We start from the raw sequence: 115,343 nt of genomic DNA, 5'->3' as shown, positions 1-115,343 counted from the left end.
GTTGTGCCTTTTCAAAACTGAAGCTTTGTGTGTCGAGTACCGCATCAAGTTCTACTTCACCATTCGAGATAGGAAGAATAGTGGCCGATGTATTAAGAGTTTTAAGAATCGCAAGAAGCCTTTCGATTTCTGATTTCTCAGCAAGGTCGGTTTTACTTATCAAGATAACGTCAGCGAACTCTACTTGATCAACGAGTAAGTCAGCAACGCTGCGTTCATCGTCTTCACCTAATGATTCGGCTGTCTCTGTTAAGAACTTAGCTTCATCGTAATCACGCAGAAAGTTAATCGCATCAACTACTGTAACCATGGTGTCTAAACGTGCAACGTCTGAAAGTGAGAGCCCGTTTTCATCGGCAAAAGTAAAAGTCTCTGCAACGGGGAGTGGCTCGGCGATGCCAGTGGACTCGATAACTAAGTAATCGAATCTGCCTTCTTGCGCGAGTTTAGTAACTTCTTCAAGTAGATCCTCACGCAGGGTACAACAGATGCAGCCGTTACTCATTTCAACCAACTTTTCTTCACTGTGGTTGAGAGAAACTTCATTCTGAACGGTCGCTGCGTCGATGTTGACTTCGCTCATGTCGTTGACGATGACCGCCACTTTTCTGCCTTGTCTATTGTTAAGAATATGACTTAAAACGGTTGTTTTTCCTGCGCCTAGAAAGCCGGACAAAACCGTAACAGGGAGTTTCTGGGTGTTCATGCTCATGCTCTTTATAGTGTAATGTTATAATATAACAATTAATATAGTCGGTGATCTTAACTCTGGCATCAAGCAGTTTGTGACTGTGTCGAGTACTGCACCTTATTGGCGCATTCATTCGTCGTTAAGTTATACAGATTCAGATGTACGGAATTTAGAGAGCGAACTCTTATCTCGGTGTGGAGGTTCTATGAACGAAGAGAAAAAGCATGTCATGACAGAAGAAGAAATTCTTGCAGCGCCCGAGGCGGATTATATGAATGAAGCTCAGCTCGCATTTTTTGAAAACCGATTATTTGAGCTTTATGAATCGACGTTAGCGCATATTGAACGCGCGAAAGAAGAGATGATTGCGCCAATGGAATTCAGTGACGAAAGCGATAGGGCGTCCAGTGAGGAGCAATCTGCAATCGCATTAAGAATCATAGATAGAGAGCAAAAGCTGTTACCTAAGATTCAACGATCGTTGGCTCGCTTGCGCGCAGGGGAGTATGGCTATTGTTTAGAGTCCGGAGAACCTATCGGCATTCCAAGGTTATTGGCACGACCTACTGCTGAATATAGTGCAGAAGTAAAAGCTCAAATGGAGTCAAAAGAGCACTGGTATAAACACTAAAGCCTCACTATCTTATGACGTCGATATTCTTCTCGTTCACTTGTTTTTTTTGATGTTCTCTGAGAAGTCTAAAGCGATGGCGACTACCGTTAGGTATGGTAGTCATTACCTTTGAGATATTAATAGTTATCGATAGGATAGAAGTAAGTTCTGTATTGTAAATAACGCACCATTTTTGTTTTTCTGAATGAGCTCTCGCTATGTTAGCGTCAAACATTTTCTCTGCTACTTCAAGCTGATCTTCTATCCTTAAAGCTAAATTGGTACTGGAGAAAGTAGCATGATTGACTTTGTGGCAACTTTTATCTTTTTCTTTGCTGTCATCGATCCCATAGGTACTGTGCCCGTTTTTATCGCAGCCACAAAAAGCTATGAAGAAGTGGCAAAGCGTAAGGTCGCTCTGTTTGCGACTCTATTCTCCGCTGCTATCCTACTGTTTTTTGTTGTTGCTGGTGAAATCATACTTACAGCAATGCGTATTCCCTTGTCTGCGTTTCAAATCTCGGGCGGTATCGTATTGTTCTTGTTTGCTTTGACTATGATATTTGGTGAGAGTAAACCAGCAGAAGAAATCAGAACGCTCAATAGTCATCATGATACAGCAGTTTTTCCTCTAGCCATTCCATCAATTGCTAGCCCTGGCGCAATTTTAGCCGCCGTTTTACTCACAGAGAACGTGCGGTTTAATATTTGGGAGCAAGTCCAGACCGTGGCTGTGATGCTACTGGTACTATTGGTTGTTTATATCTTGCTATTAATGGCCAGCGGCATACACAGGATTATTGGGAATACAGGAGCTAGCGCTGTAAGTCGGATCATGGGGTTGATATTAGCCGCTGTGGCCACGACCAACACTCTGAATGGGATTGAAAGTTACTTTGACCTTTAAGGCTGTTTCGCAAACTGAGCTGAAGGTATACGTTAAGAGCTAATTTTACGGCGAGATGACCGACCACCTGACAATCACTTTTCTGGCTGTTACTTCTAGCCGGATGTAATCCTTCAGGCTACTCGTGACGACCTTGTTTAAGAGGACCACGGAAAAGTTGAAAGTAAAATGCATAGATGTTGAGGGTATATATCAGATGGGGGAACTGGAGCAACACTTGCCCCCATTGAGCTGTGCCAATACTCAAAGATTAGCTGCTAGAAAACAATATCGATAATTTCTCCGCCTAGGCACTACTCTATAATCTTGTAGTCTCGCAGTATATAGAGCCTAGCATGGAGGAATTTATTAGCTTCAACGTGCCAAGACAAGACTTTTTCATGCCGTGAGAGTATCTGAAAAGTCGGGAGGCTGAGAAGTTTATTCAGTATGGCTCTTATTGGGCAGTTTATGGATCAGCCAGTAACCAAGACTCATACTAAGAACTACAGCCGCAATTCCAATCAGGTACATTGGAGACAAGGTTTCAAAGTCTATAATAATGACCTTTCGGGAGATTGCCATCAGCGCGGTGGCCATGACGATTTTTACATGAATAACATTTTCTCTCAGGTAAATAGTTATATTGATGAAAATTTCAATAGCAATTAAAACGGCCATAAAAGCACCAAAAGTGGCTAGCATATCTGAAATCGTCAGAATGAGTTTAGGTGGCGTGATAAGTTTTTGATATATCGTCCATGCAACATCTATCACACCCATGACGATTACAAACAACATAACTATCGACAATACTCTTACAGACCAATGAATCACTATCTGTAATTTTTTTGTTAACTTATCATTTTTATCGACTTCCATGGCCCTGTTTCCTTCGCTTGTTTATGTTCACTTAACCTTCATATGTTGAAGCTAGACAATTGAATACATGTCGTTTAAAGCATAGTTGCTGTGGTGAGAGATAGAAGCGTCCGAGGGAAGGAAGTTATGAAACTTAGGAGTGGGCACAATGTTGGACACATAATGTAATCTCTGGTGTCATGCGTTATTACCTCATTACCTCATTACCTCATTGCCTCATTGCCTCATTTCTGATCGTGACGAGTCGACTGGTGAGGTGGTGATTCATCACCTTCACGGCAAACTGAATGAGCGGATACCACAACGTATTGATACTGGGCAAATCGATGCGCTTGTTGCTGGTTCCTCCGTGCGCTATTAATAGAAATACAAGCGAATAAGGAGTGGGTAATCGCTCAAAAGTCGGGTGGAAAAGCGGTAAAACGGCGAAAATTATTGGAACTAAGTCAAGGCCCTTTTTTTAAATGAAAAGGCTTATTGATCTGAACACACCACTTCTCCATATAAGTATATCCACAAATACAAACCTCAAATTGGCGATAAAGAGCTTTAATATTGATAAATATATAAACAACTTGGGTGCTGAAGAAATTTCAGTATACTGCGCTTAGGTTACACTGGAGAAAAAATCGCCGTATTCCCAGCGGGGTCCTTTGATAAGAAATAGAAATCGCGTTTGAATATGCAACCAAACGATTTTGCCGCTTGCAGTTTATTCGGTATACAAATAATAAACCTTTGACTAATCCGAAGGTCGGTCAAATGAGAGAAAGTCATGTTTTTTAATAAGTCGCTTCAACAAGAAAATCAACGATTAAAGCAGGAGTTGCAAATCCTGCAGCAAATCCAAACCAGTTTAGATGAAGAGATGATCCGCTTAACATTGGATAGTAAAGGCCTCATTACTTCTGCAAATACCAAACTACAGCAAGAACTTTTCTTACATGATGATGAGATCTTAACGAAATCAATTACTGAATTGGTACCGTCAAATTCGCGCAATACAGACCACTTTCATCGAATGAAGAAAGCCGTCCAAGATAAAGTGTTCTGGAATGGGGCATTGCAAGTACGGAAAGGTAATGGTGAGGAAGCCTGGTTAAGAACGATTATCCAGCCTGTTTTAAATGAGCGCAGAGAAGTAGAAAGCTTTTTTGTTTTTGCTTCTGAACTTACGCGAACGATCAAATCATCCCGTGAGCAAGAGGACATGCTAAATGCATTAAGTCGTTCTATGGCGGTGATTGAGTTCACATTAGATGGCCATGTTTTAAAAGCCAACGATAATTTCCTAAACACAATGGGTTATACGCTTGATCAGATTCTAGGGAAGCATCATCGCATGTTTTGTGATCAGGAAGAGTCGAGCTCTCAAGCTTACCGTGAGTTTTGGCAACGTTTAGCAAAAGGGCAATTTTCATCAGAGCGATTCAAACGAGTTAACCGTTATGGTGAAGAGGTGTGGCTAGAGGCTTCATATAACCCTATCCATAACGACAGAGGAGAGCTCTACAAGGTCGTTAAGTTCGCGACAGATATTACCCAGCAGGTGATGCAGGAACAGAAAATGGCCCAGGCTGCGCAATTGGCGAACGAAATCTCCCAAGAAACTGGTACACAAACCCTGCAAGGGCAAGAGGTTATAGGCTCAACGTTAGAAAAGATGCAGATACTTTCCGAGCAAATGCAGCAAGCGAACACCGCGATTGACGAGCTTAAAGCGCACTCATCGCGTATTAGCGAGTTGGTAAATAGCATCAGTGGTATCGCTGACCAAACTAACTTATTGGCGTTAAATGCGGCGATAGAAGCGGCTCGTGCGGGTGAGCATGGTAGAGGTTTTGCCGTTGTTGCTGATGAAGTCAGACAGCTTGCTACAAGAACCAATGCAACCACCGATGAAATTGTCACAATGGTCAGTGAAAACCTACAGCGAACAGATAACGCAGTTAAGCTGATCGCTAAATGCCAAAAAGAAGCACTAGATACGCTAGAGCTCTCTGAAAAAGCAGGCAATGTGATGAATGAAATACAAGATGGCGCTAGCCGTGTTGTAGAGGCCGTGGAGCAATTTAACCGCTCGTTGTAGTTAATCAATAGGTTTTCATTGTAGGGGCGATGGGTAAAAAGCAATTCACCTTATTCAACCTGTATTGAGGAGCGTTGAAGTCGCAATACTACTCCTGCCGCAGTCAAGTTAAGCGTTTTGAAGGAGGGGTAGTTCGACACCCGGTACAGGTTTTAGCCAGTTTGCTTGCTGTATAGAATGCTAAAGTAATTTAGTATGCGAAAAGGCTTGCCTTAAGACTTTGCCTGCATTTAATGTATCTAGCAGCAGAACTTCAATCTGCGTGACAACAATACAGGAGAGGATCGGGCTTTCACTTTTTCGCTCGACACAAACCCCTTTCAAATTTACACAATAGCGCAGTAAAACTCTCTTGCTGCGCTATTGTGTGTTCCATATTTTGTGAGTACTTATGTTTAACTCAGAACGTAAAGCGACGGTTATTCTGGTTGCGACGACGATGATCGCGGCACTTGGCTGGATATTCTCTAAGGAAACAATACAGGGTTTACCACCTTTTGGCTTTATTGGGGCGCGATTTACTATCGCTTCGCTCTGCTTACTGCCTCTATGTTACAGACCTTTGCTGAAAGCAAACTTAAAAGATGTGCTTTCTGCTGGTGGTGTCGGGCTCCTGTTAGGCAGTGCCGTTATGACATGGATTTACGCTATTTCTATCAGTGATACTCTCGGGGAGGGCGCATTTATCATGAGCCTTTCCATGCTGTTTGTGCCGATTGTTGCATGGGTTATGTTTCGTCAACGACCACAACGAATTTTCTGGCTTTCTTTGCCTATCGCTGTATTAGGTCTTGCTTGTCTTTCTTTAGTTGGTGGCTGGAAACAATCGGCCAGTCAATTGTGGTTTCTTGGTGCAGCACTGGTTTTGGCGCTTCATTTTAATGTGAATAGCAAATACTCTCAAAAACTACCTGTGCTGCTGCTTACTTGCGTGCAACTTTTTTCAGCAGGTTGCTTAGGTTTGTTGGTTTCATTTTTTATGGAATCTTTCCCGGCAGAGGTTGACTCCTCTATTTGGTGGTGGTTTGCGTTGAGTACCTTATTAGCGACGAGCTTGCGTTACGTAATGCAAACCATGGGGCAAAAATTTGTTCAGGCAGGTAACGCTGCTCTAATTATGATATTAGAACCAGTTTGGACGGTTATTCTGAGCGTGCTGTGGTATGGCGAAGTGCTAACGGCAAATAAACTAGTAGGTTGTGTGCTTATCTTATTTTCTCTAATTATTTATCGTACTGGCGGGCGGTTTCGCTTCCCTACTCGAAAGTAGAGCAAGTTAACTTGGGTTGGGAGAATTTGAGGTGCCGGATGGCCTTCTACGAAAGTGATAATACGCGGTTACGCAATGCTAATGACACTTTTGATGTAGGCTGCCGACCCAGCTCTTCGCTGATCATCCAGCCAGCTTTAGCCAGTAGCTCTAAGTCGATCCCCGTTTCTATTCCTAACCCTTGGCATAAATATAGTACATCCTCCGTTGCGACATTTCCTGATGCGCCATGAGCGTATGGGCATCCACCCAGCCCAGCTACACTGCTGTCGATGGTATTGATGCCCATACTCAATGCTTGATGAATATTGGCGAGTGCTTGTCCCCATGTATCGTGGAAATGGACAGCAAGCTGGGGAAGAGGTGCAACCAACATGACGGCTTCTAGCATAGCAGCGATACGATTTGGCGTGCCTGTACCGATTGTGTCGCCTAGAGACACCTCATAACACCCTAAATCGATGAGTGATTTGACCACGCTCGCCACTTGTTTTGGGGCTGTCGGGCCATCGCAAGGGCAGTCGGCAACGCAGGATAGATAGCCACGAACAGGGATACCGTATTTGGTGGCTAATCGCATTACAGGTTCGAAGCGAGTTAGGCTTTCTGCAATCGAGCAATTGATATTGTGTTGGCAGAATCCTTCTGAGGATGAAGTGAAAATTGCGACCTGATTGGCGTCAGCCTCCAACGCTTGTTCTAAGCCTTTTAGGTTTGGTGTCAGGGCAGAGTAGGTAACATGATTTCGCCGTGTTATTGCTTTCATGACCTCTATTGAGTCCGCCATTTGTGGCACCCATTTGGGTGAGACAAAAGAGCCCGCCTCAATATGCGTTAACCCAGTATCAGAGAGTAAGTTGATCAGCCGGATTTTAGTCTGGGTCGCAACAGGAGATTCATTTTGCAACCCATCTCTAGGACCTACTTCGACAATCTTTACTTTGGAAGGTAGCATTACTTGTCCTGTGACTTGGTGACCCAACTTGGGCTACGCTTTTCAAGAAACGCTTGCAGCCCATCTTGACCTTGGGGTGATACTCTAATGTCCGCAATGAGCTTGCTAGTATAGTGAATCAGTTGTTGATCGATGGGGTTTTGATGACATTGATGGCAGAGCGTTTTCGCTTTACGCATCGCATCTGGGCTATTAAGTAGCAACGTCTTGATTACGCTATCGACCGCATTTTCAAGCTGTTTGGCTTCTTTCACTTCGTGCACAATACCAAACCGTTCGGCATCTTCGGCTGAAATGACTTCACCACTTAAGATATAGCGTCTAGCTTGTCTATTCCCCATCGCGCGCATGACGTAAGGCGCAATGGTCGCTGGAACTAAACCAAGCTTAACTTCACTTAAGCAAAAGTTGGCACTTTGGCTTGCGATGGCGATATCACTACAACAAATCAACCCTAAAGCACCACCATAAGCGGAACCTTGAACAACTGCGATGGTGGGTTGAGGGAACGAATCTAGTGTTTCCATGAGTCTTGCCAAGTTTTGGGCATCAACGAAGTTATCTTGCCTCGTGCTGTCGGCCATCGACTGCATCCAATTCAAATCGGCCCCGGATGAAAAATGCTTACCGTTACTTCTTAATACCAAGCACCGCACATCCGTTCGTAAAGCGAGATAATCTAGGCGGTGGATCAGCAAGTCGATCGTACAAGCGTCAAAAGCATTGTGTTTGGCTGCTCTGTTTAGGGTAATGGTCGCTACGCCATTATCATCGACATGCCAAAGAACATCATCTTGCCTTTGGGCGTTGGGAATAATGCTTGGTTGCATTTCCTGCATACTTACTTCCTTAATTCATCTTTGGATGTTTACATTCTGAAGACGCCAAACTCGCTATCAGGAATGGGGGCGTTTAATGCTGCCATTAACGCTTGACTCAACACCTGACGCGTTTTTTTAGGGTCAATAATTCCGTCATCCCATAGCCGAGCACTCGCAAAATAGGGATGTCCTTGTGTTTCATACAAGTCTATGATCGATTCTCTAAAAATGTGCTCTTCTTGCTCTGACCACGCTTCTCCCTGGCGTTCCTTCGCGTCTTTTCGAACTTGTGTTAAAACGCCTGCTGCTTGTTCTCCGCCCATCACAGAAATACGCGCGTTCGGCCACATCCACATCATGGTTGGATCATACGCTCGGCCGCACATGCCGTAATTACCAGCGCCGTACGATCCACCGATGATCACGGTAAACTTCGGCACGTCAGCACAAGCGACGGCCATCACTAGCTTGGCGCCATGTTTTGCGATGCCTTCTTCTTCAACCTTTTTTCCGACCATAAAGCCGGTAATATTTTGGAGAAAAAGAAGCGGTGTTTTCCGTTTGGCGCACAGCTCAATAAAGTGCGCGCCTTTTTGTGCCGATTCAGAAAACAAGATACCGTTGTTTGCCACAATGCCAATCAAGTGTCCTTGAATACGAGCGAAACCACACACTAGCGTTCTGCCGTACAAGGCTTTGAATTCGTCGAAATCAGAATCATCGACGATGCGGGCAATAATTTCTCGAACGTCGAATGACAGTCGTAAGTTGGCATTCACGATTCCGTAGATTTCTTCTGCGTCGTAGCGGGGAGGAAGCACGGTGTTTTCTGGCTTAACAGGTCTTGTTCTATTGGCATTGGCAATGGCTTCTCTCGCAAGCATTAGGGCATGTTCATCATTTTCAGCGTAATAATCTGCGACACCAGATTTCCGACAATGCACGTCTGCACCGCCGAGCTCTTCACCCGTCACGACTTCGCCAGTGGCCGCTTTCACCAAAGGTGGCCCCGCCAAAAAAATGGTGCCTTGCTCTTTAACCATAATGGACACATCCGCCATGGCAGGAACGTACGCGCCCCCAGCAGTGCAAAGCCCCATCACAACAGCAACTTGTGGGATGCCTTTCGCCGACATTCTCGCTTGGTTAAAGAAAATGCGACCAAAGTGTTCTCTGTCGGGGAAGACGTCGGACTGATGAGGGAGATTTGCGCCACCGGAGTCCACCAAATACACGCAGGGGAGTTGGCAACGTTGGGCAATCTCTTGCGCTCTTAGGTGTTTTTTTACCGAGAGTGGGTAGTAGGTTCCGCCTTTTACCGAAGCATCGTTGGCGATGACCATGCATTGAATCCCCTCTATGATACCAATGCCGGCGATAACACCAGCGCAGGGGATCGCTTCGTCATACACTTGCCAGGCGGCAAACTGGCTGATTTCAAGAAAGTCAGTGTTGTCATCAAGCAAGCGCGCGATGCGTTCTCGTGCGGGGAGTTTTCCTTTTTGCCTCTGGTGCTCAATGGCTTTTTCACCGCCGCCCTGTTTGATGGTCTCGATGTGTTGATTAAGTTGAGTGACCAACGTTTCCATCACGGCTTTATTGGAAAGAAATAACTCGTCAGTTGGCTTAGTTTTACTTTTGATAATGGCCATAATGACTTCCTTGTCGTATGTTCCGTTAGCGAGATTCTTCGAACAGCTCTCGGCCTATTAACATGCGGCGAATCTCTGAGGTACCCGCGCCGATTTCATAAAGCTTTGCATCACGTAGCAAACGACCAGCAGGGTATTCATTGATGTAGCCATTCCCACCGAGCAGTTGTATTGCATCGAGTGCCATTTGTGTGGCGAGTTCTGCACTGTACAAAATCGCGCCAGCGGCGTCTTTGCGTGTTGCGTTACCTCGATCACAAGCCGCTGCGACGGTATATACATACGCTTTTGCTGCACTCATTCGAGAATACATATCGGCGATCTTGCCCTGAACTAACTGAAACTCGCCAATGGATTTTCCAAACTGCTCTCGTTCATGTACGTATGGGACCACAATGTCCATGCAAGCTTGCATTATCCCGAGTGGTCCGGCAGCGAGGACGACGCGCTCGTAATCCAGCCCACTCATTAATACCTCGACGCCTTGATTCAACTCGCCAAGAATATTCTCTTTTGGCACTACGCAATGGTTAAATACAAGTTCGCAAGTATTCGAGCCTCTCATGCCTAGCTTGTCCAGCTTTTGAGCATGAGTGAAACCTGCGAAGTTACGTTCAATAATGAATGCGGTAATGCCACGTGAACCTGCGCTGACATCTGTTTTAGCGTAAAGCACCACTACGTCAGCATCGGGCCCGTTTGTTATCCACATTTTGTTGCCATTCAGTACAAAATGGTCGCCCTTGTTCTCCGCTTTCAGTTGCATGCTTATCACGTCTGAACCGGCATTGGGCTCGCTCATCGCTAGGGCGCCAACGTGCGTACCATCAATGAGTTTTGGAAGGTATTTTTCGCGTTGAGAAGGCGTGCCGTTACGAAAGATTTGGTTGACGCACAGGTTAGAATGAGCGCCGTAGCTTAAAGCGACAGACGCAGAGGCACGGCTGATTTCTTCCATGGCAACAACATGAGCGAGGTATCCCATGCCTGCACCACCAAGCTCTTCATCGACGGTCACACCAAGCAACCCCATTTCTCCCAACAAAGGCCATAAATGATTCGGGAACTGGTTATCGCGGTCTATCTCAGCGGCGATGGGCGCGATATGTTCCGTAGCAAAGGCATTAACGTGTTCTCGGAGCATATCGATGGTATCACCAAGTCCGAAATTGAGTGGGGTATAGGTGCTTTTCATAACGTCTCCCGGTATCAGAGGTAAGGTGGAAAAGCCGGTAGCGGTGTTGCTAATTGAGTATAGCGTTTATGTCTGCTTGCTTTTGAGTGTTTGAATACAACGCTCCTTAGCGGCATTCAACTCTGCCATAACGACGCTGATGTCGTTGAGTTGTTGCTGTAGGACGGCTTGTTTCTCTTCAATGATATTGAGCATTTTCAACAACTGTCCTTCGGTTTGTTGCATGTCGTAGAGCTCGAAAAGTTCACGAATTTCTGCCAACGAAAAACCGAGTCGTTTCCCTCTTAAAATCAGTTTGAGGCGAATTCTATCCCTGCGTTGATAAACGCGCATATTGCCTTTTCGCTCTGGTTCAATCAGACCCACGTCTTCATAAAACCGGATACTGCGAGTAGTAATATCAAACTCCTTGGCGAGGTCACTGATCTTGTATTTTTCCATAACATACTTACCTCGAATAAAAATCCAGTTTCTGGAAATCGAACCTTAAATGGGAAGGCCGAACATCAACTTTGAAATATAAACGTCTGCTTGGTGTGTTTTTTCATCTCATTGTAAAGGCTAGTGCTATGCTTACGTAAACGTCAAGAAATCGCGGAATGAAAGTTTGTTAGTGAAAAAGGCGATAAAGGCTGGTGTGGCGCTTGGTGAGTAATTCTATGTAGGGTGTCATCAGTCTGCCAAGTGTTCACATGTACCTTAAGGGAATGCGAATCATGGGAAAAGACATCTGGATTGTCAGCGCGAAAAGAACGCCAATTGGGCGCTTTCAAGGCAAGTTGCAAACTTACTCTGCTCCTCAATTAGGCGCACTGGCGATCAAGGCGGCAATGCACGAAGTGAATGTGACTTCGGTGGATGAAGTGTTCATGGGATGTGTGCTTCCAGCAGGGTGTGGACAAGCTCCTGCGAGGCAAGCATCTATGGGGGCAGATCTTCCTTTGGGTGTAGGGTGCACCACCATTAACAAAGTGTGTGGCTCTGGCATGAAGAGCGTCATGTTAGCGCACGATCTCATTAAAGCTGGAACGATTCGCTCTGCCATTGCTGGTGGTATGGAAAGTATGACCAATGCGCCGTATCTGCTGAGGGAGGCGAGAAAGGGAATGCGTATGGGGCACCAGTCTGCGTATGACCACATGTTTCTCGATGGGCTACAAGATGCTTACGAAGGGCACTTAATGGGTGTTTATGCTCAGCAAGTCGCTGACAGGCTTAAGTTCACCAGAGAGCAAATGGATGAATGGGCCGTGATGTCGGCAAAACGTGCGTTGGAAGCTCAAGAGCGAGGCTTGTTTGCCGATGAACTTTCGCCGGTTTCACTCAATACCAAGTCAGAACAAGCGGTGCTGAACTACGATGAGCACCCTCGCTCGATTGACCTTGGTAAAATTCCTCAACTCAAACCTGCATTCGATGAAAAAGGTACGGTGACCGCTGCTAATTCGAGTGCCATTTCAGATGGCGCAGCGGCTCTTGTGCTTATGGATGAAGACACTGCGCGTCATCAGGGGCTTAAACCACTTGCGATCATCAAGGCGCACTCTACACATGCCAGAAAACCTGCAGAATTTACTTTGGCACCCGTCTATGCAATTGAGCAACTGCTGTTCCAGCTAGATTGGTCAATTTATGAAGTGGACCTGTGGGAAATCAATGAAGCCTTTGCCGTCGTGACACAAATAGCGGTGGCGGAACTTGGGCTTGATACGAGCAAAGTAAATATTAAAGGTGGAGCCTGTGCACTTGGGCATCCGATTGGGGCTAGTGGCGCACGAATTCTGGTGACATTGATTCACAGTTTGCGTCAGCTACAAGCGTTAGGCACCAATGGTGATCTCGAAGCCAAAAAAGTGATGCGGGGTGTTGCGTCACTTTGTATCGGCGGTGGAGAAGCCACGGCGATAGGCATTGAAATACCGCTTTAATTGAAATCAGAAAGGAGTAAATGATGACTCGTTTGGTTCCCTTGTTTATTGGTGGCGAGTTTCGTGAATCTCAAACATCGGATTGGGTTGAGGTAACCAATCCCGCCACTAATGATGTCATTGCGTACGTTCCATGTTCCACAGAGCATGAGATGGAAGCCGCCATTGATAATGCGAAAGAGACATTCCAATCCTGGAAGGAAGTGGCAGTATCCGAGCGTGCCAGAGTCATGCTGCGTTATCAGCACTTGCTCAAAGAGCATCATGATGAGCTTGCCACACTGCTTTCTCATGAAACGGGTAAGATTTTAGCGGATGCTAAAGGCGATGTGTGGCGAGGCATAGAGGTTGTTGAGCAGGCGGCAAACATTGCCAGCAACATGATGGGCGAAACCGTCGAAAACGTTGCCACGGATATTGACAGTTACTCAATGATTCAGCCCCTAGGTGTGTGTTGCGGCATTACGCCATTTAACTTTCCTGCCATGATTCCGTTGTGGATGTTCCCAATCGCTATCGCTGCGGGCAATACATTTGTGCTTAAACCCTCCGAACAAGTGCCGTTGACCTCTATTCGTTTAGCTGAACTATTTGAGCAAGCTGGCGCGCCGAAAGGAGTGTTGCAGATCGTTCATGGCCGCAAAGAGCAAGTCGACTTTCTTCTGGCTCATCCTGATATTCGAGCGGTGTCATTTGTTGGCTCGGTTCCCGTTGCCCGTTATATCTACACCACAGGGACTAAACATTTTAAACGGGTTCAAGCTTTTGCTGGTGCAAAGAATCACATGGTGATCATGCCTGATGCAAACAAAGATCAAGTGGTGAATAACCTAATCGGAGCCTCAGTAGGGGCTGCGGGGCAACGCTGTATGGCAATTTCTGTTGCGGTATTTGTCGGCGATTCAAAACAATGGATTGCGGACCTGAAACTGGCGATGGCGAAAGTACACCCAGGGCCTTGGGATGATGAACAGGCTGCTTATGGCCCACTGATCAGTGAGCAAGCTAAACAACGCGTATTGGACCTAATTGAAGATGGCAAACAACAAGGCGCAGTGTGTGAACTCGATGGCAGTCAGTGTGAAGTGGAAGGCTTTCCCGATGGAAACTGGATTGGCCCAACCTTGTTTAGCGGTGTAACAGCGAACATGTCGATTTACACGCAAGAGATATTTGGCCCTGTCTTAGTTTGTATGGAAGTCGAAACGTTGCAAGAAGCTATTGAGTTAGTGAATCGCAACCCTTACGGCAATGGAACTTCTATATTTACCGCTAATGGCGCTGCTGCGAGAAAATATCAGCATGACATTCAAGTCGGTCAGGTTGGGATCAATGTGCCTATTCCAGTCCCTTTACCATTTTTCTCCTTTACTGGTTGGAGAGGCAGTTTCTATGGTGATTTACATGCGTATGGTAAACAAGCGGTACGTTTTTATACCGAGACCAAAACGGTGACGGCGCGTTGGTTTGATGACGATATTCCAACGGGGCCAAATCTGACCATCCAACTGCGCTGAGTGAATAAAAGGAGCTTTTATGGACTTTGAACTTAATGAAGATCAACGTGCATTTGCCGATACCGCTCAACAATTTTCCGATGAGCGTTTAGCACCGATGGCGGCGGAGTGGGATGAAAAGCAGATCTTCCCCAAAGACGTATTGAGAGAGGCGGGGGAACTAGGGTTTCTCAGTCTCTACACTCCAGAAGCGCAAGGTGGCCTAGGGCTGAGTCGCTTGGATGCTTCAATTATCTTTGAACAACTGGCCATGGGATGTACGTCCACTACGGCGTTTATGACGATTCACAACATGGTCAGTTGGATGATCGCGAGTTTCTCGAACGAAGAAGTGAGAGCCAAATATTGCTCTAAGCTGGTCTCTGGCGAGTGGTTGGGTTCATATTGCTTAACCGAGCCTAATGCGGGGTCGGATGCCGCTGCACTGACCACTTCCGCTACAAAAAAGGGAGATAAGTATGTCCTCAACGGTGGCAAAACCTTTATCTCTGGCGCAGGAGAGACAGATGTTTTGGTCGTGATGGCGAGAACCGGAGAAGCGGGTGCCAAAGGCGTGTCCGCATTTGTTGTTCCTGCTCACGCTGATGGTATCAGCTATGGGCGCAAAGAACCCAAAATGGGTTGGAACAGCCAACCAACACGAGCGGTTACTTTTGAAAATGTCGTTATTCCAGCTAGCCATTTACTGGGCGAAGAAGGGCAAGGTTTTGTCTTTGCGATGAAAGGGCTTGATGGAGGGCGTATAAATATTGCGACCTGTTCCGTCGGTACGGCTCAACAGGCCCTTAATCAGGCGGCACGGTACATTCAAGAGCGTAAGCAGTTCGGCAAGCCGCTTGCGCAGTTTCAAGCCTTACAATTCAAATTGGCAGACATGGCGACAGAGCTAGTGGCTGCGCGGCAGTTGGTGCGCTATGCCGCCAGTAAACTCGACCGAAATGACCCTGATGCTACGGCTTATTGCGCGATGGCAAAACGGTTCGCAACCGATGTAGGTTTTCAGGTTTGCGACCACGCGCTGCAGCTTTATGGTGGCTATGGTTACATCAAAGAGTATCCAATGGAGCGTCATTTCAGAGATGTGCGTGTGCATCAAATTCTGGAGGGAACGAACGAAATTATGCGTTTGATCATCGCACGTCGTTTGCTCTCTGAGGAGTCGGCCTTGCTGTAGCGAAGTATTGGATTTGCTCATTGAGAAAGGATTCAGATATGCCATTAACCCAAGAAGCCATTCAACATACGATCACTAATCACGTTGCGGTGGTGACGATGAACAACCCGCCAGCCAATACGTGGACAGCAGAGAGCCTCAAGGTACTGAAGTCGCTGATACTCACACTTAACAATGATAAGCAGGTCTACGCACTGGTTTTAACCGGCAGTGGAGAAAAGTTTTTCTCTGCTGGTGCAGATCTCAAGCTATTTTCTGACGGTGACAAAGCGGTTGCGTTAGACATGGCGCGATGCTTTGGTGAAGCCTTTGAAACGCTCTCGGAATTTCGTGGTGTTTCCATTGCCGCCATTAATGGTTACGCCATGGGCGGAGGTTTAGAAGTGGCATTAGCTTGTGATATTCGAGTAGTTGAAGAGCAAGCGGTACTTGCTTTACCAGAAGCCAAAGTCGGACTTTTGCCCTGCGCTGGCGGTACCCAAAACCTCACAGCGTTAGTAGGGGAAGGCTGGGCAAAGCGTATCATTTTATGTGGAGAGCAAGTCAGCGCTGACAAAGCAAAAGAACTAGGCCTAGTTGAGGAGTTGGTTCCCAAAGGTGAAGCTTTAAGTAAAGCGCTGGAACTTGCTGAATCTGTTGCGAACCAGTCGCCATCTTCTGTCGCCGCATGTAAGGCGCTCATTCAAAATATGCGCTCTGCGCCACTTCAGCACGGCTTAATGAAAGAGCGAGAGTTGTTTCTGAATCTTTTTGATACGGAAGATCAAGTCGAGGGTGTTCGCGCCTTTTTAGAAAAACGCCCACCGCAATGGAAAAACCGATAGGAGGCCACATGGCAGGGATGGTAACCATCAGTGAAATAGAGTGCTTAGATGGCGTGCACCGCATTGGTATCGCAACGTTAGACAACACCGCTTCATTGAATGCATTGACGTATGACATGTTAGTCCAACTTAACGATCAGCTTATCAAGTGGCAAGACGATCCGCATGTGACTTGTGTGGTACTCACTGGCGCTGGAGAAAAAGCATTCTGTGCTGGTGGTGATGTTCGAGCTATGTATCACGTCATGCATAACGAGAGTAAAGAAAAAATCGTAGAGTTCTGTACGAACTATTTCTCGTTGGAGTATGAGTGTGACTATCTCATCCACACTTACAACAAACCCATTATCGGTTGGGGAGAAGGTATTGTCATGGGCGGTGGGATGGGGCTTTTTATGGGAACCAGCCATAAAGTTGTGACAACAACATCACGCCTTGCTATGCCAGAAATCAATATTGGACTGTATCCTGATGTGGGAGGTACGTGGTTTTTAAGCCAGATAGATCCGCAAGTGGGTTTATTCCTCGGGTTGACAGGTTCAATGGTAAATTCAAGTGACGCTGTCACTATTGGTTTGGCCGATTGGTCACTGTTGGAAGAGCAGTATCCCACCTTACTGGATGAGCTAAAGCGGCTCCAGTGGGGCAAAGAAGATGCGAAAGAGTTGGTAACTGCACTACTACAGTTAATGGAAGAACAAGTTATTGATAGCAAACCAACCACGCAAATTTGTCCATACTTAGATCAGATAGAGGAAGCGTGCAAAGGCTTTGATCTTAATGCGATAGCACAGCGAATCATGGCTATCGAAGGGAATAGCCAGTGGATAGAAAACGCGAAACAAACGTTCGCATCGGGTAGTGCGATCACCGCGCATATTTGCTTTAGACAAGTGAAAGAGTACCACAGCTTACCGCTTGCAGATTGTTTCCGTTTAGAGTTGAGTTTGTCGGTTCGCAGTGCCTTATTAGGTGAGTTTAAAGAGGGCGTCCGTTCTCGGCTTATTGACCGGGATGGCGAACCTAACTGGATGTTTAACAGTGTCAGTGAAGTCGATGAAGATGTCATCGATACCTTGTTTACCTCACTTTGGCCGGATGACGAACATCCGCTTGCTGATTTGGGTGAACAAACACTAGGTCAATAAGGAGAATGATCATGAGTACCATCGCATTTATCGGTTTAGGAAGAATGGGGCATCCGATGGCGCAAAACTTACTCGCGTCTGGATTTAACGTGCAAGTATTCGATGTCGATAGCGAAGCCGCAAAGCAACTAGTACCTTTTGGTGCGGTGGTGGCGAGCTCTATTGAGGAAGTCGTGGATGGTGCTAGCACAGTCATCACGATGCTACCAGCAGGGTCTCACGTTCGTTCCGTGTATCTTGGTGACTTACATGGTGGCGTAGGTGTCCTCAATCTTGTCTCGCCAAGTACCTTGATGATTGATTGTTCAACCATTGATCCGGACTCTGCGCGATTAGTCGCCAATGAAGCGGCAAATAAACGCGTGTTGTTTGTCGACGCGCCCGTTTCGGGGGGCGTTGCTGGCGCTAAAGCGGCGACATTAACCTTTATTGTTGGTGGTTCGGATCAAGCGTTTTCTAAAGCCAATGCCATTTTGCAGTATATGGGAAAAAATGTTTTCCATGCTGGCAAAGCAGGCGATGGTCAAATGGCGAAAATCTGTAACAACCTTATGCTCGGCATTTTAATGTCTGGTACGTGCGAGGCATTAAACCTAGGTATCGATCATGGACTCGATCCAAAAGTGCTATCAAACATCATGCTGCAAAGCTCTGGCCGAAATTGGGCATTGGAGCTTTACAATCCTTGCCCAGGCGTGATGGACAGTGCGCCAGCCAGTCACGATTACCAACCGGGCTTTATGAGCAAACTCATGCTGAAAGATCTCGGCTTGGGGTTAGATGCGGCGTTACAAACACATTCTTCGGTTCCGATGGGGTCGTTAGCGCGCAACTTATATTCTTTCCACAACGCGAGCGGCCACGGCGAGCTCGATTTCTCAAGCTTATTTGAGTTATACAAGAGTAAGAAAGGCTAGACCGAGTTTTGTGACAAACCAGCCCGAGATGGTGACGTAAAACGCGCATCATTTCGGCCAACTTAGACTGGTTGAGATAGAGAACATTACGAGCTATGGAGTGCACCAATATGGACATAAAAAGTAGTGTTATTGCCATTACAGGAGCAGGGCAGGGGCTTGGGCAAATGATGGCCATTACCCTTGCTCAAGCTGGCGCTGATTTAGCGTTGTTGGATGTAAACGCCAGTGGCTTAATGGAAACACAAGAGCAGTGTCGAATGCTGAGTGCGAAAGCGTTGACATATCAAGTGGATGTTACCAACGAAATCGACGTTGAAACCACGTTTGAAGCGATTATCCAAGATTTTGGTCAACTCAATGGGTTAGTCAATAACGCTGGCGTATTAAGAGATGGGTTACTTGTAAAAGCAAAAGATGGCGTGATCAGTAAGATGTCTTTGGATCAATTCAATTTGGTCATGAACGTTAACGTGACAGGAACATTTTTGTGTGGGCGTGAAGCTGCCGTCAAGATGATTGAGAGTGGATCCCAAGGCGTTATCATCAATATTTCTAGTGTTGCGAGAGCAGGAAATATCGGACAAACCAATTATTCTGCGTCAAAAGCGGCGGTCGCGACCATGGCGACAACATGGGCCCGTGAGCTCGCAAGATACGGTATTCGCGCGGCGGCGGTTGCACCAGGTGTAGTACACACCGCGATGGCAGAGCAAATGAAACCCGAAGCCATAGAGCGATTAGAAAAGATGATCCCAGTTGGCAGGATGGGCGAAACAAGCGAAATCGCGCATGCAGTAAAATACATTATTGAGAGTGATTACTTTACTGGCAGGGTTTTAGAAGTGGATGGCGGTATTCGTATGTAAGTGACTACTGAAATAAGGCTCTGATAGACCTGAATAATAAGTTTCTTTCCATTTCAGCATTTTCTATGTTGTGGAGTGCCAATTCTGCGCAACCCAAATGTATTTACAACTTATGTTTGGATTTACCTTGAGAATGATTTCTCACAATCCAATAAAGAGATGTAAATACCACTCAAATATTAAGTGAAATCATTAATTTGATGTTGATCACACTTTTGGTTTTTTAGTTTCCGCTTCTCATTAAGGCTATCTGCGTAAATGAAGTTGATAGTCAGTCTCATCAATTTTAAGTTTCAACTATTTGTTTTTAAATAATTAATTGTTGAAGCACGAGAAATTCGTGTTGAGGTTAATATTCTATTTAAAGTGTGTAACTTCCATTAATGGAAGGTTAGTTTCCAGTTGTGGCTAATGAGCTTTAACTTTTTACTCCTCATAATGCGCCAAATGTAACATAGTGTTTCAAAGTGTAACAATAAACTCACACTAAGAGTGTGGTTTTGATCTCCACTCAATTCCGTTTTGTTTCGCTCTGAACCCGACGTTACTCATGCTCAACACATAAACATTCTAATGACTATAACAACTGGTTCTTGGCTTGATACCAATCATATCGTAGCAAATAACGGTTCATTCTAGCTGGTTAAATGCTTGATGACGAAGTTGAAAAATTGTAAGTAGAATAACTACTTATCGAAGTTTCTTCTTGTTCTCATACATTACCTCTGCGCAATTTGTGAGCTCTTATTTACTTTGATTGGCATCTGCTTTGAAACCAGACAACCATCGAGAAAGTTAATGGAAGCCTCAAGATATAAACGCATCTTGTCGAGGGGAAGTTTGGCGTCCGTCATACTTATGCTCTCAGGATGTAATTCAGCTTTACTTGACCCCAAAGGTGCCATTGGTGTGCAAGAAAAAGAGTTAATTATTACTGCTCTTTTGCTGATGTTGATCGTTGTAATCCCTGTGATTTTAATGACGATTTACTTCGCTTACCGATACCGCGCCTCTAATACTGAAGAAGAGTACGCACCCGAGTGGTCACACTCGACCAAAATCGAAGTGGTGGTATGGACAATTCCAATCATCATCATTGCGATTCTTGCGACGATCACATGGCGTTCAACTCATGAACTAGAGCCATCCAAACCTTTGGAAAGTGATGTTAAACCAATGACCATCGAAGTGGTGTCACTCGATTGGAAATGGTTGTTCATATATCCAGAAGAAAACATTGCGACGGTGAACTATGTGGCGTTCCCGAAAGACGTGCCAGTGCAGTTCAAACTGACTTCGGACAACATCATGAACGCGTTTTTCATCCCTCGCTTAGGTACACAGATCTACGCGATGCCAGGAATGGTAACCAAGCTCAACCTGATAGCGAACCACGAAGGTGACTACAAGGGTTTTGCATCGAACTACAGCGGCGAAGGCTTTTCGCAAATGAAGTTCACAGCTTCAGCAATGTCTGATCGTGCTGCGTTCCTAAATTGGGTGCAGAAAGTGAAGGCGAGCCCTGATCGTATTGAAGATTGGGAGCAATACAGCTCACTGGCAGCGCCAAGTATCGCAGAGCCAGTCACTTTGTTCTCTAGCGTTCCTCCGTTCTTGTTCACCGACGTTGTGACTCAGCATCCTGGTTCAATGAACTGTTTGCCTGAAAACCAAGGATAATCGTAATGTTTGGAAGATTAACTCTTGATTCAGTTCCATTCCACGAACCTATTATTGTCATCACCCTAGCGGTTGTGGCGCTGGTTGGTTTAGCCGTAGTTTACGCGGTGACCAAAGCCGGAAAGTGGCAATATTTGTGGAATGAATGGTTTACTTCAGTAGACCATAAAAAACTTGGCTTCATGTACATCGCAGTAGCGATGGTGATGCTTGTTCGTGGTTTTGCTGACGCAGTCATGATGCGTAGTCAGCAACTCCTTTCTTCTGCGGGTGAAGCAGGTTACTTACCACCGCATCACTACGATCAAATTTTTACTGCCCATGGCGTGATCATGATCTTCTTCGTAGCGATGCCATTGGTCATTGGTCTGATGAACATCATCGTGCCATTGCAGATTGGTGCGCGTGACGTAGCTTTCCCGTATCTGAATAACTTGAGCTTCTGGCTGTTTGTTGTAGGTGTCATCCTAACAAACATGTCTCTCGGCTTAGGTGAATTTGGTCGTACAGGTTGGCTAGCGTATCCGCCGCTTTCAGGTATTGAGGCTAGCCCAGGAGTCGGGGTCGACTATTGGATTTGGGCGCTGCAGATATCAGGTGTTGGTACGACGTTAACAGGCGTGAACTTCTTCGCGACCATTTTGCGTATGCGTACACCGTCTATGCCAATGATGAAGATGCCAGTTTTCACTTGGGCATCTCTATGTGCAAACATTTTGATCATCATTTCATTCCCAATCCTAACGGTGACTATCGCTCTGCTTACGCTGGATAGATACCTAGGCATGCACTTCTTTACCAATGATCTTGGCGGCAACGTAATGATGTACGTCAACCTGATTTGGGCTTGGGGCCACCCAGAAGTGTACATTTTGATCTTGCCAATTTTTGGTGTGTTCTCAGAAGTCACCGCAACCTTCTCACGTAAAAAGTTGTTCGGTTACACATCGCTAGTTTGGGCTACCGTAGTTATCACGATTCTTGCCTTTGTCGTTTGGCTACACCACTTCTTTACGATGGGGTCTGGCGCGAACGTAAATGCCTTCTTCGGTATTGCCACGATGATCATTTCTATCCCAACTGGGGTGAAGATCTTCAACTGGCTATTCACCATGTACAAAGGCCGCATCCGCTTTACGACGCCAATGATGTGGACGGTGGGTTTCCTGATCACCTTTACTGTTGGTGGTATGACGGGCGTACTAATGGCTGTTCCGGGCGCAGATTTCGTTCTGCATAACTCAGTATTCCTTATCGCTCACTTCCACAACGTTATCATCGGTGGTGTGGTGTTTGGATGTTTCGCTGCGATCACTTACTGGTTCCCGAAAGCGACCGGTTTCACCATGAATGAAACTTGGGGCAAACGTGCGTTCTATCTTTGGATTATTGGTTTCTTAATGGCGTTCCTGCCGCTTTACGCGCTGGGCTTTATGGGGATGACTCGTCGTTTAAGCCAAGATATCAACCCAGAATACTTCCCACTGTTGTCGATTGCCGCAGCAGGTACGGTTGTGATTGCGCTGGGCGTATTGTCTCAGTTCATCCAAATTTACGTGAGTATCCGTGACCGCGAGCAAAACCGTGATTTAACTGGTGACCCGTGGGGTGGTCGTACTCTTGAGTGGGCAACATCGTCTCCACCGCCGTTCTACAACTTTGCGCACCTACCAAAAGGTGATGTGCTAGATGCCTTCTGGTACCAGAAACAAAGTGGCGAGTTCGATCCAACTAAAGAAGTGGAATACGAACGTATTCATATGCCAAAAAACACGGCAACAGGCATCTACGTGTCGGCTTGGTCGCTCCTATTTGGCTTCGGCATGATTTGGTACATCTGGTGGCTAGCGGCGGCAAGTTTGGTCGGTATTATCGTGACGTGTATTCAGCATAGCTATAACGATGATGTGGATTACTACGTGGAAGTTGAAGAGATCAAAGCAATTGAGGCCGAACGTCGAGCTCAGCTTGAAGAAGCGAAGAAAAACTCAGTGAAAGACAGCGAAAGTAAAGATGATCTGGAGGTGACGTATGCAAACTAATATCGCAGCACATCACGACCATGATCACCACCATGACACGAATGGCAACAAGCTATTTGGCTTCTGGGTTTACCTGATGAGTGACTGTGTACTGTTTGCGACCTTGTTCGCGACGTACGCTGTGCTGTCGAGCAATTCAATTGCAGGCCCAACAGGTAAAGACATTTTCGAACTCCCATTCGTGTTTGTCGAAACCATGCTGCTGCTGTTTAGCAGTATCACATTTGGTTTTGGCATTATCGCGATGAAGCGCAACAACGTTGCTGGTCTCAAACGCTGGATGTTAGTCACGTTCGCGCTTGGTCTTGGCTTTATCTGTATGGAGGTCTATGAGTTCCATCACCTGATTGAAGAAGGCTATGGGCCACAAACAAGTGCATTCCTATCGGCATTCTTTACGTTGGTTGGTACGCACGGCCTGCACGTAACCTTTGGTCTGATTTGGTTAGCGGTAGCGTATCATCAACTGTCGACGAAAGGTCTGAACGACAATATGGCAATGCGCTTTAACTGCTTAAGCCTATTCTGGCACTTTCTAGATATCGTTTGGATTTGTGTCTTTACCATCGTTTACTTACTGGGGGTAATGTAATGGATCAACATGTAGAAACCAGTGCGTCAGATTACGTGAAAGGCTTTATTGCCTCACTGATTCTGACGGTAATTCCGTTCTACTTTGTTTGGACGAAATCATTACCAGATACAACGACCTATGCGATTCTATTTGGATGTGCATTAGTGCAGATATTTGTTCACTTTAAATACTTCTTGCACATGGAAACAAAAACATCCGACGGACGTTGGAACCTTGTATCACTGATGTTTACCGCCATTGTTGTACTTATCCTTATCGCTGGCTCGGTATGGATCATCTACAACATGAACGTCAACATGAAGTTGTAGGTCAAGGTATGCTGAAAAGTTATTTGTCTATCACTAAACCGGGCATTATTTTCGGCAACCTGATTTCTGTTGCGGCGGGGTTCTTCCTCGCCGCAAAAACAGAACCAGCCAGTCTAATGTTGTTCGTTACGACGTTAGTTGGTGTTGGGTTAGTCATCGCTTCAGGTTGTGTGGTGAATAATATTTTCGATCGTGATATTGACCAAAAGATGGCACGTACACGAAATCGTGAAACAGTGAAAGGCAACATCAATATCGATATTGCGTTTGTTTATGCACTTGCTTTATTGCTGGTAGGAACCGCACTGTTATTTATCCGAGTGAATCCACTATCCGCTGTCGTCGTGTTGCTTGGCTACGTGTATTACGTGTTCTTTTACACGATGTGGTACAAACGTAACTCGGTGTATGGAACCTTAGTGGGAAGTATCTCAGGCGCAGTTCCGCCATTGGTGGGTTACTTGGCGGTAACAAACTTCATTAGCTTGGAAGCGATTTTACTCTTTACCATGTTCTGTCTCTGGCAAATGCCGCACTCGTATGCCATTGCCATGTTCCGCATGCAAGACTACCGAGAAGCCGGGATTCCCGTATTGCCAGTTAAAGAAGGCATTCATAAAGCGCATCGACACATGAAAGCGTATGTCGTGGCTTTTGGGGCAGCATCATTGGGGTTATTTTTACTAGGTGAAGCCGGGTATGAATACTTAGCGGTTGCAGCGGTTGTTTGCTTTATGTGGACGAAAGTGACCTTTCGCAGCATTGATGAGAACAACTACATCGCTTGGTCAAAGTCGGTGTTTAAAGTCTCACTGCTAGTGGTGATGGGGATCAGTGGTGTGCTTGGTGTCGAGTTGATTCCTCTAGCTCTGTAACAACCAGACCTAAGCGTTTGCTACGCGCCAATATCTTTTGCTGCTGAATGCATGAATGACCTTACCTAGAAGTAAGGTCATTTAACTTTCTATTGTCCTTTATTTTCCCTGTTCCTCCTCTAGCTTCACTATCACGTATTCATATCTAAAAGCAAAAACAACCAGTGTGTAAAACATAGTAGATCGCGCGTTTCCGCTGACGCGTAATAATGCCAAGAGATAGCGACGATTAAGCTAAAAGTATAAACAGCGCAATAACTCTACTTACCATATGAGAATTCAATATCGATAGTTTGTAATGTAAACATTTGGGGTAGTGCTAGTTCCCATAGCAGCATACAAACTAACAATGTGAATGTTTAAGTTGAATCACCAGCTAGCGAAATACAAAAGTTTTACGACTGAAAGTGGGTGAGGAAGCATCTTAACTCCAGTGAAATGAACACGATTAAGAATCATCCTTTTACATAATCTAAAAACTCACTAAACCTTAACCCAGATTAAAGTTTTGTCGTCTCCGAGGCATTAAGGTGCGCCTGTAGTTCGCAGGTCTCAAGGATTCAGAGAAGGAACAGCCATACATCGTGTATCGCTGTTCCTTTTTCGTTCTTGTTTACTTGCGAAAAGATAAAACATAAAGACAACTTTAAGAGGACTGGTTTTGAGCATTTTGTTTTCCGAAGCCCGCATTGGCAACATGACCCTAAAGAACCGTTTTGTGAGAAGCGCAACGTGGGAGAACATGGCGACCGAAGATGGTCACATGACGGCAAAGCTTTACGATATTTACGAAACGCTTGCGAAAGGGGAGGTTGGGCTTATTGTCACGGGTTATGCCAATATCGTTGAAGAAGAGAAACCCAACGCAGGTATGATGGGGATCTACAACGACTCTTTTATTGAAGAATACAAAAAGCTAACAGAGCTAGTACATCAACAAGATTCTAAAATCGTGATGCAAATTGCTTACGGTGGCACCAAAACCACCCATAACGTCGGTGAGCGTGTCATCTTCGCTCCGAGTGACGTGCCTGAGCGTGGTACAAATACGCAAGGCAAAGCGATGACAAAGGACGAAATCGACTACATCGTAAAGGCATTCGCATTGGCGAGTAAACGTGCTCAAGACGCTGGTTTTGACGGCGTAGAGATTCATGCGGCGCACACTTATTTAATTAACCAGTTTTTAAGCCCGTACTATAATCGTCGCGAAGACGAATATGGTGGTGACTTAGAAAATCGCATGCGCTTTCTTTTAGAAATTTACTCTGAAACCAGAAAGCTGGTTGGAAGCGAATTTCCGATCCTCGTTAAACTGACGGCAACAGAGTTCTTTGACGGCGGTTTAACGTTCGATGAAACTCGCGTCGTCTGTAAGAAACTTGAAGAAGTAGGCGTTGATGCGATCATCGTATCTGGCAATGTTCACGGCAAAGCAAACGAACTTGTTGGTCAAACGTTCGATGGTTACAGACTACAAGAAGAAGGTTACTTTCACGAATATGGTCACGTGATCAGTCAGGACGTTAGCATACCGGTGATTACTGTCGGCGGGCTGAGCGACATTGATGCGATTGAGAAAATTGCAGAAAACACAGATATCCAATTTTTTGCTGTGTCACGCCCTTTATTGGCTGAGCCGCAGTTGATCAAACGTTGGAAAGAAGGCAATCGCGCACCATTAGATTGCGAACGTTGCTCAAAGTGTCGTACCAAGCGTGGTAACTTTTGCGTGGTGTATAAGAACCGAAATCGTCGCAAAAAATAGAACGAAGCGAATACACAAATACAAATTAGCCTCCACTCTGAATATGGAGGCTTTTAATTATCCGCATGTTAATCGAACCATTATCTATCTTCTTTTTGATAGTTTAAATAATGCACACAAAGATCGTGAAATGCTTTAGCTTGAGGCGAGATCGTGCGATCGGTTAACGTAAATATACCAATTTGCCTTTCAAGTGGTGGATCGATAAGCGGAATCCAAACCAAGCGTGTTTCATTGGTTGGGAAAGCAAGCTTCGGTAGGGTCGTGACACCAATCCCAAGTTCTAAGACAGAAAACAGCGAAGTAATATTTTCGACCGAATAGAGCGCTTGCTGACTCAGAGCTCTGGCTGGGGTTGGATCGAGAAGCGTACAGGTGCCGTTACGAATAAAAGGTTGTTCGAGCAAAGTTTGCCACTCGATTCCCTCTGTTTGATTGGCAATCGGGTTATCTTTTAAACACACCACGCCAATGGGGTCGGACAACAGCGGTGTAAAGTCAATGCCGCCCTCATCGAGGTGAGAGGGGTTACCGAGCGCCAAGTCGACTTCACCGGAGAGTAAGCGAGCCTCGACGCCCGCCGCGTTATCATCGATCAAGCTTACTTCTACATTTGGATACTGCTCGCAAAAGGCTCCCAATACGCTAGGGATGAGCTTCGCTGCAACAGAAGGAACGCTCGCAATTCGCACTCTCCCTTGCTGTCCGGCCGCGGCTGCTTTGAGATCGTTGTCTAGTGCACTGTAGATATTGAGAAACTGAACCACTTTGGGAAGACAAATTTCACCAAACGGGGTCAATTTGGTTTTGTTTCCGGGTTCAAACAGCGTTTGCCCTAGAATTTTTTCAAGCTCTTTTATCGATGTTGACAGTGCCGCCTGAGAACGATTTGCACGATGTGAAGCGGCTCGAAAGCCTCCTTCCTCGACTACCATCACAAAATGCATTAATTGTTGAAGCTTAATACTCATCCCTAATGCCTCCTAATCCCTTTATTTACGTTATTTTAAACAGGATGATAAGTTTAATTTATCAAATGTCAAAAATTTACCGTTAGATTTATCGCCTGCCAATGTGCATCATTTAACCATATTGAAACAAAGCTGTTACAAAGGTTGAAAGGCACGTGAATACTCCTACCAAAAAACACCCAGTTAAAACCAGTCTATTTGCTTCTAAAGCGCCGCTTGAATGGGCGATAGTCAACAACGGAACCCTGTATACGGCTCAAATTCCTATTGATGACACAGGCGCGGTTGTGGAAGGCGGTATCGAAGCACAAACACGTCAAACCTTTAACAATCTCATTCACACCCTGGAGTGTGCAGGGGAGTCTTTGCACTCGGTGTTGCAGGTCCTGATTTACGTGACCGACAGAGAATACTTAAAGACCGTTAACCAAGTGTACGCGGAATATTTTGAAGCGCCGTACCCAAATCGCGCCGCCATGGTGGTTGCAGGGTTAGCGCGAGAAGAGATGTTGGTGGAGTTTGTTGTCTACGCGTCGGCAAGCCAACCAGAATAAATCCAACGAGAATAATTAGAGATCAGTGAGTGAGTGGCTTGCCATCACAAATCGGAAGAACAAGGAAAGAACCATGACTTTTATTAACAATGTTCAAGCAGAAAAATCCCTCTATATAGCAGGTGAATGGCAATCGGGCATGGACACCATCGCCAATATTAACCCTTCTGATATCAGCGAAAACATTGGCGATTTCGCACAAGCGAGTGTGTCGCAAGTAGAGCAAGCGATTCAAGCGGCTAAATCAGCGCAGCCAGAGTGGGAAAAAACACCAATCGAGCGCAAACAAGCAGTGCTGCAAGCGATTGGTGATGAGCTCATTGCACGATGTGACGAATTGGGAACCTTGCTTTCGCGTGAAGAAGGTAAGCCATTTGCTGAAGGTCGAGGTGAGATTTACCGTGCTGGCCAATTCTTCCAATACTTTGCTGCTGAGGTACTGCGTCAAATTGGCGATAACGCTGCTTCCGTCCGTCCAGGTGTCTCCGTTGAAGTTACTCGCGAAGCCGTCGGCGTTATCGCCATTATCTCTCCTTGGAACTTCCCAACAGCAACAGCGGCTTGGAAAATCGCGCCAGCACTTGCGTTTGGCAACAGCGTCGTCTGGAAGCCTGCCAACCTAACCCCAGCAAGTGCCGTCGCGCTGACAGAGATTATCCATCGCCAAGGTTTACCTGCCGGCACGTTTAACCTCGTTTTGGGTAGCGGTTCGCAAGTCGGTAATACCCTTATCAATTCGAAGGAAGTGAACGGCGTGAGCTTCACTGGTTCTGTGGACACTGGCCGTAAAGTTGCAGCGGCAACCGCACCAAATTTTGTGCGTTGTCAGCTAGAGATGGGTAGCAAAAATGCGCTCGTAGTGGCAGATGATGCAGATATTCAGATTGCTGTCGAAGCGACAATCGCAGGCTCATTCTCGGGTGCAGGTCAAAAGTGCACCGCGTCTTCTCGTCTTGTGGTTATGGACGGAATTCACGACGCGTATGTTGAAGCGCTAATCAAACGCATGAGCGAACTTAAAGTGGGTCACGCACTGGAAGAGGGCGTGTTCATGGGCCCTGTGGTTGATGGTAACCAGCTGAATGCGAACTTTGAGTGGATCGAAAGCGCACGCCAAGCAGGCGCGGAGTTGGCTTTCGGTGGTGAGCGTCTGAGCCTAGAGCATGACGGTTACTACATGTCACCAACTCTGTTTTTAAATACACAGAATGGCTGGGAAGTGAACCAAGAAGAAGTCTTTGCGCCAATGGCGAGCGTGATTCGCGTTTCTGATCTGGATGAGGCAATTGCAGTCGCGAACGATACGCGCTTTGGCCTGACAGGCGGCATTATCACGCAAAGCTTGCGTAATAGCGCGATCTTCAAACAGCAAGTCCAAACGGGCTGCGTCATGGTTAACTTGCCAACTGCGGGTACAGATTATCACGTTCCATTTGGTGGTCGTAAAGAATCTAGCTTTGGTCCTCGTGAGCAAGGTCAGTACGCCAAAGAGTTCTACACCGTAGTGAAAACCGCTTATCAGCGTCCTTACTAAGATCGGCAGGGTAACTGATGGTGTCAGTTGCCCGCACGAAAAGGCTAAGAAATTGTTTAAGGAGTGGTTATGTACCAACAACGGATTGTGATTGACGGATTGCAGTACTGCAATTGGGATCGAGAGTATTTCCAAACGCTTAAGGCGAGTGGTATTACCGCCGTTCATGCCACCATCGTCTACCACGAAACTGCGCGCGAAACCTTAACGCGTTTTGCTGAATGGAACTTGCGCTTCGAGCAAAATGCGGACCTCATCATGCCTATTTATTCAATGGCAGATGTAGAAAAAGCCAAAGCAGAAGGCAAAGTCGGCATCTTTTTCGGCGCGCAAAATTGCTCACCAATCGATGATGAAATTGGTCTGATTGAAGTGATGCGCCGCCAAGGTCTGCTGATCATGCAACTGACCTACAACAACCAAAGCTTACTGGCGACAGGTTGTTACGAACAAAACGATTCCGGCGTAACTCGCTTTGGTAAGCAAGCGATTGAAGAGATGAACCGAGTCGGGATGATCATTGATATGTCCCACAGCGCGGAGCGTTCGACGTTGGAAGCTATCGAGCTCTCTTCGCGTCCAATTTGTATCAGCCATGCTAACCCGACGTTTGCGCATGACGCACTGCGCAACAAGTCCAACACCGTGATCAAAGCACTGACGGAGCGCGGTGGTTTGATTGGATTCAGTTTATATCCATTCCATTTGCCAAATGGCAGCCAGTGCACGCTGGATGATTTCTGCCAGATGGTTGCGAAAACCGCAGACATGTTTGGCGTTGACCATTTAGGTATCGGTAGCGATTTGTGCCTAAATCAGCCGCAACAAGTGTTGGAGTGGATGCGCAACGGGCGTTGGTCAAAAGCGATGGATTACGGCGAAGGTTCAGCAAGTAACTCGGGATGGCCAGATGCGCTGCCATGGTTCTGCGGCAGCGCAGGGATGGAGAACATCTACAACGGATTAATGGGTCATGGATTCAGTGAATCTGAGGCAGGAAAAATATTGGGTGAAAACTGGTTCAACTTCCTTAAAGAAGGATTAGAGCCTATTTCATAGCATTCCCCAAAGTAGGAACCGCCTGCCCATATAATAACAATACGGCAGGCGTAAAACTCACATTTGTAGTCAGTCTTCGGCTGCTGCAAAGAACCTCTGGAGCCAGAGTATGTCTGATTTAACCAATAGCATGAAAGCTTCCACGATGAGCGTGTCATCGGGCAAGTCAAAAGCAACACACAACACATCAACAACAGAAAACACGACGGACAAATTAGGACTGAATAACCCGGCCTTTTGGTATAGCGGTGGTTTCATCGCGTTGTTCGTTGCTATTGCACTTTATGACGGCGAGCTGTTATCTACGATCGTTAACGCTGGCTTTGGCTGGGCAGTTCAGGTATTTGGTCCATACTGGCAGTTACTGCTGCTTCTCACTTTTCTTATTGGTCTTGGCTTGGCTGCAGGGCGAACAGGCAAGGTGATGTTGGGCGGGATTGCAAAACCAGAAATGGACTCTTTCCGCTGGATGGCGATTATTTTCTGTACCTTATTGGCTGGTGGTGGTGTTTTCTGGGCCGCGGCTGAGCCTATCGCACACTATGTTAGCCCACCCCCTTTGTACGGCGCGCAAGATAACCCGCAGCAAGGTGCGGTGAATGCGTTGTCACAATCCTTTATGCACTGGGGCTTTCTAGCTTGGGCGATTGTAGGTAGCTTAACTTCCATCGTGGTGATGCACCTACATTACGACAAAGGTTTACCACTAAAACCACGTATTTTGCTTTACCCAGTCTTGGGCGAACGAGCACTTAAAGGCCAACTCGGTGCATTGATTGACGCGTGCTGCATTATCGCGGTAGCCGCGGGCACCATCGGGCCCATTGGGTTTCTAGGCTTGCAGGTTAGCTACGCGTTAAATGCGCTGTTTGATATTCCTGATGGTTTTACCACTCAGCTTATCATCATCTTGTTTGCGATTGCGCTTTACACCTTGTCAGCACTCAGTGGATTAAGCCGAGGCATGCAACTGCTTAGTCGTTACAACGTGATTCTGGCAATGGCATTGATGGTTTACATCCTGTTTTTTGGCCCTACGAATTTTATCTTTAACGGATACATTCAAGGTGTAGGGAGCATGCTGGATAACTTTATCCCAATGGCGACCTACCGTGGTGATGAAGGTTGGCTAAGCTGGTGGACAGTATTTTTCTGGGGCTGGTTCCTTGGTTATGGTCCGATGATGGCAATTTTTATTGCGCGTATTTCCCGTGGTCGAACTATCCGACAAGTCATTTCCACCATCAGTATTGTGGCTCCGTTAACCACCTGTTTTTGGTTCACGATTGTGGGCGGCTCAGGTCTTGCGTTTGAAATTGCTGAACCGGGTAGCGTGAGTGCGGCGTTCGAAGGCTTTAACCTGCCAGGTGCTTTGCTTGCGGTGACTCAGCAACTACCAATGCCAATGCTGACTTCAATTCTATTTCTGATTTTAACCACGATCTTCATCGTCACGACGGGCGACTCAATGACCTACACAATCAGTGTCGTGATCAGTGGTGAAACGGAGCCGAATGCGATCATCCGTACCTTTTGGGGCGTAATGATGGGTGTGACGGCACTAATCCTGATTTCTCTTGGCTCTGGTGGCATCTCTGCACTGCAATCTTTCATTGTGATTACCGCGGTTCCGGTTTCGTTGATTCTGTTACCGTCACTTTGGAATGCGCCGCAAATCGCAATCAAAATGGCGAAAGAGCAAGGGCTATAACAATTATCTAATTCAAACAACGTGGAGCTTGTGCGGGTGTTTTCCTCCTGCATCCGCACAAACCCTAGTATTCTTACAATAACAAATAGGTGGTGAGCAAAATGGATGCACATCGTTCTACTTATACGGAAGCAACTATGCGCGATGCAGCGATTGTCATGGCAGCCGAAAGGCTTGGCGCAATGCACCAAAACCGAATCAGCTTTGTACGCAGTCTGATTCGTAATATGGCAAGCCAAAACTGGCAAGTAACCAAGCATGAGTGGCAGCTTTGTCCTCGTGGTTATGGTCATGTGATTTACAAATTGACCACGCCAGAGCACGTTTATCATTTGGTGGTATTCTGTGATGAAATTGCCGACGACGAGCGTAATGATCGCGTAATTGCTGAAAAGTGGGACGTCACATTTGCACTGGTTCAAGGCGATGTTGATGTTACTTTGTTGGAAAGATTGCGAGAAAATGTACCGCTGCAAGAAGCGGGACGTAATCCAAACAACGTACTTGTTCTTGCTCGCGCAAACAAAAGTGTGCGCGTGTTTGAGCACATTGTTAGCGCGCTTTCTCAAGGCGAGCAGCCTGAGCCGAAAGAGTTAGCGGAAGTGGGTTATATCCTGCGTACCACAGCTGTTTATGGTAACGGAAAGTTTGGTATCGCCGATTTCAAACTGTTAGAGAACAACTCAGATTTCAGCCAGTCTTTTAGTGCGCAAATGTGTGCCGTATATATGTTGCGTGAATTCAGCCTAGATTGGGTGCACTATCTGGCACTTCAACAAGGTGGCGACAACGCGGTGGCTTTGCATCGTGGCTTGCAGCGCTACCTTGGTGTCGGCAATGCGACTGGCTTAGGCATGGCTCCATACTTGATTAATCACCCGTGCATCGTTGACCAATGGATGACCTCTCGCGAACGTGCGGTAGCGCGAGTCTTTGCGATGCCATGTGAAGCTTCATTCCATGCTCCTTTGCAAGGATTACTACAAAAAGCACAGCGTCATTTAGAGCAAGTCATCACCATTAATGAACATCAAGACAGGCTCAATCATCAAGCGATATCAGACATCAAACAACTGCTATCAGAGCTAACAACGTTAATGGCATCACATCCGAATTGGGCGAGTTTGGTCGAGCATAAGAAAACAATGAGTGTGGAAGCCCAAGAAATCCTCACCTCTTGCTTGATCGAACTCTACCCATCTTTAGTGGATGAATTTGCTAGCCAAATGAATACGGATGAAACGTTATCTATTCCGGGCGGGAAAAAGATCCAAGATTTACTGGAAGTGTTGCAAAGCAAGTACCGCTGGGCGATTGATGCGGATTACTCACTGGCCGAGAACAATTATTGGTTCTGGTATCGTTCACAAGACAAAGAAGAGCCAAGGCTTGGTGTTCGTGGCGAGGAAGCAGGAGAAGAAAAAGAGCTGCCGCTTGATATCGGCAGACAAGTGAATCGCTTGTACCACGCTTTGCTTGGTTGTGATGAAGAAATGTCCGTAGCAGAGTTTCTGTTGCAAAATCCGACTTATCGTTCGATCACACGTCGCGTATGGACGCTAGGCAACCGTGCGATGGGGGATATTCAAATGAACGTGCTGCGTAAAGATGCGTTACCAATGCACTTACTGCGCTGTAAATTGGCGATCTTTGGTGCGACTAAGTTTGATCCGCGCTCGGATCGTTGGGTTCGAGTAACTTTCTTCCAAGGTGCGCCGTTGTTAGATGAAATTCACGATCCTAAACTGGCAGACACATGGATTTTCCCTAGCATGCCGCCGCGTGACGAAATTGCGCAAAGTGACAATCAAAAAATCAACGGAGGATTTGCATTATGATCGTCTCTCACAACGAATTGGTGGCCGCGGTTAATAAGGCATTTCTTGGCATGCGCCGTCACTGTGGTGAGGCGGATGTCATTGCGAACATGGTGGCGGACTTGCAAATGGTTGGCTTACATGGAGTTCGCCATTTTAATAACGCCAGTCTGTTTCTTGGGTTAGATTCAGACTGCGCCGTATCGGTGACCAACAGTACGCCGTCAAACATAGAGGTAGAACTGCACAACGGGAGTGTAGCGTGTCATTTACCCGCTGTGTTGGATTTCGCACTTGAGAAAATGATTAACCGTAAGTCGATTACTATCACGTTGACGCAGTGCCATAACCGTTGGCTAGGTTTTAGTGAGTTGTTGAAGCTCTCTGCAAAAGGCATTGCGTGCCGTGCACAATGGGTCAATGGCTCAAGTCCCAAGCGAACGCTTTATGTGTTAAACCGTGGACGAATCGCACCAGAAGTCTTTTTCTCGGATCAGTTTGATGGGCATGATACGGATTTGCATAGTATGGTTATCGAGCTCTCCGTGAACGATTTCGATATCGAGAAAAGTGCACAAGGGTATACCACCCACATTGAAGGTGATGAGTTAAGCCGCACGCAACAAGCTTCTTGGCAAAATGGTATCTTTGTCGAGGACCAAGAATGGGAAACACTGAAACAAACCGCAACCGCGTTGCTGGTGGAGAACAGTGAGCGTTCTATGCTCGGTGCTGGTGGTGTGGTTTAAGCGATGAAAGGCGATGATTCCAAGTAGAAGTGATGAAGGCTGCTGTTTAGCGGCCTTTTTTGTGCGCGATGTTCAGTCACTTCTGAAGTTCAAAGACTATGATTACCGTTATCCGCAAGATGGAGCAACACAGGTAAGAAAAATGGATCTGCAAGAGAATAAAAGAAATGCCATTGCGTTTTACGAAACCGCCTATCGAGGTAATCCAAGAAAAGCGGTTGAAGACTATGTTGGCGATGAGTACATTCAGCACAATCCATTAGTTGGAAATGGCCCCGAGGCTTTTATCGAGTATTTTGAGCGGATGCAAAATGAGTATCCCAATAAAGACATTACGTTTGTGCGAGCCATTGCTGAAGGGAACTTGGTGGCACTACACACTCACCAAACATGGCCTAATGATATTGAATACGTGACAATGGATTTCTTTCGTTTTGATCACAATGGGAAGATCGTCGAACATTGGGACGCTCTGCAAGAGATTCCTAAAGAAACATTGAATGGTCACACCATGTATTAACGAGTCGTTGACGAGTCTCCCATGCCGTTTATTCAAACGGTATGGGAGGTTAAATGATTTGTGGCACTTTAAGTATTAATCATCAAAGCGCTTTTTCGATTCTCACCGCGACGTCTTCAGATACCCAGCCTTTCCACAAGTCAGGGTAGGTATTAAAGAAGTAAAACATCGCTTCTTCACCGTCCGCGTAGTTATCTTCCATCCAGGCCAGCATTTCACTCATTTGCTCGTTGGTAAATCCGCGTTTCTGCAAGTACGCGAATGCTTGGGGTTCTTTGCTCGCAAACGCCTCAGTTGTTACTGTGCGAACTGGAGAAGGTGGGTACATTGTTACTTTTGGTGAAGCGCAATCAGGCTGAGTGGTACAGTTGCGATACTCTTCTAAATCTGTTCCGCTACCAAAATCCACTTTGACCATATCATACTTGCCCAATACGGGGGTCGGTGACCAGTAGTAACCAAACCAAGGCATTTTGCGATCATAGGCTTTGGCGATGGTGCCAGCTAATGCTGCGCCAGAGCCTGGGTCAACCATCTCAAAGCCGTGCTCACTTAACCCTAATGCATTAAACAAGTGACCGGAGGTGATTTGGCATGTCCAACCAGCAGGGCAGCTATAAAACGCGAACTTGTCATCATCCTCTGGGTGTTCAAATAGTTTGGCGTGCTTGATGACGCCTTCTATCGTCGCGAGTTCTGGATACTGTTTTACCAGATAGGCGGGAACCCAAAACCCTTCTTCACCACCATTGACAAGCGATTCACTAGCGATGCGCAAGCGTTTATCCGCAATTCCTTTATCAAGTGCTTCTTTAATGCCGTTTGTCCATAACTCTGGCGCAACGTCAGGCTGCCCCTTTTCAATCATAGAGGTGCCCGTAGGAACGCTATCACCAGGGATCAACTCCGCATCGCACTGGTAGCCTTCATTTAAGACAAATTGGTCGATGTGCGCCATTAAGCTGGCCGAATTCCAATTCATATCCGCGATGGTTATTTTTCCACATTCATCCGCATTTGCATGAGTTGATAATGCTGAGAGCAGCAGAACAGAGAGCATTGAAGGTGTCGTCTTCATGTGACTGAATTTCCTTGTCGTTGTCATTTACTTCAGTATATACATCGGTTTATAAAGATTCAGTGAACAAGTTTTTTTCAGTGACGTTAAGCATAAAAACGGCGATTTATGAAGTGTTTGGTGAGAAGGGTTTAAAGGGCGTTAATACAGCAAGAACACTCCTTCGTAGCCGCCAATCTCAATATGAGAAACATAGTCGCCGATGTTACCGTCTTGATCTACAGGTCGCATAGGCTCTGGAAGCACGATTGTCATCTTCGGTGAGGTGAAATAATCAATATTCTTGCCAAAGAAATCAGTTCGATACAACACTCGGCCTTTAGTGAATTCGCGGGCTAACACCATCTCCGTAGGACCATGCATCACCACGGTATCGTCTGAGTGATACGCAAAGTACGTATAGGTTGGTAACAAATCGATAGCGCCATTAGGCAAGTCAGGATGAGCCACTTTGCTCATAGAAGCATCTCCAATCACCGTGTAATCGGCGGAATAGGGCGTGCTGGTGGACATCATTAGCGGAGTCGCCTGATACCCATCTGGGATTTGATTGGTTGGCGTACCTAAATCGATGGCAAGCAAGGTGCTAGGTTGATAAGCAATATTCTTTGGTACGCCTGCCTTCCAGAAGTTGTCACTTGTTGTGTTATTACTTCCATATAAGTAGCCATTGTTCCACTGATTAAAGTAACTGCGCTCAGGGTGATAGTTTAAGTAGAACACTGCTAGTGCAGAGTATTGGTCCTGTTTCCAATTGTCTTCTGTGTTCCCAAAGTATTGAACGCGACCATAACGCGTGGTCGCTTGATAAATCACTTTCTGGCCCGCTTTGGCGAGTGCAGAGTTATCCCAAAATTTAGCCAAGCCAGCATAGCCACTAAAGCCGGTAGCAGGGAAAAGGTAGTGCTCGCGCAAGTACAAGGAGCCAGCGTTAACCAAGTGGTTTTGCCCATTACGACCGAATAAGTTTGCCGTACCTATGTTGAGGCCAATTAACGCATCTTCATCCAGCGTTGCCAGTTTATTCAAGAACGCCGAGAATTGCGCTTTGTACGCATCGTCAGCAGCTTGGCTACCCGCCACCAAACCAAGCTCATCCACCGTACCACCGGAATAAACGTAGAACTGATTTGCACCGAGTAACTTATTCGTGTCGTCGTTGTACGCACCATTTAAACCTTGTTTCGCCCATTCAGCTTGGTAATAGTGGCGCATTGTATTGGTAAAAACGGGATTGCCGAGATTGGTCAATGCCCAAGAAGAGGTTTGATTCCACATACGACCAAATGGAATAACGCGTGACTCCCAACGAAATCGTGCGGTTGCATTCTTATTTGAACGGTTTTTGTATTCATTCCAAGAAAGATAATTGTCTTGGTTTCGATCTGCAGATTTGTCGAAGCCACGAATTTTACGCCAGCGTTGAATGGTTTGACCTTCAGGTGTCTCCGTTGGTGCTCCTGAGATATTCACGGCAGGGAAGCTATCTTTGAGTTGAATGTTTTCGAGACGTGGGCGGTTTTCTATGTTGTCGTCATGCCAAGTAATTTTCGCAACGTAAAGGCGGCCGCCGTCGCGTAAAAAGGTGGAGCCAAAGTACTGACCGCCACCATAAGTTTTTCCGCTACCATCATGCGTTGTAGCGCGAACCCAATCCAAAGGAACAGACCAGCTTACTGTTTGGTTTTTAGTTATGTTCTCAGTTTTGTCTTTTTTAATCGCGAAGCTTTTCCATTCAGTTACCTGACCAAACGAGTCGATAGCAGGAGGGTATTCAATCGTAAAGCTGCCACCCTGAGCAAACTGAGAAAACGTAAAGGTTAAGCGGTCGAACTTCTCTGAGTGATAAACATAGAGGGCACCACCATTATTCGCCTGACCGAATACATCAGCATCCCATGGCGGTGGTTGATATAGCCAAAAACCGGCGTGGTCAGCGCTGGCGGTATAGCCAACGATCATCGGTTTTCGATTGAGTAGAGTATTCTCGCCATGGCTTGAGTCGACTTCAGCTAGGATAGTGTCTTCAGAAAAGTGGAGAAAGAAATCTTCGTAGTCAACTCCATTCAGTTCTGCTTGGTTACGTATATCGTTTTCCAGCCAACCTGAGTTAAGTTCCAGCTTTTGGTTGTACATGTAACCAAGCGCTTTTACACGCTCGTTATCACTCTTATTTTCGTAAGCTCCAAACACGATATCGGCATTATCCAACTCCCATTCAAGTGCAGCGGCAGCAGAGATAGGCTTATCTTGAAGATCAATACCCTGTTCATGCAACCCAGGTAATACGATTGCTGTTCTACTCCAAACGCTGGGTATAGAAAGTAAGCTCAGAGAAGCAAGTGCCATGAGAGAAAAACAATGCGACTTCAACATGGGGTTATCTCACTCATACTTAGATGACTCGAATTAAGGGCCAGAATACAAAGAGAAATTATAGTCTATTCACAAAGTCCTAATCAGGAACCCGCCGATAGAAGGCTTTACCGGAAATCGAGGGGGGAAGCCCGGCAAAAATGAGAAGGTCTGCGTCGGGTGTAGTACGTTCAAAGACTCAAAATTCCGTCTACACAAGCACAAAAGTAACCAGAATTTTAACCTTGTTTCGATTGCCATCATATTGTTGGATTTTCATCAACAATTTCAGTTAAAACCAACTGATTAAACCAGTCATATTCTCTGTTGTATTGATTGCTTATCATACAAAAATTTAACAAAATTAATTTTTATACATTTTTATTGCATAAAAAATCCTTTTGAGTAATATAAATGCCAAGTGACAATTAATGCGGTATGTCAGCATGACTATTCAGGTAAGCGGAATCAATAAATCCTACGGTGAGACACAAGTGCTTCACGATGTCAGCTTTAAGTGTGAAAGCGGCGAAACACTGGTGTTACTCGGTCCGAGTGGTGCAGGGAAGACCTCTCTACTACGTGTTCTTAACCTTCTTGAAGGAGCGGATAACGGCCAGTTAAACATCGCTAATGACGCATTCGACTTTTCAACTGAAATCAAAGAGAAGCAAGGTTTAGCGCTTCGTCGTAAAGTGGGCATGGTGTTCCAACAGTACAACCTATGGCCGCATATGACAGTGATGGAGAACCTGATTGAGGCTCCGGTAAAAGTCGCTGGCATGGATAAAGAAGAAGCGAAGAAGCTGGCAATGCAAATTCTTGCGACGCTGCATTTGGCAGACAAAGCGGATGCATGGCCTATGCAACTTTCTGGTGGTCAGCAACAACGTGTGGCGATTGCCCGCGCTCTGATGATGAAACCAGAAGTCTTGCTTTTTGATGAGCCTACCGCGGCGCTTGACCCTGAAATCACGAACCAAGTGGTCAAAATCATTAATGATTTAAGCGAAACCGGAATTACACAAGTAGTTGTGACGCACGAAGTGGATTTCGCCAAGAAAATCGCTAGTCACGTACTGTATTTAGAAAAAGGACACATCGTTGAGCACGGCACAAATGATTCGTTTTCTAACCCGCAAACCGCCCAGTTTGCTGACTACTTAAATCACTAAATCACGTTTTTAAAGTTCAGTCTATTTAACAGATAAGCTCGGCTGTCATTGCGAGTGTCAGCCCACTAAGTACACACGGAGTATTGCAATGAAAAAGATTCTACTAGCTTCACTAATCGGACTTGTCTCAGCGAACGCAGCAGCACAAGAAGAGATCAAATTTGCGATGGAAGCGACGTACGCCCCATTCGAATACATGGATGAAAACAACCAAATCCAAGGTTTTGATGTGGATCTGGCGAATGCACTATGTAAAGAAATCGAAGCAAAATGCACCTTCCACAACCAATCTTTTGACAGCCTGATCCCTGCATTAAAATTCAAGCGTTACGATGCGGCTATCTCTGCAATGGATATTACTGACGCGCGTTTGGAGCAAGTGAACTTTTCTGACCCTTACTACGACAACTCAGCAGCGTTTGTTTCTATCAAAGAAAAAGTGGCCGATCAAAAAGCACTAGAAGGTAAGCGTGTTGGTGTTCAAAACGGTTCAACACACCAAAGCTACCTGATTGAGCAAATGCCGGGCGTAACAGCGGTTCCTTACTCAAGCTACCAAGACGCATTCATCGATATGAAGAATGGCCGTATTGATTCTGTATTCGGTGACACAGCAGTCGTAGCGGAATGGTTCAAGAAAGAAGACAACCTAGCTTACGTGGGTGAGCACATCACTAACCCTAAATACTTCGGTAACGGTTTCGGTATCGCAGTAAACAAAGGTAACGACGAGCTAGTGAACAAGCTGAACACGGCACTGAAAACCGTGAAAGCGAACGGCGAATACGACGTAATCTACAACAAGTACTTCGGTAAGTAATATGGCACTAACGGGTTACTCTTTATCGCTTGTTCAAGCTAGTTGGATGACCGTCCAGTTAGCCTTCACAAGCCTATTAGTCGGTTTGATTCTGGCAGTGGTATTCGCCAGTGGTGAAATGTCTCGTCGCGTTTTCGTTAAATGGCCAATGACGGCGTTTGTAACGATTGTACGTGGCTTGCCAGAAATCCTTGTCGTGTTGTTCATCTATTTTGGTTCGACGCAGGTTCTGTTTTTAATCACCGGCGACTTTATTGAAGTTAGCCCGTTCTTGTCTGGCGTGGTGGCGTTGTCATTGATCTTCGCTTCTTATGCTTCTCAAACTCTACGTGGCGCATTAAAAGCCGTTGGAAGAGGGCAGAGAGAAGCAGCAAGTGCACTTGGCATCAGTCAAGCACACGCTTTCGTTCGCATTGTTTTGCCACAAGCAGTAAGACACGCACTACCAGGTTTAACTAACCAATGGTTGGTTCTGCTGAAAGACACCGCACTTGTATCACTGATCGGCGTGACGGATTTGTTGAAACAAGCGCAGCTAACATCTGCAGCGACCCATGAAGCGTTTACATGGTACGCAACCGCTGCGGCGATTTACCTAGGCATTACTTTGATTACACAACGTGCCGTCAAACTGATTGATAAGAAGTTCTCAATTCAAGGCATGAGCATGGGACAGGAGGCAACTGCATGAACGAACAACACGTTTGGCAAATGCTGGATGGCTTAGGCACTAGCCTTCAATTGACCGCCGCTTCCTTGGTTGTGGGCTGTCTTTTAGCTCTGATGATGACGCTGACTCTGATCCTACGTACTCCGGGTTTGCATTGGGTAAGTCGTGGCATCATTACCTTGTTCACTGGTACACCTTTATTGGTACAGATCTTCTTGGTGTACTACGGTCCGGGTCAGTTTGATGCCGTAAGAGAAAGTGTATTCTGGACATGGTTAAGCCAACCTTGGTTCTGTGCGATGTTGGCGTTAGCGTTGAATACCGCGGCGTACAGTACTCAGCTGTTCAAAGGAGCGTTTAACGCGATTCCTTCTGGTCAATGGCAAGCGTGTCGTGCATTAGGTATGAACAAAACCGCAACACTTAAAGTGCTGCTGCCATACGCCATTCGTCGTGCTGTTCCGGCTTACTCGAACGAAGTGATTTTGGTCTTCAAAGGCACGTCACTAGCAAGCACGATTACGATCATGGATTTGATGGGCTACGCGCAGCGCATTAATGCACAAACTTACGATACGTTGACGGTATTTGGTATTGCAGGTGCATTTTATTTAACGGTAAATGGTGTGCTAACTCTCATTTTCCGTCAGGTAGAGAAGAAAGCATTGGCGTTCGAAGCTGCATAAACCTTCAATCAACACTCAATTTAGTTCCACAGTGCCTCTGCAAATGACTCTCTTGCAGGGGCATTTTTTATATTCGTCATGGCAAAACCCTCAAGTTCCACCAAACTTAATGCAACGCAATTACATTGGTGGCATCATGGAAAGAAGACACTTTTTAGCGCTGTGGACATTGTTGTTCGCACCCTCTTTAAAAGCGAAAACACCAATGCGGCCAACGCCAGCACAAACAGAAGGGCCATTTTATCCAGTGGTGGACATTCCTCTTCGTCAAAACTTGATTCTGCAATCGGAGGGCTTGCTTGGTGAACCTATTGTGCTGCAAGGCAAAGTCGTAGATACATCTGGAAACCCAGTTTCAGGCATCAAAGTAGAAATCTGGCAATGCGATGGGCAGGGGATTTACGATCATCCTAAGCAGCCAAATAATGATAAGTTTGATGCTCATTTTGCAGGCTTTGGCGCAGTCGAAACTCAATTGGATGGTCGCTACTTATTCCAGACTTTGTATCCTGTGCCTTACGCCTCTCGTCCGCCGCACATTCACGTTAAGTTGTGGCGGGATAACCAAGAGCTTCTGACCACTCAGTTGTACTTAAAAGGCAATACTGGTGATGAATGGTGGGGTGGCAAAGCCCGTGATTATCTACAGTTTGAGACTATACGAATCGACGGGCGCTTAACGGGCGAATTTAACTTTGTGATTGGTTAGCTAATCCGGTTAAGCCATTAACTCAACCAATTGCGCCAAGCATTCTTTATCCAGTATCGGATGAGGCTCGACGCCCGTGACCAAAACGATATCCACGGAAGGCAGTGATGGCATATCGTCTAAGATCTTAAGATCCTCGCTAACGCTAATACTGCCCATCGCACCGATAGCCATGCCTGAACGTACAATCGCTCGTTGTGCAGAGGCCGTATTGCAACATGCCAGTAGTTGATAAGGAGTACCACGTTTGGTTAATCCGTCTACTGCTGCCGCATGGTATTTGCAGTCGGTTTGGAATAGGGCGAGAGGGAGAGGTTGGGCTTGCTCGATGTCAAAATCAGGATGAGCAATCCACACGCCTTTGTCGCTTGCTAGCCAGTAACCTTCCTCACTGTCCGGTGCTCTTGTCACAATAGCGGCGTCTAGCTTTCCTTCATCAAGTTTTTCTCTCAAGGTGATGCTCGGCTCACTAAAGACTTGAATCGAACATGTGGGCTCAGATTGCTGTAATACGCGGATGACTTTAGGCAAGATATTGTCATTGTAATCCTCAGGGCAACCTAAGCGAAGAGGGCGCTTGTTTTCATAACGTTTAACTTGTTTCAGCGCTTGATTGTGCAAGCTGACCAATTGTTCTGCGTGAGAGCGCAGTGCCAGTCCCGCTTCACTAAGTACGAGGTTGCGACCTTCTTTTTCAAACAAACTGACACTGAGTTCGTCTTCCAGTTTACGCATTTGTGCACTGAACGCTGATTGGGTGCGATTGATCTGTTTGGCTGCACGGGTGAAACTTCCCGTTTCTATAAAAGCAAGAAAGCTGCGCAACGCATCGATATCCATATCTAAAACTCATCCATCGTTTTTGTTGAAGTGTTCCATCAAAACTATCCGTTAGTCCCCTTAAATACAATCAGATATTGTGAATAGGTACTCAAAACACGAACCGCATGGAGGCGTCATGAAACTGTTTATTGCTAACCAAAACTACTCAAGTTGGTCACTGCGCGCATGGCTGATCTTTTCTCAATTCAAATTGGATGTGGAAGTCACCAAGCTCAAATTATTCACGGAAGATTTTTATAAGACCTTGGAAGGTATTACACCAACGGCTAAAGTACCGACCTTGGTGGATGGCGATGCAACCGTGTGGGATTCATTAGCGATTTTGGAATACGTTAACGAGCAATACTTACAAGGCAAAGCATGGCCAATCGACCCGGTAGAACGAGCTAAAGCACGCGCTATTGCATCAGAAATGCACTCGGGTTTCTTTAACTTAAGAAGCGAACTCCCAATGAACATCCGCGCACGCAGAAAAGTCGATCTAACGGATGGTGCGCGTAAGGATATTGCGCGTATTGATGCCATTTGGGCTGAGCAAGCCAAACTGTATCCCAACGGTTGGCTATTTGGAGAATGGTCGATAGCTGATGCTATGTATGCACCTGTGGCATTGCGTTTCCAAACTTATGGCATCGAGTTATCGGAAGGTGCCAAAGCTTACCAACAGAAGGTGCTAGCAAGTGAATCTTTACAGCAATGGTTGGAAGAGGCGAACCAAGAAACGGATATCGTAGAAGAAGATGAAGCAGGGGTAGAAGTATAAGCGCATCTTGCAATCGCCTGTAGCAAGGGAAAGCATGACAAAGCACGCTTTCCTCTTCTAGGATGGTTGTAGTTTCCGGCGCGTTTAAGCTAGGTGTTCAACAATCGCTCTGCCTACGCCGTGTGCGCTCGTTGGGTTTTGACCTGTGATGACACGATCATCCACAATTACAAACTCTTGCCATGGTTGCACTTTAGAGTAGCGCGCTGCGCTGCGTGCAAGAGATTCTTCCAATAGGAATGGGATATCGTTGATGGTGCCGAAGTCGATCTCTTCTTCGCGAGTGAAACCTGTTACTGATTTAGACGCAAGCAGCTTTTCGCCATTGCTAAGCGTGATAGGGAGAAGAGCGCCTGGACCATGACAAACTGCTGCCACAATACCGCCATCTTCATAGTGTTTTGCAGAAATCTTGGCAAAATCTTCGTTGCTCGCTAGGTCTGAAAGAAGACCAAAGCCACCCGGATAGAAGATCGCATCGTAGTTGTCACCGTTGATTTGTGATACTGGAATCGTGTTGTTGATGCGGTTCTGGAAGTCATCATCCGCTAAGATTTTCTCGTTGACTGCGTCGCCTTCGATGTCGGTTCCGTACAGTGGTGCTTGCCCGCCTTTGATAGAGGCAATGTCGTAATCGAAGCCTGCACCTAGTAGCTCGCTAAGCGCATGAGTGAGCTCTGGCGCGTAAGTTCCGTTTGCTTGGTCAGTTTCACCAAGGGTCGCATGGTTCGTCACAATGATGAGTACTTTTTTCATGATGGTTTCCTTTTTGGCTTACGTATATTTGTTGAACACCTTCATACTAATTGCTAAACAAATAAGTGATAATATGATTAATTGGCAAAACATTATTGCTATATAGCAAAGGTAAGTATGGACAGTTTTGAAGGCATCAATGAGTTTGTTACGGTTGCTGAGAGCTTAGGGTTTTCTGCAGCGGCAAAACAGTTAGGTTGCAGTACCAGTCACGTCAGTCGCCAAGTCACAAGACTAGAAGAGCGATTAGGTGTCGCTTTGTTAGCACGTTCGACAAGAATGGTGAGTCTAACGGAAGCGGGGCAAGCGTATTATCAACAGTGTAAAGAGTTGGTGATTGGGCTTCAGCAAGCCAATGAGCAACTCACCACGCAGCAAACTCAATTGAGTGGTACGTTACGTGTGAGTGCCGCTGGTGCGTTTTCTGAGAACCATGTAGCGCCTGCCTTGATGGCGTTTGCCAAGCAACATCCTAATCTCACGGTTGAAATTAACTTCAACACCAGCATGGTCAACTTTATTGAAGATGGTTTCGATTTTGCCATTCGTTACGGCAGGTTGAGTGATTCAGGCTTGGTTGCGAGAAAGCTGGTGGATCGTCCCATGGCAGCGGCAGCCAGTCAGCGTTATCTCGATGAACATGGTTTGCCAACGCACCCAGAGCAACTCAAGCGTCATAGCTGCATTATTGCCAATAAGGACGTTTGGTTGTTTGAAAAAGACGGCAAGCCTTTAGATGGCGTAAAAGTGCAGGGCAGATGGAAGAGCAATAACGCACACACGGTCTTGCAAGCCTGTGCAGAAGGATTAGGTGTGGCGTACTTACCGAAGAGTAGTTTCAACGATGCTATTTCGTCTGGTCGTTTGGTGCCAATACTAGAGCCGTATTGGGGAAGCGGCAACAGCAGCTGGATTGTTTATCAGAATCGTCACTTTCTACCACTACGAGCGCGATTGGCTATCGACTTCTTGCTTGATCATTTTGTCGATTGGCAGGAGTAATGAGGCTCTGCCAATCGGTTTGTTTATCCATTTGTTAGATCGTCAACATACTAACGTATCTACATGTTTTGATAGCTTGGTCCGCCGCCACCTTCTGGTGCTTTCCACGTGATGTTTTGCGAAGGATCTTTGATGTCACAGGTTTTGCAATGAACGCAGTTGGCGGCATTTATCTGAAACTTCAACTTATTGTCCACTTCCACCACTTCGTAAACCCCAGCGGGGCAATAGCGCTGACTCGGTTCGTCATACATACCTAAATTCACATCAATTGGAATGTGAGGGTAAGTCAGAACAAGGTGACAAGGTTGATTCTCTTCGTGCTGTGTTCCCGACAAAAATACCGACGAAGGCTTATCAAAACTGATTTCACCATCTGGTTTTGGGTATGCAATTGGGTGGCACTCTTGTTTAGGTTTTAACTGCTCATGATCGTGCGAATAGTCCTTGACAGACCAAGGTAACGGCTTCTTAACCAGTGGTTGCCACAGGTTGTGTTCAAAAGTCGAAAGAGCACCGCCCAGTATGCTGCCAAACTTATGAATGTTCGCACCAAAGTTACGCGTTTCAGCGAGTTCGTCATACAACCATGATGGTTCAAACAACGACTGGTAGTCTGGCTCAGAAGCTCCAGTTTGTCGGGCCGTATGTACCGCTTCTGCTGCAATGATTCCGGATTTCATTGCTGTGTGGCTGCCTTTAATTTTAGCAACGTTCAAAGTCCCCGCATCACAACCAATCAATAAACCGCCAGGGAATTGCTGTCTCGGCAGAGAGGAAAGTCCACCTTTCGCAATGGCTCTTGCGCCGTAAGCGATGCGCTGAGCACCTTTCAAATGTGGTTCAATAGCAGGATGGTGCTTAAAGCGTTGAAATTCGTCAAACGGACTCAAGTAAGGATTGCTGTAATTCAAGTCGACAATAAGCCCGACGGCGATTTGGTTGTTCTCCATGTGATAGAGAAAACCGCCGCCTGTGGTATTTGTTTCACTCAAGGGCCAGCCAGCGGAGTGGATAACACTGCCAGATACATCCTTACTGTCAGTGGGTAACTCCCATATCTCTTTTAGGCCAAGCGCGTAGTGCTGTGGTTGCTTTCCTGCGTCTAGGTCGAACCTTTGAATAAGTTCTTTACCCAGATGTCCGCGACAACCTTCAGCAAAAAGGGTGTATTTTGCCCTTAGCTCGATACCTGGTTCAAAGTTAGGTTTGGCCTGGCCGTTCTTATCTAGTCCCATATCGCTCGTGTTAATGCCTGTCACGGCGCCAGTCTGATCATAATTGATGCTTGCAGCGGCAAAGCCCGGAAAAACTTCCACCCCAAGATTTTCTGCTTGGTTAGCGAGCCAACGGCAAAGGTTGGCAAGGCTAATTACGTAATTATTCTCGCCATTTATCATTGGACGCGGTGTAAGGATGTGAGGAACTCGAATATGGTTTTGTTCAGTAGTAAGATAAAGGAAATTATCTCGTTGAACCGAGGCTGCTAGCGGGGCCTCCATTTCTTTCCAGTCGGGGAAAAGCTCATCTAAGGCACTAGTTTCAAAAACAGCGCCAGATAAAATATGTGCGCCCACTTCTGAGCCTTTTTCTACAACGCAAATTGAAAGTGCGTCACCTTCACTGTCTTGGTTGAGTTGAGCTAGCCGACAAGCGGCGCTTAAGCCTGCGGGTCCGGCCCCCACGATCACGACATCAAACTCCATGCATTCTCGTTCCATCTTTATGCTTCCTTTCTATTATCGTCATCTGCGTGACAGGTTTTGGTTTCTATACAGAAAACTATAGCTCAGTTGACGTTAACGTGAAGTGGACTAAGCTCAAGTAATGGATCTGACGTGTTATATGAGGCATGACCATGGAAGACCGACCATTAGCAACACTTGTGCTCGCAGAGCATGACAACCAATCGTTGGCTGTAGGGACGCTGTGTGCAATTAAAGCGGCATTTGAGATTAAGGATGATGATAAATCGCTTCCTGTTTCTGTGTTGCTTATTGGTTATCAGTGCCAATCAGTTTTGGATGAGTTGAATTGTGTTCAAGGTGTTGCAGAAATTATCTGGGTTGATGCGAAGGGATATGAACATGGATTAGCGGAAAATATCGCACCTTTGATCTCACAAGTAGCCAAAAACTACTCACACATTCTTTCTCCTGCCAGTACATTTGGTAAGAATGTGATGCCTCGTGTGGCGGCGTTGCTTAATGTTGGTCAACTTTCTGACGTGATGACAATCGAGTCTATCGATACGGTGATTCGTCCAATTTATGCTGGAAATGCATTGGCGAGAGTCACGTCGAATGATCCCTATAAAGTGATGACCATAAGAAGTACGGCTTTTGATGCCGCAGAGCTATCTGACACGCCAGTTGTCCCTAAGCTTACTCAAGTCGACACGGTGATTATCAATAAACTTAGTGAGTTTGTTTCGCAACAAACGCCAGAAAGTGAGCGACCAGAATTGCCAGCGGCTAGAGTAGTAGTGTCGGGTGGTCGTGCATTCGGGAGTAAAGAGAAGTTTGTTTTAGTAGAACAATTGGCTGACAAGCTAGGTGGAGCGGTAGGGGCGTCACGAGCGGCGGTCGATGCGGGCTATGTGTCTAATGACCATCAAGTTGGGCAAACCGGCAAAATTGTTGCACCGGAGTTATACATTGCCGTCGGAATTTCTGGCGCGATCCAGCATTTGGCGGGAATGAAAGATTCCAAGGTGATTGTTGCAATTAATAGCGATCCTGATGCGCCTATTTTTGACATTGCAGATTATGGATTGGTCGACGATTTGTTTGTGGTAATGCCTGAGCTGTTAGAGAAGCTGTAGATATAGTCTTGCTTCCTAAAACAAAAGGCTTCCGGACTGGAAGCCTTTATCATTTGATTTTTATAAGTTACTTTTCGCTCGGACGTTGCAGGTGCTCTGCAAGTACTTTCGTAAACCTTGCAGCTTCACCACCAGTACAAGCGCGATGATCAAACGTTACGGATAGCGGCATTGCTTTCACCGAAATTGCTTGACCATTTCTTATCACAACTCGGTCGAGTATTCGGCCCGCGCCGACAATAGCGACTTGTGGCGGTGTGACGACAGGTGTTGCGTAAATACCGGCAATCGCGCCGAAGTTGGAAAGCGTAATCGTCGCGTGCTGCAGTTGCTCACGACCGATTTTTCTCTCTCTGATCCCTTCAACGGTTTGATCGAGCCAACGACGAACATCTTGTGGTTCGTATTCATCTGCGTGGCGCAAGACTGGCACGTACAATCCATGACGGCTATCTACTGCAATTCCTACATTGACCGTTGTGTGTACACAGCGTGTCATGGTTTCGGCATCAAACCAAGCGTTTAAAGCGGGCTCTTCTTGACACGCATGAACAATCGCTTGAACAAGGCGGATACTGATATCTTCGTTTGGCAGCCAATCTTCCAACAACGCTTCTTCCGTAATGGTTACGGCGGCAACATGTTCGTGCGATTCGGTCATAGACGACACCATGGTACGTCGAGCGCCTTTCAAAACTTCGGTGCCTGGACGCTGTTTTCCGGCTTCGTCGTAAATATCGGCATCAACGATAAGTCCGTTCGGGCCACTACCTGACACGAGGTTAAGATCTACCCCAAGTTTTTGTGCCAACAAGCGAGCCGAAGGCAGGGCGGTAACGAGGTTACTTTCTGTCGTGTTGTGGTTGCCACCAATCCAGAAATCATCAACGTTTACATGATGCGCTTGGTGAGAAACGCTGCCGACGACGGTTGCGGCGTCAGCAGTGGCTTTTTTCTCTGCCGTTACTTCTCTCCCGGCACCTGTTTCATCAATCTCTAGCAGTAATGCACCAATATTGACGATTTCACCTTCCTCACCATGACGGCTGACCACACGGCCCGAATAGGGGGCAGGGACGTCTACCGTCGCTTTTGCTGTCTCTACGGTTAAGATCACTTGATCTAATTTAACCATGTCTCCGACATTAACGTGCCATTTGACAATTTCTGACTCAGCGAGACCTTCACCGAGATCGGGTAAATTAAACGTCTTCATTTCCAATCCTCCACGAGTTCGCGCGCCGCGGTCACAATGTCTTCTTCCTGAACCATGAAATAATCTTCGTTACGGTAATAAGGCATAATGGTGTCCATTCCAGTTACTCGTTTAGGTGGGGCTTTAAGTAAGCACATGGCGTGTTCAGCGGTTCGAGCTAATAGCTCAGAGCCCACACCACAAGTTTTACTCGCTTCATGAACAACGAGTAAACGTCCAGTTTTTTCTAGTGAGCTGAAAATCGTCGCGGTATCAATTGGCTTAATACTCGCCAAATCAATCACCTCGACTTCAATTCCCTGACTAGACAAGGTTTGCGCGGCCTGAAGTGACTCTACGACGCATGCGCCCCAAGTAACGAGCGTGATATCTCGCCCCTTACGTAAGGTGAAGCATGTGTCGAGTGGGAGTGCTTCGCCGTTATCAACGACTTCAGATTTAACGGTGCGATATATGCGCTTCGGTTCGAAGAACATGACGGGATCATTGCTTCTAATTGCAGCGAGAAGTAAGCCGTATGCGCGTTGTGGAGAAGAAGGAATCACCACTTTAAATCCAGCAGTGTGAGCAAATAGCGCTTCCACGCTTTCTGAGTGGTGTTCCGGAGCGTGGATACCGCCGCCAAATGGCGCACGAAAAACCGCGGGACAAGTGAGCCGACCGCGAGTTCTGTTACGCATTCGAGCTGCGTGGCACATTAAGTGCTCCATCGCAGGAAAAACGAAACCTTGAAACTGAAATTCGGCGACAGGTCGTAATCCTTGCGTTGCCATACCGACCGCAACCCCGCCGATTAAGGCTTCAGCGAGTGGCGTATCGATGACTCGTTTAAGACCAAACTCTTGCTTGAGTCCAACAGTGGCACGAAATACACCACCATTATCGCCCACGTCTTCACCTAGTACGACAACATTGGGGTCTTGTTGCATTTCGTGGTGCAGGGCAAGGTTTACTGCTTCAACCAACGTTAGCTCAGCCATGTCTGCCTCCCTGCATTCTCATTGCCTTGTTGATGAGTTCATCTCTTTGTGCATGAAGATCTTGAGGTAGCGATTCATACAAATAATCGAAACCGGTTTCTGGTGCTTGTGGCGGTAAGCTCAGATAGCGTTCAACAGCTAACTCTACTTGCTCTTTACAGTAATCTAGCCATTGCTGTTCTTGTTCGTCGCTCCAAGCGCCTTGATTAAGGAGGTACGTTTTAAGACGTGCGATAGGTTCGTATTGCCATGCAGTTTGAACATCATCTTCTTTACGATAACGAGTCGCATCATCGGCCGTAGTGTGGTCACTCAGTCGGTAACTCACCGCTTCGATGAGTGTTGCACCTTTCCCTTTTCTTGCTCTCTCAAGGGCGGTTTTAGTTGCATCATAAACGGCGACGACATCGTTACCATCGACAGTAATACCCGGTATACCTGCACCTTGCGCTTTTTCTGATAAGAAATCGGCGGCACATTGGAGACTACGCGGAACTGAAATTGCCCACTGGTTATTGTTTACGACGAAAACAAGTGGAATATTCCAAGTACCTGCGCAGTTTATTGACTCTAGAAAGTCCCCTTTGGATGTACCACCATCGCCGCACATCACTAGCGCAGCTTCATGGTTACCTTGAATTTTTAGCGCGGAAGCCACCCCGACAGCATGCGTACATTGCGTCGCTATGGGTACACAGTAGGGAAGGTCTCGGCTAGGAACCGGACTGCCTTCAGGAGCAAAATCACTCCCGCGCTCATCGCCACCCCAGTATTGAAGGTTCTTTTCCATGCCAATGCCACGACACCACATCGCAGGCATATCGCGGTAGTAAGGAACAAACACATCATCGGCTTTAAGTGCTCTGCCGACCGCAATGCCTATGGCTTCCGCGCCTAAGTGTGAGGGATAGGTCCCTAGCTTACCGGTGCGTTGCAAGGCAACTGCTTTGTTGTCGTAAGTGCGAGTTAATACCATATCTCGGTAAAACCCGACCAATGTTTCAGTGTCAGCCCAGTTGGGTAGTTGGCCGACTAGGTCCCCACGATGGTCGATAAACCGATGCATGGGTAATGCCTGAACGTTCATCTCAAGCTCCTTTTGACGCTGCGGGTCTTTTGGACTGCAGCTGTTCATACAAAACCAGAGTTTGTATGGGTACTCAAACTCTGATATCAGCGCAAAGGCCATACCTAAGGTTGCGTGTACTTTCGATAGCGGTAGGCATCTGTTCGTCCCTTAAACTATTTGTCGATAACATCGCTGCGACCATTTCACCGCAAGATACAGAGAAAGGCTTTTCTGTATCTAACCCTCTAACTAAATCGTGGTATAGCCAGATACAATAAGTGTAAACAAATTGTTAAATTATGCTTCATTTTGACTTTCGCTCAGTAGTAAAGTTTTGCTTACACCCTGATTTTGCAGAGTAATATGCTGCTATTTTGTTGGTGGTATTTTTAAACTCGAATTTAATTACTGGTTAATGAAACATATTTGCAACAAAATTTGGCTGTAAAATTTGACAAAGTGAGTCATTATTAATGAATCAACTCAAACAGTTGCTATATGATGAATTGCAAATTTTTGTTGTGCTCGAAGCCTCGACCTTATGAGAATGCATAACTTCTTCCCAACCGAGTGGAATCAAGGTAGGGTGACGGCATTACAAATGTATACCCTCGGCAGTCCTTGAGCTTATCCAAAGTAGGTGGTGCTCAAGCGGAAGTGATTATGGAGAAGTTATGTACCACGCTCATGTTTATTTTCCCCTAAGAGAACAAGATAAAGCGCAAGCCTTGAACGAGATCATCCGTCAAGAGCGTCAAGATGTGCTGCGTGTGTTTCCATTAGTTGGAAGGTTAGTTGGCCCACACAAAATGCCGATGTTTGAAATTCACCTAGAATCATTGAGTGAAGAGTTCTTGGCGTGGCTTGATACGATTCGAGGCGATTTTTCTGTGCTTATTCACCCAGTAAGCGAAGAAGAGTTGCTCGATCACACAGAACGCGCGATTTGGTTGGGCAGAGAGATTGGTGTATTTGAAGAAAAATTAGAGAAATAGTTGCTCCTCTTGCCCATGCATGGCCGCTTTGAATCCTTCTCTTCTCATTGCGGTCGCAGCTTCTGCTTAACGCCTCATCTTCATTGATGGGTGCGGAATCCCTATCTTACGCTTTGCTGTAGCTATTTTTGTGCTAAACCTAAAAGTAGGCTTTCGAACTTCACGCACAAAGCGTGAAAATATCGCTGTTTAGCATGCCATTAAATGAATTTTGGTGGTAATAAAACAATAAGTCTTTGATAAATCAAATAGGTATAGCAGGGAAGTGCAGTTTACGGCCCCAACGCCATTGGCAGTGGCGCCGATAATTTCTGAGGGGGAAGGGTATGTTTTCAATACTCTTGGTTATACTTGCACTCTATATATTTTGGCTGTTGTTTCGCAACGGGCCTGAGTTTGCCGGGCGTACCGCCCAAAAAAAACGTGACTGGGTAGGGCCTACCGCCAACAAAGAAGAATGGCGAGGATTTTGTAGGGATGTATTTCAGCCGTTCAGTTCTCAAACGACTTTCTACGCTATTGCTTATTTTGCCAATTACGTAGCAGCAGCGAACGCAATATCTTGGTCAACGATATACGAAGGCGATTATCCGGTCATCATAAGCCGATTTGGTAGCTACTTCATTTTAAGCACGCATGATGCACTGGTCGTAGCTGGGTTTATTGCGCTTGCTTTCTTTATCATTAATTGGCAACTTGCCATGCGCTGCTCCGGTATTCTTAGCCAGTATCTAGTGCGGATTCTTATTATTAATCAAAAGCGCTTTGTCGCGATTAGCTTGGTGTTTTGCAGCTACTTTTCGTACCTACTGACGCTTGGTATATTCTGGCTGTTCCATGATGGGTATTCAATCTGGCATGGATTAATGCTTAGCCCCGTGTTCCTGTTGTTAGCTTTACTGGTAGCGGTTGTTGTGCCATCTGCAAAAAGAGAAAATAGTGTACCTTAGATAGGTTTTCCACGTTAAATTACATTCGATTTTAGGATAGTAATTCTTATGCCATTAAGTTAGCATTGCCAGCTTTTTAACGGTCAAAAGGCCACTAATCAGTGGGACAGTGGGAGAAACAATGTTTATCGGCTTTGACTATGGTACTGCAAACTGTTCAGTGGCTAAAATGGAACCGGGTGAGCCAGTACTGCTTAATCTAGAAGGAAACAGCCCTTTTATTCCTTCCACCCTTGCTGCACCGAGTCGTGAATCGGTATCCGAGCATTTATTTCGCCATCGAGATATTAAACCATTAGATCAAGTTGGTGAGCAGGTTTTACGCCGGGCAATCAATTTAAACCGAGAAGAAAGTATTGACTTAGAATCCGACGACATTGCGTTTGGTCAGGATGCACTTAATCTCTATTTGGAAGATCCTCGCGATATCTATTATGTGAAATCGCCGAAGTCTTTTCTTGGTGCATCTGGCTTGCGTGATGTGCAATTGGCTTTTTTCGAAGACCTTGTCTGCGCGATGATGGACAATATTAAGTCGCAAGCCGAAAGCGATGCGCAGCAAAGTATTACCGATGCTGTGATCGGCAGACCAATTAACTTTCATGGGCGTGGCGGTGAAACGGCTAACATTCAGGCTGAACGCATTTTGTTGCGGGCAGCGAAACGTGCGGGCTTCCAAAATGTGGAGTTTCAGTTTGAGCCTGTCGCGGCGGGCCTAGAGTATGAAGCGACACTCAGCGAAGATAAAATCATTCTAGTAGTCGATATTGGCGGTGGTACAACGGACTGTTCGTTGATCCAAATGGGACCGTCTTGGCGCGGCAAAGCAGATAGGACCGCAAGCTTGTTAGCTCACAGTGGCCAGCGTGTCGGCGGGAATGATCTTGATATCGCGCTAGCATTTAAGCAGCTCATGTTCCCTTTTGGCATGGGAAGTAAAATGGAGTCAGGTATTGTGATGCCGACTACCCAATTCTGGAACCCGATAGCAATCAATAATGTAGAAGCGCAGAGTGACTTCTATTCGCGAGAGAACCTATCAGCGTTAAAGTTGCTTCAAAAGCAGGCTCAAGAGCCAGAAAAACTTGCTCGTTTGCTAGAGGTGTATCATGAGTCTTTAGGCTACAACATTGTTCGCCGTGCCGAAGAGGCAAAAGTGGCACTTTCAGAACAAGCTTCTTACCGAACTGGCATCAACTTACTATCAGAAACGATTGAAGTTGATGTACAACGTGACGAAATGATCGAAGCGATCCAGTCGCCAAAGAATAAAATGACGGCGTTGGTGACAGAAGCGGTAGAGCAAGCTGGAGTTAACCCCGATGCTATCTTTATGACTGGAGGTTCGGCACGCTCGCCAATCTTGCGCGATGCGGTGCAAACCGTACTGCCAAGTATTCCGGTTGTCAGTGGAAACTATTTTGGCTCAGTAACTGCGGGCTTAGCTCGTTGGGCTGAGGTTTGTTTCAAGTAGAAAGAAACTAATTGCGCTATGGGCATTGTTACCAAATTTATGACTTCGCTTAGGCTTATCAAATGATGGTTGGAAGATTTCGCTGAGAGATTGAGTTTCATGCGAGTAGGAAACCTATTTGGGATTCTTAAATCTTTTAACGTCATTCTGAATAGCGAGGGACGAGCGTGATTTAGAATCTCTTGCCCGAGCACGCTGTTATGATATGTGACCCCGTTTCGCCGAGCGTTATTCATCACCATTATTCTGAAGAGTCGAGTTAGGATCTACCGGAATAATGATTTTGACTAAGCTGAGATAAAAATGCCCGCTAAATCAGCGGGCACTTTTGTTTACGTCATTAATGGTGCATGTGTTTTTCCATGTGGCCTTGTTTCTCAACCGCCATTTCCACTTCAACCTTACCTGCGTTTTTGAAGGTTAATGTCATAGGGAAGCGGTCACCCTCTTTAAGAGTTTGTGTTGGGTTAAAAATCATTAAATGGAAGCTGCCTGGCTTAAACAACACTGAGTCATTGGCTGGAACGCGCACTTCGTCAATCTTAATCATTTTCATCACACCATCTTCTTTCTTATGCGTGTGAATTTCGACATGCCCTGCGATTGGGCTTTCTGCTGCGATCAATGCATCTTCACTGTCACCGTGGTTGGTTAATTGAAAAAAACCACCGATAACAGGTGCGTTTGGTGGCGCTTCGCGGCTCCATGGATGGTCGATATGAATTTTTCCTGCTTCATAATCGTGCGCTAAACTCAGTGGGCTAGCGATGACAGCAATAAGCGCGATAGCGGCGGTTTTTAATGATTTAAGCATGTGTTTTTCCTTTTGAATTAATAGCTTCTCTGAATGGACAACAAACAGAGTCATCGTTATTTTTGAATAAAGTTGTCAATGATTAGATGCCTGTTAGGCAGGAAAAATACTCGGCGGAGAGTGCTTAGGCGCGATGTGTTTGTAAACGAGCTTATCGCATTTTGAAAAGTGATAAGTCGTCAGTGCATACTTTACTCGGCGCAGCCAATGGATGGTTGTCAGGTAAAGCCCAATCGCAACTAAAAGAAAGAATTGAACAGCTTGAAGAAGCGGGCATTCAAACTGGAAGCCGTCGTGTAAGTTAAGATCTTGGATGAGCTTAGAAGAAGATTGAGCGTTAGCCTCAATCAACGTATTGATATCCACCCATTTGAAACCATCTGCGGTACACAGTAAAACCTTTTCACTTTGGACTTTGTTGAGCCAAGTTGTGCTGTGAACTTGTGTAGGGTTAAGAGCGGCTGTGGACGCTAAATACAACTGAAACAACACCGCGATAATAACCGCAATAGCGTGCAAGCGATGGTGTTTGTGCTGTATTAGAGTGTTTTCCATACAATTGAGTGCTTATCTTCTTCGGCGCGGGATACTAACAAATTAACCAAACAATGTAATTATCAGTTTACTAAAAGGTGATGCAAGTGTGCATTATTTGTTTTATTGCCTATTTTTAACGCTTTAATGTCTTGATTAGGCTGACATTCACAACCTCCAATTCAACTTGTCAGTCTTGCCTAGTCGCTTTTGAAGATACCGAATTAATCTCTCTTATATGCCACTGAAGCTTCGGTTAGTGGGTGTCGTGGTGGTGTTTTTACGTGCTAGATTTGGCTGATATCGATTCAAAATGCGCACCGAATCTTCACTTGTTTTCCATTAACGGAATTATGACAGTAATTTAATAAAGGATACGGTATTCTGCGCTTCTTTGTACATGCCAGAAACGTCCGTCCTACTTAGTCGGAGGGGCGATTAATCTTAAGAAATTTCTCAAATGAAATACGAACAACAGATTGGATATCGATACCCTAAAGGTCGATTTGCCATGGTGAGTGTATATGCATTCACCGGTGCTGCGATTTTAGCATCGACTATTTTTTCTCTATTGCTGTTTTTGTCTATCGACGAAAATCCGATGATGCAAACCTTATTTGGTGGTTTAGCGATCATTTTTGAAGCGGGTAAATTTTACGCTTGGTATGAATACGGTGAGCGCCGAGCCCATCGCAACTACACAGGAGCAGCAACCGCTCTCGTGTTTTATTTAGTCTTAGCTGCGATTTCCATTGGCGGTAGTATTGGTGGCATTAATAGTGCAACCAATAGTGCACAAAGTCATATTTCGGTAGAGCAGGCGAAAGTGGAAGCGTTTAATCGTCAGATTGCGGCAATCGATAAGCAGATTGAGCTCAACAATATGGCAGCGCAGAAATACATCGAGATGGAGCGTATCGCGACTGGCGTAACTCGCATTCAGGATCAAAACAAAACCTTACGTGAAGAGCAGCAACGCTTGGCTATGGAGCGTGATAGTTTACCGCCGGTCACGCAAGGATCAGTGATTGGTTTGATTGATAGCCTAGCCAACGCATTTGGTACCACCTCTCAGCAAGCTCAGCTTGGCTTGGTTGTATTTCTTTCGATTCTTTTGGACTTCTTTGCTGCATTTTTTGTTGGCTTGATTGGTGAAGAGCAACGGTTCCGATATTTCTATCGCAGAAATGAGGGCATGATATTGAAAACAGTTCGCGATATAGACCCAGCGCCTGCGGGTTATCTTCCTCATATAAAAGAGAAAGAAGAGCAAGAAATACCAGCTGCGCCGGAGCCAGAAGAACCAAAGGAACCGAAAACCTTGTTAGATCAAGTTAGCGATGCACTTAAAACGCATCAAATTACGTGCACCAAAAAAGCCGTTGCTAAACAGTTTAGGCTGTCTGCGGAAGAGGTAGACAAGGTATTTGAAGAATTGGCAGAGCTCGGTTTAGTGGGAAAAAAAGCCAACCACCATTATCATTGGATAGGTGAAGCAGAGACCGCATAATTGGTTATCTATTAGAGTTCGGAAAGAGCGTCAATCGGCGCTCTTTTTTTGGTGGGGAAGTTTCTCTATTAAAGTTAACTACAAGCAAGCGTATCAATCTTTATTGAGCTTTTTGGTTACGTCTTTCACCGTTTTCTTCTCTTTTTCCGGTGTCATTGCATCAACAGCTTTACCCGCCACCCCTTCATCTGGCAATTTGTCTTTTCCTGCATCAACTGCGGTATCTTTCAGTGCCTCTTTAGGCGTACAGCGACCCCCAACACCAACCACGGCTTTTGTCGCAGCGGCTTTAGCTGCCTTTTCTGCATCGCAGTCAGGATCCATAACGCTAGCTAAGCTCGTGGCTGAACCAAAAAACAAGATTAACAAAATGAGGTTGCGTTTTTTCATAGTCGTCACCAATGTTGTGAAACATAGGTAAAGTGTAACGGAGAGAAAAGGCTTTGACTGAGAATTTGTTGGTTTGAGCTTGGGAAGCAAAGTAAGGTGAAAAGAAAAAGTGCCACCGAAGTGACACTTTTTCTTAAGCGTAGAAGGGATTAGTTGTCGTAAACGTCTAACTCCACTTCACGGGCAATATTTTGGTCGTTAATGATCACACCTTCGACTTCGACACGAGCACCATTTAGGTTAAGTTCTTCAATGCCTTGGAAGCGTGTTTGCGCATCAATCACAACGGTGGTGTTACTTAGTACTTGATCAGCATCATTCTCACAATGCTCGATTTTAAATGCTCTTGAATCAGCATCGTAGTTTGATACATAGCCTTCACATTCAAACTCTTTACCTCGCCATTGGTTGTCATTGTCAAACTCCGACCGCTCAAATTCGATGACGGTAGCGGTGCGTTTGCCATTTTTCATCACAGAGGTCACTTCTACTTCTTGACCTTGTTCTAGATTAGCTTTGCTACCATCCTCAAAGCGTGTTGCGTTATCAATGAAGAAGGCTCCTCGGTAGTTTAGAGAGAACTCACTATAATCCTTGGCAACCCAAGTCACGATACCTTCCACATCGCTGTCATTTTTTAGATCGTCGTAGTCTTCAACTTCTACCTCATTTGCCATGAAGATGCCGTTTTGCATTTCACCTTCTACTTCTACCCATTGGCCGATGCTAAGTTGGCTAATGTTGTCGTAAGATACGGTTATATTTGTACCAAGCTCAAACGTGCCAGCATTTTCATCGGTACTAGTAATGCGACCTTCCAGTTCGTAGTAGCTTCCAAGGGCTGGGTAATCGTTATCTACGTCGATTTCGACCACAGACAACACTCGATAGCCCGCATCCGCAGTCGGTAAGGATGACACCATCACCCAGTCGTTGATCTCTATATCATCACTTAAACCGTCAAACTGCAGCTCTATGCCGTTTACCGTGAATTTTTTCTTCACATGATCAATCGCTGTCACACGTCCAGTAATGGTTGGTTCAAGTGTGACTCGGACGCCATTGCCCGAAGCTTGCCGAATATCTGAACCCACGCGAACCACCATTTTTGGTTTTACATCGGCCAATTGCACTTGTGTGTCGTCATAAACCACCTCAAACACACGATACGTATGTCCATTGACGGTTAACGTGCTTTCTTCAGCGTTGACCGCTTCAACAGAGCCAATCGCTACACTTGGTTTCACTGCTGGTTGAGTTGGTGTGCTATCGCTATTGCTGCCACCACCTGAACCACCACAACCAGACAATGCCAAACCTACTACAGAAATAAGAGCGAGTTTTTTCATTGTATTAACCTTAATTTACGAGCGAGTTTAGGAAATTGCCTGTATCTTATTGGGCATATCGTGAAGAGATCGTGAAGAAATGTGATTTTATGAAAATTTTAATTGTAGATGACAACCATAACGTCTCGGAGACGATTGCAGACTATCTCGAGCTCGAAGGCATGATTATCGATTGTGCGTTTCATGGAGAGGCTGCGATTAAGTTAATCGAGGAAAATCATTACGATGTAATCATCATGGATATCATGATGCCGAAGCTCGATGGCATCAGTACGGTACAGAAGCTTCGACAAGATAAGTTATGTGGAACGCCAATTCTCTTCCTAACGGCAAAAGATACGCTAGATGACAAAATCGCGGCTTTTAAAGCGGGGGGAGATGATTATTTAATGAAGCCATTTGCGATGGAAGAGCTCAGTTTGCGTGTTCATGCTTTGGCTAATCGTGGTCCAAGACAAGATATCGGAGCGCTCAAATTTGCAGATATTTGTTTAGATGCGCGGACAGGAAAAGTAACGAGAAAAGACAAAGAAATTAAGCTGAGTCGAATTCAAACTAAAATTTTAAAATTGCTCCTCCAACGTGCTCCAGCAGCGGTCTCGCGCACAGAAGTGATCGATAGTGTGTGGGGAGACGAACCACCCGGAAGTGATGCACTTCGTAGCCATATTTACGGTTTAAGAACCGCGCTAGACAAAGGTTTTGAAGAATCACGATTAGAGACTATTCATGGACAAGGTTACCGACTTAAAGCATAACGAATATCCAAGCATTTATCGCAAGATCCGTTGGGGTTTTGGGGTCATGACGTTTGTGATGTTTACTCTTTTTTGGTCGCTGATTTATGTGGCAGAAAACAAACTGGAAGTGCTGAGTTTACATCACTGGCTAGATACTGAAGCTGCGCTTTATAGTGAGAATTTCGAGAAACAGGGCTGGGATGCGCCATTGCCAAACGTATTGGAATTCAACTCATATTGGAGTGAAGCACCGACACCCGATTGGTTGCTCTCTTTTACTTCACCTGGTTTTTACGAATACCTGCTTGGTGAAGAAGACAAACACTTTGTTGTATTGAACCACCCCTCAGGGAAGGGGCTTATGTACATTGTATTTCAAGATGACTCAGATGATTACTTGGACGAATACGAAAGCTCGCTGCATCAGTTTACGCTGCTGCTCGGTGGTTTGTTTTCATTTGTCATGGTTGGGTATGGCATTTACATGGTGCGAATATTGTCTCGGCCATTAGCGCAAATTGAAGACAAAATTAGCCAAATGTCACCGGATCAACCCGCTTTCCAAGTTGAAACTAAGTTCAGCGAAACACGCCAGATAGAGCAGACTTTGCTGGATAATAAGAACGATATCGCGGGCTATTTCAAACGAGAACAAGAATTTAGCCGTTTTGCATCGCATGAGTTGAGAACGCCAATCATGGTGATTAAAGGCTCAACAGACATTCTGACGCGTCTTCCTGATCAACCTCGAGTTGCGCAAAAAGCCATCACGAGGATGCAGTCAGCTTGTGACGAGATGCGTGTACTGACAGAAGCGTTTCTCTTACTTGGTAAAGAGAAAATAGAGCCTCAACATTACGGAGAGCATCAGCTTCTTACTTGTTTACAAAAACAACTGGAAGAGCTGGCTCCTTTATTTGCCAAGCAAGATTCGAACTACGCTTTGCACGAACAACATAGTGGTGTAGTGAAGGCACCAGAGAGTTTTGTGACCATTGTTATCAACAATCTGATTAAAAACGCCTTTAGCTATAGTGTGGGAGATATTGAAATTGAGTTGAAAGGTCATGCGCTTAAGATCCTAAACCGTCACGATGGCAACGAGACGTACAACGCTGGTTATGGTTGTGGGCTTGTTATCGTACAACGAATATGTGAACGGATGGGGTGGGCGTTAGTACTGGACGATGATGGTGTTCGATTTAGTGCAAAAGTGGAGTTCTGCTCTTAGCTTTGCGCGTATTGATTCAAGTGAGAATTAACGCTCTGGATTTTTCTTGTCGTACGCATCTAACCCGTAGTCAAACAAGAAAAAACTGGAATTTGAATTAGACTGAAGTTAGTGAAGCGGAAACTCGAGGAACCGTTATGCTCTCTTATCAGGTCAGCCGAAGTATTGAAATTAATAAGAATCAAAGTGAAATTATTGGCTATCTCAAGAACTTCAAACACTGGCCCAGCTGGTCACCATGGATCATTCTTGAACCAAGCTGCGAGCTGACATTCAGTGATAATCAGGGCCACGTTGGAGCTGGTTATCAATGGAATGGTCAGCGTATTGGGACTGGCGCGATTGTACTGGAAAGTACTCAAGAGCATCGATTAGATATGGAGCTGCATTTCTTTCGTCCAATCAAGAGCCATGGAAAGGTGACTCTAATCGTGACGCCGTCACAAAATGGCTGTTTAGTCGAATGGCAAATGCAATCTCGCGTCCCTTGGTATCTGTTCTTTCTGAAAAGTATGTTTAAGTCGATGATAGAGATGGATTATCAACGTGGGTTACGCATGCTTAAAAGTAAGCTTGAAACCGGAAGAGTGCATTCAGACTTAGTCGAAATTGGGAACCGAACGTTGCCTCAAATTCATTATATTGGGATCAAGGGTGTGGCTAGCTTGCAGGAATTAGGTTCGGTAATTGAGAAGCATGTTCAGCAACTAGAACAGTTAATTAGTGACGAAACCCTATCCGTGAATGGTGAATTGTTTTGTTATTACCAGTCGATGGATATGCAGAAAGGTACATTCGAGTTTATCACTTGCTTTCCTCTTCATAACTCAGTACCAGCGCCTCAAGGGGCGGTTACCGGTACCATTCCTGAGAGTGAAACATTTGTCGTTGAACACCGAGGTGAATATCAGTTTTTGGGAAATGCATGGGCTTTAGCGATGAACTTGGTTCATCAGAGTGGTATGAAAGTCAAAACCAGTCCTTTAGGAATCGAACGCTATCTGAATAGTCCGAAGGAAACCACGGAAGAAGAGCTAAGAACGGAAATTATTTTGTTTAAGAAATGACAGGCGCAGGGGAGTAGGGTGTTTAGGTATCATACTAGTTATGCGAAATGTTACTAAAGAATAATAGCGTATCTGTTCCTACCCATAAAAATGCCTCAGCAATCGCTGAGGCATGGTTTTACAGGCCAACTTCTCTTGTTAGAGAATTATTGTGCACGGTATTTACCGCTGTTTAGTTCAATTTTAGACGCTTTTACCCGGCTGTCTGCGTTTAGGTAGTCGCTAATACTTAGCAGATCTTGATCTTGAGATGCTTTTAACACCGCTGATTCCCCTTCTGCGAAGATAACTTCTAATTTTAACTCTTTGGCGACTGCTTTCGCTTCGTTAGGATTGTTTACGGTGATATAAACCAGTCCAGTGGCTTTGGATACGTTACTAAACGCATTCTTAAACACCTCATCACCCGCTTGAAGTTTTACGTCTTCAGATAGGGTTCTAACAGTGCCAGTTTGCACTTTTCGATAATCTTGGCCATTAATCTCAACCGCTTCTGATGGCACAAACAGTTTTGGTGCAGGTTGTTGAGAGAGCTGTTGCTCAGCGTATACACTCGACGTCATGATAACGAGAGCCAGCATAGAAAATGATTTGTATTTCATGTTATTGACTCCTTAGTGTCCAAATATGCGCATCGACCAGTTCTTAATAACACCGGGCTGAGCGTTGTTTGCCATCGGAACGTCATAGATGGTGGAAGAATTGAAATATGCAATGTAAGAATAGACTTCATCGCCGTTCGTATCTATTGCTCGCAACGTCCATTCGCCTTTTGCATCTTCGCCATAAAATTGGTTAGACAACATTAATTGATCTTTGTAGCCTGTAATCGTTGGATCAAGAGATTGACCAACAAGACCATTGCGCGGTGTTTGCAAAACGGAACGAGTCCCTGATGGCGAAATGAGCTCGATAGCTAAGTCGGGCAGACGAGCGTGGTCCAATGTCAATGTCACTTGAACGGACTCTACTGTCAGCTCATCGGCAATGGCGATACTTGAAGAACCACCAACTAGACTTGCATCGGGTACACTTACTTCTGTAGCGTTATGAACCCATGGCGTAATGCTTTGAGCTGGTAAAACACGATTCGTCATACGAGCACGTTGCATCGCTTCATCTAAATCTACAGCGCCGAAGCCATAAAAAGTATGGAAATCTACGCCTGCTGCGTTTTTCTGCCAAGGGGCAATGGCCTCGTAGCTAACCTGTTCACCATTATGGTTAGTAAATTCAAGCTGTACGCCTGGATGCGCTTTATCCGTTACTTTTGCTGTCTCCGCTAGTAAAGCACGTACATCACGAGCAGAAAGTGCGTGGTTGGTTGACATGATTGCCGCGATGGCACCCGATGTGTTCGGCGCAGCCGATGAGGTTCCGTTCATCGTACTGGTATAGTTACAGTTCGGATCGCGCTCCGTTCCGCCGTGTAACCCATTAATGCCAAGGCCTTCACTGGTATTTTGCCCTTCTTCACAACCCATTAAATCAGTGGTGACCATAGCAGGGAAATCTTGCCCATATTCACCTGCTGGTGCTGTAACCCACACGTTCGAACCCACCGATGAGTAACTCGCTCTCGTACCATCCGCTCGCAGTGCACTAGTGACTAAATTGAAGTAATTGGCGTTATCATAAGACTGAGCAGAGTTGTGCATCGGTAAGCCTTGATTGTCTCCACCAGCAAAGAAGTTACTTGGCAATACGAAGAATCGCCCTGCATTGAAATAGCGGTAACCATTACCTGCTGACTTTACAAATACAGCACCTCGACCCCAGGCGTTACTCTCGCTGACGTTTTTCATCACGTCCATTTCAAGTTTTAGCTGAGGGTCGCTTTCATCAAAAGTAATCGGGTTTATAGGGCTGAAACCGTAACTTTGGTTAAATACGCGAACATCGCGTGTTGCTGGGTCCATGCCATGGGAGATTAACCAGCCTTCTAATGTCTGGTTGGCTAACCAGTTAAAACCGATGAGGGAAGAGTGATAAGCGACACCGCGTCCGCCTTCACCGTTGTTGCCGACGGCGCTAATCAAACCGGCTACAGCAGTGCCATGACCATTAGTATCAACCGGATAACTTGGTGGGAATGAAGAGTCTTCGACGAAGTTTCTGCTACCTGTAACTATATTACCTGCAAGGTCGGGGTGATCGATCTGCACTCCAGAATCAATAACGGCAACTTTCACACCAACACCTGCAATCCCCATTGCCTGAGTGAGCTTAGTGTTTAAGTCGTTCCCAGCAACAGCAGGATTAGCCGCAAACGCAGTTTGCCCCGTGTTGTCTAAGTGCCATTGTTCAGAATAGAGTGGATCAAACGCCGAGACGGCAGGTGCAATGCCTACTGCCAACATAGCAGCAAATAGGCGATTAATGCGTATTTCCATTTTTGACCTCATGTCTTTGTTTGGAATTTTTTAGTTCCTGTTTCATATTCCGCTAACAGGAACAAACAAAGCTAACGACAAAGAATAAGGACGAAAACCATTTACAACTTGTTTACATTAAAAGTTCGATGGACAACATAAGTCTTTGTTAATTTGCTGAAACTATGAGGTTTTTATATGTCGTATCGAACATGCATGAAAAGTGAAAAGCAGAAAATACGAGTGTACCGTCTGCTTCAAGAGAGGAGTTATTTAGTTGAAGCGGGTTGAATAGTTGCCATTGGTTTCTTAGGTTCGGCTTTTTCCTTAGGCAGCACGTTATCAATCCACTTTTTAATGTACAACTTATCGAATTCTTTATCACACCACTTTTTGTTTAATCCACGTCGATTGAACTCAGCACCAATCGCCACTTTGGTTTGGTTAGTTGCACGGTTGTAGTAGAGAGTTTCACATAGTTGAGTGTTACTCATTTGCTGGGCATATACGTTGACACTGCTGCTGCGCATTCCCAGTTGAGATGCTTGCTGATTACTGCACGCCATAAGAAATAGAGGCGCAAAAGTAATAATGATTAGATTTTTTTTCATGTGTGCTTTTTTATGATGTAGGGTGAATGATGAACTGGTTTCTGCCAGCTTGCTTCGCATCATACAAAGCTTGGTCTGCCAAGAAAAACCACTGATCCCATTCTTGTTTAATTGTTTGTGCCGACAGCTTGTCCACTGCTCCAAGGGAAATTGTCGCGCTTAATGGTTTAGAGTCAACCACCAATGGTGTGTTTTCAACAGTATATCTCAATCGCTCCAAAAACTTAGCGCAATCTTCAACTCGCTGTACTTCGAATAATAGGACAAACTCTTCTCCACCCCAACGAATGAGTAGGTCACCAGAGCGAGTGGATTCATTAAATAGCGTGGCAATATGAGTCAGCATTTTATCGCCAATATCGTGTCCATATTGATCATTAAAGGTTTTAAAATGATCGACATCTAAAACGGCTAAGGCAAATGTTCTATCTGGGCTTCTACGAGCCATTTTGTCCAACCAAATGTGAAGATAGCGACGGTTATGCAGTTGAGTTAATGGATCGGTAGTATTTTCTTGAGTGAGTGCTTTATTAATACGTCTAACGCGCAGTACGTAACGAAAACCAACGACTCCAATTGCCGCAATAGCGATAAAGTAGAACATTTCTCGATAGCGCTGTGAACGCAGTTCAGAGGCTTGTAGCGCATTTTTTGTTTCTAGCAATTTGAGTTCTTTCTGGGCTAACTTAGCTTCGAGGTCAAACTTAATGTTAATCATCTCTTCACCATGAATATGATGAGAAAACTCAGCCTCTAGCTCTCTTAATTGGGTTAAATAATGAAAAGCCGCTTCATAGTCATTAAGAATTTGATGAGCGTTTACCAGTACCGAAAGCATATCAATACGCTGACGCAGCTCTAATTCACTGGTTGATTTAGTTTGTTCTAGAATGTTAAGTGCTGTTGTAATAGCTTTATCGTATTGTTTGTTTGCGAGGTAAGCCTCTGCAAATGCCTCGTAACAAGACGTTTTTAGCATTTCTAGATTTTTTGGAATGGGCAGGTCTACGCAACGTTGTGCGACCATTAATGCATCATCAATTTTTCCTACCGAGCTCAACATTTGTGAAAAGCTGGATAAAGAGTGGTGCTTGACTGTGTCCGACCCCGTTTGCATTGAAAGTCGAATGGCTTCATTGAAATAATATTCCGCTTTTTTGTTATCTCCGAGGCTCGAGTGAACGATGCTAAGGTTTGCGTAGATAACACCCATAAAAAAGCTATTATCGTATTGATATTCGCTCTCTAGGTAAGTGTCGAGGGCTTGCGTTAGGTAACTGTTGGCCCGAGCCCAATCTGATGCGTCGATGTAGACCGTCCCAATGTTGTTCAGTGTCATCGCGACTTGTATTTCAAACACTGTTTTTTCTAATAACTCATAGGCATTGCGATAATATTTTAGGCCACTGCGTAGTTGATTTCGAGATACTTCTAGATTGCCTAACCAGCGGTAAGCACGGCCTTCTAATGCTAGATAACCAAGATCACGGGCTGTAGAAACAACGTCATGGAGTAACAATTCTGCGTTCCAGTTATCGTCTTGCTCAATCATTGTTACAGCCTTATTGAGCTGTGCTTCAGCGACGACCCATTCCAAATGGTGCTTTTTACCGAATTCGATTAAATCGGGCATATCTTTCGGTAATGGAACGCCTTCGTAACGCTTAAGGTACTTTCGTGCAAAGTAATACAGAGCAAGAGACTCCGCTGATGCATTCTGTGGCGCATTTAACTCATCTTTTTGAATTGATCGCGGCTTACCCATCGAGCGAAAGTAGAGTTTTAACATGGGCTTGCTTTCTGCTGAAATGTGTTCTTCCAGATAAGCTTGCTTTTCGGTACTCGCCAGTACGTTGGTGGGATGCAAGAAAAGTCCAAGTGCAGTACAAAGTGCGCAAGCCAGTGTTTTAATTGAGAAGTGCATGAGCGTATTAATAAAATGTGATCTCTTAACCGAATACCAGTTAAGTCTACCATTTCTTGTTGGTTAAGTGCGGATGGATTCCCAGTGGCAAAGTGTTTTGGGAGTGAGATACGAGAAGTATCTCTATAATATTATGATTTATAAAAACAAAATCTATTGAAAACTTATGTAATGATTGGAAGATGGCATAGGTAGGGTAACGATGGAAGGTAAGTGAGCATATTCGGTGGACTCAATCTAGTGGTTTAAGCCGCGGATTCATCGCTCGAAATCAGGGTGAAGTGTAAAAAATTACGTTTCTGTCATAAATATTTAATGTTTGTATGGGTTGTTAAAAAACTGGATATTAGACATAGTGTTACTAAGCCAATAAAAAATGGCTTTTATAATAAATAGGAGATTAACTATGCATAATGAAATGATTCAACCTTCGCACTTCGGCATTATCGGCCGTACCTGCATTGCTTCAGTACTTATGATTGCGGGTGTTTTCGCTCTTATTTAAGAGTCAAGGGTAACGATGATTACCTTTTAAAGAGTAAGAAAATTCAGGGAATCACCTTAACCTTGTGTAAGGTATTCCCCTGAAAATCCAAGCTAGTCTTTAGTTATTAGCTGAAGAAGCTAAAAATCAATGCACTTACCGCCACAATGCCTGCTGCTAGAACAAAGTAAGTAGAGACATTTCCTCGATATTGTTTCATCGCCTCGATTTTATACACCGCTAACATTGGCATAATAAATAAGATCATTGCAATAACAGGCCCTGACAATGCTTCCATCATACCAAGAATACTTGGGTTCATGATCGCCGCCGCCCAGATTGAGAAGAACAGTGCTGCCACGCTGATACGATCAACACGCTTCTCAGATAGGTTAAAATGCTTGGTAATTAAACCATTTAAGCTTTCACGCGCACCTAAAAAATGCCCAAGGAAAGATGAAGTGATAGCAACAAACGCTACTAAAGGACCAAGTGTTGCAATAAATGGATTATCGGTTGCGTTCGCTAGGTAAGACAATACGGATACGTTTTGTTCTTTTGCTTGAGCCAATTGTTCAGGTGACAGTGTTAGCACACAGGAAAATACAAAAATAAGAACAAAGGCAATCAGCATGATGCTAGTGCGGCGAAGAATAACTTCGGATTTGGCATCTGCCTGCTTACCGTAATGGCGACGTTGTACATTTGCAAAGCTTGAAATTGCAGCTGCGTGACTAAACGAGAAAATCACTACAGGAACTGCTAACCACATAGTGCTAGCAAAAGCTGACGCTTCTGGCACATCCATGACAGGCATGGTCCAGTTCGGTATTAAGTAAAATGATAGAAAGGCAAGAATGGCAACAAGTGGGAACACCATAATGGCAAAGGCCCGTAGCATTACTTTTTCACCCGCCATCATAATAGCAATTAGTGCAAACACTAGTACGCCAGAAAGCAAAGGTCTAGGTAAAGAAGCCATATCAGCCTGATTTACCATGAAGCTATCTACTGTGTTTGTTATTCCAACCCCATATATCAACAGGATCGGGAAGATCGAAAGAAAATACAGCAGTGAAATAGAACGGCCTGCTTTTGCGCCGAAGTGCTCTTCCACTACATCAGTGAAGTCTGCGTTTTTGATCTTAGAAGATAGTACAAAACGAGCTAAGCCACGGTGCGCAAGATAGGTCATTGGAAAAGCAAGTACTGCCATCGCGACTAAAGGCCAAAAACCTCCAATCCCAAGGTTAATTGGCAGAAACAGGATGCCTGCGCCAACGGCTGTTCCAAATAGGCTAAGAACCCAATGTGTATCATGTTTTGACCAAGCTGTGGTTGTGTTTATTTCACTAGGATTTAAGGCATTTCGAGATTCTTTCACTTTAAAACTCGCTTTTATAAAAATAATAATGCTGAAAATGGTAAAGGTTTTAGTGTTTATTATCACATGCGAAGATTGGTGAATAATGCTGTGGACTTGGGGTGGTTGTAAATTATCCAACTATGAATTTTTCAATAAACCAGAATAAAGTTCTTAATTTTAATGCATTTAATGGTTGTATGTATTGAAATTTTCATCTTGTGTGGTTTTTGATTTTGCGGTTAAAACTTAATCACGGATGTATGTTCTAAGTGAGTTAGGCCTAATTTTCAGGAAGAATATTACATTTCTTAAGCACTTAATTGAGATGTTTGTGTCCCGTCATTTAGATGAGATTTAGGTATACTGCTGCCATTCATGTTAAAGAAGGAGTCATTGAATGGACATCTTGTCTGCGCAAAAAGAGGACTTATTTGCCATATATAAGCTCGAAAATACTTTATTTGGAGAACACGCCTATCCTCAATTTTTCTTTCGGCAAGCTTTTGATTGTTGGGGAGAGAGTTTACTGGTAGCAAAAGAGGGAGAGCAGGTCGCAGGGTATATATTGCTAACGACTAGCACAAATGCACATCAATATTGGATCATGTCATTGGCCGTCGATATTCAACATAGAGGTAAAGGTATTGCGCGTTCCCTCCTAGAAAACGTTATTGCGTCGTTGACGTTAGGCTCAAGCGTGAAATTGACTGTCGATCCTAAGAACCAACCTGCATTGTCTTTATACCTCTCCCTTGGCTTTAAAACGTTAGAAGAAGAAGCGCATTATTTTGGTGACGAAGAATCCAGGTTAGTTATGGAATTAGTAAAGTAATACTGCACGATAATGACCGAAATTTGCACACAATCAGTGCGTAGCATTACGTTGCTATAATTGGTTTTAAGCTAACCATTTGTATGGTAAGGGTTTTTAATCTTGGCACCTCACTTGCTTTACATCAACGTTCATCGATAACTCGATGCGCCGCTCTTAATAGCAGGCGAGAGCGGTATAGGGTATTACTTTTTGAAAATGTACTAACAGCGTTAAAGGCATTGCTGCCTCTCTCGATTCGGGAGAGGCTTTTTTTTGCTAGTAAGTTGGGCTGAATCGCACTGGAGGTGTTATGTCGCAAGGATGCAAAAAAACCACTTGTCCCTATTGTGGTGTTGGATGTGGTGTCGAGGTCAATGCGAAAGGAATCGTTGGGGATGCGTGTCATCCTGCAAATGCGGGCTCACTGTGCGTAAAGGGCGTCGCGTTGGCAGAGAGCTTGAATATGCCTTCGCGCTTGTTGTATCCAAAGCTTGTCACCAAGCAACGACCTCAAGGGCAAGAGGTGCAATGGCAACAAGCCACGGATCTGATTGCTGAAAAGATTCATCAAGCGAAAGCGGAGTTTGGACCGGATTCCGTCGCGATGTACGTGTCAGGGCAGTTGTTGACGGAAGACTATTACGTCGCCAACAAACTCATGAAAGGCTATGTTGGCAGCGCGAACATCGATACGAACTCCCGTTTGTGCATGTCTTCGGCGGTTGCGGCTCATGTACGAGCATTTGGCGAAGATGTCGTTCCCGTAAATTACGACGATATTGATAAGACTGAGCTATTGATAATTTGCGGTGCGAATACCGCTTGGACACACCCTGTTTTATTTCGACGTATTCAACAAGCGAGAGAGAACAATCCTAATCTCAAACTGGTGGTTATTGACCCTCGTGAAACGGTCACCGCGCAGCAAGCGGATTTGCATCTACCGATTAAAAACGATGGGGATGTGTCACTTTTTAATGGGCTGCTCAAGTTTCTTATCGAGCAGCAATGTATTGATTCTGAATATATAAATTCCTATACCGACGGGTTTGATGCACTTACAGAAGAGGTTTCTGACTTGCGTTACGATGTCACTAATTTGACGTCTTCCATTGGCATTTCAAAAGAAAAACTCACGACATTCTTCCAATGGTTTGCGCAAAGCCCAACCGCAATCACGCTGTTTTGCCAAGGGGTTAACCAAGCCGAAAATGGTGTTGATAAAGGCAATGCCATTATTAATGCACATTTGGCGACGGGTAAAATTGCTAAGTCAGGTAGCGGGCCATTTTCTATTACAGGTCAGCCGAATGCGATGGGTGGACGAGAAGTGGGTGGTTTGGCAAATCAATTAGCGGCTCATCGTGCTTTTGACGCAGAGTCTATCAAGCAAGTGCAGGCGTTCTGGGATTCACCAGAGATTGCCACTCAGCCCGGTTTAAAAGCCGTTGAACTGTTTGAGGCGGTAGAACGTGGTGAGATTAAAGTTCTGTGGATCATGGCAACCAATCCCGTTGTCTCTTTGCCAGATAACCAATTGATAAAACGTGCACTAGAGATCTGTCCGTTTGTGATTGTTTCCGATATCACAGCGGATTCGGATGTAGCGCATTACGCGGATCTGTTGCTGCCCGCCGCTGGTTGGGGTGAGAAGCAAGGCATGGTCACCAACTCTGAGCGTCGACTTTCAAGGCAGCGCCAGTTTCAAATGCCTCCGGGTGAAGCAAAATCAGATTGGTGGGCGATAAGCCAAGTCGGACAAGCTCTGTGTGCATTGGAAAAGACACAAAATGGCTTTGCGTTTACTTCTGAGCGGGCGGTATTCAGGGAATATGCGGCGATGACAGGTATGAATGCAGATTCGCCATTGAAGCTAGATCTTTCTCAATACGCCAACTTAACCGAGCAAGAATACGAAGAGTGGGTGCCGACACAATGGGGAGGAGAGCGTCCTTTTGCTGATGGCATCTATTCGCACCCAGATGGTAAAGCGCGTTTTGTCGTAACCAGTGAATCTCCAACGCGTTTAGAAAGAACAAAAGGCTGGTGGCTCAATACGGGCAGGCAACGTGACCAATGGCATACTATGACGCGCACAGGGCATATCGCACACCTTGCCGCCTCAGAGTTAGAACCAACCGTGTATATGAACACACTCTCTGCTACTCAAAATCGCTTAAAAGCAGGACAACTCACCAAGCTGTTTCAGCCTGCTTCAAACACCGGTATTTATGCCAAAGTTGCCATTGATGAAGGTTTGGGTTTTCAGGAGTTGTTTATGTCAATGCACTGGGCGGGTCGATATGGCGGTGAAAGCAGTGTTAATGTGATAGTAAACAGCGCAAAAGACCCTATTTCTGGGCAACCTGCATTTAAGTCGTCTTATGTTGAAGTGCAAGACGCCGCGGTCAAAACCTACGGTATGTTCATCGGTACACAGTTTGATTCCGGTAAATTTCTCTACAGCGCATTTCAAGCAGAAAGCAATTTGGGTATTTGGCGCTTTGCACACGATAAGCGACCAAAGAAGCAGAGTTTTTGTCGAACGGAAAAGAGCCGCAGAATTACGATAGATATTGCCCAAGGTTGGCTCGCGGTGGATTACGACCTTGTTGGAGACGTTCGTATCATTCGCTCTGTTTTGGTGGTGTCTAGTGAACCGATTCAAACTGACTACACCAACTTTACCGGCTTGATTGGCAAACCGATGGCGCTATCGCAACTGCTTACCATCACTCAATCGCAAAGCAGCGTCAAACTGGTTTGTAGTTGTTTCCGTGTCACCGATAAACAAATACATGACGCGATGGAGAAACAAGACTGCACGTCACTGACTCAACTTCAAAACAAACTCAAATGCGGCACTAACTGTGGCTCGTGCGTCTCTCAAATCAAACAAATGGTCGACAGCCATCAGCATCAAAAGGGCAAACAGCAAGCGAGCCAGCAAAGTCTGGCGATTCAAATAAAGTAAGTCATAAAGAGGATAAGCACATGGAAGCGCCTTATCAAAAGTCTTGGTTTAAGAAAGGACAAGCGAGTCAGAAACAAGAACGCTCGTCTCGCTTTTCTAAGCATGATCAAGCAAGCAAACTGAACCAACTTTTAGAAGACCATTCAGTAGACCTGGACGCGAACCACAAAGGTTTTGTCTCGATTGTCGGAGCAGGGCCGCACGATCCTGACTTGTTAACGGTAAAGGCTGTGAAAGCGATTATGTCGGCAGAGGTACTGTTGTACGACCGTTTGGTTAACAAAGATATTTTGGAGTTGGCTTCGCCACAAGCCGATTGGATTTACGTGGGCAAAAGATGCGGACAACCTAGTATTGGTCAGGAAGAAATTTGTGACTTGATGGTATCGCTCGCTCAACAAGGAAAGCGAGTTGTACGCTTAAAAGGGGGAGATCCTTTTGTATTTGGCCGTGGAGGTGAAGAGGCGTTAGCACTCGTCAAACACTCAATCGCGTACGAAGTCATTCCCGGCATTACCGCTGCGATTGGATGTTCAGCAAACAGCTTGATTCCGCTGACTCATCGTGGCGTTGCTCGTAGCGTTACCTTTGTGACGGGGCAAGTGGTAACAGGCGCATTTGAAGCGTGGAGCCAACTGATGCAAAGCGGACAAACGTTAGTCTTCTATATGGGGTTAGAAAAATCATCGCAAATACAAACGGGTTTAATCAACTCCGGTTTGAGAGAAGATTTCCCTGTCGCGATCATCACTCATGGTTGCAGCCCTCAACAACAAGTGCACGTTACACAACTCAATCAGCTCAATGATTTATCGATTACACTTAAAGGCGTGAGCCCAGCATTGATTGTGATGGGAGAAGTTGTCAAACTGCGCGAACAACTAATAGAAACCGTACAGTCAGTGACGGAATACGAGGGAATATGAGCAGCATTTTGGAATGTATTAGAACAGTCGGTCGTGGCGAACGTGGTAGAAAACCACTGAACTTTGACCAAGCGTTTCGAGTTATGGATGAATACCTAAACGGTGAGTGCGACGACGATCAGATGGCGATGTTATTGATGCTGATCCGTGTACAGAACGAAACTCAACAAGAAATCGCTGGCTTTGTGAAAGCATTCCAATCCCGCATGCCTGCTATTGGTGCAGACATTGACTGGCCATGTTATGCGGGCAAACGTGAAGCGGCAGGTCAGCCTTGGCACCTGTTGGCAGCGAAGATCCTCGCCGATAATGGTCATAAAGTGCTGATGCACGGCTATCACGACCGTCAATCTGGACGTTTACACGCAGAAGATTACCTCGACAAATTTGCTATTACGAAAGCGGAATCAGCAGAAGACGCAAAGCGTGTGTTAGAAACACACAACATTGTCTATCTGCCGCTGAGTTCGTTTGCACCCCAAGCAGAAACCATGATCGGCTGGAAGAATCGTTATGGGCTTAGAACGCCGATTAATACCGTGGTTCGAGCATTGAATCCGGGGCAGGCGACGGTTGGTATTCGTGGTAGCTTTCATCCCGGGTTCCAACAACTTCATGCTGAAGTCGAATTCGAGATTGGCAAAACCGCTCATGCCGTTGTGTCATTCAAAGGACAATCGGGTGAGTCCGAATACAACCCGAAAGTAAGCCAAACAGTATGGTTAAGCCAAACAAGCGGCGTGACATCGCATTACTGGATGGAACAAATGCTGTCTGAGGTGCCAATGCCTGCAAACTGCCCGTTTGGGACGTCAGAAGATGACATGAACCAAATGGCAAATACGGTTCTTGCCACCATGACAGTGGTGCTATTTGCACAAATGCATGACAGGGAAAAAGCATTCGAACGAGCTTTCTCTTACTGGCAAGCCTATTGCGGCCAGCAATAAGATACTATTGTCAATTAATGTAAAACCAACGACGCAAAGTTGTTGAATCTGAATCCATTATCTATTGTTTGAAGAAGGTAAAAGATCCTAGCTCGCCAATGATGTGTTTCACTACCTTGCTCCGTATCAGAGTGGTGAAACCGCAGTTTTAGCCTCAATCGCGTTCGTTTTTAGCTTCGCGTTTGAGAATGAGAAAATCCCATATGGTAAGACACAGAGGACATGGATAATGGTTCTAAAGCATACCACTCCTAGTGAAAAGGCTTCTCATCCGATCCCGCAAGAAGCCTTCGATTGGTACGACGAATACGCCCACGGAAAAATCTCGCGCCGTGAGTTTCTTAATAGGCTGGGTGGCCTTGCTGTGCTTGGCTTTAGCATGACAGCACTGGTCGATGCACTCACCCCGAATTACGCACTCGCAGAACAAGTTTCATTTAACGATCCTGACATCAAAGCAACTTACGAAACCTTTCCATCTCCAAATGGGCATGGAGAAGGGCGTGGTTATTTGGTGATGCCACAGAAGAAGACCTTAAAATCGCCGACCGTGTTGGTGATCCATGAAAACCGAGGTCTGAACCCTTATATCAAAGATGTCGCAAGACGACTTGCAAAAGATGGCTTTATTGCTTTCGCTCCAGACGCGCTTTATCCACTCGGCGGCTATCCGGGGAACGACGATGAGGGGCGCGACATGCAGAAAGAGATGGACAGAGCCAAGATCGAACAAGACTTTATTGCAGCCGCTAACTTCCTCAAACAATACGAGGGTGGCAACGGTAAATTGGGCGCGGTTGGATTCTGCTTCGGTGGATACATTGTCAATATGCTTGCAGCGGTAATGCCTGAAGAGCTCGATGCAGGTGTGCCTTTTTATGGAACACCAGCTGCGCAAGAGCTCCAAAAGCAAGTCAAAGGGCCGTTGATGATTCACTTTGCAGGGCTCGATAAGCGTGTTAACGACACATGGCCTGCTTATGAGCAGCAATTGATCGCAACCGACGCACAGTATCAAGCGTTAATGTATGAGAACGTCAACCACGGCTTCCATAACGACTCAACAGCACGCTACGCACCGGAAGAAGCAGCACTCGCTTGGGAGCGCACACTCGGCTTCTTCAAAGAACATCTCGCCTCTAGTTAAAGCGCGTTTACTTTAGTTGGCACATTCCTTGTTATGTCTCTCTTAGTGAGTGAGATATAAACAAGGAATGTGCATGACTCAATCAACGTCAAAAACACCCATCATAGTGTGCTGTGATAGCCTCCAAGAGCAGGCTCGATTGTCCGGCTTATTGAGCAAAGATTACGACAACATCATCGGCTGCCAATTGGCACAACTAGAAACGTTAATGCAACGAGAACCGTCTGCATGCGTTGTGGTTGGATGGCAGCAGCCAACGGCAGAACTGCGTTTGATCGTTGATTTCTGCCGCAGAAAATCGGCACCACTTCTTATCGTCTTAAAGCAGTTATCATCTAATGATATCAATCGTTTATCAGAAAAAATGGACTATGTGCTCATGCCGCACGATAGTGAATTTGCACTTCAACCTTGGATTGAGCATGCGGCATTAGTGAGAGCGAAATTCGAAAGTATGCAATCGGAAATTGAATCGCTGACCCACAAGATTGAAGAGCGCAAGCTGGTGGAAAAAGCCAAAGGTCTGCTGATGAAGATGCACAGCGTTGATGAAGATCAGGCTTATAAAGCGCTTAGAAATTCGGCCATGCAATCGAGCCAAACGCTCGCACAAGTTGCCAAGAATTTGATAACTACTTTGGAGGTGCTTGATTAGTCGTTCTACTACTTTGGGGTTAGGGTGCGTTTTCTAACGTGGTGCGTGTTGCACTATCAGCAAGCAATAACAGGAAATAACAAACGGCAAGATATACTAATCTATTGTATTTACTGTGAAAAATAAGTTGGCACAGTAATTGGATTAGAAGAATTGGGTTTATTGTTGAATCGCTTATCTCAATTATCAACGGCGGTAATTGTAGACTTAGCAACGGCGCTACTGCTCTTCGGAGTAGTGGCGCTTTTTTTATGGGAGCAAACCAATGAAATGGAGTTCTATGCTGAAAGTGTCAGCAATTTCGTTATCGGTATTCACCACGGTCAGCGTAAAGGCAGAGTTGGGTGAACCAGAAATTGAAGACCTGAAGTTTGGTTTTATTAAGTTAACCGATATGGCACCGCTGGCAGTTGCTTATGAGAAAGGTTTTTTTGAAGACGAAGGCTTGTACGTCACTTTAGAAGCGCAAGCAAACTGGAAGGTGCTTTTAGACCGAGTCATCGACGGTGAGCTTGCTGGCGCGCACATGCTTGCTGGTCAGCCATTGGGCGCAACGATTGGTGTTGGCACAAAAGCAGAAGTGATTACTGCGTTCAGTATGGATTTGAACGGCAACGCAATCACGGTTTCCAATGATACTTGGGAACAGATGAAGCAGTACATTCCCAAACAACCAGATGGCAAACCTGTTCACCCAATCAAAGCGGATGCGCTGAAGCCTGTGGTCGACAGCTATCTGGATAAAGGCAAACCGTTCAACATGGGCATGGTGTTCCCTGTATCGACACACAACTATGAGTTGCGTTACTGGTTAGCGGCTGGCGGGATTCATCCAGGTTTTTATGCACCAGACTCAGGTGATAACAGTGGTCAATTGGATGCTGATGTTCTGTTGAGTGTTACACCGCCACCACAAATGCCAGCCACAATGGAAGCGGGCACGATCAAAGGGTACTGCGTAGGCGAACCATGGAATCAACAAGCCGTATTCAAAGGCATTGGTACGCCAGTCGTGACTGACTACGAAATCTGGAAGAACAACCCAGAGAAAGTGTTTGGTGTTTCCAAAGCTTGGGCTGAGAAGTATCCAAACACGCACATTCGTGTAGTGAAAGCCTTGATTCGAGCGGCACATTGGTTGGATGAAAACGACAATGCCAACCGCCAAGAAGCAGTGAAGATGTTATCAAAAAGTGAGTATGTTGGAGCGGATGCCGAAGTTATCGCCAATTCAATGACGGGCACGTTTGAATACGAGAAAGGCGACAAACGAGATGTGCCAGACTTCAACGTGTTCTTCCGTCATAACGCTACTTATCCGTATTACAGCGATGCGATTTGGTACCTGACTCAAATGCGTCGCTGGGGACAGATCTCAAGCGAGAAATCCGATGATTGGTACATGGATGTCGCAAAAGAGGTTTACCGTCCGGACATTTACCAACAAGCGGCTCAAGCGCTAATTGAAGATGGTGTGTTGAGCAAAAAAGACTTCCCAGATTTCAGTGCTGAAGATGGTTTTCGTGCGCCACAAACACACTTTATCGACAACATCGTTTATGACGGTCGCGAGCCAAATAAATATCTAGAGAAGTTCTCTATCGGGCTTAAAGGAAAAGACAAGGTTTAACCATAACGATAAACGCCACAGGCGAGGGGGATTCGCTTGTGGCAACAAGGATGTAAATTTCTTAGGAGTGAGTATGTCTAGTAATGTCATTTCCCTGTTTCCTGCTAAGCAGGTAGTGAACCGAAGTCGGTTGGTGCTTTTGCCCGTCATTGGCTTGCTGATCTTTTTGGCAATGTGGCACGTAGCAGCGAGAGAAGTGCAAACTTCATTAGGTACGCTACCGGGACCTGTGCAAACTTTTCAGCAGTTCAGCAACCTTGTCGATGACCATTGGCAAGAGCGAGAAAAGGAACAAGCGTTTATCGAACGTCAGGAAAAACGCAATGCTGCGAAGTTAATCAAGAATCCGGATGCGGAAGTGAAGATTCGTCCTTACACAGGTAAACCGACGTTCTTCGATCAAATCATAACAAGCTTAGTGACTGTAACTGCCGGCTTTCTATTGGCGACTGTCATTGCGATTCCACTTGGCATCGTGCTTGGTCTGAATCAAGGACTGTATCAAGCGTTCAACCCAATCATTCAATTGCTCAAGCCTGTATCACCTTTGGCTTGGCTGCCTATCGTCACTATGGTGGTGAGTGCCACTTATGTGAGTGATGATCCGATGTTTGCCAAGTCGTTTATTAACTCTCTGATCACTGTGGCGCTGTGTAGCTTATGGCCGACGCTGATTAACACCGCTGTGGGTGTAACGAGCGTTGATAAAGACTTGGTCAACGTGAGCAAAGTACTTCAACTTTCGTGGTGGCAGCACATTCGCACCATCGTTTTACCTTCTGCCATTCCAATGATCTTCACCGGTTTACGTCTCTCTTTAGGTATCGCTTGGATGGTGTTGATTGCGGCAGAAATGCTCGCTCAGAACCCAGGGTTAGGCAAGTTCGTTTGGGATGAATTCCAAAACGGCAGCTCGGCATCATTGGGTCGCATCATGGTGGCAGTCATCACCATCGGCTTTATCGGTTTGATGCTCGATAGAGGCATGTTGCAACTTCAAAAGTGGCTGTCTTGGAATAAACAACAAGCGTTGAGATAAGGGAAAAGATCATGGAAAAAGCATTATTAGATCTAACGCGTTTAGGGATGCGATTCCCAACGCCAGATGGCGAGTTCATCGCGCTTAAGAACGTCGATTTACAAATCAATAAAGGCGAGTTTGTGTCTCTAATTGGGCACTCTGGCTGTGGTAAATCAACGGTATTGAACTTAGTCGCAGGGCTACACATGCCAACAGACGGCGGCGTGATCGTCGATGGACGAGAAGTAGCTGGACCGGGACCAGACCGCGCAGTGGTGTTCCAAAACCATTCATTATTGCCTTGGTTAACCGTGTATCAAAACGTTGAGCTTGCAGTAAAACAAATCGCCGGCAAAAAGGGCAAAGCGTGGATTCAGGAACAAGTGAACCACTATTTAGAGTTGATTCAAATGCAGCATGCTGCGCACAAAAAGCCGGATGAAATCTCGGGCGGTATGAAGCAGCGAGTCGGCATCGCCAGAGCACTGGCACTTCAACCAAAGGTTCTACTGATGGATGAACCATTTGGCGCGTTGGATGCGTTAACTCGTGCGCATTTACAGGATGCACTGATGAAGATTCAAGCCGAGTTAAACAATACCGTCATCATGATTACACATGACGTGGATGAAGCGGTGCTGCTATCCGACAAAATCGTGATGATGACTAACGGTCCGGCAGCGACCATTGGTGAAGTGTTGGAAGTGAATCTACCGCGTCCTCGCGAGCGTGTCGCACTGGCAGATGATGCGCAGTATCAGAAGTGTCGACAAGCGGTGCTGAAGTTCCTTTACGAGAAGCAATCCAAAGTCGAGATTCCTGCTTCGAAAGAAGACAAACCCAAAACCGCAGCGCAAACGGCATAAGGAGGCAGCGATGAACAGTCCTTTAACGATTCCAGTAAAGAACGCATTGAGCCACATCGTTGTGGTAGGTAACGGTATGGTTGGGCAACACCTCGTCGAGCAATTAGTGCAGAAAAACGCGCATTTGGAGCACCGAATTACCGTGATTGGTGCAGAGCGTTTTATCGCGTATGACCGTGTACAGTTGTCCTCTTTGTTTGCGGGTAAGTCTCATGATGATTTGATGCTGAGTAACCAAGAATGGTACGACATGCATGGCATCCAACTCGTACTTGGCAGCCAAGTAACAGGCATCGACAGAGAGCAAAAGCGCATTCTCCTTGATGGTGAAGATGTGCTGGGTTACGACGAACTTGTGCTCGCGACCGGTTCTTACCCGTTTGTGCCTCCAATTGAAGGTAAAGACCGAGACAACGTGTTTGTCTATCGCACGCTTGATGACCTTTCACAAATCAAAAAAGCATGTGAAGGCGCAAGAACGGGCGCAGTGATTGGCGGCGGCTTGTTGGGTTTAGAAGCGGCAAACGCACTTAAACTATTGGGGTTAGAAACTCACGTTATTGAATTTGCTCCCCGCCTGATGCCCGTGCAGTTAGACGATGGTGCTGGCTTAGTGCTAAAAGAGAAGATTGAAGCGCTAGGGCTAACCGTTCACACCTCAACGGGTACGGAACGAATCTGTGATGGTGAAACGGCTAAGCATCGTATGGTGTTTAAAGACAAAGATCCTCTCGAAGTGGATGTGATTGTCTTCTCCGCAGGCATTCGTCCTCAAGATGAGTTGGCAAGGCTGGCTGAGCTAGAAATAGGCGAGCGAGGCGGCATTGTGATTAATAACCAATGCCAAACCAGCGATGAGAACATTTACGCGATTGGCGAATGTGCCCTTTGGGAGCAGAAGATCTTTGGCTTGGTCGCTCCCGGTTACACCATGGCGAGAACCACTGCCGATGTCTTGACTGGGATGCCGAGCGATGGTTTTAAAGGTGCAGACATGAGCACTAAACTTAAGCTGCTTGGGGTAGATGTGGCGTCTATCGGCGATGCACAAATGCAAACCGAAGGCGCACAAGAAATGGTATTGCAAGATGCGGTTGCAGGCATCTACAAAAAGCTGGTGGTTGATGCGAGCGGCACCCAATTACTTGGTGCGATTCTCGTCGGTGATAACAGCGATTACGATGCGCTCTTACAGTGTTATTTGAACAAAACAGTCTTGCCAGACCACGCGGCGAACCTGCTATTTGATACCGGAATGCTGGATGGAGAGATGCCAGACAGCGCCATCATCTGTTCTTGTCACAACGTCACAAAAGGTGACTTAGTTGCCGAGATACAAGCTGGAACCACCAACCTGACAGACCTTAAAGCCAACACTAAAGCCGGTACTGGCTGTGGTGGCTGTAGCAATATGGTGAAGTCGGTATTGGATACTCAACTGGCAGCCATGGGGGTAGAGGTTAACAACCACCTTTGTGAGCACTTTGAGCTCAGTCGCCAAGAGATGTTCCATATTTGCCAAGTGGAACAAATCAAAGACTTCGACACCTTAATTGCACTGCATGGCAAAGGACATGGCTGTGATATCTGTAAGCCGACAGCAGCATCTGTGTTTGCTTCTTTGTGGAATGAACACATCATGGAGCCGCAGCATCAATCTCTGCAAGATTCTAATGATGCCTTTATGGCGAACCTACAAAAAGATGGCTCTTACTCGATTGTACCTCGTGTTCCGGGCGGCGAAATTACACCAGACAAACTCATCGTGCTAGGCGAAGTTGCTCAGCAATACGATCTGTACACCAAAATCACTGGCGGTCAGCGCGTGGATTTATTTGGTGCGCAGTTAGAGCAACTCCCAGAAATCTGGCAAACCTTAATTGATGCTGGTTTTGAAACAGGGCACGCCTACGGCAAGTCGGTTCGCACCGTGAAATCTTGCGTCGGTTCTACTTGGTGTCGCTATGGTGTTGATGACTCGGTCGGATTAGCCATTGAGTTAGAGAACCGATACAAAGGATTGCGAGCGCCCCATAAGCTTAAGTTTGCCGTATCGGGCTGTACTCGAGAGTGTGCAGAAGCGCAAAGTAAAGACATTGGGGTGATCGCCACCGAAAACGGCTGGAATCTATACGTTTGCGGGAATGGCGGCATGAGACCAAGACACGCTGATTTGTTTGCATCTGACTTATCCAAATCAGAGTTGATCACCATGATTGACCGAGTATTGATGTTCTACGTCAGCACCGCTGATCGCTTGCAGCGTACGTCGGTGTGGATGGAGAACATGGAAGGGGGCCTAGATTACCTTAAACAAGTGATTTTGGATGACTCTCTCAACCTATGTGATTCATTGGATGAGCAAATGGCGCGAGTCATAGATACCTATCAATGTGAGTGGAAGAGTACGCTGGATAATCCTCAGAAATTGCAACGCTTCCGTCCTTTCTTGAACAGCACGTCGGGCAGCAAAGTCTTGCCGTACCAACGTGTGCGCGGTCAGCGTATTCCGGTGAAACAGGAGGTGTAAATGGCAGCTTTAACCAAAGTGAAATTGTGTCAGCTTGATGACTTAATGCCGTTTATCGGTGCCACTGTATTGATTGAAGGTGAGCATGTCGCGTTATTCTACATTCCTGATAGTGGTGTTTATGCCGTTCAAGATTGGGACCCAATTGGTAAGGCTTATGTGATGAGTCGAGGGATTGTCGGTGATATCGATGGTGAGATGTGTGTTGCATCACCACTGTACAAACAGCATTTCAGTTTAAAGAGTGGGCAGTGTTTGGAAGATGAAGCGTACTGTCTAAAAACTTGGCAAGTAACGGTCGACGATAATCAGGTTTGTTATTTAGTCGAAGAATGATCCTAGAAATTTGCCTGCTCGATATGAGTAAATTCTTAGCGTAAGAGATAAGCGGATAAAGCTCCAGAGACCACACGGTAAGGCTCTGGAGCTTTTAATTATTCGCAAGGATTCACTTGTAGTTCGGTATAGCCAGTCGAGTCGTCCATCGCTCTAGTGAACTCAAGTTCTGAGTAAGAATGGATGATCAATTCTGCGGTAGTATCAATCACTGTGCCTTCCAACAAATGCCCACCCCAAACTCGTCCTTCACGATCAGACACCGAGATATGAACGTGTTGATGTTCAGCCGTTAGGGTTCCCATCACAGAGACAATTTCAAATGGCTCTTGTTTGGTTAACGTACTCTCTGCACCTGCCAAACGAAGGTTGAGGTCAGAGGTACAGCCAACGCATGAGGCAATCGAGCCTGCTTTGATACCATGCTGCTCGACCAATTTCGCTAGGCTCAGCTTTAAGTCCATGCCTTTGGTAAGACGTACTGCTATCACTTCAATCGACATGTCACTTCCTAATCAAAACCAGCAAGCAGGAAAGCGCCGTATCCAAATCGGCATAACGTTTGGCTTTGCCAAGTACGCGCATGCCTTGCATGTTGTTGAGAACAAAACGAGCGAGCTCTTCTGGTTTCAGCGTTTTCGGCACTAAGGTTTCTTTTTGCGCATTGGTCAGCGCATCCGCAATGATGTCGATAAGATGGTCAAACAAAAAATGCCCTTTACGCAGTACATCATCGTCTTCGCCAGCGTGCTCAATCAACGCATTTTGAATAAAGCACCCACAGTTCCGTTTGCGCTGCAGCTCAGCAAAAGATTTAAGGAACGATTCTAACTCAGGTAAAGACGCATCGTCTTTTTCCAAATCATTGAGTGACGGTAGCGAGACCTTTTTTAAGTAAGTATCGAGCGCTTCGTAGTAGAGCTGTTGCTTGTCACCATAGGTGTTGTAAAGACTGAAGCGGTTGATGTTCAACTCGTCGGTGAGATCCGAGATAGACGTGTTCGCAAAGCCCTTGCGCCAAAACACATCCATAGCCACGAGAAGCTTTTCATCTCGGTCGAAGTTGGCTTTTCTTGCCATAAATTACCTGCCTGGGTCTGCTTATCGGGTAATTAAATTGCTTTGGAGGGATGGTACAGAGAACCTCTAGCGTTCGAACTGAACCAATATGATGAATACCCATCTATGCTTGGGTATCAGCCTCCAAATTCATGTGAACTCACAAACGGCATCAAAAATCTCGCTCAGCAAACAGACCCACAACTGTTTGAAAATTTTTGATAGTGAAGTTCTTGACTGATCGTTTATAAACTGGCTACAGTATATCCTAACCAATCGGTTAGAAAAAGATAAAAGGATGTGAAATGAAGCTCTATGAAACCGCAATGACTCCAAGTTGTAAGCGAGTTAGCATTTTTCTAAAGGAAATCGGTGGCGAGGTTGAGCGAATTGCGCTGAACGTTCGTGAGGGCGATAACCTATCTGAACCGTTTAAATCGAAAAGCGTGAACGGCAAAGTGCCTTTACTGGAACTGGATGACGGCACGACGATCTGTGAAAGCGTGGCGATTTGTCGCTACCTAGATGAAGCGTTTGAAAATGATCTGGCGCTGTTTGGTGCAAACCAGCTCGAACGTGCTCAGGTGGAAATGTGGCATCGTGTGGTGGAGTTCCAAGGACTAAATGCGGCATTTCAGGCGTTTCGAAACATGACCGGAGTTTATGGAGACAGAGAACGTTGTGTTGAAGCATGGGGCGAAGAATCAAAACAACGCGTCTACGAATTTCTGCCTGTCTTAGACAAGCGTCTTGAACATAATGATTTTATCGCCGTAGACCATTTTACTATCGTCGATATAACAGGCTTTATTTTGATCAGTTTCGCAATTAAAGGCCTAGAAATTGATGTGCTATCGACGTCGCCAAACATTGCTCGATGGTATAACCAAATTTTAGCTAGACCTGCATTTCAGAGTTAATGTATTGCAGCGAGTGGATGATAGCTCGCTGCTACCACCTTACCGATTCTTAACTCAGCAGGATATTCAAATTTTTTCAGATTTTTCTTATTTTTTCTCCTATCGCCTATAATTGGAAAAACAACCTCAATTTGCTTCGTTGCGTTTTAGAGCCTTGAGCTCTTGGTCCGTATACGCTCTCTTTCATCATGGAAAGTCTAATAATAGACAAGGAGAGGTCATGAATATTCAAGTGAAAACTATCAATAATATTCTAATCGCCCTGTTAATGGTTTCGGTTTTTGGTCTATTCGCACTGTACCTCAATTACACACAGCAGAATGAACAGATTGAAAGGCTGCAAAGTCAGTTAATCGAAAAAGAGCATCAGATACTAATTTCTAATGAAGCGTTGTCTTACACTCGATATCAACACCAATTATTAGCCGAAGACTACAGCCGTTTTAGAAATGAGCAGTCAGTGACTAGTGTTTTGCGTTAGCCAGTATAGCAACCACTTTAAGGAGGCAGATGAAACCCATTCTTTTGGTCGATGACAGTAAAACAGTACTGCTTTACATCAGCAGTGCATTGGAAAAGCAAGGCTATGAAGTGCTTGCTGTTGAAGACGGACGAGCGGCGCTCGAAGTGCTAACCCACCGCCCTGATATTCAGTTTGTGCTGAGTGATTTAATGATGCCTGGAATTAATGGTATTGAATTGTGTCGCCAATTAAAATCTAAAGTTAGCGAACGTTACATTTTTTTTGTTCTACTGTCTTCTAGAAATGACCAAAGTTCGATCGTGAAAGGCATTGATGCTGGCGCAGATGATTTCGTAGATAAGAAGACGTCTGTAGAGGAACTTCAGGCCAGAATCCGTGCGGGGTTTCGTACTTTAGAACTGCACAACAAACTCGTTGAGAGAAATAAAGAGCTAGATGCGGCCTACCAAACAATTCACCAAGACCTGCAGTCTGCGAGTCAACTGATGGAGCAACTACTCCCTGCTGAATCAACTATCCAAAATATACAGTTTAGTTATGTCTACAGACCATGCTCCCAGATTGGTGGTGATATGTTGGGGTATTTGGAGCTCGATGAACAACATGTTGCGTTTTATGTATGTGATGTTTCTGGTCATGGTATTTCTTCAGCTTTGATGGCTTTTTCTATTCAACAGACACTATCTCAAAGTCAGGGGCCTGATTCGATCACGATGGAGTTGAGAGATGACTGCTATTGCGTAAGTGAGCCAGCATCTGTGATTGAACGGCTAAATCGGCGTTATCAGCAAACTAGAAACAGTCAACTTTACTTTACTATGGCTTACGCCATTCTTAACACAAAATCAGGGCGACTTAGCTATTGCACGGCTGGCCACCCCAGGATCTTAGTTTGGCGAGCGAGTACGAACACGATGGAACAGATAGGTGACGATAACTTTATCGTTGGTGCAATGCAGCCGATAGAATATAGCGGTAACCAAATTAGTCTAGATGAGGGCGATGCATTGTGGCTTTATTCGGATGGTTTGATTGAAGCGAGGCAGGGTGAGGAGATGTTTTCACTACAACGATTGGCATCGAGTATAAAAGCTGTTTGCACGCTGCCAGTTGAAGATCAAGTGGGAGACGTCTTTAAAAAAGTACAATCTTGGCACAACGAAGATGAGTTTGATGATGATGCCAGCCTTTTACAGGTAAAATGGCATGGTGAGAGGCTCGATTTTAAGGAAAAGAATGTCAAAGAGCGAATTTAAACGAACTTACGGGAGCTCCCTTACTCACTCACGAAGTGCGAGCAAAGACGTTGTTCGGTTTTTGATGGGTCATCAAATCCCCTTAAATGCAATTCAATCATTGGAGCTTTGTGTCGTTGAGCTCATGAATAACGCTTATATTCATTCTTACAGTGAAATAAAAGGCCTGCCAATTGAAGTGGAGTGTAGGGTTGGGGATGACCAAGTGTCCGGTTTCGTGGAACTGAGAGTCTCTGATTGCGGAGCGCCGATCAATGAGAAGACGTTCATCCAACATAAAAATAAACAGATTGAGGCACCTAACTTAATGGATGACGATAGTTGGTCCTCCTCTGGTCGCGGACTGATGTTAGTCGCTCAATTATCTGACCTGTTTAAATTGGAAAAAGGTTTCGAAAACAATACGTTTGTTGTAGTGAAAAGGAATTGGGAGAGAAACTAACAACCAAGCAAAGTCGATTTGCTTCACTTGGTCCCTAGCGTTAATCTGACGGTTGCGTTGTATATCATTGTTATTTTGTATTCGTTGTTGGTGCTGGTGATAGTAACGCCTCCAACTCTTCTGGTGTTAGAATATCACTGATGTTTAACATATTATTTTCATCATCTAGCGCCATCTTTGTACGGCTAAGTAAGTACCTTTTTTGAGTTGGTGTTAGGTCTTTGAGAGACTCAATCAACTCCCTGAAATTGCTATTATTCATTGCCATATTTCCCCCAGTTAAGCCTTGAATTTCTTTATTGCATATTCTTCAAGTAAGCGAAGATTTGTTGATTAATTGCAGCTAGCTCTTCAGTAACTATAGCTATATCTGAGCTATCTGGCGCTGTATCGTTTCTGGTTTTTTCTTCTATTCTTTGAAACGCAATGACCGCGGTGTCTTCTCCGAAACTCTCTAGAATGCCCTTTAAACTATGCGCTAATAGATAGAGTTCTGACCAACATCTGCTTGTATATAGCTCATCTATACGCTCTATATCATTCGTGTGATCTTCAAGGTATGTAGAAAAAACAGTGACGATCAGATCTACGTCGTTATCCATGTATGTATTGAGAACATCAAAATTAATCATGTATACCCCTATTAAACGTTGCGGTAGAGGAATGTTTCGGATAATGAAGGCTTAGCCGAAGGTATGAATGGCATAACCAGTATTTGAGCAGAAATAGTTTGCTTGTCGCTTGAGATAAACTTACAAAAATAAAGTCATTGTTAAAGATATTTTGACTTATATCCAAACGGCAATGGTCGAAATGTAGGGATGAAAAAACTTCAACTCGCGTGTTTTTAACACAAGTAGCAAAGGGGACGTTTCCAAGTAAAACGCCGAGTCGGTAAGTGTCTTGCAGTCCTAGTTTAAGGCTATCGTTACATACGGACGCCAGACGTTCGCCAACTTTGACTATTCCTTTAGTCAAGGCTAACTCTCCTCATTAAGTACAAGTATAAATTAGCAATCTAGTTGCATATTGGCAAGTGATCTGCGGCAAAAAAGGGACTCGCGTCCCTTTTGTATTACTAGCTTTGCTTAGAGTCCTGTTCTATTTGCTTCATAAGCTCGTTGGCTTTCTTCATAGCGCGTCTTGCGCTTGAAGTCCTTCGCTTATTAAGTAATATATCGGAGAAGCGTAAGTATTTATCAGCAGTTTTGAATCTTAAATCGTTAACATCCTGAAAACCAATAGGAAAGTTTTTCGAGAACAGATCCACATCCTTCACCAAGTTATCGAGATGAGTTGTCGTCCTTGCCTTTTCTAGGCGAGAATAAAAGTTTTCAAACTCTTTTTGGAACAGGATTCTAGCGGCATCTTCTGGAAACGGTAGAGGGCTGTTGGAATCTAGCGCTGTCTCATATAATTTCATTTCCAGCACTGCATCTTTCATCGCATTACTTATCTGTAAGTTCTCTTGATGCTCTTCTACGTTTGAAAAGAAGGTGTTCCCAACCTTAATAAGAGCAACAAGTGCAGCTGCGTCTTTCTTTTGGAGTGCTTCAGTGAGGTGCTGACCGAAAACATCGCTAGATAACGAACTTGGCGTGAAAGGATAACCTTGATGAATCTGATTTAACTCATCCTTGAGCTCATAGATGGATTTACTGCCGTCTTCTTTACTGTACCGAGACTTTTCAAGTTGACTGTTGATTTGCCTTGCTATCGAAAGTAACGTGGAGTGCTTGCTTGACTGAATATCTAAGGCAAGAACTTCTATTTTATGTGAGTCAGGATAGTAGGTTTTTGCTTTATCAAGTATGGACTCAATTTCATCATAATTCGGGTAGTTGTTGGCATCAGAATTCAAAACCTGATCAATTTCAGATTCAAACTCGCTGAGAATATAGGTCTTGTGTAAGCGTAATAAGCCAGCCTTAACGACTGGATGTAAGCTTTTTTCACTATCAATCAGTGCCAAACTTTTTTCTGCTGGCGTATCAAGCTGCCACTCTTGTCCGGCAATTTGATCATTTTGCTTGCTAATAACGGTTTCCAAATTGGCGATGGTTTCTTGTTGCTGCTGATAACCAAATACAATGCCGCTAACTAATAATATACTCGCTGCCGCGCCGCTAGCGATAGGCCAATAGCGCATATTCAATTTGCGTTTCAACTGCTCAGGGGTCAGCTCGTTCGGAATGATGCCAGTTGAAAATACGCTTGAAAATATTGGCCACTTAGATGCGGGCATGTTAGTTGGTTTAGAGACCTTGATCTTCTGTTTGAGAGCTTCATTAACTGGAGTTCTTGCGTAAGGGTGTTTGCAACTCAATAGCTCGTAAGCAATACAAAATAGAGCAAACATATCGTCGCTTAAGTTCGGTTCCTTACCGGATAACAGGTTGAGTGATGCATAGTTGGGAGTATAACCAAGCGTTTCAACATTTTCGGATTTACGTTTAGCCGCATATTGATCCTGCTTTAATTGATGAGTTTTAGATACACCAAAATCAAGCAACTTAACGTTACCCTCAGACGTTAAAATCACATTAGCGGGCTTTAGGTCGGCGTGCACTACACCAAGAGAGTGAGCATATGAGAGTGCATCGAGTACCTGATTTAGGATTGATAAAGTTGCATTAAACTTCAGCCCATGGGGCCTAGAACGCTGTATTAAACTCTCTAATGTTTCTCCGTTAATATACTCCATAACTAAAAAGTATATTTCGCCATCAACACCAAAATCAAAAACCCTAATGATATTAGGGTGGCTTAACCTTTGAGTTTGTTGAGCTTCACGTATTAACATGCGTGCAGTCTCTGGTTGAGAAGCAAACTCTTTCTGTAATATTTTTAACGCAACGTAGGGTGTTTCTGAACCTGAAGATTCAAGAATCCTATCTTTAGCTAAGTAAACATCGCAAAGCCCACCATGCCCAATAACCGACTCAATTTCATACCGATTTTTAACGGTCGCTCCTATTAAGCTTTCGTTAATAACATCTTTGTTATTATTTAATGAGTCATCTTTATTGTTTTTTTTCTTATTAACTAACGGAGTGTTTTCTTTTTGAGACAGTTTTGTATTTGTTTCATTTTTATTTTTAACGGAGGTTTCATTATTAGTGAGTTTGGTTGATTTAATTGCATTGTCTCGTTTTTGAGTCTTTACAATTTTAGTTTTATCTCCGCTTTCTTCGTTATTTATAGAATTGTTTTTATTACTGTCTTCCATCACAAGAACTCCGTATAAATGATGGGGGAATATATACCTTTCTGCTCAATGAAAAGTCATTATGTTAGAATTTCTCGGCCAAACTAACATTCGTTTTTTTATTGATGAAAGTCTAAGTGTCAAAAATTTGAACTTGGTTGGATAATTAAAATTGTTGAACAATACGTGATTGCTTTGATAAAAAAATGATTCATTATTCCGTGCATGATTTTCAATGGCAGTATTAAGATTTTTATTAATCTTACTGTTAATAAGAAAGTAGTTAATAATAAAATTAAAAATAATATCTAGCAGGTCTTTGGCGAGGTTTACATGAAGTTGGTTTTAACCATAACAAGTTTTCACAAATTTACTCCAGAGATTGAGAGTGAGTTCGTGTTTGAATCAAGTGATGAACATGCCAAGGTTACATTTGGTAGGTCTGAACAATGTGATTGGACACTACCAGATCCTGAAAGAGTGGTATCCGGAACCCACGGAGAACTGATTAAGTTTGGTGACAAATACTTGATAAAAGACCTCTCAACTAATGGTACTTTTGTAAATAATGCTGTAACTCCTGTGGGTCAAGGAAATGAAATAGCACTAAGCGATGACGATATGGTTAGCTTAGGGGATTATCAAATTTCAGTTTCTATTCAAACAGATACAGATGTATTCAGTCTTGAGACAAGTAAAAGTCTTTCTAGCGCACCCCCTGAAGTAGTCTCAAGTCCATCGGAAGCAGAATTTGTTGACCTAGGCCTTAGTGCTAGTGAACTCTTAAACGAAAGTGTTCCTTCTGACTTTCAGCTAGATATTGGTTTAGTCGATGATTTTATTGATATTCCAAAGCCCGAAAAACAGAGCACCGTATCTGAAACTTTACCGAAAGTTAACCGACAATCAGAACACCTATCGACTCCCAACTTTGATACCAATGGGGGTGAACTTGCGGCTTTTGTTAGAGGGGTGGGTATAGATCCAATGATGATTCCCAGCGATAACCGAGAGGAATGGTTCGAACAACTGGGGGAGTCATTTTCTTTGATGCTAGTTGGTTTAATGGAAACACTGCATAACAGAGCAGTGTTTAAACAAACAAATCGACTTAGTCATACCGCATTTCGTAAGTCAGAAAATAACCCTTTAAAGTTTTCTGCAAACTTAGAAGATGCGATTCATAACTTATATAACCGTCAAACCGCTAGCTTCTTAAAGCCAAATGCAGCCATTAAAGAAGCATTTAATGACATCGAAAGTCATGAGCAAGCCTTAATGAAAGGTGTTGAAGGTACGGTTTCGAGTGTTATGTCACTTGTTGAACCTACTTCTATATACTCAGATGCTTTAGCGAAAGACACGGTTATTAATAAGGTTATTCCAGCTAGGAAATATGCTCAAAGTTGGAAGAGGTTTGAGGATATTCATGAAAAGCTATCCGATGATATTATCAATAAAGAGTCTCCGTTCTATTTAGAAGACTTCGCTAAGCACTATGAATTAGCATTAAAAAACAAAGGCTAGGAATTAGGGTGATGAAAAAGTTTTACCAATATATTTTGTTATTAATTTCAATAGCTTTATTTGGGTGCTCAGCAGCGAACCTAGTTGTTGATCCATACTCAGATTTAGAAATAGCAGCAAGTCATAACATTAATCCTGATTCAAACGGCAGGCCTTCTCCTGTAGTGGTGTATGTATTTGAATTAACGTCAAATACCATTTTCGAAAGCCAGGACTTTTTTTCTATTTATGAAGAAAGTGAAAAAGTCTTAGGACCTGATTTAGTGAATAAATATGAAGTTTCATTAACTCCAGGTCAGAAAGAAACATATCAAGCAAGTATGTCTCCAAAGACAGAATATTTAGGCATTGTCGTAGCGTTTCGAGATATTGAAAACTCAAATTGGCGACAAGTCATTAAAGTGGATAAGACCGGTTACAACACATATCAAGTATTGTTAGAAGATCTGTCTTTGGTCGTTAAATAACGTTTAGTTGGCTAATTATAAATGACGCAATACTCCAAGACGGCTTGGTGCGAAGGAATGTTTTTACGTCCCCAGCACTTCCAACAACAAGAACGCGCAACCTCTCAAGAATTCAAGGGCTTACATCAGTTAGGTGGGGCTTACAATTGGGGAGTTTGGAAATGTCGAGTAAAAAAACACGCGCTAAAAGATGGTCTTATTGAACTTGAGCATCTTGAAGCTGTTTTGCCAGATATGACGTTGGTTAATACGTTAATATCCAACGATTCAGTTTCGCCTCTACTTATTGATAAAAACACTGAAAATACGTTAGTAAAAATAACTCTCCCTCTTTCAAGTGTTACAGGTAAAAACGTTTCGGATGTAAGCGAATCGATCGTCTCTCGTTATGTACTTCAAGATATCGACGTGATAGATAACCTTACAGGACAAGATGAAGAAACCATCCAAGTTGCAGCCCTTAACCTAGAGTTGAAAGCGAGTAATGACAAATTAGCGGGTTATGTGGAGTTACCTATCTTAAGGATCAAAGAGGTAACTCCTGAAGGGGAAGTTATACTAGACGATGAGTACGTTCCTCCGCTTATCAACCTCCTTAGCGACAAAGTTATGTCAGCTTATCTACGTAACGTTATCGCGATGACAAAGATGCGTGCTGACGTTATTGCACAGCGCTTGATTAAGGGTAAATCTGCATCGGCATCTGCTGTTGATTTCATCATGCTCCAAATGCTGAACCGATATGAGGCGAAGTTAAAGCATTTCAGTGAGTTAGATAGGTTACATCCACTGGAATTAGCGACGACACTTAAAGGTTACATTGGTGAGTTAGCCACTTTTTCTAATAAAACTAAAAGAGTCCCAAGTTTGCTTGCGTATGATCACTTAGATGTATCAAGTGTCTATAGCGAGTTGAATCAGATACTCAGTCAGTACCTCAGTGTTGTCCTTGACCAAACTGCGGCCAAACTTCCGTTGGAGCCTCGCCAATACGGTATTCACGTGACGCCGCTTCCAGATAAACGCTTGCTTGAGTCATGCCAATTTGTGCTAGCAATTAAAGCAGACACCACAACAGATGAAATAAGACGCCTGGTCCCAGCGCAACTCAAGTTTGGCCCGGCAGAACAGATTCGCGATCTAATTAATAATCAGATCAACGGTATAAACGTAGTGCCGTTGAGTGTCGTCCCGAGACAGATTCCTTACCAAACGGGCTATGTTTATTTCGAAGTTGTCAAGAAAGGGCCATTTTGGATGAGGCTAAAAGATAGTGGCGGTATTGCGCTTCACCTATCAGGGCATTTTCCGAATGCTGAACTTGAGCTTTGGAGTATTAATCAATAGGCGCGCTCTGTATGGAACAAACGATAGTAAAACCAACACCGGGTGGAAGAGCACCCGCATCGAAACCACAATCAGAAAAGTCTGTGGATAATACCGTAGTTATCTCAAAAAGTCCTGAATTGGTGAACAATGATTCAGTGGTCGCTTATGGGAATAACTCTCTACTAGCAGAGGCGAATGGCCTGTTATCTATTATCGGTCAAATTCGCTCGACAGCGACTCATTCCGATCCGTTGTTTCTAAAAGAGACATTGGCGCAAAAGCTTAGAGATTATGAGAACCGATTACGTCAGCATGACGTTGATTTGGATACCATTGATACAGCTCGTTATTGTTTATGCTGTTCACTAGATGAAGTTGTCCTTAACACCAATTGGGGTGGGAATTCATTCTGGAGTCACGATTCATTACTTAGCTCCTTCTATGCTAGCAGTCAAGGTGGGGAAGCGTTCTTTAAGCATCTTGATAAGTGCATGGCGAAACCAGATGTGAACTTAGATTTGCTTGAACTAATGTATGTGTGCTTATCTCTCGGGTTTCTGGGTCAATACCGTTTAGAAAAAAATGGACTGGAATCGCACCGGAAATTGAGAAGACAGGTTATTGCTACTCTTAAGACTTATGGGAGAGGAGTCCCTCAGGAACTAAGCAATAGTATCGACCAACACATTTTGAATGGCTCAAAGGCTTCTGATAGAGCTCCTCTTTGGGTTGTATGTTCTGTAACGGCGGCACTATTGGTCTGCATATATATGTATTTTAGTTATGAGCTAAATAAGGCATCCAATCGCACCTTTTCTCAATTAGTCAATTTGATTCAACCACAACAACTTAACCAAGATGCAACGTCAGAATCAAAATCAGCGCCAATTGCAGAAAAGATTTCAATGTATCTAGCAACTGAGATCGGTAAGGGGCTAATCAATGTTGAGCCGCTGCAAGACAGGGTAAGAATTTCGTTAAAGTCTCAAGATCTATTTGAATCAGGTAGTGCTGATGTTGTCGCTTACATCCAACCCGTTATTTCTAAGCTTGCGAGAACATTGGAGTCGACCCAAGGCAAGATCATTGTTACTGGTCACACCGACGATAGGCCTATTTTCACGAGTAAATATCCCTCGAACTGGCACCTATCATTAGCTCGAGCCACTGCTATGTCTGAACAACTGATCTCGAATAGTGCATTAGAAGGGCGAGTGATACCCGAGGGATTGGGGGATGCAAGACCATTAGTTGAAAACAGTAGTGATGAAAACCGAGCTATTAACCGCCGGATTGAAATCGACCTTCTTGTCGCGAATTAATAATAGGTAGATAGAGATGCGTATTAAAGAAATTGGCAGAATATTTACTCAAAGATGGTTTCTCGGTCTTATAGGTGTCGCTGCTTGTTCTATTTTCATTTGGGTTGTTGGTCCACTTATTGCGATAGCGGGATATGAGCCCCTAAAGAGTGACTTTCAACGGCTAGTCACTATTCTAGTGTTGGTGTTGCTTTGGGCGATATTTAACGTTACCAAGCAGCATAAGCAAAAGGTGAAAGAAGACGAAAGTATTCAAACGTTGCTTGAGGTTGATAGCCTATCAGATAAAGAAGCGGCAAGTGAAATTGACTTAATGCGCGAGCGTATTGAGCAAGCTGTCAAAGTAGTGACGAAAACACACAAAGGCAAGAGAAGCTTGTATGACTTACCGTGGTATGTGTTGATTGGCCCTCCTGGAACGGGGAAAACAACCGTATTAAAGCAGTCGGGGTTAGAGTTTCCATTAGGAGACAGCCTTGGCTCTGACTCTATTGCCGGTGTAGGTGGCACTCGCCACTGTGATTGGTGGTTTGCAAATAAAGCAGTTCTTATAGATACGGCAGGCCGGTATACGACACAAGACAGTCAAGAAAAGGTCGACTCTAAAGCGTGGCATGGTTTCTTAGGATTGTTGAAAAAGTATAGAACGCAAAGACCAATTAATGGTGCGATTGTTACGATAAGTTTAGCCAGCGTGATGTCTCAGACTCGAACCGAGCGAAGTCTTCATGCTCGAGCAATTAAGTCGAGACTTCAAGAACTGAAAAACCAGTTAGGCATGCAGTTTCCGATTTACGTATTGCTCACCAAAATGGATTTAGTTGCCGGTTTCAATGAGTTCTTTGCCGATTTAAGTAAGGAAGAGCGAGAGGAATTATTTGGTTTCATGTTCCCTCGTGAAGTGGATGATGAAAGAGGCGTTATTTCTCTATTCAACAAAGAATTTCATGGCATGTTGGAGCGCCTTGATGCCCGTATGCTTAGAATACTTGAAACAGAGGACGATTTAGATAAACGCGCGCTTATCTTTGAATTTCCAAAGCAATTAAGAGTGCTACAAGCTAATCTTGACGAGTTTTTAGCTGAAATTTTTGCACAAAACAGTTTTGAAGAGCCTGCCTTGATTCGTGGTGTGTTTATGTTGAGTTCGGTTCAAGAAGGCTTACCAGTCGATAAGCTGATGAATGAATCAACCAATGGACTTGGGTTAAATCGTTTAGCTCTAGCAAAGAGTCAGACTGGTTCTCATAGTTATTTCGTAAAGAATCTTTTTGACAAGGTTATTTTCAAAGAGCAACTGTTAGGAACAGTTAATCGTCACTATCAAAAGCAGTCAGGTTGGATGCGTCGAGGTGTTTACATTGGATGTACAACGCTACTGCTAGGAGCTTCTGCGCTTTGGTTTATGAGTTATAAGTGGAACTCACAGTTAATTGTCGATACCAATGAACAAGCGAGCCATATTGATGCAATGATTGGCGCTCAAAGTTTAGATTTTGAAGCGGATATTGTTTCAGCTGTAGAAACATTAGATAGGTTGATGACGCTTCCTCTCGGAAAGCAAAGCGACTACGGTGATGCCGACTCTGTAAAGAGGTTTGGTCTCTATCAAGGAGACAAAGTGTCTCAGGCGGCAAACAATGCATATTCTGATGCTTTGACCCAATATTACGCCCCTCTGCTTCTTGATAGCTTGGTGTCAGAAATGGAGAGCAATCAACAGCATCGTGAGTATTTGTACGAAACGTTAAAAACGTATTTGATGTTATTCAATCCAGACAAATATCAACAAGATGAAGTGTTGGCTTGGTTTAACTTTTATTTCGAACGTCAATATCCGGGTGAGCTAAACGCAGACTTAAGAAGACGTTTGCTACAGCACACTCAATATTTATTAGGCAACGATGGACAAGGCTTTACTTACAACACTGCTGCCGTGACGAGTGCTCGAGAAGTGTTGACTCAAATGTCTCTACCTGAACGTGCTTATCAGCGAATGAAAATACAATTTTCTAAGAGTCATGTACCTTCATTTCGCTTGACTGATGTATTGGGACCTAAAGGGCTTGAGCAGTTCGAGCGAGCTAGTGGAAAACCGCTATCACAAGGCATTTCGGGTTTCTACACGTACAATGGTTTTCATAGCATTTTTCAGATTCAGATCAACCGTACAGTAAAAAGCCTAATGGAAGAGAACTGGGTTTATGGTGACGATCTTAAGGCTCATGAAATTGATCAAGATAGTGCCATCCAAGGCGTTCAGTCTCGATACTATCAAGATTATGTTAATGAATGGAAAACGTTGATCGAAGATATTCAATTGAAGCAGGCTCCGAGCCTAGAACTTGCGACAGAGCAAGCGAGGGTTTTATCTGGAGTTGAAAGACCAATCGAATCTTTGTTGAGAGCAATCCAAAAAGAGGTTGCTCTATCAAAAGTATCATTGTCAGAAAATCAAAAAGCCGCTTCTGAAGTTGCTGGTAAAGTTGCCAAAGTTAAGTTTTCAAATACGGCAGATAGACTAGACATGTATTTACCTGAAGAAAACGGCTTCAATGTTGCTCTGCCAGGTAAAGAAGTCGAATCGCATTTTTCAGAGATCTTACGCCTTGGTGAGCAAGACTTTGATGATATTCAACAAGCAATGGTTAACTTGCGTTCGTATTTAAGTGACTTATCAAGCTCTGGTAACAATCAGAAAATTGCCTACAAAAGTATTTTAGATGGAACCGTTACACAAGATGTCGCAGCTTCCTTCGCTCGTGCTAAAGAACTTTTGCCGAGACCATTTAATCAATGGCTAGGTGAGCTTTCTCAAGAGTCGGTTAAGTTTGCGGAGAGCGGTTCGAAGGATCATCTAAATCAACTTTGGGTAACACAGGTGGTCCGCCCTTATCAGCGGACTATTGCTGGCAGATATCCATTCGAGCCCAACGCGAGCAGAGAAGTTAGATTGAAAGACTTTAAGCGATTCTTTGGTTATGGAGGTACGCTTGACGCATTCTTCCAAGAATACCTCGAACCGTTTGTGGATACTTCGAAAAGTCGTTGGCGATTAGAAAAGGAAATTGGAGTTCGTCCAGAAACACTAATGGTCTTTCAAAGAGCGCAACGTATCAGGCAGTCTTTCTTTGAATCTGATAATTCATTACGCGTAGAGTTTGGGATGAAGCCTGTTTATCTAGACCAGCACATTACTCGATTTGTCTTAGAGTTGGGTGGACAAGATTTGGTTTATAAGCATGGACCAGCAAGAGCTAAATCGTTGAGTTGGCCTGCCGGTCAAGATCAGACTCGAATTGTGTTCACACCACCTGAATCTAAACGCGAAATTGCGCATACCTATGAAGGTGAGTGGGGCATATTCAAGCTTTTGGATCAATCACTTAAAGCAAGGCCAGAATCGCGTAAAGACAATATAGTTATGATTGATTTAAAGGGAAATAAGGTACAGCTAGAGCTTATTCCTTCTAGTGCCATTAATCCGTTTTGGTCAAATGAAATGGAGAGGTTCAGATGTCCACGAACCTTATAACATCAGGCTGGGGCTATATCGGTAAAATGCCTGCAAAAGGGGACTTTGTGAAAGATGGTTTATCACAAGATTTCTCGGAGCGTTGGCATGATTGGCAACAGGCGGTTATTGCAGTCAGCAGGGAACAACTGGGTGAAAGCTGGAATGAGCACTTTTTAACGGCTCCTGTGTGGCACTTTGCTTTGGATATTAGCTATTTAGAAGACTCAACCTACATTGGTAGCATGATTCCTAGTGTTGATGCATGCGGTAGATACTTTTTCTTTACTATAGCTCGTGCCGTAAAAGGTGAAGCTGCGCAATATTGGGGTGACAGAGCTTGGACCGAGGACAGTGCCGCTCTTGCTCTTTCAGTACTTGAGGACGACTTTGTCTTTGATGTTTGGCATAAGAGTACTCAAGAAAAAAATGACCTCGTTGCGAATGTAACAAGTGAAGTGAGGCCTCTAGAGTTTCTTTATCAAAGCCAAATATCTACAGTTTTTCATGATCACGGCAATACTGATCAAAATACGCTTTTGAATTACCTCATTAAAGAAAAATTGAGTAAACCATGTTTTTGGTGGACTGAAGGTTCAACGAAGGTTGAACCATGCATGTTCATTACTAGTGGATTTCCTTCAATTGGTCAGTTTTCAGCCATGCTTGATGGCGGCTGGAAAAAGTGGAATTGGTAGGATAGAAGAATGAATTGGAACTATTTTACCTTTGCTAAATCGCACGCAGGAAAAGTACGCCCTTATAACGAGGATGCTCTGTTGGATATGACAGAGCAGCATATTTGGGTGGTTGCCGATGGAATGGGTGGACACAGTGCTGGCGATATAGCAAGCCAGATGCTAGTGGATAGAGTCGCGCGCCACATGCAGGATGTCTCCAATACTAATATCGATGATATCCGAAGAGTGGTTCAAGAAGCGAACTTAGAAATTTACCAATACGCACAAAATCACTTAGACGGTAAAACGATGGGAACAACACTTGTTTTGTTGTTTATTCAGGATGGGTATTACCACTGCCTTTGGGTGGGGGATAGCCGAATTTACCAGCTTAGAAGTGGTAATTTTGTCCAAAAAACACGTGATCATAGTCAAGTCATGGACTTAGTGGATCAGGGCTTATTGGCATTTGAAGATGCCGAATCTCACCCTCTTGCAAATGTTATTACCAGAGCTGTTGGGGTCGACGAAAGTGTCACTATTGATCAAGTTTCAGGGCAGTTGGCTGACGGCGATCAGTTTCTACTCTGTAGCGATGGACTCTCTAAGGAACTTACGAGTGATGAAATTCATCGGACATTGTATGCAGACTCAGTCAACCAAGCTGGATTAGCGCTCATGCATTCGGCTTTGGTTCGGGGCGCAAGTGATAACGTAACTTGTGCTTTGATCAAAGTTCGCCAAGCGCAAACGGAGTGTGAAACAGTAACTAGAGAAGACGCGACGATACCTGTCTTTCTAGGAGGGAGAGCTTATGAGTAATGAAATGTTTGATTGGTATGAACAAGCGTTGGCTCCTATATCTCAAGAAAATCCTACAGGTGTTGATCCTAGAGAGGATGTATCACCACAGTCTGCTTACTATCGGTTGAAAGATCAGCGTATGGCCGCCCGCAACGCTGAACGTAATGCTCTTATAGAAGAAGAAAGTATCTATACCCACAGCAATTTATGGCGAGTATTTATTGAAGATGTCCCAGAAATACTCACGAATCAGTCTAAAGATTTGGAATTTGTTGCCTGGCTTATAGAAGCCCTAACTCGATTGTATGGTTTTCGTGGTATGGGCGTTGGCTACAAACTCGCAACCAGTTTAATTGAGAACTTTTGGGATGATCTGTACCCAATGCCTGATGAAGATGGTATTGAGACAAGAATATCGGCGATTATTGGCCTCAATGGTATCGATAGTGAAGGAACACTTATTTTTCCAATTGCTTGTATACCATTGACTGACTTAGGCGTGGAGCAAGCTTATGCCTATTGGGAATATCAGCAAGCTATAGAGCTTGAGCGCTTAGACGAAGATAAGCGCCGAAATCGAGTCGAGCTTGGGGCTGTTGAGCTATCTGAAATTACAACTACGGTTAAGTCGACTTCTGATACGTTTTATCGAGAATTAATCACGGATTTGGAGTTCGCTACGGAATCATTTAATGAATTCAGTCAGCGATTAGATGAAGCGGTCGGTGATGTGACTCCTAGCTCTTATATATCAAAAAGACTTGAATCAATACACTCGGCATTAAAGCACCTTCTTGGAGACCGTTTTAATCAACCACAAGCAGTGATTGAAGAGCTAGAGGATCTTGATGAATCTTCTTCTGAACAACCGTTAAGTGCACAAAGTTGTGATGCATTATTAGCGACAAACATGAAATCACGAGAGCAGGCAATTAGACAATTGCAGCAAGTAGCTGATTTCTTCCGAGAGAGTGAACCTCACTCACCAGTTTCTTACTCCATCGAACAGATCATTCGTTGGTGTGGGATGCCTCTGCCGGAGTTACTGGCGGAACTTATCTCCGACGGGGATGCAAAGAAAAGCTACTTCCGTTTGGTTGGCATAGCAGAACAAAATGAAAATTAATAAAGGGAGAATGGTATGACGAGTATCCACTCGAAACTATCACGAGTACGGAAGCCTCGTGTCCACATTACCTATGATGTTGAAACTGAAGGTACGACTCTTAAGAAAGAACTGCCTTTTGTTGTAGGTGTAATGGGTGACTTCGCTGGTCAAAACACAGAAGCGTTGAAGCCATTAAAAGACCGCCGTTTTATTCAGATCGATCGAGATAACTTTGACGATGTACTCAAAAAAATGAATCCATCGGTGAAGTTTAAAGTTGCGAATAAGCTTGCGAATGACGATTCACAGTTTGAGGTAGATTTAAACTTTAAATCAATGCAAGACTTTGAGCCTGCTGCGATCGTAAATCAAGTTGATCCACTACGCCAATTGATGGAAACGCGTAATAAACTGCGTGATTTGATGACAAAAGTTGACCGCTCAGAAGAGCTTGAAAATATCCTAGAGGATGTTTTGAACAATACAGACAACCTGGCAAGACTTGCAGGCGAGTTAGATCTTGGCAAGAAAGCGAAGTCAGACAGTACTGAAGGAGCGGAATAATGACGACTGAAGCTGAAAAACAGTTAGATCCAACTGTTAATGAACAGACAACTTCATTCTTAGATCAAGCTATTGGTGCGACTAAGCAGACCGAAGCTTCTCGTGCTGAGGAGCTGATAAAAACGCTCGCTGAAGAAGCAATGAAAGGGACAGTTACTTGGAACAAAAACCTAACAGTAACTTTTCGTGAAGCGATTAATTTGCTCGATAGGCAGATTTCTGATCAGTTGTCTGAAGTAATGCATCACCCAGAATTACAGAAACTCGAAGGTTCTTGGCGCGGCTTAAATTATCTAGTGATGAATTCAGAGACCAGCTCTACTCTGAAAGTTCGCATGATGAGCATGACCAAGAAAGAGCTACATAAAGACTTGAGCAAAGCTGTTGAGTTTGATCAAAGCCAGATCTTTAAAAAGGTTTACGAGTCTGAGTTTGGTAGTGCTGGTGGTGAACCGTATGGTGCATTGATTGGAGACTATGAGTTTACCAACCACCCAGAAGATATTGAGTCGTTACGCCTAATGTCAAATGTAGCGGCTTCTGGCTTCTCTCCATTCTTGTCCGCGGCTTCACCAGCACTATTCGGCTTTGATGAGTGGACTGAGCTGTCAAAACCACGCGACCTAGATAAGGTATTTGAATCACTAGAATACGCCCAATGGCGTTCGTTCCGCGAGAGTGCCGATTCGCGCTTCGTTAGTCTGACGATGCCAAAAGTCCTTGCTCGTTTGCCATACGGACAAGCTACCGCTCCAGTCGAAGAGTTTGGGTTTGAAGAGTTCGAAGTAGATCCTGTTTCAGGTATTGCTGTTAACGCTGAACATAACGACTACTGTTGGATGAACTCTTCGTATGTTCTTGGTGTTAAGTTAACTGACGCATTTTCAAAATATGGATTTTGTACTGCCATCCGTGGTGCAGAAGGCGGCGGTCGAGTGGATAACTTGCCAACGCATTTCTTCATGAGTGATGATGGCGACCCTGATATGAAGTGCCCAACAGAGATTGGTATTACCGACAGACGTGAGGCGGAGCTTGGTAAGCTTGGTTTCTTACCGCTTTGTCACTACAAAAACACCAACTATGCAGTGTTCTTTGGTGCGCAAACCTGTCAAAAACCAGCGAACCATGAATCCCCTGAAGCAACGGCCAATGCGGCTATTTCTGCCCGCCTACCTTATATGATGGCAACATCTCGTTTTGCGCATTATTTGAAAGTAATGGCTCGAGATAAAATTGGTAGCTTTATGGAAGCAGAAGACGTTGAGTCTTGGCTGAACCGCTGGATCCTAGGTTACGTCAATGCTTCTGAAGGCGGTGGTCAAGAGATCAGAGCGAAATACCCTCTAGCAGACGCTCGTGTTCAGGTTAAGGAAATTCCTGGCGCACCTGGTTCTTACAATGCCGTAGCATGGCTGAAACCTTGGTTGCAAATGGAAGAACTGACGACATCTTTGCGACTTGTGGCCAAGATCCCTCAGTCAGGTGGATAAGAAATGAATTGGCTGGTCGAAAGGCCAGCCATGACCAATCTTTATGTTCTAGATGGAATTAGCAGTGTCACTTAACTTTCGCGACCCTAGCAAGCTAAAACATGAGTTTAGTACCGGAGGCTATGCTGAACTTGATAGCCCGTGGTTGACTCGATTCAATGAATCTTCTGATCTTGTAGCGTCAGCGCGAATTTGGCTAGAAGGTACACGTTCAAGAGATTTGGACAGCTTTCGTCATAGTGTGATGAACACAATTAACCGCATTGATGAGCTATTAGAATCTCAACTAAATGAAATATTACATCATCCTGAGTTTCAACAGCTCGAAAGGGGGTGGGTTGGAGTTAGGTATTTATGTGAACAGGTTGATTCTCATTCATCGGATTCTGTAAAAGTTAAGGTTTTAACGGCGACATGGAATGAAATCAGTAAAGATGCTTTAAAAGCCATCGAGTTTGACCAATCAGCACTATTTAAGTTGCTCTATCAAAATGAATATGGCATGGCAGGGGGAGAACCCTTTGGTGTGGTGGTTGGAGATTATCAGCTTCGCTGTGATCCTAGTAAAAATTATTTTGATAGAGATCTGTCTGTGTTGAGTAAGATCTCTCAGTCTGCAGCTGCAGCATTCAGCCCATTTATCATGTCTGCATCGCCAGAGATGTTTGGTGTTGATAGTTTCGCTCAACTCTCTGCGATAAGAGATATAGCAGCCCAATTTGAACAGGAAGATTATGCAAAGTGGCGTAGTTTGAGAGATAACGATGACGCTAAATTTATTGGTTTGACTGCACCTAACGTCTTGTTCCGTCAGCCATACAAAAGTGATGGCTCGCGGAATGATAAATTCAATTTTCAAGAACACGTCTGCGACTCCAACCGAGATTTGCTATGGGGGAGTAGTGCGTACTGTTTTGCTGCTGTATCAATTAGAGCATTTCAGGAACATGGTTGGTTCACGCATATGCGAGGGATTAAACAAGGCGATTACAGTCAGGGTATTATCGTCGCTCCTACAAGGAGCAAGATGCGTGTTAATGGCAAGAATGATCGTGAAAGATGTCCGTTAAACTTGAAAATCTCTGAGAGAAAAGAACAAGAATTGTCTGAGTGCGGTTTTATTTCTATTTCTCCAATACCTGAGACCGATATGGTAGGGATGACCTCGAATGTATCTCTCTACAAGCCCAAACAATACGCAGAAAAGCATATTTCAACGAATGCAAAACTGACATCGATGTTGCAATACACATTGTGTGTATCGCGAGTCGCACATTATCTCAAGGTTATGGGGCGTGACAAAATTGGTGGGTATCAAGACGCGGAAAGCCTAGAGCGTGACTTTCAACGCTGGTTACACCAGTACACTACCGCATCAGATGAAGCGTCGGATGAGCTTCGGGCTAAATACCCCCTAAATGAAGCAAAAATTACAGTTCGAGAGAAAAGAGAAACTCCTGGACATTATTACTCAGTTATCCATTTGCGACCGCATTTTCAACTCGATCAAATGGTATCTAGCATTAAATTAATTACCGAATTATCACCAGAGCACATGGTGTAAGGAAATAACAATGACTCAATGGAAAAATGCTTTGTCCCAAGGCCTATTGCAACACGCTCTAGAGCAATTAATTGATGAAATTAAAGCAACCCCTAAAGATGCGAGCTTGAGAAGTTCCTTCATTGAGCTTCTTTGCATTGATGGGGACTTCGAGCGTGCGGACGCTCAGCTCATGCAATCGATTAAATTGTTTCCTGAGTATCTGCCTGGTGCAAGTCAGCTACGACATTTAGTGAAAGCAGCTCAAGCTAGAAAGGATTTTATCAATGGTGCGGCTAGTGCCAAAGTATTAGGTGATGAGGAATTAACTAAAGAGCTTGTTCGATTTAATCTTGCTCTCGGAAATCAAGAGTACGAAGAAGCGTCACGTCTATCGCATCGCATTGAAGAGCGTCGTACTATTAAAGGGTTTAACGTAAACGGCACAAACTACGAAGATGCTAGAGATATTGATGATCGTTTAGGTGGTTACATTGAACTGTTTTCTACAGCAGGTAACTATTTTCTTGTACCCATATCGAGCATCCATACGCTAGAAGTTAAAGCACCTACTTCTTTGTTAGAAAGTATTTGGCGACCTGTCGAGTTTGATATCGATGGACTTGGTGAAGGCGAAGGCCATATGCCTTTGACGTATGTCGACTCAGAGACCGATGCACAAAAGTTAGGCCGAGAAACGGATTGGAAGCAGATTGGTGAGCAAGAATCTTTTGTTGGCTTGGGTCAAAAATGTTGGTTAGTCGGTGACTCAGCGCTTCCAATCTGTGATTTGACTACATTATTAGAACAGAAACAAATAGCGTAGAAATATCATGTCGTTAACCGTTTCTCTGCTCGACAAATTGATAGATAGTGATCCTCTCACTCGAGATGAGAAAGACTTCCCTGCAAGCCAGCAACAGATGTTGAGCAGCTTACTTAGAGATCTAGAGTCGATGCTGAATAGTCGTATTGGATGGAAAAATATTCCTGATGATCTTCTAGAGGTTCGTTATTCAATATTGAACTATGGGCTGCCAGATTTTTCCTCAATGCCCTATAGCAGCCAAGAAGGGCAGAATCAGCTTTGCGACATCGTTCATGATGCAATTAAAGAGTTTGAGCCGAGGTTAAGGAACCCTCATGTCCAGATTTCGGACGAGAAAAACGCTATTGATAGGGTATTGAGGTTACAGATAAATGCCACTTGCTTAATTGATAACAGTATTCATGAAGTGCGATTCAATTCTGAAGTAGAGCCGGTAAATTTAGGTATGAAACTGAGTAGAGCAAAATGAGTGAAGAGTTTCTCAAGTACTATAATCGCGAGTTAGCTTATTTGCGTCACAAAGGGCAAGAGTTTGGTGAGCAGTATCCCAAGATTGCCGCGAGACTTCGTATTAGTGAGGAACAGGTTGACGATCCACACGTAGAAAGATTGTTAGAAGGCTGCGCATTTCTAACAGCAAGGATTAGACAAAGCTTAGACAATAGTTACCCTCAGTTTACAGAGTCTTTGATGGGACAGTTATATCCGGATTTTCACGCCCCAATCCCGTCAATGTCAGTCATTAAAATGAGCTGTTCTAACTCCACTTCCTCTTATTTTGATGTAGAAGAAGGCGAGCGAGTTGTTATCGGTGCTACTGGATATCATGAATGCGAGTTTAGAACTTGTTATCCGGTCAGAATGTATCCTGTTGATGTGACCTCTGGCGTTTTTAAAAATGCGCCTTTCAAGCCAGTTGGCTCACGATGGGAAAGCAATGCTCATTCAGTTTTGAAAGTACAGCTCACGGCTCAAGATGAAGAGACTCCTCTTGGTGAAATGGGGATAGAACGGCTGCGCTTCTATTTAAACGGTCAATCTCAATTGACTTTTAAGCTCTACCAAATGCTGTTTCAAAACCTAATTGGTTTATCTGTTGTTGTGGATGGCAAAGAAGTTCGTCCTTTAACCAAAAGACATCTTTCTGAAGTAGGATTTTCAGAAGATGAGAAAGTTGTGCCATACAGTAAAAGAAGCTTTTCAGGAGCAAGATTACTTGTTGAGTATTTGCACTTTCCTGAGAAGTTTATGTTCTTTGATATCACCGAACTTGGATTATCTGAGCTAGATCTTGGAGAGCAAGTCGAACTGTATTTTTACTTTGATACCAACGATGACTGGCTTCCAAAGCAAGTGGACGAAGAAAGCTTAATGGTAGGTTGTGTGCCTGTAATCAACTTATTTAAAAGTATTATGGAGCCTAAGCGTATTCTACCAACTGAATACGATTACCACTTGTCTCCACAATACCAAGAATCTGAAAGTAATGAGGTTGTCTCAATTTCTGACGTAACGTTGAGAAACTGGAACAAAACGTACCACAATTTGCCATGTTATCACGCTGGTGAGCACACGCATTATACAAACACTAGTGAGATTTATTGGTTGATGAGACGTGAGGATAAGAACTGGGCTGGTGGGTATGATGAGCCAGGTAGAGAAACTTACATTTCTTTTGTTGATAAAAAACATCAATTGTTCAGCCCGGATAGCCGGGAAAACTGGTTAATGTACGTGGAAGCTGAGTGCTGTAACCGCAACTTAGCGCAGAAACTTCCATTTGGAGGTGGGCTGCCGCAAGTATCTTTACCGGAGGTAAATGACAATTTCGAATCTGTTCGTTGTTTAGTTTCTTTATCAGAAACTATTCGGCCAGAAATGGATGAAAGCACACGATGGCAGTTAACTAAGCTTTTAACTTTAAACCATTTTACCGAGGAAGATGGTTTAGCAACTTTGAAGCAGACCCTTAATCTCTATGCATTTTCTGGGACAGCAGAAACGAAAGCGGTAATCGATGCTTTAACTAAGTTAGAGTTTGAGCCTACTACAGGAAGAATTAGTCAGAAAGGCAAAGTTGGATTTGCGCACGGTATAAAAATTATTTTGACGGTTTCTGATCAAATTTTACCTAAAGAGCAGATCTTTCTCTTAGGTAGTGTTTTATCTGTTTACTTCTCGCAATATGCTGAAATTAACATTTTTACGCAGTTAGAAATAAGAATTAAGTCCACGGGAAAGTCTTTCCACCTATGGCCCGCATTAACTGGCGATAAGGTGTTGCTATGAGCGCGGAACAATTTTATCGAGAATTAAAGCAACATCCATTGTTTGAAGCGATTCATCTTATTGAACACGAAGTTCTGCAAGCAGAGGCGCAAATAGGAACAGATGCGTTACCGAAGCATGAAAAGCTAAACTTAAAGGTTAATCCATCATTAGGTTTTGAAAATGCTCAGCTTTGTGAACTGAAAAATATAGATGACAGCAAGTTAGAGATTGAGACCAATTTAATAGGCCTAACGGGTGAGCAAGGTGTGCTTCCCCAGCACTATAGTGAATTAGCTTTACATCGCCAAAAAGAAGGCGATACGGCTATGGTGGACTTCTACGATATTTTCAATCATCGCTTATTATCTCTTTATTATCGATGTTGGCAACTGAGTCAGCTGACTGTTCAGTCTCGTGCGCATGCGCAGGGCGCGCGTTCGCCGTTAGAAAGCTGTAAATCGGCATTAACTGGGAAAGGGAGTTCACTGTCCCGGCACTATGGTGGTGTGTTTGCTTCACCAGTGAGAAGTAAAGGTGGACTGAAAAGTATTCTTGAATGTTTATCTGGATGCCAAGTAAAAGTTCATGAATTTCAAGGACAATGGTTACACCTTACGAAAGAAGAGCAAACACGCCTTGCATCCCGAACTATGCCTGAAGGGCAGTTTGCTCAACTTGGTTTAGGAGCGTCTTTGGGTTCGAAAGCATGGAACATCAACGCGGGGACAACAATAGAATTTCTGCCAAAAGATAAACAGCTAGTTAGTAAATTGCTTCCTAACCAACCCAATATAGCAATCATTAAGAACGCTGCTTATGAGTTGATTGGAAAACATAAACAACTGAAGTGGCAGCTCACCACCAAACATAGTTTGCTACCACAAGCTTGTTTATCGAAACAGCAGGGGCAGTTAGGTATTGGTTCTGTGCTTAAAAAACACGAACGTACAAAAGATCGAACTATAACAATTACTATTTAAAGGAAATGTAATGGCTTCACTCTCACTTTCAGCGTTGGTCGAAAGATTGTCTCCTCAGGCTAAGGAAACACTTGAACAGGCAGCTGCGATGGCAAGCTCCCGAACTCATCACAGTATTGAAATGTCTCACTGGTTAATGATGATTATCCGCCATCCTGACGATATTTACTCTGAAGTTTTTGACGAATTTGATGTCGATAAAATCAAGGTTGAAACCGATATTCAAAAGGCATTAGAAAAATACAAAACAGGATGCCAGTCGGTGCCTGGGCTATCAGCTCATACGGTGACTGTTATGCAAAATGCCTTGTTGTCTGCAACCATTGAATTCAATCAAGAACAGTTGGGGTGCATCCATCTTTTATTTGCCTACTTGTCTGATGATACGTTAGTCAACATGGCTGGTTCGATTAGTCCTGAACTAAACAAGATAGAACCATCTCGCTTATTGAACTTTAAAGAAAGTAATGCGCCTCAATCAAGATCGAATGACTTAGCGCAGTCAAACGCGAATTCCGCCTTGAATCAATTTACAACAGACCTTACTGAGCAAGCTAGGGAAGGTAAAATAGATCCGGTGATTGGTAGAGATAATGAAATTCGCCTAATGATCGATATTTTATTAAGACGCCGACAAAACAACCCGATTCTTACGGGAGAAGCTGGTGTTGGAAAAACAGCCGTTGTTGAAGGTTTGGCGCAAAAGATCATTGATGGCGATGTACCTCCCGCTCTGCAAAATGTGGCAATTAAGTCTCTGGATTTGGCGTTACTGCAAGCCGGCGCAGGCATGAAAGGTGAGTTTGAAAACAGGCTTAAGAACCTTGTTAAGGAAGTAAACGACGCTCCACAGCCTATTATATTGTTCATTGATGAAGCTCATGGCCTAATTGGCGGTGGTGGGCAAGCGGGCCAAGGTGATGCGGCGAATATTCTGAAGCCAGCATTAGCGAGAGGTGAACTCAGAACGATCGCAGCAACAACGTGGGCAGAGTATAAAAAGTATTTTGAAAAAGATGCAGCTTTAACTAGGCGTTTTCAAGTCGTAAAGGTTGATGAGCCTGCCCCTGAACTCGCGATCGAAATGTTACGAGGCTTACTTGATGTAATGGCACAACACCACGATGTTCATATCACTAACCAAGCTCTCAATGCAGCGGTCCAACTGTCAGCTCGATACATTAATGGTCGTCAACTGCCAGATAAAGCGGTTTCTGTTTTGGATACGGCCTGTTCTCGAGTTGCGTTAAGTCAGTCATCTACACCGGGAGGCCTAGATGCGAAAAGAAACAAACTTAAAGCAAAGCAAGCTGAGTATGAGCATCTTAGCCAAGAGAGTCGGCTAGGAGCATCTCTTGATGTGCAGCTGCAAGGTGTCCGAAAAGAGATTGATGCGCTATCTAATGACATTATTGAATTAGAAGTACTTTGGGAAAAAGAAAAAGAATGGGTAAATGAAGCTAAGTCACTTAGAACCCAAATAATCCAGGAGGGTTCTGAAACTGCTAGAGACAAGTTACAAGAGCTTGAAAATAACCTTTCCGCTAACTCACAGCCCTTAGTTTTTTCGCATGTAAATGAAGCGCTAATCGCAGAAGTTATTTCGGATTGGACCGGTATACCGCTAGGTAAACTTCAGGATGATGAAATCCAAGCAGTATTGGGTTTGAAAGAAAGTTTGTGTAAGCGAGTTGTCGGGCAGGATCACGCTTTAGAGCTCATGTCTGAAGTGATAAAAACCGCGAGTGCGCAGCTCACGGATGAGACACGACCAAATGGTGTATTTCTCCTAACCGGACCAAGCGGAGTGGGTAAAACCGAATCGGCTTTGGCGATTGCAGAGAAAGTCTATGGTAGTGAAGAAAATGTCACGACTATCAATATGTCGGAATTTAAGGAAGAGCATAAAGTCTCATTGCTATTAGGTTCTCCTCCTGGTTATGTCGGTTATGGAGAAGGAGGTGTACTGACTGAAGCTGTTAGACGTAAACCTTATAGTGTAATTCTCCTCGATGAAATGGAAAAAGCGCACCCTGGTGTTCAAGATATTTTTTATCAGGTGTTTGATAAAGGCTCAATTAAAGACGGTGAAGGTCGAGATATAGACTTTAAAAACACTATTATTATTATGACCGCGAACACAGGGACCGAAACGACGATGTCTTTGTATTCTGATCCTGATTTAGCTCCTGAGCCGTCAGCACTAAAAGATGCTTTACGCGATGATTTGTTGGTCGACTTTAAACCTGCATTTTTAGGGCGTGTGAACGTATTACCTTATTTGCCTCTATCAAGAAAAGTATTGATAGAAATAACAAAATTAAAGTTGGATAAAATTACGACTCGTATTCGTAAGCACTATAACGCTGACCTGTTTTTTGATGAGGAACTAATTAATGATATTGTAGACAATAGCAATGAGTCTGGCAGTGGTGCGCGTGTGGTACAAACAACCATAGAAAATACATTGCTTCCGAAGATTTCTCATGAAATATTGCATGCAATTCTTAATGATAAGACGTTTGATGAAATTATTGTTAAAGGTACAACTAGTGGACTTGATGTCTCAATAGTTTAACATCCTTTACACTCTCAATAATAATTGGGAGTTGGTTCATATTAACTATTATTTTTTATAAAAAACGCTTAAATTAAATCTTATTTAAAGATATAACAGGGCGTATTTAAAATGAAGTTTTTGATACATTAATCACTAATTATCACCAAACGTCAGATAATTAAATTACTACGATATATGTCAATTAATAATGCTATAGGAGATTAGCATGCAGTCTAATACGTATCTTAAATACGCAGATATTAAGGGTGAGGCAACAGCCGAGCAATACAAAGATTTGATTACACTACTATCTGTAGATTGGAGTGTAGGTCGTGAGATCTCATCATACACTGGTACAGCGATGGACCGTGAAGCGAGCGCTACTCGTCTATATGATTTGACTATCACTAAACTTCAAGACCGTTCTTCTCCTGACTTATTTAAAGAAGCGACGATTGGTAAAGGTAAACCAGCGGTTTTCCATATTACTAAGCAGGGTGAGAAGGTTGAAGAGATCATGAAGATCGAACTGACTGATGCGATGATTTCTAACTACTCAGTTTCTATCCAAGACGATCGTCCAGTTGAAACTATCACAATTTCTTACACAGAAATGATGATGACAGTGACTCCTACTGACGATAAGAACAACACTTCTGCTCCATTGGTATACGGCTACAGCGGTGTTAAAGGTCAACAAATGTAATTTTCATGCGGGGGAGTATTCCTCCGCATTTTTTGAAAGAAGTATTTAATGAAAAGAGCAACTCAAGATAACAATTTCATCCGAATTTCTTCCCCATTCGGTAAAGATGCCATCATACTAAACTCGTTTGAGTATAAAGAAGAGATCTCAGAACTTTTTTCATTGCGTGCTAAAGCTTACTTTAATGATCAACGAAGTGAGTTAAACGAAATTATTGGTAAGGAAGTTACCATTACCCTTGAAAATAATGAGGATGTTTCTTCAAATCCTCGTTATATGCATGGTTACGTTTCTGCTGCAAGATTAGAAGGGAAAAGGGTTTCTAATACACATAAAGGCGAAAATTATAAAAACATAGAATTATTAATAGAGCCTAAATTACGTTTCGCTGAATATCGAAAAAATTGCAGAATATTTCAGCATAAAGATATAAAGGAAATTATCTCTGAAGTACTATCGGAGCATAGTGTTGCCTTTAGTTTTGAGCTAACCAAGTCCTATCCTAAATACACGTACAAAGTACAATATGAAGAATCAGATCTTGAATTTGTTCGACGTCTGTTATCGGAGGAGGGGCTATCATTTTGTTTTACACATACTAAGTCTGCCCATACGCTCAATATTTTTGATGACATCAGTTTTTATAAGCCGGGTACTGAGTTTTTAGTCGATTTTGATACAGGTACGGCGAAGTCTAGCCACATTTCTTCTTGGCATGAAACGCAAATTCTGACTACTAAAGCGAGTCAAAAGTCAGGCTATAACATGTTCAAGCCTTCTTCGAATCCTAAAAATACTGCAAAGGGTGAAAGTGATTTTTTTACAGTACCTGGAAGCGAGTATTTTGAATACATGGGTGAAATGGAGAGCAATGATCAATACGCACTGAGAAACACGCATGCAATAGAAGCACTACAGCAAAATGCATATTTGTGTCGTGGCGAGGCTACGTGCAGAACATTCAGCGTAGGCAAGTGCTTCAAGTTTAAAAAACATGAAGATAAATCTCGAGTTGGCAAAGAATATGTACTGTCTTCTGTTTTTTTGTCTGCTGCTGTTTATAACCAGACTGGTCAAGGTGGCACCGGTGCGCAAGGTGTCAAAGTCTCGTTTAGTTGTGTTGACTCAAAGACAATCCTTCGTCCTTCAGTTAACTATCCGAAACCTCAGATGAAAGGTTTGCAAACTGCAATAGTTACGGGGAACAAAGATGGTGAAATTTACATAGACAAACATGGCCGTATCAAAGTTCAGTTTCACTGGGACCGTGTTGGTAAATACGATGTAAATAGTTCATGTTGGATTCGTGTTGCGCAAAATATCGCAGGTAACGGATGGGGGTCGGTGTTTCACCCTAGAGTCGGACAAGAGGTCATCGTCGAGTTTGTCAACGGAGACCCTGATCAACCAATCGTTACGGGGTCACTATATAACGGTAGTCAACTCCCTCCTTACGCTTTACCAGAGCAAAGTTCTCAGAGTGGTTATAAATCACGCTCTGTACAAAAAGGTACATCCAATTTTAATGAGTTGCGCTTCGATGATAAGCCTGGTGAAGAGCACATTTATCTTCATGCTGAAAAACTGTTCCAAATGCTAGTTGAAGACTGTGTTGATATCGCCGTTGAAAACAGTAAAACCGAAAAAGTGACCAATGATGTTAATCAAGAGGTTGGTCAGAACGCGAGCTTGAAAGTAGGTAAAAACTTTTCGAATGAAACGGGTGAAGTGCTGTCTTTTAATGCAGGAAAGAGCGTCGAGATCAAAGTAGGTGGTGCTTCTATTCAGATGTCTAGCTCTGGAGAAATCAATATCAAAGGTAATAAAATATCTATTAACGGCTCAGCTATTGCTCTTAAAGCTGGGCAAATTTCATTGAACTAAGGTGATTTAAAGTGGGTAAACCAGCCGCAATTTTGGGCAGCTTTCATCTTTGCCCTAAAAAAACAGGAAAGATACCGCATGTCGGTGGTCCCGTCGTTGTTGGTTCACCAAACGTAACGATTGGCGGGATACCTGCGGCAAGACAAGGCGACAAGCTTATTTGTATCGGTCCT

104 protein-coding genes and 1 pseudogene (2 of these 105 only partly in view) are annotated in these 115,343 nt (G+C 44.5%); 75 read left to right on the top strand and 30 right to left on the bottom strand.

Features of this window, described 5'->3' with window-relative positions; translation table 11 throughout:
* Nucleotides 1-706 carry the 5' portion of a zinc metallochaperone GTPase ZigA gene (gene zigA / locus R7093_RS01625; protein WP_033906943.1) on the bottom strand. Its footprint begins 494 nt before the window's first position, so 706 of the gene's 1,200 nt are visible here — the first part of the coding sequence; it begins with the start codon at nt 704-706; its stop codon lies beyond the left edge, outside the window.
* A gap of 190 nt (nt 707-896) precedes the next feature.
* Between zigA and R7093_RS01620 the strand changes: the two genes are divergently transcribed.
* Both R7093_RS01620 and R7093_RS01615 read left to right on the top strand, forming a co-directional pair.
* A complete protein-coding gene (locus R7093_RS01620) occupies nt 897-1,322 on the top strand; it encodes a TraR/DksA C4-type zinc finger protein (RefSeq protein ID WP_025767657.1) in 426 nt (141 codons plus the stop codon).
* 280 nt (nt 1,323-1,602) lie between these two features.
* Nucleotides 1,603-2,211 carry a MarC family protein gene (locus R7093_RS01615; RefSeq protein ID WP_005375727.1) on the top strand — a complete coding sequence of 203 codons (609 nt, stop codon included), beginning with the start codon at nt 1,603-1,605 and terminating at the stop codon, nt 2,209-2,211.
* Between the two features lie 420 nt (nt 2,212-2,631).
* On the opposite strand, the gene R7093_RS01610 is transcribed toward R7093_RS01615, so the two are convergent.
* Nucleotides 2,632-3,072: a phosphate-starvation-inducible PsiE family protein gene (locus tag R7093_RS01610; RefSeq protein ID WP_005375731.1), complete on the bottom strand. Its 441-nt coding sequence runs from the start codon at nt 3,070-3,072 to the stop codon at nt 2,632-2,634.
* A 775-nt stretch (nt 3,073-3,847) separates the two neighbouring features.
* Between R7093_RS01610 and R7093_RS28645 the strand changes: the two are divergent.
* The 3 genes and pseudogenes from R7093_RS28645 to R7093_RS01595 form a co-directional block, all read left to right on the top strand.
* Nucleotides 3,848-4,627: pseudogene (locus tag R7093_RS28645) on the top strand (PAS domain-containing protein); the annotation flags it as partial.
* Nucleotides 4,625-5,161, top strand: a complete 537-nt coding sequence (locus R7093_RS28640; protein ID WP_372036153.1) for a methyl-accepting chemotaxis protein — start codon at nt 4,625-4,627, stop codon at nt 5,159-5,161. The pseudogene R7093_RS28645 and the gene R7093_RS28640, both read left to right, overlap by 3 nt.
* Nucleotides 5,162-5,552: 391 nt before the next feature.
* The gene (locus tag R7093_RS01595) at nt 5,553-6,431 is read left to right on the top strand and encodes a DMT family transporter (protein ID WP_005375761.1); all 879 of its coding nucleotides are present in this window, start codon (nt 5,553-5,555) and stop codon (nt 6,429-6,431) included.
* Nucleotides 6,432-6,477: 46 nt separating this feature from the next.
* Here R7093_RS01595 and R7093_RS01590 read toward each other — a convergent pair whose 3' ends face one another.
* The 5 genes from R7093_RS01590 to R7093_RS01570 all read right to left on the bottom strand — a co-directional run bounded on the left by R7093_RS01590 (nt 6,478) and on the right by R7093_RS01570 (nt 11,495).
* Nucleotides 6,478-7,386: a hydroxymethylglutaryl-CoA lyase gene (locus tag R7093_RS01590; RefSeq protein ID WP_064376501.1), complete on the bottom strand. Its 909-nt coding sequence runs from the start codon at nt 7,384-7,386 to the stop codon at nt 6,478-6,480.
* Entirely contained in the window at nt 7,386-8,225 is an 840-nt protein-coding gene (locus R7093_RS01585; RefSeq protein ID WP_047100922.1) for an enoyl-CoA hydratase-related protein, read from the bottom strand. The genes R7093_RS01590 and R7093_RS01585 overlap by 1 nt, the downstream gene beginning before the upstream one ends.
* A gap of 29 nt (nt 8,226-8,254) precedes the next feature.
* A complete protein-coding gene (locus R7093_RS01580) occupies nt 8,255-9,859 on the bottom strand; it encodes a carboxyl transferase domain-containing protein (protein WP_047100923.1) in 1,605 nt (534 codons plus the stop codon).
* 25 nt (nt 9,860-9,884) lie between these two features.
* A complete protein-coding gene (locus R7093_RS01575) occupies nt 9,885-11,054 on the bottom strand; it encodes an isovaleryl-CoA dehydrogenase (RefSeq protein ID WP_005387610.1) in 1,170 nt (389 codons plus the stop codon).
* Nucleotides 11,055-11,120: 66 nt separating this feature from the next.
* Nucleotides 11,121-11,495, bottom strand: coding sequence for a MerR family transcriptional regulator (locus tag R7093_RS01570; protein WP_017821195.1), 375 nt, complete (start codon nt 11,493-11,495; stop codon nt 11,121-11,123).
* A gap of 275 nt (nt 11,496-11,770) precedes the next feature.
* Between R7093_RS01570 and R7093_RS01565 the strand changes: the two genes are divergently transcribed.
* The 13 genes from R7093_RS01565 (at nt 11,771) to R7093_RS01505 (ending at nt 26,699) form a co-directional block, all read left to right on the top strand.
* Nucleotides 11,771-12,982, top strand: a complete 1,212-nt coding sequence (locus R7093_RS01565; RefSeq protein WP_025767662.1) for an acetyl-CoA C-acyltransferase — start codon at nt 11,771-11,773, stop codon at nt 12,980-12,982.
* A 23-nt stretch (nt 12,983-13,005) separates the two neighbouring features.
* Nucleotides 13,006-14,499, top strand: coding sequence for a CoA-acylating methylmalonate-semialdehyde dehydrogenase (locus tag R7093_RS01560; RefSeq protein WP_047100925.1), 1,494 nt, complete (start codon nt 13,006-13,008; stop codon nt 14,497-14,499).
* 19 nt (nt 14,500-14,518) lie between these two features.
* Nucleotides 14,519-15,673: an acyl-CoA dehydrogenase family protein gene (locus tag R7093_RS01555; RefSeq protein ID WP_047100926.1), complete on the top strand. Its 1,155-nt coding sequence runs from the start codon at nt 14,519-14,521 to the stop codon at nt 15,671-15,673.
* Between the two features lie 38 nt (nt 15,674-15,711).
* Entirely contained in the window at nt 15,712-16,497 is a 786-nt protein-coding gene (locus R7093_RS01550) for an enoyl-CoA hydratase (protein WP_025767665.1), read from the top strand.
* A gap of 8 nt (nt 16,498-16,505) precedes the next feature.
* On the top strand, nt 16,506-17,645 hold the full coding sequence (locus tag R7093_RS01545) for an enoyl-CoA hydratase/isomerase family protein (RefSeq protein WP_047100927.1): 1,140 nt from the start codon (nt 16,506-16,508) through the stop codon (nt 17,643-17,645).
* Between the two features lie 11 nt (nt 17,646-17,656).
* Entirely contained in the window at nt 17,657-18,562 is a 906-nt protein-coding gene (gene mmsB, locus R7093_RS01540) for a 3-hydroxyisobutyrate dehydrogenase (RefSeq protein ID WP_005375775.1), read from the top strand.
* 110 nt (nt 18,563-18,672) lie between these two features.
* Complete coding sequence (locus R7093_RS01535) at nt 18,673-19,431, top strand: SDR family oxidoreductase (protein ID WP_005375778.1); 759 nt, start codon at nt 18,673-18,675, stop codon at nt 19,429-19,431.
* A 798-nt stretch (nt 19,432-20,229) separates the two neighbouring features.
* The gene (cyoA, locus tag R7093_RS01530) at nt 20,230-21,111 is read left to right on the top strand and encodes a ubiquinol oxidase subunit II (protein ID WP_005388604.1); all 882 of its coding nucleotides are present in this window, start codon (nt 20,230-20,232) and stop codon (nt 21,109-21,111) included.
* A 5-nt stretch (nt 21,112-21,116) separates the two neighbouring features.
* On the top strand, nt 21,117-23,153 hold the full coding sequence (gene cyoB, locus R7093_RS01525) for a cytochrome o ubiquinol oxidase subunit I (protein ID WP_005375781.1): 2,037 nt from the start codon (nt 21,117-21,119) through the stop codon (nt 23,151-23,153).
* The gene (cyoC, locus tag R7093_RS01520) at nt 23,143-23,745 is read left to right on the top strand and encodes a cytochrome o ubiquinol oxidase subunit III (protein WP_005375782.1); all 603 of its coding nucleotides are present in this window, start codon (nt 23,143-23,145) and stop codon (nt 23,743-23,745) included. The genes cyoB and cyoC overlap by 11 nt, the downstream gene beginning before the upstream one ends.
* The gene (gene cyoD, locus R7093_RS01515; RefSeq protein ID WP_012842490.1) at nt 23,745-24,056 is read left to right on the top strand and encodes a cytochrome o ubiquinol oxidase subunit IV; all 312 of its coding nucleotides are present in this window, start codon (nt 23,745-23,747) and stop codon (nt 24,054-24,056) included. Before cyoC ends, cyoD begins: the two co-directional genes overlap by 1 nt.
* Nucleotides 24,017-24,931, top strand: coding sequence for a heme o synthase (gene cyoE / locus R7093_RS01510; RefSeq protein WP_047100930.1), 915 nt, complete (start codon nt 24,017-24,019; stop codon nt 24,929-24,931). The genes cyoD and cyoE overlap by 40 nt, the downstream gene beginning before the upstream one ends.
* A gap of 661 nt (nt 24,932-25,592) precedes the next feature.
* Nucleotides 25,593-26,699 carry an NADH:flavin oxidoreductase gene (locus R7093_RS01505; RefSeq protein WP_042521082.1) on the top strand — a complete coding sequence of 369 codons (1,107 nt, stop codon included), beginning with the start codon at nt 25,593-25,595 and terminating at the stop codon, nt 26,697-26,699.
* A gap of 80 nt (nt 26,700-26,779) precedes the next feature.
* On the opposite strand, the gene R7093_RS01500 is transcribed toward R7093_RS01505, so the two are convergent.
* The gene (locus tag R7093_RS01500) at nt 26,780-27,670 is read right to left on the bottom strand and encodes a LysR family transcriptional regulator (RefSeq protein ID WP_042521081.1); all 891 of its coding nucleotides are present in this window, start codon (nt 27,668-27,670) and stop codon (nt 26,780-26,782) included.
* A gap of 155 nt (nt 27,671-27,825) precedes the next feature.
* Between R7093_RS01500 and R7093_RS01495 the strand changes: the two genes are divergently transcribed.
* From R7093_RS01495 to R7093_RS01465, 7 genes are all read left to right on the top strand, one after another.
* Nucleotides 27,826-28,224: a RidA family protein gene (locus R7093_RS01495; protein ID WP_318146471.1), complete on the top strand. Its 399-nt coding sequence runs from the start codon at nt 27,826-27,828 to the stop codon at nt 28,222-28,224.
* A 73-nt stretch (nt 28,225-28,297) separates the two neighbouring features.
* A complete protein-coding gene (locus tag R7093_RS01490; RefSeq protein ID WP_047100933.1) occupies nt 28,298-29,758 on the top strand; it encodes an aldehyde dehydrogenase family protein in 1,461 nt (486 codons plus the stop codon).
* 69 nt (nt 29,759-29,827) lie between these two features.
* The gene (locus tag R7093_RS01485; protein ID WP_053303711.1) at nt 29,828-30,817 is read left to right on the top strand and encodes a membrane dipeptidase; all 990 of its coding nucleotides are present in this window, start codon (nt 29,828-29,830) and stop codon (nt 30,815-30,817) included.
* A gap of 109 nt (nt 30,818-30,926) precedes the next feature.
* Nucleotides 30,927-32,528, top strand: a complete 1,602-nt coding sequence (locus R7093_RS01480) for a BCCT family transporter (protein ID WP_005390956.1) — start codon at nt 30,927-30,929, stop codon at nt 32,526-32,528.
* 101 nt (nt 32,529-32,629) lie between these two features.
* Entirely contained in the window at nt 32,630-34,366 is a 1,737-nt protein-coding gene (locus R7093_RS01475; protein WP_054729385.1) for a hypothetical protein, read from the top strand.
* On the top strand, nt 34,363-35,094 hold the full coding sequence (locus tag R7093_RS01470; protein WP_053307776.1) for a DUF3726 domain-containing protein: 732 nt from the start codon (nt 34,363-34,365) through the stop codon (nt 35,092-35,094). Before R7093_RS01475 ends, R7093_RS01470 begins: the two co-directional genes overlap by 4 nt.
* A gap of 142 nt (nt 35,095-35,236) precedes the next feature.
* Nucleotides 35,237-35,614 (top strand): nuclear transport factor 2 family protein, encoded by a 378-nt coding sequence (locus tag R7093_RS01465; protein WP_005390944.1) that lies wholly within the window; start codon nt 35,237-35,239, stop codon nt 35,612-35,614.
* A gap of 82 nt (nt 35,615-35,696) precedes the next feature.
* Here R7093_RS01465 and R7093_RS01460 read toward each other — a convergent pair whose 3' ends face one another.
* Both R7093_RS01460 and R7093_RS01455 read right to left on the bottom strand, forming a co-directional pair.
* Entirely contained in the window at nt 35,697-36,692 is a 996-nt protein-coding gene (locus R7093_RS01460) for an ABC transporter substrate-binding protein (protein ID WP_005375798.1), read from the bottom strand.
* A 141-nt stretch (nt 36,693-36,833) separates the two neighbouring features.
* Nucleotides 36,834-39,068, bottom strand: coding sequence for a hypothetical protein (locus tag R7093_RS01455; RefSeq protein WP_318146470.1), 2,235 nt, complete (start codon nt 39,066-39,068; stop codon nt 36,834-36,836).
* A 425-nt stretch (nt 39,069-39,493) separates the two neighbouring features.
* Between R7093_RS01455 and artP the strand changes: the two genes are divergently transcribed.
* The 5 genes from artP to R7093_RS01430 all read left to right on the top strand — a co-directional run bounded on the left by artP (nt 39,494) and on the right by R7093_RS01430 (nt 43,107).
* Nucleotides 39,494-40,222: an arginine ABC transporter ATP-binding protein ArtP gene (artP, locus tag R7093_RS01450; protein ID WP_318146469.1), complete on the top strand. Its 729-nt coding sequence runs from the start codon at nt 39,494-39,496 to the stop codon at nt 40,220-40,222.
* Between the two features lie 88 nt (nt 40,223-40,310).
* Nucleotides 40,311-41,042, top strand: a complete 732-nt coding sequence (locus R7093_RS01445) for an arginine ABC transporter substrate-binding protein (RefSeq protein ID WP_025767675.1) — start codon at nt 40,311-40,313, stop codon at nt 41,040-41,042.
* A gap of 1 nt (nt 41,043) precedes the next feature.
* A complete protein-coding gene (gene artQ / locus R7093_RS01440) occupies nt 41,044-41,733 on the top strand; it encodes an arginine ABC transporter permease ArtQ (protein WP_005388570.1) in 690 nt (229 codons plus the stop codon).
* Entirely contained in the window at nt 41,730-42,398 is a 669-nt protein-coding gene (gene artM / locus R7093_RS01435; protein WP_005388569.1) for an arginine ABC transporter permease ArtM, read from the top strand. Before artQ ends, artM begins: the two co-directional genes overlap by 4 nt.
* Nucleotides 42,399-42,534: 136 nt before the next feature.
* A complete protein-coding gene (locus R7093_RS01430) occupies nt 42,535-43,107 on the top strand; it encodes a protocatechuate 3,4-dioxygenase (protein WP_025767676.1) in 573 nt (190 codons plus the stop codon).
* 9 nt (nt 43,108-43,116) lie between these two features.
* Here R7093_RS01430 and R7093_RS01425 read toward each other — a convergent pair whose 3' ends face one another.
* Nucleotides 43,117-43,947 (bottom strand): LysR family transcriptional regulator, encoded by an 831-nt coding sequence (locus R7093_RS01425; protein ID WP_318146468.1) that lies wholly within the window; start codon nt 43,945-43,947, stop codon nt 43,117-43,119.
* Nucleotides 43,948-44,065: 118 nt separating this feature from the next.
* Between R7093_RS01425 and R7093_RS01420 the strand changes: the two genes are divergently transcribed.
* Nucleotides 44,066-44,713 (top strand): glutathione S-transferase family protein, encoded by a 648-nt coding sequence (locus R7093_RS01420; protein WP_054701350.1) that lies wholly within the window; start codon nt 44,066-44,068, stop codon nt 44,711-44,713.
* 84 nt (nt 44,714-44,797) lie between these two features.
* On the opposite strand, the gene R7093_RS01415 is transcribed toward R7093_RS01420, so the two are convergent.
* Complete coding sequence (locus tag R7093_RS01415) at nt 44,798-45,469, bottom strand: type 1 glutamine amidotransferase domain-containing protein (RefSeq protein ID WP_005388562.1); 672 nt, start codon at nt 45,467-45,469, stop codon at nt 44,798-44,800.
* A 117-nt stretch (nt 45,470-45,586) separates the two neighbouring features.
* Between R7093_RS01415 and R7093_RS01410 the strand changes: the two genes are divergently transcribed.
* A complete protein-coding gene (locus tag R7093_RS01410; protein ID WP_042521059.1) occupies nt 45,587-46,471 on the top strand; it encodes a LysR family transcriptional regulator in 885 nt (294 codons plus the stop codon).
* 59 nt (nt 46,472-46,530) lie between these two features.
* Here the strand turns inward: R7093_RS01410 and R7093_RS01405 are convergent, their stop codons facing one another.
* Nucleotides 46,531-48,192: an electron transfer flavoprotein-ubiquinone oxidoreductase gene (locus R7093_RS01405; protein ID WP_258645648.1), complete on the bottom strand. Its 1,662-nt coding sequence runs from the start codon at nt 48,190-48,192 to the stop codon at nt 46,531-46,533.
* 137 nt (nt 48,193-48,329) lie between these two features.
* On the opposite strand from R7093_RS01405, the gene R7093_RS01400 reads away from it, so the two are divergent.
* Nucleotides 48,330-49,295, top strand: a complete 966-nt coding sequence (locus R7093_RS01400) for an electron transfer flavoprotein subunit alpha/FixB family protein (protein WP_017821214.1) — start codon at nt 48,330-48,332, stop codon at nt 49,293-49,295.
* Nucleotides 49,296-49,362: 67 nt separating this feature from the next.
* Here the strand turns inward: R7093_RS01400 and R7093_RS01395 are convergent, their stop codons facing one another.
* Genes R7093_RS01395 through pdhA form a run of 3 tightly spaced genes read right to left on the bottom strand, consistent with a single transcriptional unit; the run spans nt 49,363 to nt 52,578 of the window.
* Nucleotides 49,363-50,511: a dihydrolipoamide acetyltransferase family protein gene (locus R7093_RS01395; protein ID WP_005375831.1), complete on the bottom strand. Its 1,149-nt coding sequence runs from the start codon at nt 50,509-50,511 to the stop codon at nt 49,363-49,365.
* Nucleotides 50,508-51,491, bottom strand: coding sequence for an alpha-ketoacid dehydrogenase subunit beta (locus R7093_RS01390; protein ID WP_017634235.1), 984 nt, complete (start codon nt 51,489-51,491; stop codon nt 50,508-50,510). Before R7093_RS01390 ends, R7093_RS01395 begins: the two co-directional genes overlap by 4 nt.
* Nucleotides 51,484-52,578, bottom strand: coding sequence for a pyruvate dehydrogenase (acetyl-transferring) E1 component subunit alpha (pdhA, locus tag R7093_RS01385; RefSeq protein ID WP_258645650.1), 1,095 nt, complete (start codon nt 52,576-52,578; stop codon nt 51,484-51,486). Before pdhA ends, R7093_RS01390 begins: the two co-directional genes overlap by 8 nt.
* Before the next feature lie 65 nt (nt 52,579-52,643).
* On the opposite strand from pdhA, the gene R7093_RS01380 reads away from it, so the two are divergent.
* From R7093_RS01380 to yegD, 4 genes are all read left to right on the top strand, one after another.
* Nucleotides 52,644-52,838: a hypothetical protein gene (locus R7093_RS01380; protein WP_127891143.1), complete on the top strand. Its 195-nt coding sequence runs from the start codon at nt 52,644-52,646 to the stop codon at nt 52,836-52,838.
* 396 nt (nt 52,839-53,234) lie between these two features.
* Entirely contained in the window at nt 53,235-53,555 is a 321-nt protein-coding gene (locus tag R7093_RS01375; RefSeq protein WP_005375836.1) for a DOPA 4,5-dioxygenase family protein, read from the top strand.
* 326 nt (nt 53,556-53,881) lie between these two features.
* Nucleotides 53,882-54,505: a hypothetical protein gene (locus tag R7093_RS01370; protein WP_130545582.1), complete on the top strand. Its 624-nt coding sequence runs from the start codon at nt 53,882-53,884 to the stop codon at nt 54,503-54,505.
* Between the two features lie 121 nt (nt 54,506-54,626).
* Nucleotides 54,627-55,979 (top strand): molecular chaperone, encoded by a 1,353-nt coding sequence (gene yegD / locus R7093_RS01365; RefSeq protein WP_104976569.1) that lies wholly within the window; start codon nt 54,627-54,629, stop codon nt 55,977-55,979.
* 340 nt (nt 55,980-56,319) lie between these two features.
* Here yegD and R7093_RS01360 read toward each other — a convergent pair whose 3' ends face one another.
* Nucleotides 56,320-56,793, bottom strand: coding sequence for a copper chaperone PCu(A)C (locus R7093_RS01360; protein WP_005375841.1), 474 nt, complete (start codon nt 56,791-56,793; stop codon nt 56,320-56,322).
* A gap of 93 nt (nt 56,794-56,886) precedes the next feature.
* On the bottom strand, nt 56,887-57,348 hold the full coding sequence (locus tag R7093_RS01355; RefSeq protein ID WP_047100946.1) for a hypothetical protein: 462 nt from the start codon (nt 57,346-57,348) through the stop codon (nt 56,887-56,889).
* Between the two features lie 439 nt (nt 57,349-57,787).
* On the opposite strand from R7093_RS01355, the gene R7093_RS01350 reads away from it, so the two are divergent.
* Nucleotides 57,788-58,837, top strand: coding sequence for a hypothetical protein (locus tag R7093_RS01350; RefSeq protein ID WP_047100947.1), 1,050 nt, complete (start codon nt 57,788-57,790; stop codon nt 58,835-58,837).
* Nucleotides 58,838-58,930: 93 nt separating this feature from the next.
* Here the strand turns inward: R7093_RS01350 and R7093_RS01345 are convergent, their stop codons facing one another.
* Together R7093_RS01345 and R7093_RS01340 are read right to left on the bottom strand one after the other, a co-directional pair.
* Nucleotides 58,931-59,227: a hypothetical protein gene (locus R7093_RS01345; RefSeq protein ID WP_005375845.1), complete on the bottom strand. Its 297-nt coding sequence runs from the start codon at nt 59,225-59,227 to the stop codon at nt 58,931-58,933.
* Nucleotides 59,228-59,376: 149 nt separating this feature from the next.
* Nucleotides 59,377-60,576: a DUF5666 domain-containing protein gene (locus R7093_RS01340; RefSeq protein WP_318146467.1), complete on the bottom strand. Its 1,200-nt coding sequence runs from the start codon at nt 60,574-60,576 to the stop codon at nt 59,377-59,379.
* 89 nt (nt 60,577-60,665) lie between these two features.
* Between R7093_RS01340 and R7093_RS01335 the strand changes: the two genes are divergently transcribed.
* From R7093_RS01335 to R7093_RS01325, 3 genes are all read left to right on the top strand, one after another.
* On the top strand, nt 60,666-61,334 hold the full coding sequence (locus R7093_RS01335; RefSeq protein WP_053303698.1) for a response regulator transcription factor: 669 nt from the start codon (nt 60,666-60,668) through the stop codon (nt 61,332-61,334).
* Nucleotides 61,306-62,547: a sensor histidine kinase gene (locus tag R7093_RS01330; RefSeq protein ID WP_017634216.1), complete on the top strand. Its 1,242-nt coding sequence runs from the start codon at nt 61,306-61,308 to the stop codon at nt 62,545-62,547. Before R7093_RS01335 ends, R7093_RS01330 begins: the two co-directional genes overlap by 29 nt.
* A gap of 137 nt (nt 62,548-62,684) precedes the next feature.
* Nucleotides 62,685-63,614: an SRPBCC family protein gene (locus R7093_RS01325; protein ID WP_213869724.1), complete on the top strand. Its 930-nt coding sequence runs from the start codon at nt 62,685-62,687 to the stop codon at nt 63,612-63,614.
* 146 nt (nt 63,615-63,760) lie between these two features.
* Here R7093_RS01325 and R7093_RS01320 read toward each other — a convergent pair whose 3' ends face one another.
* From R7093_RS01320 to R7093_RS01300, 5 genes are all read right to left on the bottom strand, one after another.
* Nucleotides 63,761-64,216, bottom strand: a complete 456-nt coding sequence (locus tag R7093_RS01320) for a hypothetical protein (RefSeq protein ID WP_258458119.1) — start codon at nt 64,214-64,216, stop codon at nt 63,761-63,763.
* Nucleotides 64,217-64,228: 12 nt separating this feature from the next.
* The gene (locus tag R7093_RS01315) at nt 64,229-66,007 is read right to left on the bottom strand and encodes a S8 family peptidase (RefSeq protein ID WP_047100955.1); all 1,779 of its coding nucleotides are present in this window, start codon (nt 66,005-66,007) and stop codon (nt 64,229-64,231) included.
* Between the two features lie 248 nt (nt 66,008-66,255).
* Nucleotides 66,256-66,597: a hypothetical protein gene (locus tag R7093_RS01310; RefSeq protein ID WP_033906993.1), complete on the bottom strand. Its 342-nt coding sequence runs from the start codon at nt 66,595-66,597 to the stop codon at nt 66,256-66,258.
* Nucleotides 66,598-66,607: 10 nt separating this feature from the next.
* Nucleotides 66,608-68,521, bottom strand: a complete 1,914-nt coding sequence (locus R7093_RS01305) for a tetratricopeptide repeat-containing diguanylate cyclase (protein WP_080960064.1) — start codon at nt 68,519-68,521, stop codon at nt 66,608-66,610.
* Between the two features lie 611 nt (nt 68,522-69,132).
* A complete protein-coding gene (locus R7093_RS01300) occupies nt 69,133-70,389 on the bottom strand; it encodes an aromatic amino acid transport family protein (protein WP_005375868.1) in 1,257 nt (418 codons plus the stop codon).
* Nucleotides 70,390-70,768: 379 nt separating this feature from the next.
* Here R7093_RS01300 and R7093_RS01295 point away from each other — a divergent pair, with 379 nt between their 5' ends.
* The 11 genes from R7093_RS01295 (at nt 70,769) to nirD (ending at nt 84,220) form a co-directional block, all read left to right on the top strand.
* Nucleotides 70,769-71,203: a GNAT family N-acetyltransferase gene (locus tag R7093_RS01295; RefSeq protein WP_017634213.1), complete on the top strand. Its 435-nt coding sequence runs from the start codon at nt 70,769-70,771 to the stop codon at nt 71,201-71,203.
* A gap of 292 nt (nt 71,204-71,495) precedes the next feature.
* Nucleotides 71,496-74,159, top strand: a complete 2,664-nt coding sequence (locus tag R7093_RS01290) for a nitrate reductase (RefSeq protein WP_047100960.1) — start codon at nt 71,496-71,498, stop codon at nt 74,157-74,159.
* Nucleotides 74,160-74,179: 20 nt separating this feature from the next.
* On the top strand, nt 74,180-75,085 hold the full coding sequence (gene cobA, locus R7093_RS01285) for a uroporphyrinogen-III C-methyltransferase (RefSeq protein WP_047100962.1): 906 nt from the start codon (nt 74,180-74,182) through the stop codon (nt 75,083-75,085).
* Nucleotides 75,082-76,035: a glycosyl transferase family protein gene (locus tag R7093_RS01280; RefSeq protein WP_047100964.1), complete on the top strand. Its 954-nt coding sequence runs from the start codon at nt 75,082-75,084 to the stop codon at nt 76,033-76,035. Before cobA ends, R7093_RS01280 begins: the two co-directional genes overlap by 4 nt.
* 229 nt (nt 76,036-76,264) lie before the next feature.
* Entirely contained in the window at nt 76,265-77,182 is a 918-nt protein-coding gene (locus tag R7093_RS01275) for a dienelactone hydrolase family protein (protein ID WP_047100966.1), read from the top strand.
* A gap of 73 nt (nt 77,183-77,255) precedes the next feature.
* Nucleotides 77,256-77,837, top strand: coding sequence for an ANTAR domain-containing response regulator (locus R7093_RS01270; RefSeq protein WP_047100969.1), 582 nt, complete (start codon nt 77,256-77,258; stop codon nt 77,835-77,837).
* A gap of 265 nt (nt 77,838-78,102) precedes the next feature.
* Nucleotides 78,103-79,467, top strand: coding sequence for a CmpA/NrtA family ABC transporter substrate-binding protein (locus R7093_RS01265; protein ID WP_005375887.1), 1,365 nt, complete (start codon nt 78,103-78,105; stop codon nt 79,465-79,467).
* A 73-nt stretch (nt 79,468-79,540) separates the two neighbouring features.
* Complete coding sequence (locus R7093_RS01260) at nt 79,541-80,506, top strand: ABC transporter permease (RefSeq protein WP_318146466.1); 966 nt, start codon at nt 79,541-79,543, stop codon at nt 80,504-80,506.
* Between the two features lie 11 nt (nt 80,507-80,517).
* Nucleotides 80,518-81,354 carry an ABC transporter ATP-binding protein gene (locus tag R7093_RS01255; RefSeq protein WP_005450080.1) on the top strand — a complete coding sequence of 279 codons (837 nt, stop codon included), beginning with the start codon at nt 80,518-80,520 and terminating at the stop codon, nt 81,352-81,354.
* A 10-nt stretch (nt 81,355-81,364) separates the two neighbouring features.
* The gene (gene nirB / locus R7093_RS01250) at nt 81,365-83,884 is read left to right on the top strand and encodes a nitrite reductase large subunit NirB (protein ID WP_047100976.1); all 2,520 of its coding nucleotides are present in this window, start codon (nt 81,365-81,367) and stop codon (nt 83,882-83,884) included.
* Nucleotides 83,885-84,220, top strand: coding sequence for a nitrite reductase small subunit NirD (gene nirD, locus R7093_RS01245; RefSeq protein WP_005375895.1), 336 nt, complete (start codon nt 83,885-83,887; stop codon nt 84,218-84,220).
* Nucleotides 84,221-84,318: 98 nt separating this feature from the next.
* Here the strand turns inward: nirD and R7093_RS01240 are convergent, their stop codons facing one another.
* Nucleotides 84,319-84,723 carry a PPC domain-containing DNA-binding protein gene (locus R7093_RS01240; protein WP_047100978.1) on the bottom strand — a complete coding sequence of 135 codons (405 nt, stop codon included), beginning with the start codon at nt 84,721-84,723 and terminating at the stop codon, nt 84,319-84,321.
* Between the two features lies 1 nt (nt 84,724).
* Nucleotides 84,725-85,300, bottom strand: coding sequence for a TetR/AcrR family transcriptional regulator (locus tag R7093_RS01235; RefSeq protein WP_005375904.1), 576 nt, complete (start codon nt 85,298-85,300; stop codon nt 84,725-84,727).
* A 284-nt stretch (nt 85,301-85,584) separates the two neighbouring features.
* Here R7093_RS01235 and R7093_RS01230 point away from each other — a divergent pair, with 284 nt between their 5' ends.
* The 4 genes from R7093_RS01230 to R7093_RS01215 all read left to right on the top strand — a co-directional run bounded on the left by R7093_RS01230 (nt 85,585) and on the right by R7093_RS01215 (nt 88,381).
* The gene (locus R7093_RS01230) at nt 85,585-86,199 is read left to right on the top strand and encodes a glutathione S-transferase family protein (protein ID WP_005375905.1); all 615 of its coding nucleotides are present in this window, start codon (nt 85,585-85,587) and stop codon (nt 86,197-86,199) included.
* 220 nt (nt 86,200-86,419) lie between these two features.
* Nucleotides 86,420-86,680 carry a hypothetical protein gene (locus R7093_RS01225; RefSeq protein ID WP_005375908.1) on the top strand — a complete coding sequence of 87 codons (261 nt, stop codon included), beginning with the start codon at nt 86,420-86,422 and terminating at the stop codon, nt 86,678-86,680.
* Nucleotides 86,681-86,709: 29 nt separating this feature from the next.
* Entirely contained in the window at nt 86,710-87,939 is a 1,230-nt protein-coding gene (locus R7093_RS01220; protein ID WP_005375910.1) for a PP2C family protein-serine/threonine phosphatase, read from the top strand.
* Entirely contained in the window at nt 87,920-88,381 is a 462-nt protein-coding gene (locus R7093_RS01215; protein ID WP_047100980.1) for an ATP-binding protein, read from the top strand. Before R7093_RS01220 ends, R7093_RS01215 begins: the two co-directional genes overlap by 20 nt.
* Before the next feature lie 70 nt (nt 88,382-88,451).
* Here the strand turns inward: R7093_RS01215 and R7093_RS01210 are convergent, their stop codons facing one another.
* The 3 genes from R7093_RS01210 to R7093_RS01200 form a co-directional block, all read right to left on the bottom strand.
* Nucleotides 88,452-88,643 (bottom strand): hypothetical protein, encoded by a 192-nt coding sequence (locus tag R7093_RS01210; protein ID WP_005375916.1) that lies wholly within the window; start codon nt 88,641-88,643, stop codon nt 88,452-88,454.
* A gap of 34 nt (nt 88,644-88,677) precedes the next feature.
* A complete protein-coding gene (locus R7093_RS01205; protein ID WP_005375918.1) occupies nt 88,678-89,013 on the bottom strand; it encodes an Hpt domain-containing protein in 336 nt (111 codons plus the stop codon).
* A gap of 446 nt (nt 89,014-89,459) precedes the next feature.
* Nucleotides 89,460-91,610 carry a serine/threonine-protein kinase gene (locus R7093_RS01200; RefSeq protein WP_047100982.1) on the bottom strand — a complete coding sequence of 717 codons (2,151 nt, stop codon included), beginning with the start codon at nt 91,608-91,610 and terminating at the stop codon, nt 89,460-89,462.
* Between the two features lie 312 nt (nt 91,611-91,922).
* Between R7093_RS01200 and tagH the strand changes: the two genes are divergently transcribed.
* From tagH to R7093_RS01105, 19 genes are all read left to right on the top strand, one after another.
* Nucleotides 91,923-93,116, top strand: a complete 1,194-nt coding sequence (gene tagH, locus R7093_RS01195) for a type VI secretion system-associated FHA domain protein TagH (RefSeq protein ID WP_005375931.1) — start codon at nt 91,923-91,925, stop codon at nt 93,114-93,116.
* Between the two features lie 11 nt (nt 93,117-93,127).
* The gene (tssJ, locus tag R7093_RS01190; RefSeq protein WP_005375933.1) at nt 93,128-93,583 is read left to right on the top strand and encodes a type VI secretion system lipoprotein TssJ; all 456 of its coding nucleotides are present in this window, start codon (nt 93,128-93,130) and stop codon (nt 93,581-93,583) included.
* 21 nt (nt 93,584-93,604) lie between these two features.
* The gene (tssK, locus tag R7093_RS01185; RefSeq protein WP_318146465.1) at nt 93,605-94,930 is read left to right on the top strand and encodes a type VI secretion system baseplate subunit TssK; all 1,326 of its coding nucleotides are present in this window, start codon (nt 93,605-93,607) and stop codon (nt 94,928-94,930) included.
* 11 nt (nt 94,931-94,941) lie between these two features.
* Nucleotides 94,942-96,234: a type VI secretion system protein TssL, long form gene (gene tssL / locus R7093_RS01180; protein WP_005375939.1), complete on the top strand. Its 1,293-nt coding sequence runs from the start codon at nt 94,942-94,944 to the stop codon at nt 96,232-96,234.
* Nucleotides 96,235-96,250: 16 nt separating this feature from the next.
* A complete protein-coding gene (tssM, locus tag R7093_RS01175; protein ID WP_047100988.1) occupies nt 96,251-99,769 on the top strand; it encodes a type VI secretion system membrane subunit TssM in 3,519 nt (1,172 codons plus the stop codon).
* Nucleotides 99,751-100,446, top strand: a complete 696-nt coding sequence (gene tagF / locus R7093_RS01170; protein WP_005387528.1) for a type VI secretion system-associated protein TagF — start codon at nt 99,751-99,753, stop codon at nt 100,444-100,446. Before tssM ends, tagF begins: the two co-directional genes overlap by 19 nt.
* A gap of 9 nt (nt 100,447-100,455) precedes the next feature.
* Entirely contained in the window at nt 100,456-101,250 is a 795-nt protein-coding gene (locus tag R7093_RS01165; protein ID WP_047100990.1) for a PP2C family protein-serine/threonine phosphatase, read from the top strand.
* Nucleotides 101,243-102,358, top strand: coding sequence for a type VI secretion system protein TssA (gene tssA / locus R7093_RS01160; RefSeq protein ID WP_017635624.1), 1,116 nt, complete (start codon nt 101,243-101,245; stop codon nt 102,356-102,358). The genes R7093_RS01165 and tssA overlap by 8 nt, the downstream gene beginning before the upstream one ends.
* Nucleotides 102,359-102,373: 15 nt before the next feature.
* On the top strand, nt 102,374-102,904 hold the full coding sequence (gene tssB, locus R7093_RS01155; RefSeq protein ID WP_005375949.1) for a type VI secretion system contractile sheath small subunit: 531 nt from the start codon (nt 102,374-102,376) through the stop codon (nt 102,902-102,904).
* Entirely contained in the window at nt 102,904-104,397 is a 1,494-nt protein-coding gene (gene tssC / locus R7093_RS01150; RefSeq protein ID WP_005375950.1) for a type VI secretion system contractile sheath large subunit, read from the top strand. The genes tssB and tssC (R7093_RS01150) overlap by 1 nt, the downstream gene beginning before the upstream one ends.
* Before the next feature lie 52 nt (nt 104,398-104,449).
* The gene (gene tssC, locus R7093_RS01145) at nt 104,450-105,961 is read left to right on the top strand and encodes a type VI secretion system contractile sheath large subunit (RefSeq protein WP_047100991.1); all 1,512 of its coding nucleotides are present in this window, start codon (nt 104,450-104,452) and stop codon (nt 105,959-105,961) included.
* A 10-nt stretch (nt 105,962-105,971) separates the two neighbouring features.
* Nucleotides 105,972-106,766, top strand: coding sequence for a type VI secretion system accessory protein TagJ (locus R7093_RS01140; protein WP_017820215.1), 795 nt, complete (start codon nt 105,972-105,974; stop codon nt 106,764-106,766).
* Nucleotides 106,767-106,773: 7 nt separating this feature from the next.
* Nucleotides 106,774-107,238 (top strand): type VI secretion system baseplate subunit TssE, encoded by a 465-nt coding sequence (tssE, locus tag R7093_RS01135; RefSeq protein ID WP_017635621.1) that lies wholly within the window; start codon nt 106,774-106,776, stop codon nt 107,236-107,238.
* On the top strand, nt 107,235-109,058 hold the full coding sequence (gene tssF, locus R7093_RS01130) for a type VI secretion system baseplate subunit TssF (protein ID WP_017820213.1): 1,824 nt from the start codon (nt 107,235-107,237) through the stop codon (nt 109,056-109,058). Before tssE ends, tssF begins: the two co-directional genes overlap by 4 nt.
* On the top strand, nt 109,055-110,020 hold the full coding sequence (gene tssG, locus R7093_RS01125) for a type VI secretion system baseplate subunit TssG (RefSeq protein ID WP_005375963.1): 966 nt from the start codon (nt 109,055-109,057) through the stop codon (nt 110,018-110,020). The genes tssF and tssG overlap by 4 nt, the downstream gene beginning before the upstream one ends.
* A 10-nt stretch (nt 110,021-110,030) precedes the next feature.
* Nucleotides 110,031-112,598, top strand: coding sequence for a type VI secretion system ATPase TssH (tssH, locus tag R7093_RS01120; RefSeq protein ID WP_213967644.1), 2,568 nt, complete (start codon nt 110,031-110,033; stop codon nt 112,596-112,598).
* Between the two features lie 208 nt (nt 112,599-112,806).
* Nucleotides 112,807-113,286: an Hcp family type VI secretion system effector gene (locus R7093_RS01115; protein ID WP_005375967.1), complete on the top strand. Its 480-nt coding sequence runs from the start codon at nt 112,807-112,809 to the stop codon at nt 113,284-113,286.
* A 48-nt stretch (nt 113,287-113,334) separates the two neighbouring features.
* Nucleotides 113,335-115,170, top strand: coding sequence for a type VI secretion system tip protein TssI/VgrG (gene tssI / locus R7093_RS01110; RefSeq protein ID WP_285335192.1), 1,836 nt, complete (start codon nt 113,335-113,337; stop codon nt 115,168-115,170).
* A gap of 11 nt (nt 115,171-115,181) precedes the next feature.
* Nucleotides 115,182-115,343, top strand: partial view of a PAAR domain-containing protein gene (locus R7093_RS01105; protein WP_005375969.1) — the 5' portion only. It continues 129 nt past the right edge of the window; the window shows 162 of its 291 coding nt (coding positions 1-162); it begins with the start codon at nt 115,182-115,184; the stop codon falls past the right edge of the window.

The organism is Vibrio sp. 1580, from assembly GCF_033340055.1.
Note: the sequence above shows the minus strand (reverse complement) of the source record. Positions and strands in the feature narration are given on the sequence as shown.

What these genes read in the sequence shown, in the direction of transcription:
- R7093_RS01325 (WP_213869724.1), top strand. Translation starts at nt 62,685, where the DNA reads ATGCTCTCTTATCAGGTCAGCCGAAGTATTGAAATTAATAAGAATCAA.
- R7093_RS01280 (WP_047100964.1), top strand. Translation starts at nt 75,082, where the DNA reads ATGAGCAGCATTTTGGAATGTATTAGAACAGTCGGTCGTGGCGAACGT.
- R7093_RS01290 (WP_047100960.1), top strand. Translation starts at nt 71,496, where the DNA reads ATGTCGCAAGGATGCAAAAAAACCACTTGTCCCTATTGTGGTGTTGGA.
- artM (WP_005388569.1), top strand. Translation starts at nt 41,730, where the DNA reads ATGAACGAACAACACGTTTGGCAAATGCTGGATGGCTTAGGCACTAGC.
- R7093_RS01550 (WP_025767665.1), top strand. Translation starts at nt 15,712, where the DNA reads ATGCCATTAACCCAAGAAGCCATTCAACATACGATCACTAATCACGTT.
- tssA (WP_017635624.1), top strand. Translation starts at nt 101,243, where the DNA reads ATGAGTAATGAAATGTTTGATTGGTATGAACAAGCGTTGGCTCCTATA.
- cyoB (WP_005375781.1), top strand. Translation starts at nt 21,117, where the DNA reads ATGTTTGGAAGATTAACTCTTGATTCAGTTCCATTCCACGAACCTATT.
- tagH (WP_005375931.1), top strand. Translation starts at nt 91,923, where the DNA reads ATGAAGTTGGTTTTAACCATAACAAGTTTTCACAAATTTACTCCAGAG.
- tssM (WP_047100988.1), top strand. Translation starts at nt 96,251, where the DNA reads ATGCGTATTAAAGAAATTGGCAGAATATTTACTCAAAGATGGTTTCTC.
- R7093_RS01225 (WP_005375908.1), top strand. Translation starts at nt 86,420, where the DNA reads ATGAATATTCAAGTGAAAACTATCAATAATATTCTAATCGCCCTGTTA.
- R7093_RS01140 (WP_017820215.1), top strand. Translation starts at nt 105,972, where the DNA reads ATGACTCAATGGAAAAATGCTTTGTCCCAAGGCCTATTGCAACACGCT.
- R7093_RS01370 (WP_130545582.1), top strand. Translation starts at nt 53,882, where the DNA reads ATGTTTTCAATACTCTTGGTTATACTTGCACTCTATATATTTTGGCTG.
- cyoE (WP_047100930.1), top strand. Translation starts at nt 24,017, where the DNA reads ATGGATCATCTACAACATGAACGTCAACATGAAGTTGTAGGTCAAGGT.
- R7093_RS01345 (WP_005375845.1), bottom strand. Translation starts at nt 59,227, where the DNA reads ATGAAAAAACGCAACCTCATTTTGTTAATCTTGTTTTTTGGTTCAGCC.
- R7093_RS01455 (WP_318146470.1), bottom strand. Translation starts at nt 39,068, where the DNA reads ATGTTGAAGTCGCATTGTTTTTCTCTCATGGCACTTGCTTCTCTGAGC.
- R7093_RS01315 (WP_047100955.1), bottom strand. Translation starts at nt 66,007, where the DNA reads ATGGAAATACGCATTAATCGCCTATTTGCTGCTATGTTGGCAGTAGGC.
- R7093_RS01500 (WP_042521081.1), bottom strand. Translation starts at nt 27,670, where the DNA reads ATGAGTATTAAGCTTCAACAATTAATGCATTTTGTGATGGTAGTCGAG.
- tssC (WP_047100991.1), top strand. Translation starts at nt 104,450, where the DNA reads ATGGAATTAGCAGTGTCACTTAACTTTCGCGACCCTAGCAAGCTAAAA.
- R7093_RS01425 (WP_318146468.1), bottom strand. Translation starts at nt 43,947, where the DNA reads ATGGATATCGATGCGTTGCGCAGCTTTCTTGCTTTTATAGAAACGGGA.
- R7093_RS01375 (WP_005375836.1), top strand. Translation starts at nt 53,235, where the DNA reads ATGTACCACGCTCATGTTTATTTTCCCCTAAGAGAACAAGATAAAGCG.
- R7093_RS01580 (WP_047100923.1), bottom strand. Translation starts at nt 9,859, where the DNA reads ATGGCCATTATCAAAAGTAAAACTAAGCCAACTGACGAGTTATTTCTT.
- tssJ (WP_005375933.1), top strand. Translation starts at nt 93,128, where the DNA reads ATGAAAAAGTTTTACCAATATATTTTGTTATTAATTTCAATAGCTTTA.
- R7093_RS01220 (WP_005375910.1), top strand. Translation starts at nt 86,710, where the DNA reads ATGAAACCCATTCTTTTGGTCGATGACAGTAAAACAGTACTGCTTTAC.
- R7093_RS01555 (WP_047100926.1), top strand. Translation starts at nt 14,519, where the DNA reads ATGGACTTTGAACTTAATGAAGATCAACGTGCATTTGCCGATACCGCT.
- R7093_RS01590 (WP_064376501.1), bottom strand. Translation starts at nt 7,386, where the DNA reads ATGCTACCTTCCAAAGTAAAGATTGTCGAAGTAGGTCCTAGAGATGGG.
- artP (WP_318146469.1), top strand. Translation starts at nt 39,494, where the DNA reads ATGACTATTCAGGTAAGCGGAATCAATAAATCCTACGGTGAGACACAA.
- R7093_RS01585 (WP_047100922.1), bottom strand. Translation starts at nt 8,225, where the DNA reads ATGCAGGAAATGCAACCAAGCATTATTCCCAACGCCCAAAGGCAAGAT.
- R7093_RS01310 (WP_033906993.1), bottom strand. Translation starts at nt 66,597, where the DNA reads ATGAAAAAAAATCTAATCATTATTACTTTTGCGCCTCTATTTCTTATG.
- tssF (WP_017820213.1), top strand. Translation starts at nt 107,235, where the DNA reads ATGAGTGAAGAGTTTCTCAAGTACTATAATCGCGAGTTAGCTTATTTG.
- R7093_RS01410 (WP_042521059.1), top strand. Translation starts at nt 45,587, where the DNA reads ATGGACAGTTTTGAAGGCATCAATGAGTTTGTTACGGTTGCTGAGAGC.
- tssC (WP_005375950.1), top strand. Translation starts at nt 102,904, where the DNA reads ATGACGACTGAAGCTGAAAAACAGTTAGATCCAACTGTTAATGAACAG.
- cyoA (WP_005388604.1), top strand. Translation starts at nt 20,230, where the DNA reads ATGGAAGCCTCAAGATATAAACGCATCTTGTCGAGGGGAAGTTTGGCG.
- R7093_RS01430 (WP_025767676.1), top strand. Translation starts at nt 42,535, where the DNA reads ATGGAAAGAAGACACTTTTTAGCGCTGTGGACATTGTTGTTCGCACCC.
- nirD (WP_005375895.1), top strand. Translation starts at nt 83,885, where the DNA reads ATGGCAGCTTTAACCAAAGTGAAATTGTGTCAGCTTGATGACTTAATG.
- R7093_RS01615 (WP_005375727.1), top strand. Translation starts at nt 1,603, where the DNA reads ATGATTGACTTTGTGGCAACTTTTATCTTTTTCTTTGCTGTCATCGAT.
- R7093_RS01395 (WP_005375831.1), bottom strand. Translation starts at nt 50,511, where the DNA reads ATGAAGACGTTTAATTTACCCGATCTCGGTGAAGGTCTCGCTGAGTCA.
- R7093_RS01330 (WP_017634216.1), top strand. Translation starts at nt 61,306, where the DNA reads ATGGACAAGGTTACCGACTTAAAGCATAACGAATATCCAAGCATTTAT.
- tssI (WP_285335192.1), top strand. Translation starts at nt 113,335, where the DNA reads ATGAAAAGAGCAACTCAAGATAACAATTTCATCCGAATTTCTTCCCCA.
- R7093_RS01350 (WP_047100947.1), top strand. Translation starts at nt 57,788, where the DNA reads ATGAAATACGAACAACAGATTGGATATCGATACCCTAAAGGTCGATTT.
- R7093_RS01265 (WP_005375887.1), top strand. Translation starts at nt 78,103, where the DNA reads ATGAAATGGAGTTCTATGCTGAAAGTGTCAGCAATTTCGTTATCGGTA.
- R7093_RS01305 (WP_080960064.1), bottom strand. Translation starts at nt 68,521, where the DNA reads ATGCACTTCTCAATTAAAACACTGGCTTGCGCACTTTGTACTGCACTT.
- cobA (WP_047100962.1), top strand. Translation starts at nt 74,180, where the DNA reads ATGGAAGCGCCTTATCAAAAGTCTTGGTTTAAGAAAGGACAAGCGAGT.
- R7093_RS01460 (WP_005375798.1), bottom strand. Translation starts at nt 36,692, where the DNA reads ATGAAGACGACACCTTCAATGCTCTCTGTTCTGCTGCTCTCAGCATTA.
- cyoD (WP_012842490.1), top strand. Translation starts at nt 23,745, where the DNA reads ATGGATCAACATGTAGAAACCAGTGCGTCAGATTACGTGAAAGGCTTT.
- tagF (WP_005387528.1), top strand. Translation starts at nt 99,751, where the DNA reads ATGTCCACGAACCTTATAACATCAGGCTGGGGCTATATCGGTAAAATG.
- tssL (WP_005375939.1), top strand. Translation starts at nt 94,942, where the DNA reads ATGGAACAAACGATAGTAAAACCAACACCGGGTGGAAGAGCACCCGCA.
- R7093_RS01390 (WP_017634235.1), bottom strand. Translation starts at nt 51,491, where the DNA reads ATGGCTGAGCTAACGTTGGTTGAAGCAGTAAACCTTGCCCTGCACCAC.
- R7093_RS01275 (WP_047100966.1), top strand. Translation starts at nt 76,265, where the DNA reads ATGGTTCTAAAGCATACCACTCCTAGTGAAAAGGCTTCTCATCCGATC.
- R7093_RS01230 (WP_005375905.1), top strand. Translation starts at nt 85,585, where the DNA reads ATGAAGCTCTATGAAACCGCAATGACTCCAAGTTGTAAGCGAGTTAGC.
- R7093_RS01235 (WP_005375904.1), bottom strand. Translation starts at nt 85,300, where the DNA reads ATGGCAAGAAAAGCCAACTTCGACCGAGATGAAAAGCTTCTCGTGGCT.
- pdhA (WP_258645650.1), bottom strand. Translation starts at nt 52,578, where the DNA reads ATGAACGTTCAGGCATTACCCATGCATCGGTTTATCGACCATCGTGGG.
- R7093_RS01320 (WP_258458119.1), bottom strand. Translation starts at nt 64,216, where the DNA reads ATGAAATACAAATCATTTTCTATGCTGGCTCTCGTTATCATGACGTCG.
- mmsB (WP_005375775.1), top strand. Translation starts at nt 17,657, where the DNA reads ATGAGTACCATCGCATTTATCGGTTTAGGAAGAATGGGGCATCCGATG.
- R7093_RS01360 (WP_005375841.1), bottom strand. Translation starts at nt 56,793, where the DNA reads ATGCTTAAATCATTAAAAACCGCCGCTATCGCGCTTATTGCTGTCATC.
- tssK (WP_318146465.1), top strand. Translation starts at nt 93,605, where the DNA reads ATGACGCAATACTCCAAGACGGCTTGGTGCGAAGGAATGTTTTTACGT.
- R7093_RS01545 (WP_047100927.1), top strand. Translation starts at nt 16,506, where the DNA reads ATGGCAGGGATGGTAACCATCAGTGAAATAGAGTGCTTAGATGGCGTG.
- R7093_RS01295 (WP_017634213.1), top strand. Translation starts at nt 70,769, where the DNA reads ATGGACATCTTGTCTGCGCAAAAAGAGGACTTATTTGCCATATATAAG.
- R7093_RS01215 (WP_047100980.1), top strand. Translation starts at nt 87,920, where the DNA reads ATGTCAAAGAGCGAATTTAAACGAACTTACGGGAGCTCCCTTACTCAC.
- R7093_RS01240 (WP_047100978.1), bottom strand. Translation starts at nt 84,723, where the DNA reads ATGTCGATTGAAGTGATAGCAGTACGTCTTACCAAAGGCATGGACTTA.
- R7093_RS01340 (WP_318146467.1), bottom strand. Translation starts at nt 60,576, where the DNA reads ATGAAAAAACTCGCTCTTATTTCTGTAGTAGGTTTGGCATTGTCTGGT.
- R7093_RS01115 (WP_005375967.1), top strand. Translation starts at nt 112,807, where the DNA reads ATGCAGTCTAATACGTATCTTAAATACGCAGATATTAAGGGTGAGGCA.
- R7093_RS01415 (WP_005388562.1), bottom strand. Translation starts at nt 45,469, where the DNA reads ATGAAAAAAGTACTCATCATTGTGACGAACCATGCGACCCTTGGTGAA.
- cyoC (WP_005375782.1), top strand. Translation starts at nt 23,143, where the DNA reads ATGCAAACTAATATCGCAGCACATCACGACCATGATCACCACCATGAC.
- R7093_RS01490 (WP_047100933.1), top strand. Translation starts at nt 28,298, where the DNA reads ATGACTTTTATTAACAATGTTCAAGCAGAAAAATCCCTCTATATAGCA.
- R7093_RS01405 (WP_258645648.1), bottom strand. Translation starts at nt 48,192, where the DNA reads ATGGAACGAGAATGCATGGAGTTTGATGTCGTGATCGTGGGGGCCGGA.
- R7093_RS01355 (WP_047100946.1), bottom strand. Translation starts at nt 57,348, where the DNA reads ATGGAAAACACTCTAATACAGCACAAACACCATCGCTTGCACGCTATT.
- tssG (WP_005375963.1), top strand. Translation starts at nt 109,055, where the DNA reads ATGAGCGCGGAACAATTTTATCGAGAATTAAAGCAACATCCATTGTTT.
- R7093_RS28640 (WP_372036153.1), top strand. Translation starts at nt 4,625, where the DNA reads ATGCAGGAACAGAAAATGGCCCAGGCTGCGCAATTGGCGAACGAAATC.
- tssH (WP_213967644.1), top strand. Translation starts at nt 110,031, where the DNA reads ATGGCTTCACTCTCACTTTCAGCGTTGGTCGAAAGATTGTCTCCTCAG.
- R7093_RS01610 (WP_005375731.1), bottom strand. Translation starts at nt 3,072, where the DNA reads ATGGAAGTCGATAAAAATGATAAGTTAACAAAAAAATTACAGATAGTG.
- R7093_RS01465 (WP_005390944.1), top strand. Translation starts at nt 35,237, where the DNA reads ATGGATCTGCAAGAGAATAAAAGAAATGCCATTGCGTTTTACGAAACC.
- R7093_RS01210 (WP_005375916.1), bottom strand. Translation starts at nt 88,643, where the DNA reads ATGAATAATAGCAATTTCAGGGAGTTGATTGAGTCTCTCAAAGACCTA.
- R7093_RS01595 (WP_005375761.1), top strand. Translation starts at nt 5,553, where the DNA reads ATGTTTAACTCAGAACGTAAAGCGACGGTTATTCTGGTTGCGACGACG.
- R7093_RS01535 (WP_005375778.1), top strand. Translation starts at nt 18,673, where the DNA reads ATGGACATAAAAAGTAGTGTTATTGCCATTACAGGAGCAGGGCAGGGG.
- R7093_RS01380 (WP_127891143.1), top strand. Translation starts at nt 52,644, where the DNA reads ATGGGTACTCAAACTCTGATATCAGCGCAAAGGCCATACCTAAGGTTG.
- tssB (WP_005375949.1), top strand. Translation starts at nt 102,374, where the DNA reads ATGACGAGTATCCACTCGAAACTATCACGAGTACGGAAGCCTCGTGTC.
- R7093_RS01400 (WP_017821214.1), top strand. Translation starts at nt 48,330, where the DNA reads ATGGAAGACCGACCATTAGCAACACTTGTGCTCGCAGAGCATGACAAC.
- R7093_RS01420 (WP_054701350.1), top strand. Translation starts at nt 44,066, where the DNA reads ATGAAACTGTTTATTGCTAACCAAAACTACTCAAGTTGGTCACTGCGC.
- R7093_RS01570 (WP_017821195.1), bottom strand. Translation starts at nt 11,495, where the DNA reads ATGGAAAAATACAAGATCAGTGACCTCGCCAAGGAGTTTGATATTACT.
- yegD (WP_104976569.1), top strand. Translation starts at nt 54,627, where the DNA reads ATGTTTATCGGCTTTGACTATGGTACTGCAAACTGTTCAGTGGCTAAA.
- tssE (WP_017635621.1), top strand. Translation starts at nt 106,774, where the DNA reads ATGTCGTTAACCGTTTCTCTGCTCGACAAATTGATAGATAGTGATCCT.
- R7093_RS01560 (WP_047100925.1), top strand. Translation starts at nt 13,006, where the DNA reads ATGACTCGTTTGGTTCCCTTGTTTATTGGTGGCGAGTTTCGTGAATCT.
- R7093_RS01485 (WP_053303711.1), top strand. Translation starts at nt 29,828, where the DNA reads ATGTACCAACAACGGATTGTGATTGACGGATTGCAGTACTGCAATTGG.
- R7093_RS01270 (WP_047100969.1), top strand. Translation starts at nt 77,256, where the DNA reads ATGACTCAATCAACGTCAAAAACACCCATCATAGTGTGCTGTGATAGC.
- R7093_RS01165 (WP_047100990.1), top strand. Translation starts at nt 100,456, where the DNA reads ATGAATTGGAACTATTTTACCTTTGCTAAATCGCACGCAGGAAAAGTA.
- R7093_RS01620 (WP_025767657.1), top strand. Translation starts at nt 897, where the DNA reads ATGAACGAAGAGAAAAAGCATGTCATGACAGAAGAAGAAATTCTTGCA.
- R7093_RS01480 (WP_005390956.1), top strand. Translation starts at nt 30,927, where the DNA reads ATGTCTGATTTAACCAATAGCATGAAAGCTTCCACGATGAGCGTGTCA.
- R7093_RS01335 (WP_053303698.1), top strand. Translation starts at nt 60,666, where the DNA reads ATGAAAATTTTAATTGTAGATGACAACCATAACGTCTCGGAGACGATT.
- R7093_RS01205 (WP_005375918.1), bottom strand. Translation starts at nt 89,013, where the DNA reads ATGATTAATTTTGATGTTCTCAATACATACATGGATAACGACGTAGAT.
- R7093_RS01260 (WP_318146466.1), top strand. Translation starts at nt 79,541, where the DNA reads ATGTCTAGTAATGTCATTTCCCTGTTTCCTGCTAAGCAGGTAGTGAAC.
- R7093_RS01475 (WP_054729385.1), top strand. Translation starts at nt 32,630, where the DNA reads ATGGATGCACATCGTTCTACTTATACGGAAGCAACTATGCGCGATGCA.
- R7093_RS01565 (WP_025767662.1), top strand. Translation starts at nt 11,771, where the DNA reads ATGGGAAAAGACATCTGGATTGTCAGCGCGAAAAGAACGCCAATTGGG.
- nirB (WP_047100976.1), top strand. Translation starts at nt 81,365, where the DNA reads ATGAACAGTCCTTTAACGATTCCAGTAAAGAACGCATTGAGCCACATC.
- R7093_RS01255 (WP_005450080.1), top strand. Translation starts at nt 80,518, where the DNA reads ATGGAAAAAGCATTATTAGATCTAACGCGTTTAGGGATGCGATTCCCA.
- R7093_RS01445 (WP_025767675.1), top strand. Translation starts at nt 40,311, where the DNA reads ATGAAAAAGATTCTACTAGCTTCACTAATCGGACTTGTCTCAGCGAAC.
- R7093_RS01575 (WP_005387610.1), bottom strand. Translation starts at nt 11,054, where the DNA reads ATGAAAAGCACCTATACCCCACTCAATTTCGGACTTGGTGATACCATC.
- R7093_RS01470 (WP_053307776.1), top strand. Translation starts at nt 34,363, where the DNA reads ATGATCGTCTCTCACAACGAATTGGTGGCCGCGGTTAATAAGGCATTT.
- artQ (WP_005388570.1), top strand. Translation starts at nt 41,044, where the DNA reads ATGGCACTAACGGGTTACTCTTTATCGCTTGTTCAAGCTAGTTGGATG.
- R7093_RS01200 (WP_047100982.1), bottom strand. Translation starts at nt 91,610, where the DNA reads ATGGAAGACAGTAATAAAAACAATTCTATAAATAACGAAGAAAGCGGA.